The sequence below is a fragment of the Vibrio sp. La 4.2.2 genome, assembly GCF_027586995.1.
Classification (GTDB): Bacteria; Pseudomonadota; Gammaproteobacteria; order Enterobacterales; family Vibrionaceae; genus Vibrio; species Vibrio mediterranei.
Genome location: NZ_JAPPTJ010000001.1, coordinates 115344 through 230686 on the forward strand (window position 1 = coordinate 115344; position 115343 = coordinate 230686).

General features: G+C 42.8%; 100 protein-coding genes (1 of these 100 only partly in view). 51 read left to right on the forward strand and 49 right to left on the reverse strand.

The features are described from left to right. A protein-coding gene (locus OH456_RS00485; protein ID WP_270032577.1) for a lactoylglutathione lyase family protein crosses the window boundary here: on the reverse strand, positions 1–127 show its 5' end (the start). It extends 395 nt beyond the left edge of the window; the window shows 127 of its 522 coding nt (coding positions 1–127); the start codon lies at positions 125–127; its stop codon lies off the left edge, out of view. A gap of 106 nt (positions 128–233) precedes the next feature. Between OH456_RS00485 and OH456_RS00490 the strand changes: the two genes are divergently transcribed. Then, complete coding sequence (locus OH456_RS00490) at positions 234–1124, forward strand: LysR family transcriptional regulator (RefSeq protein WP_270032578.1); 891 nt, start codon at positions 234–236, stop codon at positions 1122–1124. A 7-nt stretch (positions 1125–1131) separates the two neighbouring features. Here the strand turns inward: OH456_RS00490 and OH456_RS00495 are convergent, their stop codons facing one another. Next, positions 1132–2115, reverse strand: coding sequence for a sugar-binding transcriptional regulator (locus OH456_RS00495; RefSeq protein ID WP_006070548.1), 984 nt, complete (start codon positions 2113–2115; stop codon positions 1132–1134). A gap of 439 nt (positions 2116–2554) precedes the next feature. Here OH456_RS00495 and tal point away from each other — a divergent pair, with 439 nt between their 5' ends. From tal to OH456_RS00515, 4 genes are all read left to right on the forward strand, one after another. After that, positions 2555–3505, forward strand: coding sequence for a transaldolase (gene tal / locus OH456_RS00500; RefSeq protein WP_006070549.1), 951 nt, complete (start codon positions 2555–2557; stop codon positions 3503–3505). Between the two features lie 82 nt (positions 3506–3587). Continuing rightward, positions 3588–5579: a transketolase gene (tkt, locus tag OH456_RS00505; protein ID WP_270032579.1), complete on the forward strand. Its 1992-nt coding sequence runs from the start codon at positions 3588–3590 to the stop codon at positions 5577–5579. Between the two features lie 225 nt (positions 5580–5804). After that, positions 5805–6257 carry a hypothetical protein gene (locus tag OH456_RS00510; protein ID WP_270032580.1) on the forward strand — a complete coding sequence of 151 codons (453 nt, stop codon included), beginning with the start codon at positions 5805–5807 and terminating at the stop codon, positions 6255–6257. A gap of 1 nt (position 6258) precedes the next feature. Next, positions 6259–7314 carry a GGDEF domain-containing protein gene (locus OH456_RS00515; protein ID WP_124941896.1) on the forward strand — a complete coding sequence of 352 codons (1056 nt, stop codon included), beginning with the start codon at positions 6259–6261 and terminating at the stop codon, positions 7312–7314. 3 nt (positions 7315–7317) lie between these two features. Here the strand turns inward: OH456_RS00515 and OH456_RS00520 are convergent, their stop codons facing one another. The 7 genes from OH456_RS00520 to OH456_RS00550 form a co-directional block, all read right to left on the reverse strand. Next, positions 7318–9726 (reverse strand): bifunctional diguanylate cyclase/phosphodiesterase, encoded by a 2409-nt coding sequence (locus OH456_RS00520; protein ID WP_198558761.1) that lies wholly within the window; start codon positions 9724–9726, stop codon positions 7318–7320. Between the two features lie 2 nt (positions 9727–9728). Beyond that, entirely contained in the window at positions 9729–10796 is a 1068-nt protein-coding gene (locus OH456_RS00525; protein WP_124941894.1) for an ABC transporter substrate-binding protein, read from the reverse strand. Positions 10797–10886: 90 nt separating this feature from the next. Further along, the gene (locus tag OH456_RS00530; protein ID WP_242456562.1) at positions 10887–11594 is read right to left on the reverse strand and encodes a hypothetical protein; all 708 of its coding nucleotides are present in this window, start codon (positions 11592–11594) and stop codon (positions 10887–10889) included. Positions 11595–11696: 102 nt separating this feature from the next. Beyond that, positions 11697–12311, reverse strand: coding sequence for a LysE family translocator (locus tag OH456_RS00535; RefSeq protein ID WP_006070556.1), 615 nt, complete (start codon positions 12309–12311; stop codon positions 11697–11699). Positions 12312–12434: 123 nt separating this feature from the next. Next, positions 12435–13349 (reverse strand): LysR family transcriptional regulator, encoded by a 915-nt coding sequence (locus tag OH456_RS00540; protein ID WP_124941893.1) that lies wholly within the window; start codon positions 13347–13349, stop codon positions 12435–12437. 33 nt (positions 13350–13382) lie between these two features. Then, positions 13383–14786, reverse strand: a complete 1404-nt coding sequence (locus OH456_RS00545) for a sensor domain-containing diguanylate cyclase (protein WP_198558759.1) — start codon at positions 14784–14786, stop codon at positions 13383–13385. Positions 14787–14943: 157 nt separating this feature from the next. Then, complete coding sequence (locus OH456_RS00550) at positions 14944–15639, reverse strand: aspartate/glutamate racemase family protein (RefSeq protein ID WP_198558758.1); 696 nt, start codon at positions 15637–15639, stop codon at positions 14944–14946. 306 nt (positions 15640–15945) lie between these two features. Here OH456_RS00550 and OH456_RS00555 point away from each other — a divergent pair, with 306 nt between their 5' ends. The 4 genes from OH456_RS00555 to OH456_RS00570 all read left to right on the forward strand — a co-directional run bounded on the left by OH456_RS00555 (position 15946) and on the right by OH456_RS00570 (position 21738). Further along, positions 15946–17817, forward strand: a complete 1872-nt coding sequence (locus OH456_RS00555) for a methyl-accepting chemotaxis protein (protein WP_236109616.1) — start codon at positions 15946–15948, stop codon at positions 17815–17817. A 727-nt stretch (positions 17818–18544) separates the two neighbouring features. After that, positions 18545–19975 (forward strand): sodium-dependent transporter, encoded by a 1431-nt coding sequence (locus OH456_RS00560; protein WP_038222077.1) that lies wholly within the window; start codon positions 18545–18547, stop codon positions 19973–19975. Positions 19976–20103: 128 nt separating this feature from the next. Further along, a complete protein-coding gene (locus tag OH456_RS00565; RefSeq protein ID WP_270032581.1) occupies positions 20104–20727 on the forward strand; it encodes a 3'-5' exonuclease in 624 nt (207 codons plus the stop codon). A 108-nt stretch (positions 20728–20835) separates the two neighbouring features. After that, positions 20836–21738, forward strand: coding sequence for a DMT family transporter (locus OH456_RS00570; RefSeq protein WP_171389527.1), 903 nt, complete (start codon positions 20836–20838; stop codon positions 21736–21738). An 11-nt stretch (positions 21739–21749) separates the two neighbouring features. On the opposite strand, the gene OH456_RS00575 is transcribed toward OH456_RS00570, so the two are convergent. The 5 genes from OH456_RS00575 to OH456_RS00595 form a co-directional block, all read right to left on the reverse strand. Then, positions 21750–22508 (reverse strand): CSS-motif domain-containing protein, encoded by a 759-nt coding sequence (locus OH456_RS00575; RefSeq protein WP_270032582.1) that lies wholly within the window; start codon positions 22506–22508, stop codon positions 21750–21752. After that, a complete protein-coding gene (locus tag OH456_RS00580) occupies positions 22495–23271 on the reverse strand; it encodes a CSS-motif domain-containing protein (RefSeq protein WP_270032583.1) in 777 nt (258 codons plus the stop codon). Before OH456_RS00580 ends, OH456_RS00575 begins: the two co-directional genes overlap by 14 nt. Before the next feature lie 98 nt (positions 23272–23369). Beyond that, entirely contained in the window at positions 23370–23888 is a 519-nt protein-coding gene (locus OH456_RS00585; RefSeq protein WP_006069014.1) for a MerR family transcriptional regulator, read from the reverse strand. Between the two features lie 2 nt (positions 23889–23890). Next, complete coding sequence (locus OH456_RS00590) at positions 23891–24796, reverse strand: DMT family transporter (RefSeq protein WP_270032584.1); 906 nt, start codon at positions 24794–24796, stop codon at positions 23891–23893. Positions 24797–24885: 89 nt separating this feature from the next. Continuing rightward, a complete protein-coding gene (locus OH456_RS00595) occupies positions 24886–26208 on the reverse strand; it encodes a PTS sugar transporter subunit IIC (RefSeq protein ID WP_038221529.1) in 1323 nt (440 codons plus the stop codon). Between the two features lie 366 nt (positions 26209–26574). Here OH456_RS00595 and OH456_RS00600 point away from each other — a divergent pair, with 366 nt between their 5' ends. The 4 genes from OH456_RS00600 to OH456_RS00615 all read left to right on the forward strand — a co-directional run bounded on the left by OH456_RS00600 (position 26575) and on the right by OH456_RS00615 (position 29971). Next, on the forward strand, positions 26575–26880 hold the full coding sequence (locus tag OH456_RS00600) for a PTS sugar transporter subunit IIB (RefSeq protein ID WP_006069017.1): 306 nt from the start codon (positions 26575–26577) through the stop codon (positions 26878–26880). Positions 26881–26962: 82 nt separating this feature from the next. Then, positions 26963–28291: a PTS sugar transporter subunit IIC gene (locus tag OH456_RS00605; RefSeq protein ID WP_006069018.1), complete on the forward strand. Its 1329-nt coding sequence runs from the start codon at positions 26963–26965 to the stop codon at positions 28289–28291. A 106-nt stretch (positions 28292–28397) separates the two neighbouring features. Beyond that, the gene (gene chbA / locus OH456_RS00610; RefSeq protein WP_006069019.1) at positions 28398–28715 is read left to right on the forward strand and encodes a PTS N,N'-diacetylchitobiose transporter subunit IIA; all 318 of its coding nucleotides are present in this window, start codon (positions 28398–28400) and stop codon (positions 28713–28715) included. 299 nt (positions 28716–29014) lie between these two features. Next, complete coding sequence (locus OH456_RS00615; protein WP_270032585.1) at positions 29015–29971, forward strand: LacI family DNA-binding transcriptional regulator; 957 nt, start codon at positions 29015–29017, stop codon at positions 29969–29971. Positions 29972–30040: 69 nt separating this feature from the next. On the opposite strand, the gene OH456_RS00620 is transcribed toward OH456_RS00615, so the two are convergent. Continuing rightward, positions 30041–30835 (reverse strand): AraC family transcriptional regulator, encoded by a 795-nt coding sequence (locus OH456_RS00620; protein ID WP_006069021.1) that lies wholly within the window; start codon positions 30833–30835, stop codon positions 30041–30043. 99 nt (positions 30836–30934) lie between these two features. Here OH456_RS00620 and OH456_RS00625 point away from each other — a divergent pair, with 99 nt between their 5' ends. The 6 genes from OH456_RS00625 to OH456_RS00650 all read left to right on the forward strand — a co-directional run bounded on the left by OH456_RS00625 (position 30935) and on the right by OH456_RS00650 (position 36919). Continuing rightward, positions 30935–31849: a DMT family transporter gene (locus tag OH456_RS00625; RefSeq protein WP_270032586.1), complete on the forward strand. Its 915-nt coding sequence runs from the start codon at positions 30935–30937 to the stop codon at positions 31847–31849. Positions 31850–31937: 88 nt separating this feature from the next. Beyond that, positions 31938–32423: an acyl-CoA thioesterase gene (locus tag OH456_RS00630; RefSeq protein WP_006069023.1), complete on the forward strand. Its 486-nt coding sequence runs from the start codon at positions 31938–31940 to the stop codon at positions 32421–32423. A 206-nt stretch (positions 32424–32629) separates the two neighbouring features. Then, the gene (locus OH456_RS00635) at positions 32630–34420 is read left to right on the forward strand and encodes an alpha-amylase family protein (RefSeq protein WP_443088620.1); all 1791 of its coding nucleotides are present in this window, start codon (positions 32630–32632) and stop codon (positions 34418–34420) included. A gap of 190 nt (positions 34421–34610) precedes the next feature. Continuing rightward, positions 34611–35786, forward strand: coding sequence for a maltose/maltodextrin ABC transporter substrate-binding protein MalE (gene malE / locus OH456_RS00640; RefSeq protein ID WP_006069025.1), 1176 nt, complete (start codon positions 34611–34613; stop codon positions 35784–35786). A gap of 213 nt (positions 35787–35999) precedes the next feature. Then, a complete protein-coding gene (locus OH456_RS00645) occupies positions 36000–36425 on the forward strand; it encodes a phosphate-starvation-inducible protein PsiE (protein WP_124941884.1) in 426 nt (141 codons plus the stop codon). A gap of 335 nt (positions 36426–36760) precedes the next feature. Beyond that, positions 36761–36919 (forward strand): hypothetical protein, encoded by a 159-nt coding sequence (locus tag OH456_RS00650; protein WP_156020507.1) that lies wholly within the window; start codon positions 36761–36763, stop codon positions 36917–36919. A gap of 76 nt (positions 36920–36995) precedes the next feature. Here the strand turns inward: OH456_RS00650 and OH456_RS00655 are convergent, their stop codons facing one another. Then, positions 36996–38624: a glycoside hydrolase family 13 protein gene (locus OH456_RS00655; RefSeq protein ID WP_270032588.1), complete on the reverse strand. Its 1629-nt coding sequence runs from the start codon at positions 38622–38624 to the stop codon at positions 36996–36998. 124 nt (positions 38625–38748) lie between these two features. Between OH456_RS00655 and OH456_RS00660 the strand changes: the two genes are divergently transcribed. Then, on the forward strand, positions 38749–39642 hold the full coding sequence (locus OH456_RS00660; protein WP_270032777.1) for a LysR family transcriptional regulator: 894 nt from the start codon (positions 38749–38751) through the stop codon (positions 39640–39642). A 99-nt stretch (positions 39643–39741) separates the two neighbouring features. Further along, complete coding sequence (locus OH456_RS00665) at positions 39742–39990, forward strand: hypothetical protein (RefSeq protein WP_006069029.1); 249 nt, start codon at positions 39742–39744, stop codon at positions 39988–39990. Here OH456_RS00665 and OH456_RS00670 read toward each other — a convergent pair. The 4 genes from OH456_RS00670 to malE (OH456_RS00685) all read right to left on the reverse strand — a co-directional run bounded on the left by OH456_RS00670 (position 39971) and on the right by malE (OH456_RS00685) (position 45029). Further along, entirely contained in the window at positions 39971–40894 is a 924-nt protein-coding gene (locus OH456_RS00670) for a cation transporter (protein WP_270032589.1), read from the reverse strand. The two genes, OH456_RS00665 and OH456_RS00670, sit on opposite strands and share 20 nt — an antisense overlap. Before the next feature lie 394 nt (positions 40895–41288). Then, positions 41289–42179, reverse strand: a complete 891-nt coding sequence (malG, locus tag OH456_RS00675) for a maltose ABC transporter permease MalG (protein ID WP_006069031.1) — start codon at positions 42177–42179, stop codon at positions 41289–41291. Between the two features lie 11 nt (positions 42180–42190). Further along, positions 42191–43762, reverse strand: a complete 1572-nt coding sequence (malF, locus tag OH456_RS00680; protein ID WP_124941881.1) for a maltose ABC transporter permease MalF — start codon at positions 43760–43762, stop codon at positions 42191–42193. A gap of 85 nt (positions 43763–43847) precedes the next feature. Then, positions 43848–45029 carry a maltose/maltodextrin ABC transporter substrate-binding protein MalE gene (gene malE / locus OH456_RS00685; protein ID WP_006069033.1) on the reverse strand — a complete coding sequence of 394 codons (1182 nt, stop codon included), beginning with the start codon at positions 45027–45029 and terminating at the stop codon, positions 43848–43850. Positions 45030–45752: 723 nt separating this feature from the next. On the opposite strand from malE (OH456_RS00685), the gene malK reads away from it, so the two are divergent. Next, positions 45753–46862 carry a maltose/maltodextrin ABC transporter ATP-binding protein MalK gene (gene malK, locus OH456_RS00690; protein WP_031493156.1) on the forward strand — a complete coding sequence of 370 codons (1110 nt, stop codon included), beginning with the start codon at positions 45753–45755 and terminating at the stop codon, positions 46860–46862. Between the two features lie 388 nt (positions 46863–47250). On the opposite strand, the gene OH456_RS00695 is transcribed toward malK, so the two are convergent. Together OH456_RS00695 and OH456_RS00700 are read right to left on the reverse strand one after the other, a co-directional pair. Beyond that, the gene (locus tag OH456_RS00695; protein WP_270032590.1) at positions 47251–47985 is read right to left on the reverse strand and encodes a curlin repeat-containing protein; all 735 of its coding nucleotides are present in this window, start codon (positions 47983–47985) and stop codon (positions 47251–47253) included. 95 nt (positions 47986–48080) lie between these two features. Next, positions 48081–48719 (reverse strand): curlin subunit CsgB, encoded by a 639-nt coding sequence (locus OH456_RS00700; RefSeq protein WP_270032591.1) that lies wholly within the window; start codon positions 48717–48719, stop codon positions 48081–48083. 417 nt (positions 48720–49136) lie between these two features. Here OH456_RS00700 and OH456_RS00705 point away from each other — a divergent pair, with 417 nt between their 5' ends. The 3 genes from OH456_RS00705 to OH456_RS00715 are packed head-to-tail and all read left to right on the forward strand — an operon-like array spanning position 49137 to position 50894. Then, positions 49137–49619: a curli production assembly/transport protein CsgE gene (locus OH456_RS00705; protein ID WP_240645412.1), complete on the forward strand. Its 483-nt coding sequence runs from the start codon at positions 49137–49139 to the stop codon at positions 49617–49619. Positions 49620–49629: 10 nt separating this feature from the next. Beyond that, positions 49630–50040 carry a curli assembly protein CsgF gene (locus OH456_RS00710; RefSeq protein WP_270032592.1) on the forward strand — a complete coding sequence of 137 codons (411 nt, stop codon included), beginning with the start codon at positions 49630–49632 and terminating at the stop codon, positions 50038–50040. A gap of 17 nt (positions 50041–50057) precedes the next feature. Beyond that, positions 50058–50894, forward strand: coding sequence for a CsgG/HfaB family protein (locus OH456_RS00715; RefSeq protein ID WP_006069040.1), 837 nt, complete (start codon positions 50058–50060; stop codon positions 50892–50894). 299 nt (positions 50895–51193) lie between these two features. Here the strand turns inward: OH456_RS00715 and OH456_RS00720 are convergent, their stop codons facing one another. The 6 genes from OH456_RS00720 to OH456_RS00745 form a co-directional block, all read right to left on the reverse strand. Next, positions 51194–51775: a DsbA family protein gene (locus OH456_RS00720; RefSeq protein WP_051647578.1), complete on the reverse strand. Its 582-nt coding sequence runs from the start codon at positions 51773–51775 to the stop codon at positions 51194–51196. A gap of 135 nt (positions 51776–51910) precedes the next feature. Continuing rightward, a complete protein-coding gene (locus OH456_RS00725; protein ID WP_063603302.1) occupies positions 51911–52594 on the reverse strand; it encodes a LuxR C-terminal-related transcriptional regulator in 684 nt (227 codons plus the stop codon). A gap of 537 nt (positions 52595–53131) precedes the next feature. Continuing rightward, positions 53132–54127, reverse strand: coding sequence for a hypothetical protein (locus OH456_RS00730; RefSeq protein WP_063603300.1), 996 nt, complete (start codon positions 54125–54127; stop codon positions 53132–53134). 89 nt (positions 54128–54216) lie between these two features. Further along, positions 54217–54936 carry a curlin repeat-containing protein gene (locus tag OH456_RS00735; RefSeq protein WP_270032593.1) on the reverse strand — a complete coding sequence of 240 codons (720 nt, stop codon included), beginning with the start codon at positions 54934–54936 and terminating at the stop codon, positions 54217–54219. A gap of 417 nt (positions 54937–55353) precedes the next feature. Then, positions 55354–56031: a LuxR C-terminal-related transcriptional regulator gene (locus OH456_RS00740; protein ID WP_006069047.1), complete on the reverse strand. Its 678-nt coding sequence runs from the start codon at positions 56029–56031 to the stop codon at positions 55354–55356. 337 nt (positions 56032–56368) lie between these two features. Next, a complete protein-coding gene (locus tag OH456_RS00745; RefSeq protein WP_006069048.1) occupies positions 56369–56569 on the reverse strand; it encodes a hypothetical protein in 201 nt (66 codons plus the stop codon). A gap of 260 nt (positions 56570–56829) precedes the next feature. Between OH456_RS00745 and OH456_RS00750 the strand changes: the two genes are divergently transcribed. From OH456_RS00750 to OH456_RS00775, 6 genes are read left to right on the forward strand one after another with little or no spacing between them, the layout of a single operon-like run. Beyond that, positions 56830–57786, forward strand: coding sequence for an AAA family ATPase (locus OH456_RS00750; protein WP_006069049.1), 957 nt, complete (start codon positions 56830–56832; stop codon positions 57784–57786). 12 nt (positions 57787–57798) lie between these two features. Further along, on the forward strand, positions 57799–58827 hold the full coding sequence (locus OH456_RS00755) for a DUF58 domain-containing protein (protein ID WP_270032594.1): 1029 nt from the start codon (positions 57799–57801) through the stop codon (positions 58825–58827). 6 nt (positions 58828–58833) lie between these two features. After that, on the forward strand, positions 58834–59331 hold the full coding sequence (locus tag OH456_RS00760; RefSeq protein ID WP_268666774.1) for a DUF4381 domain-containing protein: 498 nt from the start codon (positions 58834–58836) through the stop codon (positions 59329–59331). Continuing rightward, a complete protein-coding gene (locus tag OH456_RS00765) occupies positions 59328–60302 on the forward strand; it encodes a vWA domain-containing protein (protein ID WP_270032595.1) in 975 nt (324 codons plus the stop codon). The genes OH456_RS00760 and OH456_RS00765 overlap by 4 nt, the downstream gene beginning before the upstream one ends. Then, positions 60292–62193 (forward strand): vWA domain-containing protein, encoded by a 1902-nt coding sequence (locus OH456_RS00770; protein ID WP_270032596.1) that lies wholly within the window; start codon positions 60292–60294, stop codon positions 62191–62193. The genes OH456_RS00765 and OH456_RS00770 overlap by 11 nt, the downstream gene beginning before the upstream one ends. A gap of 5 nt (positions 62194–62198) precedes the next feature. Next, positions 62199–63836, forward strand: coding sequence for a BatD family protein (locus tag OH456_RS00775; RefSeq protein ID WP_270032597.1), 1638 nt, complete (start codon positions 62199–62201; stop codon positions 63834–63836). Positions 63837–63910: 74 nt separating this feature from the next. Here OH456_RS00775 and OH456_RS00780 read toward each other — a convergent pair whose 3' ends face one another. Both OH456_RS00780 and OH456_RS00785 read right to left on the reverse strand, forming a co-directional pair. After that, positions 63911–65017: a porin gene (locus tag OH456_RS00780; protein WP_270032598.1), complete on the reverse strand. Its 1107-nt coding sequence runs from the start codon at positions 65015–65017 to the stop codon at positions 63911–63913. 412 nt (positions 65018–65429) lie between these two features. Then, positions 65430–66509, reverse strand: a complete 1080-nt coding sequence (locus tag OH456_RS00785) for a porin (protein WP_270032599.1) — start codon at positions 66507–66509, stop codon at positions 65430–65432. A 691-nt stretch (positions 66510–67200) separates the two neighbouring features. On the opposite strand from OH456_RS00785, the gene OH456_RS00790 reads away from it, so the two are divergent. Then, the gene (locus OH456_RS00790) at positions 67201–68241 is read left to right on the forward strand and encodes a porin (RefSeq protein WP_270032600.1); all 1041 of its coding nucleotides are present in this window, start codon (positions 67201–67203) and stop codon (positions 68239–68241) included. Positions 68242–68460: 219 nt separating this feature from the next. Next, positions 68461–69513 (forward strand): porin, encoded by a 1053-nt coding sequence (locus OH456_RS00795; protein ID WP_270032601.1) that lies wholly within the window; start codon positions 68461–68463, stop codon positions 69511–69513. Positions 69514–69855: 342 nt separating this feature from the next. Here OH456_RS00795 and OH456_RS00800 read toward each other — a convergent pair whose 3' ends face one another. Then, positions 69856–70836, reverse strand: a complete 981-nt coding sequence (locus tag OH456_RS00800) for a succinylglutamate desuccinylase/aspartoacylase family protein (protein WP_270032602.1) — start codon at positions 70834–70836, stop codon at positions 69856–69858. Positions 70837–70912: 76 nt separating this feature from the next. Beyond that, positions 70913–72388, reverse strand: a complete 1476-nt coding sequence (gene yfcC / locus OH456_RS00805) for a putative basic amino acid antiporter YfcC (protein ID WP_270032778.1) — start codon at positions 72386–72388, stop codon at positions 70913–70915. A gap of 248 nt (positions 72389–72636) precedes the next feature. Between yfcC and OH456_RS00810 the strand changes: the two genes are divergently transcribed. Both OH456_RS00810 and OH456_RS00815 read left to right on the forward strand, forming a co-directional pair. Further along, a complete protein-coding gene (locus OH456_RS00810) occupies positions 72637–73533 on the forward strand; it encodes a DMT family transporter (protein WP_006069061.1) in 897 nt (298 codons plus the stop codon). A gap of 54 nt (positions 73534–73587) precedes the next feature. Next, entirely contained in the window at positions 73588–74205 is a 618-nt protein-coding gene (locus tag OH456_RS00815) for a glutaredoxin domain-containing protein (RefSeq protein WP_124941868.1), read from the forward strand. Between the two features lie 68 nt (positions 74206–74273). Here OH456_RS00815 and OH456_RS00820 read toward each other — a convergent pair whose 3' ends face one another. Beyond that, entirely contained in the window at positions 74274–74408 is a 135-nt protein-coding gene (locus OH456_RS00820) for a hypothetical protein (protein WP_270032603.1), read from the reverse strand. 496 nt (positions 74409–74904) lie between these two features. Here OH456_RS00820 and OH456_RS00825 point away from each other — a divergent pair, with 496 nt between their 5' ends. Further along, complete coding sequence (locus OH456_RS00825) at positions 74905–75534, forward strand: response regulator transcription factor (protein ID WP_006069064.1); 630 nt, start codon at positions 74905–74907, stop codon at positions 75532–75534. Between the two features lie 21 nt (positions 75535–75555). Here OH456_RS00825 and OH456_RS00830 read toward each other — a convergent pair whose 3' ends face one another. Both OH456_RS00830 and OH456_RS00835 read right to left on the reverse strand, forming a co-directional pair. Then, positions 75556–76452, reverse strand: coding sequence for a LysR family transcriptional regulator (locus OH456_RS00830; RefSeq protein WP_006069065.1), 897 nt, complete (start codon positions 76450–76452; stop codon positions 75556–75558). Positions 76453–76482: 30 nt separating this feature from the next. After that, positions 76483–77853 carry a sensor domain-containing diguanylate cyclase gene (locus tag OH456_RS00835; RefSeq protein ID WP_124941867.1) on the reverse strand — a complete coding sequence of 457 codons (1371 nt, stop codon included), beginning with the start codon at positions 77851–77853 and terminating at the stop codon, positions 76483–76485. A 397-nt stretch (positions 77854–78250) separates the two neighbouring features. Here OH456_RS00835 and OH456_RS00840 point away from each other — a divergent pair, with 397 nt between their 5' ends. Next, positions 78251–78859 carry an acyl-homoserine-lactone synthase gene (locus tag OH456_RS00840; protein ID WP_270032604.1) on the forward strand — a complete coding sequence of 203 codons (609 nt, stop codon included), beginning with the start codon at positions 78251–78253 and terminating at the stop codon, positions 78857–78859. On the opposite strand, the gene OH456_RS00845 is transcribed toward OH456_RS00840, so the two are convergent. Together OH456_RS00845 and OH456_RS00850 are read right to left on the reverse strand one after the other, a co-directional pair. Continuing rightward, entirely contained in the window at positions 78800–79579 is a 780-nt protein-coding gene (locus tag OH456_RS00845; protein WP_006069068.1) for a helix-turn-helix transcriptional regulator, read from the reverse strand. The two genes, OH456_RS00840 and OH456_RS00845, sit on opposite strands and share 60 nt — an antisense overlap. 83 nt (positions 79580–79662) lie before the next feature. Continuing rightward, positions 79663–80556: a LysR family transcriptional regulator gene (locus OH456_RS00850; RefSeq protein ID WP_270032605.1), complete on the reverse strand. Its 894-nt coding sequence runs from the start codon at positions 80554–80556 to the stop codon at positions 79663–79665. Between the two features lie 443 nt (positions 80557–80999). Here OH456_RS00850 and dcuC point away from each other — a divergent pair, with 443 nt between their 5' ends. Further along, a complete protein-coding gene (gene dcuC, locus OH456_RS00855; RefSeq protein WP_006069070.1) occupies positions 81000–82367 on the forward strand; it encodes an anaerobic C4-dicarboxylate transporter DcuC in 1368 nt (455 codons plus the stop codon). A gap of 167 nt (positions 82368–82534) precedes the next feature. After that, positions 82535–83278 carry a dienelactone hydrolase family protein gene (locus tag OH456_RS00860; protein WP_088878172.1) on the forward strand — a complete coding sequence of 248 codons (744 nt, stop codon included), beginning with the start codon at positions 82535–82537 and terminating at the stop codon, positions 83276–83278. A gap of 85 nt (positions 83279–83363) precedes the next feature. Here OH456_RS00860 and OH456_RS00865 read toward each other — a convergent pair whose 3' ends face one another. After that, a complete protein-coding gene (locus OH456_RS00865) occupies positions 83364–86408 on the reverse strand; it encodes an efflux RND transporter permease subunit (protein WP_006069072.1) in 3045 nt (1014 codons plus the stop codon). A 27-nt stretch (positions 86409–86435) separates the two neighbouring features. After that, positions 86436–87527 carry an efflux RND transporter periplasmic adaptor subunit gene (locus OH456_RS00870; protein ID WP_006069073.1) on the reverse strand — a complete coding sequence of 364 codons (1092 nt, stop codon included), beginning with the start codon at positions 87525–87527 and terminating at the stop codon, positions 86436–86438. A 297-nt stretch (positions 87528–87824) separates the two neighbouring features. On the opposite strand from OH456_RS00870, the gene OH456_RS00875 reads away from it, so the two are divergent. The 3 genes from OH456_RS00875 (at position 87825) to OH456_RS00885 (ending at position 92317) form a co-directional block, all read left to right on the forward strand. After that, a complete protein-coding gene (locus OH456_RS00875; protein ID WP_270032606.1) occupies positions 87825–88862 on the forward strand; it encodes a cytochrome-c peroxidase in 1038 nt (345 codons plus the stop codon). Continuing rightward, positions 88859–91663: an ATP-binding protein gene (locus OH456_RS00880; protein WP_006069075.1), complete on the forward strand. Its 2805-nt coding sequence runs from the start codon at positions 88859–88861 to the stop codon at positions 91661–91663. The genes OH456_RS00875 and OH456_RS00880 overlap by 4 nt, the downstream gene beginning before the upstream one ends. 69 nt (positions 91664–91732) lie before the next feature. Further along, a complete protein-coding gene (locus OH456_RS00885; RefSeq protein ID WP_270032607.1) occupies positions 91733–92317 on the forward strand; it encodes an HAD family hydrolase in 585 nt (194 codons plus the stop codon). A gap of 12 nt (positions 92318–92329) precedes the next feature. On the opposite strand, the gene OH456_RS00890 is transcribed toward OH456_RS00885, so the two are convergent. From OH456_RS00890 to OH456_RS00925, 8 genes are all read right to left on the reverse strand, one after another. Beyond that, complete coding sequence (locus OH456_RS00890) at positions 92330–93283, reverse strand: sensor domain-containing diguanylate cyclase (protein ID WP_124941861.1); 954 nt, start codon at positions 93281–93283, stop codon at positions 92330–92332. 398 nt (positions 93284–93681) lie between these two features. Further along, positions 93682–94104, reverse strand: coding sequence for a glycine zipper domain-containing protein (locus OH456_RS00895; RefSeq protein WP_006069078.1), 423 nt, complete (start codon positions 94102–94104; stop codon positions 93682–93684). Between the two features lie 177 nt (positions 94105–94281). Beyond that, the gene (locus OH456_RS00900) at positions 94282–96732 is read right to left on the reverse strand and encodes a family 20 glycosylhydrolase (RefSeq protein ID WP_006069079.1); all 2451 of its coding nucleotides are present in this window, start codon (positions 96730–96732) and stop codon (positions 94282–94284) included. A gap of 340 nt (positions 96733–97072) precedes the next feature. Further along, a complete protein-coding gene (locus OH456_RS00905; protein ID WP_443088621.1) occupies positions 97073–97696 on the reverse strand; it encodes a bifunctional 4-hydroxy-2-oxoglutarate aldolase/2-dehydro-3-deoxy-phosphogluconate aldolase in 624 nt (207 codons plus the stop codon). A 10-nt stretch (positions 97697–97706) separates the two neighbouring features. Further along, positions 97707–98627 (reverse strand): sugar kinase, encoded by a 921-nt coding sequence (locus OH456_RS00910; protein ID WP_198558732.1) that lies wholly within the window; start codon positions 98625–98627, stop codon positions 97707–97709. Between the two features lie 66 nt (positions 98628–98693). Continuing rightward, positions 98694–100190, reverse strand: coding sequence for a sodium:solute symporter family protein (locus tag OH456_RS00915; protein WP_006069082.1), 1497 nt, complete (start codon positions 100188–100190; stop codon positions 98694–98696). 184 nt (positions 100191–100374) lie between these two features. Next, positions 100375–100767: a RidA family protein gene (locus OH456_RS00920; protein ID WP_006069083.1), complete on the reverse strand. Its 393-nt coding sequence runs from the start codon at positions 100765–100767 to the stop codon at positions 100375–100377. Positions 100768–100837: 70 nt separating this feature from the next. Then, positions 100838–102310: an N-acyl-D-amino-acid deacylase family protein gene (locus OH456_RS00925; RefSeq protein ID WP_261359898.1), complete on the reverse strand. Its 1473-nt coding sequence runs from the start codon at positions 102308–102310 to the stop codon at positions 100838–100840. A gap of 149 nt (positions 102311–102459) precedes the next feature. On the opposite strand from OH456_RS00925, the gene OH456_RS00930 reads away from it, so the two are divergent. The 5 genes from OH456_RS00930 (at position 102460) to OH456_RS00950 (ending at position 108221) form a co-directional block, all read left to right on the forward strand. Further along, the gene (locus OH456_RS00930) at positions 102460–103728 is read left to right on the forward strand and encodes an amino acid deaminase (protein ID WP_198558730.1); all 1269 of its coding nucleotides are present in this window, start codon (positions 102460–102462) and stop codon (positions 103726–103728) included. 10 nt (positions 103729–103738) lie between these two features. Further along, the gene (locus OH456_RS00935) at positions 103739–104602 is read left to right on the forward strand and encodes a MurR/RpiR family transcriptional regulator (RefSeq protein ID WP_124941856.1); all 864 of its coding nucleotides are present in this window, start codon (positions 103739–103741) and stop codon (positions 104600–104602) included. 138 nt (positions 104603–104740) lie between these two features. Beyond that, a complete protein-coding gene (locus OH456_RS00940; protein WP_124941855.1) occupies positions 104741–104950 on the forward strand; it encodes a hypothetical protein in 210 nt (69 codons plus the stop codon). After that, entirely contained in the window at positions 104928–106151 is a 1224-nt protein-coding gene (locus tag OH456_RS00945; RefSeq protein WP_270032608.1) for an alpha/beta hydrolase, read from the forward strand. Before OH456_RS00940 ends, OH456_RS00945 begins: the two co-directional genes overlap by 23 nt. A gap of 144 nt (positions 106152–106295) precedes the next feature. Continuing rightward, positions 106296–108221 carry a tetratricopeptide repeat-containing diguanylate cyclase gene (locus tag OH456_RS00950; protein ID WP_124941854.1) on the forward strand — a complete coding sequence of 642 codons (1926 nt, stop codon included), beginning with the start codon at positions 106296–106298 and terminating at the stop codon, positions 108219–108221. 31 nt (positions 108222–108252) lie between these two features. Here OH456_RS00950 and OH456_RS00955 read toward each other — a convergent pair whose 3' ends face one another. Further along, positions 108253–109263 carry an AraC family transcriptional regulator gene (locus tag OH456_RS00955; RefSeq protein WP_038221595.1) on the reverse strand — a complete coding sequence of 337 codons (1011 nt, stop codon included), beginning with the start codon at positions 109261–109263 and terminating at the stop codon, positions 108253–108255. A 125-nt stretch (positions 109264–109388) separates the two neighbouring features. On the opposite strand from OH456_RS00955, the gene OH456_RS00960 reads away from it, so the two are divergent. The 4 genes from OH456_RS00960 to OH456_RS00975 all read left to right on the forward strand — a co-directional run bounded on the left by OH456_RS00960 (position 109389) and on the right by OH456_RS00975 (position 113768). Beyond that, the gene (locus OH456_RS00960; RefSeq protein WP_031493189.1) at positions 109389–109709 is read left to right on the forward strand and encodes a hypothetical protein; all 321 of its coding nucleotides are present in this window, start codon (positions 109389–109391) and stop codon (positions 109707–109709) included. After that, a complete protein-coding gene (locus OH456_RS00965; RefSeq protein WP_270032609.1) occupies positions 109703–110926 on the forward strand; it encodes an HlyD family secretion protein in 1224 nt (407 codons plus the stop codon). The genes OH456_RS00960 and OH456_RS00965 overlap by 7 nt, the downstream gene beginning before the upstream one ends. Before the next feature lie 170 nt (positions 110927–111096). Beyond that, positions 111097–111747: an isoprenoid biosynthesis glyoxalase ElbB gene (gene elbB / locus OH456_RS00970; RefSeq protein ID WP_006069093.1), complete on the forward strand. Its 651-nt coding sequence runs from the start codon at positions 111097–111099 to the stop codon at positions 111745–111747. Positions 111748–111926: 179 nt separating this feature from the next. After that, complete coding sequence (locus OH456_RS00975; RefSeq protein WP_270032610.1) at positions 111927–113768, forward strand: DUF3413 domain-containing protein; 1842 nt, start codon at positions 111927–111929, stop codon at positions 113766–113768. A 39-nt stretch (positions 113769–113807) separates the two neighbouring features. Here OH456_RS00975 and OH456_RS00980 read toward each other — a convergent pair whose 3' ends face one another. After that, the gene (locus tag OH456_RS00980) at positions 113808–115166 is read right to left on the reverse strand and encodes an alpha-amylase family protein (protein WP_270032611.1); all 1359 of its coding nucleotides are present in this window, start codon (positions 115164–115166) and stop codon (positions 113808–113810) included. Between the last annotated feature and the right edge of the window lie 177 nt (positions 115167–115343).

Consider the following 115343-nt stretch of genomic DNA (forward strand, 5'->3'; position numbering starts at 1 on the left):
GCGGCATAATAAGATACCAACCTAATACCTCGGTATAAAACTTGACGGCAGCCTCCAGATCAGGCACCGATATTCCAATGTGGCTAAAACAGCGTGGGTAGGTGTGGTTTGTGTTTGCTGAACTCATAAGTCGATGTCCTCTAGATGATAACGCTTGAGTATTTCATTGTGGATCAGCCGATAGTTATCATATAACCTAAAAACTATAATTAATTGTTATCTACGAAACCGTCATGATAAATACGACTTGGCTCAATACTTTTAAAACTCTAGTAGAGATCGGGCACTTTACCCAAACCGCTGAAAAGCTCTTCATGACACAACCTGGCGTCAGCCAACATATTAAAAAGCTCGAAGCAAGCCTTAATGTTGAGTTGCTTACTCGGGAAGGAAAAAGTTTTGAGCTCACGGAGCAAGGACGTTTAGTGTATGAATACGCCCTTGAGCTAGCCAGTCGGGAGAACATGTTACTAGGGCGTCTAAGGTATGATGACCCTGAGTCAGGTAGCCTTAGCTTTTCAGCTTCGGGCGCTATCATTACCGCACTCTACCCAAGTTTGCTGGATCTGCAGCAACGATATCCGGGGTTGAAGGTCAATGTTGAAGCTGCACCAAACCGCCGGATCATAGAAAGTATTAGTAATGGCATTATAGATTCTGGCATGGTCACGGCTTCGATTCAGAACCCTGAACTGTCAGCAGAGTACATAGGACAACTAGAGCTATGTCTAATTGGTAGTAGAGACGCGGTAGCTAAATATTCGGCGTCAGAAGCGATCAACCAGCTTGGCGTAGTCGACCATCCTGATGCGCAATACTACTTACAAAAATACATCGAAGACAGCCGACTCGAAGAACTCACTCAAGCAGAGTGGCAAGATTTCAATAAAGTCACCTACATTAACCAACATAGTCAGATATTACAGCCTGTTTCTATGGGTATTGGTGTCACTGTATTACCCAAAGTTGCCATTGAGTATTCAGGCTACAAAGATAAAGTTAATGTCTGGCCCACTGAACATTTAGTCAGTGAACCGCTCTATTTTGTGAAGAAAAAACGAAAACAACTTGCCGCTCGGTACTTATTTTTGTTGGAACTTATCAAAGCCACAGAGTTCGCGTAGTCTGCGATTAGCTCGGTAAATTCTTCATTTGCTCATCAAGGTTCAGCACTGTTAAAGCATTACTTACACTGGTTGCAACCACATCGATTACGCCAGTACGCAACGCCCCGAGTAACGCCATTGGTTTGCTATTTTCAGAAGCGATCGCAATCACCTCTGATATCATACGAAACTCTTCAAGCCCCAAGCCAATCACTCGATCACTCATCACTGTATTGGCGGCTTGCCCCTGAATATCGAAGAAATCATAACCAGCAAAATCACCAACTACTCCCTGATTCAATCTCGATTGAACAACTTCGTCAGCGGTAAACCATCCCAAATCAACCATGTAACTGTTCTCACTCATATCACCGACACCTACGATAGCCATATCGGCTTTACGCGCTAAATCTAGAGTCTGTTTGACCGTAGCATTTTGCATAAACGCTAACTTTTGATCTTTATTTTCAGCGTATGCCGGTGCATATAAGGTTTCAGAACTACCACCGTATTTTTTCGCCAACTGACGACAAATATGGTCGGCATTAAAGCGTCCCCCACGTGGATGAATTCCCCCAATCCCACAAACAAACTTACAGTCTCTAGGAGTAATAACCCCCATATGATGAGCTACAGCCGAAACGTTTCTGCCTTGTCCTACTGTCACCACAGTTCCACCTTTTAGTGTCTGTGCTAAGTAGTTTGAGACTAGCCCTCCCACTTGCATACGCTGTGCTTCTTCATCAGCTTGGTCCAATGCAATGAGCGCTCGCTTAACTCCAAAACGTTCAATCAGACGCTGTTCGATCTTAGCACTATATACCGGATGGTATTTGACTGTGATTTCGACAATTCCTTCATCTCTTGCTTGCTTGAGAAGACGACCGATTTTTGCGCGCGACACACCAAACTTCTTAGAGATCTCCTCTTGTGTTGCACCATCTTGGTAATAGGCGACAGCAATTTCTGTCAGCAAGTCATTGCCAGTTTCGCTAATTTCACTTTTCATTATCACTTACCTAATCAGGAAAAATAGTGGCGCTCATTGGTTCACACCTTATACATATGCTCAATCATAAACAGAACTAAGCATTCGCTCAATACCATTACATTTTCTCAGGTCAAGATTTCAGCAGAAAAAGCAGCCCACAGACCTTATAAAACATGGAATCGACATTGAAGTACGCTTGCGTTATCAAAAAACAAAAATAACCTTATGAATACTACTTTTCAGACCAGTATTTGATTGACATTATTTCTGCATAGGGTAAATATGGGTTCAACATTTACTCAGAAGTGATACATATGTTCACGCATATTTGTTCACTAACACGGAAAAGGTTTACGAGCTAATCCTACGTAAAGTTGAAACTTTGGCTCGTAACATAACATTTGTAGTATGAGGCCATTCCTCACAAATTTATGCCCTCAAGAATAGGAACGTACCGATGAGCAACAAATTAGAGCAACTTCGCAAATTGACTACTGTAGTAGCGGACACTGGTGATATCGAAGCAATTCGTAAGTACCAACCAGAGGACGCAACAACTAACCCATCTCTGATTTTGAAAGCAGCACAAATCGCTGATTACGCACCGCTTATCGACCAAGCGATTGAATACGCTAAAACTCAAAGCGACGATAAAGCACAACAAGTTCAAGACACTTGTGACATGTTAGCGGTTAACATCGGTAAAGAAATTCTTAAAACTATCCCAGGTCGTATCTCCACTGAAGTGGATGCTCGTCTTTCTTACGATACTGAAGGTAGCGTTGCTAAAGCGCGTCAACTTATCAAAATGTACAATGATGCAGGCATCGCCAATGACCGTATCCTAATCAAACTGGCTTCTACATGGGAAGGTATTCGTGCGGCTGAGATTCTAGAAAAAGAAGGCATCAACTGTAACCTAACGTTACTATTCTCATTCGCTCAAGCTCGCGCATGTGCGGAAGCTGGTGTTTATCTAATTTCACCTTTCGTAGGTCGTATTATGGACTGGTACAAGGCGAAAGAAGGCCGTGACTTCGAAGCATCAGAAGACCCAGGCGTTATCTCAGTATCAAGCATCTACAACTACTACAAAGACCACGGTTACAACACCGTTGTAATGGGTGCAAGCTTCCGTAATATCGGTGAGATTCTTGAGCTAGCAGGCTGTGATCGTCTGACTATCGCTCCACAACTTCTGGCTGAACTAGAGGCAGCTGAAGGTGAAGTAGTAGAGAAGCTTGTTGACTCAAAAGGTTCTAAAGAACGCCCAGCAGCGATGACTCATGCCGAGTTCCTATGGGATCATAACCAAGACCCAATGGCAGTAGAGAAACTGGCTGAAGGCATTCGCAACTTCGCAGTAGACCAAGGCAAACTAGAAGCAATGATTGAAGCTAAGCTTTAATCCACACGATTAATAAAAGGGGAACGTTTGCGTTCCCCTTTTAATTTCCCCTCTCCAATATCAAATTTATTCGGTGTTTATTATGGATCGTAAAAACCTAGCAAACGCTATCCGTGCATTAAGCATGGACGGTGTTCAACAAGCTAACTCTGGCCACCCAGGTGCTCCGATGGGCATGGCTGACATCGCTGAAGTTCTTTGGCGTTCTCACTTAAACCACAACCCGTCAAACCCTGAGTGGGCGGACCGCGACCGATTTGTACTGTCTAACGGTCACGGTTCAATGCTAATTTACTCTCTACTTCATCTTGCAGGTTACGAGCTTTCTATTGACGACCTTAAAAACTTCCGTCAACTGCACTCAAAAACACCAGGGCATCCAGAGTATGGCTATGCACCAGGCATTGAGACAACCACTGGTCCTCTAGGCCAAGGTATCACTAACGCTGTGGGCATGGCGTTAGCTGAAAAGACACTTGCAGCACAATTCAACAAAGAAGGTCATGACATCGTTGACCACTTTACCTATGCGTTTATGGGTGATGGCTGCTTGATGGAAGGCATTTCTCATGAAGCGTGTTCTCTCGCGGGTACACTAGGCCTTGGTAAGCTAATCGCTTTCTGGGATGACAACGGCATCTCTATTGATGGTGAAGTGGAAGGTTGGTTCTCTGACGATACTCCAAAACGTTTTGAAGCGTATGGCTGGCACGTTATCCCAGCAGTAGACGGTCACGATTCAGAAGCGATCAACGCGGCAATTATCACAGCGAAAGCAGACCCTCGCCCTACTCTTATTTGTACTAAAACCATCATCGGTTTTGGCTCTCCAAACAAATCTGGCTCTCATGACTGCCACGGTGCACCACTAGGCGCAGAAGAGATCGCGGCAACACGTAAGCAACTAGGCTGGGAGTACGGTCCTTTTGAAATTCCGACAGAAGTCTACGCAGAGTGGGATGCGAAGGAAGCGGGCACGGCTAAGGAAGCAGCGTGGAACGAAAAACTTGCAGCGTATGAAGCAGCTTACCCAGAGCTAGCCGCAGAATTCAAACGTCGCGTAAGCGGTGAGCTTCCGGCTCAATGGGAAGAAAAAGCAAGTCAAATTATCGCCGACCTTCAAGCGAATCCAGCAAATATTGCATCACGTAAAGCATCACAAAATGCACTTGAAGCTTTTGGTGCAATGCTACCAGAATTCCTAGGTGGTTCTGCTGACCTAGCACCGTCAAACCTAACCATGTGGTCAGGTTCTAAGTCGCTAACAGCTGATGACGCATCTGGGAATTACATCCACTATGGTGTGCGTGAGTTTGGTATGACTGCGATCATGAACGGTATCGCACTACATGGCGGCTTTGTTCCTTACGGGGCAACGTTCTTGATGTTCATGGAATACGCTCGTAACGCAATGCGTATGGCTGCACTGATGAAAGTGCAAAACATCCAAGTTTATACTCACGATTCTATTGGTCTGGGTGAAGATGGCCCAACACACCAACCAGTTGAACAGATGGCATCATTACGCTTAACACCAAACATGAGTACGTGGCGTCCATGTGACCAAGTTGAGTCAGCAGTTGCTTGGAAATTCGCCATCGAGCGTAAAGACGGTCCAACGTCACTAATTTTCTCTCGTCAAAACCTAGCTCAACAAGAACGTAGCACTCAGCAAGTTGCTGATATCGCAAAAGGAGCTTACGTGCTCAAAGATTGCGAAGGCAAGCCTGAGTTAATCCTGATTGCAACAGGCTCTGAAGTTGAGTTAGCCGTTAGTGCCGCTCAACAATTGACTGAAGCAGGAAAGCAAGTACGTGTTGTTTCAATGCCAGCAACAGACGTATTTGATAAACAAGACGAAGCGTATCGCGAGTCTGTACTTCCTTCAGATGTGACAGCAAGAATCGCTATTGAAGCGGGTATTGCTGACTTCTGGTACAAGTATGTTGGTTTTGGTGGCAAGATCATCGGTATGACAACATTCGGTGAATCTGCACCTGCAGGCGAGCTATTTAAGATGTTTGGCTTTACGACTGAGAATGTCGTAACTACTGCTAACGATCTTCTCGCTTAAAACTAAGTTCCAAAACCTAGACGACTAAGCCGAGCATAAATGCTCGGCTTTTTTGTTCTAGTTATCTATCTACTTTCAACGAAACGCTTCAAGATTGGTTCGCTTTATTATCAAATAGTTCCTCGATTTCATTTTGTCCCTGTCTCATATATGAAACACCTCCTACGTTGATTACGCAAACACGCTTCCTAAACTATGAATGTGGCAACGAAAAGGAACTTCATTATGCTCAAGAGTACGATTGTATTATGTGCGCTCTTCTCTTCCCTAACTTTCGCCTCTGATCTAACCATCAAGAGCGAAGGTGTAACTTTCAAAACATACACAGACGAAGATTTGGCGAATATGCCACAAACCAGTATCAAGACTGAATTACCTTGGTTAGAAGGAGAAAATCATTTTACCGGTGTTTCGCTTATTGAGCTTTTTTCGCAGGCAAACGCGCAATTGCCTGACATGGTTACCTTTGTCGCACTGAATGATTATAAAGTCACGATTAGTCTTAAAGATATCCAAGCATACAACCCTATTGTTGCCAATCGTAAAAATGGGGGAAAAATGTCTGTCAGAGATAAAGGGCCTTTTTGGGTGATATTTCCTATTTCTCAATTTCCAGAGATTAATACAACCGACTATCACGCTATGATGATCTGGCAATTAAAAGAAGTCAGCTACTGAGATGTTAAATACGCGCGCTATTCGTCAGTTTCCTATCAATCTGGCGAAGCTCATTCTGATCATTATCACTTCCTGCGTTTTGGCAGTGAACGTGATTACCATCGATCGTATTAACCATATTAACGAGGACCTATCTGAACGCAAAAATGAGGCAACCTGGTTCATACTGCAACTCGTCAAAGAATATTCAAACTTCATCACTCAAACCCATATTACACCACTCGATACAGAGAAGATTTGGCTCTCTTATGACCTCACTTGGAGTCGTTTTGACATTATCTTGAACAGCAAAGAATCCGCTAACTTCATAAAGCAGGCTAACTATCATGACTTCTTCATCGCTCAGTTCGACAAATTCAAAGCTCTTGAGCGATCCTTAAAACTGCTACAGGAAAAGCCGGAACTTCAAACTGCACTCAACCAACGCATTAAACTTAACTTTAATGAAGTCATTCATTTTATTAATAATAAATTCCAAATAGAGAGCCCTCTGAGCGAGAAAAGTCGCACTTTAATAGAACGCTTATTAGTACTTCAGAAGGTAAGTACAGTGGCGTTAATCGTATTATTCATCGTTATTTCGGTGATTTTCTGGATTGAAACCAAAATGCGGCAGACCATTCAACGGAGAGATCCACTCACACGCTTGTTGAATCGAGTTGCTCTTACAACTGACATTAAAGCAAACCTCACTGCACCTCACTACAATTTGCTATCAATCAGAGTACAAAATGTTGCTGAAGTGAATCAAAAATACGGCATCGACTATGGCGATGTCATCATCAAAACCGCGGCGCAAAGGGTGACTGGTTTTCTAACCGATGATTTACTGCTTTATCGCTATAGTGGTGCCCAATTCATTATTCTCGGCAAGGCAGAAGGTTCATTAATTTCCGATAAGCTAGTTCAGAGAATTAAAGAAGAGCTGTCAAAAACTATCGAATTGAGTGATATGGAGTTGGTACTCGATGTTTCCCTATCGCAAGAGGTTAACCTTAAACGAAGCAGCCTAACTGAGACACTGACGCAGCTATCACGCAAAGCGCTATCCACTTAACGTTTAAAATTTGTGGTCAGCTACTTTGATGCTGGTCACCTTGGTTGAGAGCGTTTCATGTCGGCCGATCTTATAGAATTCACAGAACTCGGAATAACCAAGCGGTTTACTAAAGAAGTAGCCTTGTAAGTAATCACAGCCAATTTCAGTCAGATAGCGGTATTGATTGGCATTTTCGACGCCTTCCCCAACTACTTTAGCGTGACAGTTATGACCTAGCGCTATAATTGAGTTAAGCATGCGCTCCTGATTCACTTCGCCACTAATTCGGTCAACGAAGCTCTTATCAATTTTCAGTTCATCAACAGGGTAATGCAGCAATTGATTGATTGAAGCATACCCTGTTCCAAAGTCATCCAGTGACACTTTAAAGCCTAACTCTCTAAGTCCTGAAATAATAGCGACCGTATCCTGTGTACTTCGGACATAACTGGTCTCTGTTACTTCTAGAGTAACTTTATGATGTTTGACACCGTAACGACTACAGAGGCTACATATATGCTCAATAAACTCATTATTGTAGAGCTCCAATGCGGAAATGTTAATCGAGAGACTTCCGGTATAGCCGCAATCCGTTTCCATTTTCTGTAAATCTTTCAGCGAGTTTTCAATGACCCAACTATCAATAAGGCCTATGATATTCGCCTTTTCTGCCACAGGGATAAACTCATCTGGTCCAATACCTTTTGCTTGTAGCACTGGACATCGGACTAACACTTCAAGACTGGCGATCTCCATTGTTTTTGAGTCTATAAGAGGCATGTAACGTAGCTCATAACCATGCGTTTGAGTGCATTTCAGCAGTACTCTTTCTATATCATCAATACGGGATAAATCCTCCAAAAGTTGGTCGTCAAATAGTACTAGAGAGCGTTGGTTTTTGATTTGCTTAGCTTTATTCAAGGCCACTTCTAGCCCTTTTTGCCATAAGTTTGCTTGGTCTTTACGACACAACGGGAAAATAGCCATTGCGAGGTCTAAATTAATGGGTAGAGCATCAAGTAGTCCCGCCCGCTTGAGCGTCTTCTCACTATTAACAATTTGTGACTTCACCTGGTTTTCATCATTTGCATCTATAAGTACACAGAATGTGTTACTACCATAGCGGCAAACTGAATAATCACTGGTCGCTGTTCCCCTATCTTCTTGATAATGTCCAACAAACACCTCTATTTCTCTTGCAAGATTCTTCAACACTTGGTCTGCTATTTTTGCCCCATGAAGATCATTGATTCGCCTGAAGTCTATGATGTCCCATGCAACAATATAAGTCGTTCTAGTCGAATAACTAGCGATACGCTGCTCTACAAAGTGAATAAATGACCTACGATTAGCAAGACGAGTAAGACCATCAAACTCCGCTTCAAATTTCACCTTACTCAAACTATCTATATAAGCGTTTTTTAACACTGATACTTCATCGGTTCCTTTAGCTCTTTTGAAATACCTCAGTTCCAAGCCACCTTTATGAATTTCTGACAGCAAAGCATCAATTGGATAGAGTATTCGACGGCGTATATTGAAATGAATTACAACCAATAGTACGAGCATTACCAGAACCAAATACCCGAATACTTCTATTACAAGTTCCTTTTTGATCGACGCGTAATGAGAGTCAAGTATATTCAAATCGACGACTAACCCAGACCCAGCAATACGTATAACGTTGCCATCGATAAATTCGCTACCCAACTCTGTAACCACAATGTTGGAACTACTATTGTCTTCTAAGGCACCCTTGCTAAACTCCAAGCTAATATAAGGATACTGGGATGCTTTGCTAAACAAAGCGTTAATTTCTAAAAGACTGCCATCAACAATTAATAAACTACGATCTGATCTAGTTACCACATATTTGTCATCAGGAGGTAATGTAGGGTCATAAGCTCCTGTAGAGCTGTATCTCACCTCCCCTATTAAAGATTGATAGATATTTCCCGACTGATCAAAAGGTTCCCCAAGAGAAACTTTAACGTGAGAGTCAAAGACATGCTGGTAAAGGTCGTCAGGCAAAGAACGAGCACTAAATGGATTCGACTTAGAAGAGGCGGCTGTCATGGTAAACATTTCATCTAGTACATAGATTGCAGTGTTGCTCTCTTGCCGACTATGATCTCGACTTAGTACATAATTGATGTGTGACTCAAGGAAGTTTCGGCTACTGAGCTCGCCTGTGTCTTGAATGTGACGCAAAAATTGCGTACTGCCTGATATCTCATAACCTAACGCCTCGATACCTTTTATTTCAAATCTGGTCGCTTTTAGAGCCGCTTCTACATTTGCAATCCACTTGGAACGTTCAAGTTTCTTATATTCATCGAGTTGCCACTGATAGAGTAAAGCTCCTGCGCCGAGAGTAATCACGCCGATTGTTGGTATCAATGCCAGGTGCAACCTCTGCAATAACTTCATCGTCACCTCAAATCTTCTACTATCCGCTGTCTTAACCGCAGACCAATATCGCTGACTGGCCGATAGATATAACTACGCTCGATTAAATCAGGTGCTGGATTGATGATGGGGTCGTTTAGGTACTCTTGACTCAGGTAGGGAGTTACGTTGAGGTTAGGCGACGAAAACCAAGATTCTTCGGCATTCAAAGCTGCGGCCTCAGGAGAAGATAAGTAATCGATAGCTTCGCTCGTTGCTTTGCTCACAGGTTTACCTGCGGGAACAGCAAGGCATTCAAGCCATACCACAGTACCTTCTTCAGGAACCACATATTTCCACTGAACTTCGTCAGAATTGCTCAATTGGTTTAACACATAGTCATCACCAGAAAAGCCAAATGCCATGTAAACATTATCAAGCTTTTTCGGCTCTTGGATCGCTTCTAAAATATACTGCGTAGAACTTAAAAAAGGTCGCTGCTCCTCCAGCAGTTGGTAGGCATGTTGAAGCTTTTCCTCATCATCTGAAAAAGGGTCATGTTTAAGAAACAGCATCGCTGCACCAATAAGATCGATAGGGTGATAGTACATGGAGATCTTATTTTGAAGAGCTTTGTCAGGCATCAACAATGATGCCCAAGATGTCACAGGATTTTGGATCTTGTCACTACGGTACAAAATACCACTGGTTCCCCATGAGTAAGGGATGCCATATTCGCCACACGCCTCCAACCAACGTTTTTCAAATCTATCGGCTATTTGATTTTGAATAGAGCTTATATTTTGTATAGCTCCCTGTTTCGCTAACATCTGTAAACGCACACTTTCAACGACGACCAAATCAATGGTTCGCCCTCTTTCACTAAGGAGCAGTTCATCACGCACCGCTTCGTCAGAAAAGAAGAACTCTTCAATGACAACGTTATGCTTTGATTTAAGGTCATTTTTGACCGTTGGAGAGAGGTAGGCTTCCCAATTGTATAGGTGAACGGTATTACTACTATGCTCCGCAAAAGCAGGCGCAATCATAACAAGAGCAGATAGTACTACTTGTTTAATCACGACCTCTTTTGGCAGAACTTGTCGTTGCATCTGCTAGTCCTTTAGCTTTTACTAACATAATCAGACTAGGACATAGTGTCGATGAATGCGATGCAAACCCTATCTCATTAGTGAGAATGGTTACTTTTGAGTGCTATCCTTCTCTTTTGGGATTGGTAGCGTTTCTAGCTCAGACTCACCCGTCACCATGTTGATTTTAAACAGGTATAAGTTTTCCGGGTCACCATAATGTCTAAAAGTAAATTGGTAACTATGAGCAGGGTAGAAAATGGGAAGCTCTTCGACCATAGCGATACCATAGCCGTCTTGAACCACAATCTCTTGAACCTCAAGAGTTTGCTCTGCTGTTTGTTTCTCACGCTCTCGACTGTACTCGGGAGCAACAGAAGGATTTGTCGGATAGGCTTGTCCATCAAAGCTCATCGTTCTCAGTGAACCATTACTCCAAACGTAAAAGTCTTTCCAACCATTTGTTGTTCGGTCTGAAACGAGAATAGGCTTTCGTGTCACCGTCATTTTGGTAATTACGTCACCCGATGAAGAGAATAGGTAGGCCGTGCAACCGCCAGAACCACAAAAATAAGGATCCTGCATAAGAACAAGCAATTCATCATTGCCATCGTTATTCAGGTCAGTAGCTCCAGCTACGTATTTATAGTCTTTCTCATCAGGATCGAGTTGCTCTGGCTGAAGAATGTCTTCATTCACTAAGCGGTCAACATTCTCCAATGTAAACACACTTGGTCTAGGTTCCTCTGAAGCACTATGAAGACAACCAGTAAGGCCAATCACTAAGGAGCAGAGAATCAATAGCTTTTTTAATTTCAAAATACAGTCTCAAGATAGTCCGTTATTTCCTAAGTGTAAGAAGTTAAATGGCATCTCTCAAGCTATTGATTCAACTATCTTAGTATGGCTCGAATCTTAGAATCACAAAGTATAAACGACGCGAACAGCCAAGAGTATTAAGACAACACCCGACAACTGGTCAATAATTTTCGCTTTCGACTTCAATGAATCTAACAACCTTGGCGATGACAACATAAAGGTAATGAGTGTGTACCAAAGGCCATCGATAATCAGAGGTGTCGCGACAATAATGGCTTTATCTGAGACTTCACTTCCTATCGCTACAAACTGGCTAAATAGTGCAGTAAAGAATAATGCGATTTTCGGGCTCAAAAGTGAGATGAACAACCCTTCCTTTGCCGCTGATGCTACCGATACCTGTTTGCCCGACTCAAGGCGCTCGACAATTCCACCTTTTGAACGAATAGCATTGAATCCTAGCCACGCAAGATAGAGTGCGCCGAGCAATGATATTGTTTTAAAAACAATCGGGAATTGATGCAGCAACACCGACAAACCAAGAACCGTTACCAGTGCATAAACTCCAATTCCGCATGCATGTGCCCATGCTGTTGCCAGTCCATGATTCCTTCCCCCAGCTAAACTGTGTTTTGCGACAATAGCGAGACTAGGGCCTGGGGACATCGCCCCAAGAAGACAGATTGCAACTAAAGATAACCAAACAGTAAAAGTCATAACAGCTCCTCAAATAACTGGAGCCACTTTATCACCGCAACATTATGATTTGAAATCACCATTTCTCATCATCGCAATGAAATCAGATCATAACCATCATATAAGTACTCTTCACCTACTAGGTTACCTAACCGAATACATCGAACTGCGCATGATGGACAACACATGCTCTCTAGTCCAAATGTGCGCGGGCTCATGGTCATATTTAGGGTGCCATATCAGCCAATACTTATGAGTAGGTACAGTAAACGGAATATCAATAACATGTAATTTTTGGGTCTTTTTGAGATTCACCGCGATATGGAGTGGGACGGTCAACAATGCGTCTGTTTGTTGCAATAGCGCAAAGGCTGAAGAGAAAAAAGGCGTTGAAACTAGAATTCTTCGCTTTAAGCTCCGCGCCTTCATTTCTCTATCAAGGAAACTATCCTTATCTCCACCACCCGAGATTCGAATGTGTGGATACGCGCCCAATTCCTGCTCTGTAATTGTTTTAGTACCAGATAATGGGTGGTTCTTTCGAGTCACGATGACTGGAATATCCTCCCCTATTTGCTGAGAACTCAAACCTAAAGGTGCTTCTGGCAACATAGTGGATGCCAATTGAACATCGATTTCACTGAGTTTAGCTAGGTTGTCTGGTTCCCATAATCGGTACGCAAACTGCATCGTTGGAGCCAAAGACGATAACTGTTCAACGAGCTCCGGAAGTATATATTGAGCCACATAGTCAGAAGAAGAAAAGGTGAACGTTTGATCGAACAGTAGTGGATCAAAGTCCGCTTGTCCTAACACCTTGGTAATGTTTTGGAATAAGTCTTCAAGCTCCGCTCCTAATCGCTCAGCACGCGGGGTCAAAACATAATGGTTGCCGTTTCTTACCAACAAAGGATCGTGATAGATATCGCGCAATTGACTAAGCTGACGGCTTACGGCGGATTGAGTCAAGTTAAGCCTTTCAGCCGCGCGACTCACGTGCTTCTCAGCTAACAACACTTCTAGGGTATAGAGAAGATTGAGGTTGGTTTTTTGATTCATTTACTTCGACATCTATTCGTAAAAGAGGTGTCTTCACTTGTCTATCGTGGACATTCTCTTAGCCTGTGAGGATATTAGCTCTACCACAGCGCGGTTTTTCCCCTGCTTTTTAGCAACATACATAAGTCTATCGGCTTCATATAGTGTCTCACACTCCGACGCATCTTCGTACACCGCACAGCCAACACTCACTGTAACTGGTTGGCAGCAGATATCCTTAACATCTAACTCTCTGATAGAACGACAGATATTTTGTGACAGTTGATAAGAATATTCAAATCCTTGATATACATAGACCAACGCAAATTCCTCACCACCAATACGCGCGATGACACAATCACTTTTGAGTAGCGACCGTATAGAGTTCGCAACAGACTTGATCACTTTGTCACCTTGAACATGGCCAAATGTATCGTTGATTTTCTTAAAATCATCAATATCGATAACGATGATCGCAAGATAACCACCAGTATGTCGATACTTCTCGAGTTTTTCTAAAAAATAGCGGCGATTACTTAAACCGGTTAATGCATCGGTTTCAGACAGCACCTTTAATTCTCTATTAGCGTTGGCCAGTTCATTGGTTCTAGTATTTACGGTATAGCGTAGCAAGAGTATATAAATAAACACACCGAGTATGATCATAATGCCAATTATTGGTAATAGATGTTCTGGATAAACAGTCTCTATATGCATCCATCGGCTGAGTATACGCTGGCGTTCATCAACACTGATTTTACTGAAATTAGGGATCAAAACATCAAGCATTGCTGCTTTGTTCTTGGCCACAGCAAAATACAATGCTCCGGAATAAAGATGTTTGACACCGATAAATTCACTTGTGTTCGACGACGTATATAGATAGTAATTCGCAACCTGAAGATCAGCGACAAAAGCACGTATCTGGTGAGAAAAAGCCGCTTGCAATAACTTGGAATTATTATCGAACAAGGTTAATTCAACATTCGGGTAGTTGGTCTGTAAAAACTCAACTTCATAGCTTCCAGAAACTACGCCTACCTTATAATTGTGTCCTCCCATCAAGAACGAATTAACATTAAAAGACTGCAAACTACTATGAAAATAAAGTTGGGTGTCGATTTCAAATATTTCACTACCATACTCAAGGTAATTAGCGCGCGTTTTAGACCACAGTAACCCCGCATGAACATCGGCTTGATTGGTTTTGACTAGATCTAGCGACGATTGCCAATCAACCAACCTAAACTGTACTTCAACACCGTTTTCAATCCCGTAAGCGCGCCAGTAGTCGATGAGGATGCCTGCTGGTTGATTGTTTTCATCAAGATAAGAGTATGGTTTCCATGCTTTCGAATTTGAGATTATAAGAGTATCGGGGCCGCGCTCAATGGCCACAGCACTGTTCGTAAACAGTATCAACGCAACCAGAACAAACACGACTTTGGGAAAGAACACAATTGCCTCTATGATAAACAGCCAACAAGAATGTTATTTATAGTCGCAAAATTCGTGACTTTCCCCTCAAATATTTTAAAGCACGATCAAAATCTCATTATATATATGGAACGCCATTCACTTTTATTAGGTCCTGTCGTGCTCTTAATATTTCTGCCTACTTGTTTAAAGCAAAATCAACAGCAGCTTCACTGTGAATCTGCGTAGTGTCGTATAAAGGAATATTTGTGTGTTCTTGTTTCACTAGCATCGCGATTTCGGTACATCCGAGAATAATCGCTTGTGCCCCGTTGTTTCTTAGATCTTCAATGATCGTTAAGTAACCTTGACGCGAGATATCACGCACCTCCCCTTTTACTAACTCATTGTAGATAACTTCATGAACCAGCGCTCGTTGCTCTTGGTTGGGCACAACTACTTCAATATCGTATTTCTGTTCGAGACGCCCTTTGTAAAAGCTCTGTTCCATAGTGAATGCTGTACCCAACAGGCCTACCTTTGTAATCCCGTCATACGTCAAACGTTCTGCTGTGGCATCAGCAATATGCAACAGAGGAATGGATATAACACTTTCAATTTCTGACGAAACTTTATGCATAGTGTTGGTGCATATCAATAAACAGTCGGCACCCGCCGCTTCGATACACTTGGCAGATTCACTCAAGCATCTAGCCGCAGCGTCCCAATCCCCCTGACGTTGTAGGCTCTCTATTTCCGCAAAATCGACACTATATAAAGCGACTTTAGCAGAGTGGAAACCACCTAGTTCTCGCTTAACACCTTCATTGATTGCCTTATAGTAGTTAGCTGTAGACTCCCAGCTCATTCCGCCTAATAAGCCTATTGTTTTCATATCACCATCCTATTAATACGACACTTTCTATCAAACTAGGTACAAACTAGCCGTTCTGTCATAACTGTACCTTCGTTGTATCATAAATGTCTCAAATCATTACAGAACAATCTGCTTACCCTCTCTATATTAGAACGCCGACCAGTCATTTTTAATGACATAACTACTAAAGTAATGCTGCTTGCCACCGATAACATTTAAAGTTATACAAGACACTGTTCTTATTAACCCTAAAAATAATCATAATTATCAAATCAGTACTGGCTAGCCAATCGGCTATAGGTTTAAGCCAATCTAGGACGTAGTATGAAATTTAGTCACAAAATCGTTTCGGCCTCAGCAGCCTTGTTGCTCGTGACCGTTTCCACTCTCGGAATTACCCAACTTGTTACCGTTCGCTCTGAGTTGCAAAGTCATATTGACGGCAGTATTCATGAGCTTATTACCGGTGTTAAAAACACCATTAATTATGATCTAAACTCCAAGCGCGATTTAGCGAGTGCCGTCACTGAGTCACTAGAAATTGCGCCCACTGAGAATGACTATGTCAACAACGTCATAACAACACCGACACTTAAATCCAGTTTCCAAGCAGTTGGTGTTGGATACGAAAACGACGGTTCCCTATTAAGTAATGATGGATGGGTGCCAGATGCCTCTTATGATTCAAGGTCACGTCCTTGGTATCAAGAAGCTAAGTCGTCGGGAAACACTATCATTACCGATCCTTACGTAGACTCCTCGACAAAGAACGTCATTATTTCTCTGGGTTCACCACTTAATGATGAAACTGGGCGTTTCATTGGTAGCGTAGTATTCGATGTAACCCTAACAACACTCGCAGATCTGGTAAACCAAACCAATTTATTCAACGCTGGCTATTTATTCGTAGTCACAGATAAAGGCATGACTATCGCGCACCCAAACAGTAGTTTAAACGGAGAGCCAATCAGCAAGTTCTTGCCAGGTATTACACTCTCTGAGGGTGTTCAAGAACTGAAGCTTGATGGTAAAGACTATCAGGTTAATCTGGTTCAAGTACCGGAGGAGCACTGGTATGTTGGTGCGATTATCGATAAAGACATCGCTTTCTCTGCAATTGGCGAACTACGAAATCAGTCAATTTTCTTCATTTTGACTGGTCTAGTTGTTAGTGTCATTGCGTTAACGTTACTCATTCGTTTCCTTATGCGCCCATTGAACGACCTCAATACAGCGATTCAAGACGTAGCGAACGGAGACGGTGATTTGACCCATCGTTTGGATACAGATACCGACGAGGAGTTTGCCGAACTAGCAAAAGGATTCAACACCTTTACTGCAAACCTTCAGCAACAGATTATTCAATCTAAAGAGATCTCCACCAAGATTCTTACCCTGACTCAACAAACAACTGAAGGCTCAAAGCACTCGGCAATAGCAATGAATACCCAGTTGCAAGAATTGGAACAACTTGCTACGGCGATGAATGAAATGGCAAGTACCTCCGCTGAAGTTGCAAACAATGCTCAAGGAGCAGCCAGTGCCGCCCAAGCAGCAGACAATGCAACACAGGAAGGCTCTGCTGTCGTTTTAGACACAACATCAGCTATCACCAACCTTTCACACAGTATTGAAGATGCAGTAGTTGAAGTTCAAGGCCTTGAGACGGCAACAGATAACATTGAAACCATACTTAAAGTCATCAACGATATTGCCGACCAGACTAATCTACTAGCACTCAATGCGGCTATTGAAGCTGCTCGTGCTGGTGAATCTGGTCGTGGATTTGCTGTTGTCGCCGATGAAGTTCGCACGCTTGCACAACGTACTCAAGAATCAACGACAGAGATTCGTAGTATGATAGAGCAACTGCAAAGTGGAGCGCATTCTGTTTCTAGCGCTATGACTCAGAGTAAAGAGAGTGCTAGCCTTGCTGTTGAAAGAGCACAAAGTGCAAATGATGCGTTGGAACGTATCCGCCAATCTATAGCGCAGATTTCTGACATGAATATGCAAATTGCTGCGGCTGCTGAAGAGCAAAGCTTAGTTGCAGAGGAGATCAACGCCAACACCATCAAAATTAAAGATCTTAGTGAACAGGTTTCCGATTCGGCTAACAATGCGAACACAGCAATGACCGAGCAGTTTAGTAATGTTCACCAACAAGAGAACATACTCAATCGATTCAAAGTATAACGTCTTTTGATGTCAACCAAGCTCTGCCAATTTGGCGGAGCTTTTTTATCCCTGATGAAAATTGACTCACCAACAACCACAACGCCCTAATGAGTTCTTGGTTATATTACCGCCCAGCAACATCAATCGAAGCAATAACCTATTTTTTCAACTAAACTAAACATAATTATCTATAAAATTTCCACTTAGCCAGTTCAAACAACAAATGAACTGCAAACTATAATTTACATTAACTACAATAACTTTTATAAAGTTCTGCTATTGACAAGGCGATTTCCACATAAAAACTTTGCTTAATTATGCGTTATGTAAGCCACTTGTATTGCATTTTTAGTCAAAACAACCTGATTTTTTGCCGAATTGTTAATAGGTAATTCTGCAATATAATATCCTACGATCTCCTAAAGTGGTGCTAGAAATATGGTTAGCGTCAGAACAAATCCCTACTTTATGCAATGGAGTGATTATTCTAATTCAATAAATAGCGCTATCGAGTCAAGAAAATTTAGAAAATAAAATGACGAACGTTTAAAAAATCAGCAGTTGACAACAATTTGATGACAAAAGTTAGAAAAAAACACTTTTTAGACTTCCAACTCCAATCATAAACTGGTTTACTTGTCACTGATAAAGCGCCTCCACAAATTTTAGAAAGTGTATAAAAATAAATACACAAACTTTTCGGCGCCAAAGTTACGGACAAACACAACAGATTATCGGAGTTATCGTGGCAACGAGTAATACAAACACAGCACCCCGCGACAATTGGGGTTCGAAGCTAGGCTTCGTAATGGCCGCTGCAGGTTCTGCAGTTGGTCTTGGTAATATTTGGAAATTCCCTTACACAGCAGGTGAAAATGGCGGTGGTGCATTCATCGTTATCTATCTTGCATTTGTAATTTTCATTGGCTTTAGCGTAATGTTAACTGAGTTCGCGGTTGGTCGTAAGACTGGTCGTAGTGCAGTAGGTGCGTTTAAGTCGACAGACGGTCGTTGGACTTTCGTAGGTGTCATCGGCGTACTAAGTGGTCTACTTATTATGGGTTTCTACCCTGTTGTAGGTGGTTGGGCTCTAGCGTACGTTCAAAAAGTATCTACTGGTCTTCTAAGTAACCCTGAAGCTATCGGCGATAGTTTCGGTGGTTTCATCACCAACCCAATTCAACCATTGATGTGGATGGGTATCTACTTGCTAATGAACGTAATCATCGTTAGCCGCGGTATTTCTGGCGGTATCGAAAAAGCAGGTAAGATCCTAATGCCAATCCTATTCCTGATTCTTATCATTGTTTCAGTGAAAGGTTTGTCTCTACCAGGTGCAATGGCGGGTATTGAGTTCCTGTTTAGCCCTGATTTCTCTAAAGTAGACAGTGGTGTTGTACTTGCAGCACTTGGTCAAGCATTCTTCTCTCTAAGTTTAGGTATGGGCTGTATGATTACATACGGTAGCTACCTGAAGAAGAAAGAGAACCTTGTTCAAACTACAGGTATGGTTACGGCAATGGACACTGGTGTTGCAATCTTAGCGGGTATCGCAATGTTCCCTGCAATGTTTGCTCTAGGTATGGAGCCAGCAGCTGGTCCTGGTCTAGTCTTCGTTGTTGTACCTCAGCTATTCGCAGAAATGGGCGGTGTTGGTTTAATCTTCGCACTACTATTCTTCGTAGGTCTAACTGTTGCAGCACTAACGTCTTCGGTATCTCTACTAGAAGTAGTTGTGTCTTACCTAATCGATGAGAAAGGCTTCAAGCGTACTACAGCAGTACTCTCTGCAGCTGCAGTAATGGCGGTACTATGTATCTTTGCTTCTCTATCTCTAGGTGGCGTTGGTCCAACATTGTTTGACACTGGTGCATTCGACATCTTCGACCTAATGACAGATAAGATCTTCCTAGCTGTTGGCGGTATGTTGGTGTGTATCTTCGCAGGTTGGAGACTAAGCCGCGAAGAACTTGAGAAAGAAATCACTAACGACGGTGAAGTGAAATTCCCACTATTCGGTCTTTGGTACAACCTAGTTAAGTTCGTAATTCCTGTAGCAGTAGCAATCGTTGCGTTTGCGGGAATCTCAAGCGGCTTCGACAGTGGTAAAGGTCCAATCATGTTAATGGGTATCGGTATCATTGCTCTAACAGGTATTCTTTCGAAGAAACTGTAAGACTTAAACCTTATTGAAAAAGAGGAATCCTAGGATTCCTCTTTTTTTTGTTTAACCCTCCTGTTTAATGTTCCCCTTCCTGCCACTTCACGTTAGACTTTGCGCCCTACCCAAATAACGAGATTATAATGATGCTTTCATCTGCCAAATCTGTCGTAGTACTCGACTTTGAGACCACTGGTCTTTCACCAAATCAAGGCGACAGGGCTATTGAAATTGGTGCAGTTAAGCTAGAAAACGGCACCGTAGTCGATAGGTTTCAATCTCTCATGAATCCGGGATTTCGTGTCAGTGGATTCATCGAAAATTACACTGGCATCAGTAATGCCATGCTGGTTAACGCGCCAAGCTGTAAAGACGTGATGGGTGAGTTTTCAACTTTCATACAAAACAGTAATCTCGTTGCTCACAATGCTTCGTTCGACAAGCGATTTCTGGATGCAGAGCTAGAACTCATCAACGAAAGTTACACGGGGGAATTTGCCTGTTCTCTTCTAGTCTCAAGACGTTTAAATCAGGAAGCTCACTCCCACAAACTCGGCGACTTAGTGGCTTATCATAATATTGCTAATGATGGCATCTTTCACCGTGCTTTAGCCGATGCAGAAGTGACAGCATCACTATGGTTGCTCCTCGTTGATTCATTGACTGAGAGGTTCAAGATCAATGATCCTAGTTTTGCTTTAATGCAAAGACTGTCCAAACAACCGAAAGCATCGATAGCTCAGTTCTTAACAAAACAAGCTGTGTAATTGTTTAGACATAGGTCATTTTCTATATAAAAATCAAATCGTAGTGTGAAATGCTCCTCACTATGTTATGTATAACGTTAGTGTCATTTTTCTTAGCCAGAGTCTCAAATGAATTCAAGTTTTGACCAATTAGTACCCGTTGGTGTTCGTTATATGGTGCTCTCCGCACTTGGCTTCGCCTTGATGTCGGCGTCAGTAAAATACGTCAGTACTTATGGAATACCTGTCTTTGAGATTGTGGCAGCTCGTGCCCTTGTCTCATTGATACTCAGCTATGTTGATGTGAAAAGGAAAGGTATCTCGATCTGGGGTAACAATAAAAAGCTGTTGTTTGCTCGTGGTGTCATGGGGTCGCTTGCCTTAATTTGTGTCTACTATGCCGTGACGACCCTTCCATTAGCTGAAGCAACAATATTACAATACATTCACCCTGTTTTTACCGCGCTACTTGCCTTCTTATTCTTGAAAGAGCGTGTGCAATTTTCGACCTTTATATGTATTTTGCTGAGTTTGTTAGGTCTATACACCATGGTCAGTCCTACATTGGGGGCTAACAGTACCGAGCATTTACCCTTATTCAGTGTTGGTGTGGCCTTACTTGGCGCATTAGGGAGCTCTATCGCTTATGTTATTGTGAGAAAACTAAGCCAAACTGAAGATAGTTCAGTTATTATTTTCTACTTCCCTCTCGTTGCACTCCCTTTATCGCTATTACTGATCGGTGACAACTTTGTGATACCCGATATGCACCTTACGGTTATGCTCATACTCGTAGGGATCTTCACCCAAATAGGACAACTTGGGTTGACTAAGGCAATGCAAACACAAGCAGCAGGTAAAGCATCCGCTTATTCCTACATTCAAATAGTGTTCTCGATATTGCTAGGTCTTGTTCTGTTTAACGAGCTGCCATCGATATGGACTTACTTAGGCGGTGCACTCATTGTTTTAGGTGCGCTAATCAATGTCTTTGGGAAAAATCTGCGATTGCCTTTCTTACGCTCTCGCTAGAATTAAGGTTGCTAGGCTTGGCTTCGGTTATCCCGAAACGACTGGTTTAGCAACCAAACTGAAGACCATAGAATGGCAACTGCGATAATTGAACGTAACCAATAGATCAACATACGTTTTATCAAGGTATGATAAGCCGAATAAACGATTATTGAATATGAATAACGTGAAGAACTAACCTCAAACTTCATCTCATTGACATCAGGCTCAACCGGGTTCCTAGAGTAAGTGGAGTTGAGGTCACCATCCAACTTAAAGGCGTAGTTAGCGTAAGGCAGTGTTGGCTCCAACCAATACCCTACTAAGCGTCGTGGGTTCACGTAAGCAAAGAACCGTTTATCACCATCATCGATATCAACAACCAGCGATGTTTCCGGAAAATAACTGGTTAACAACGACCAACCAATGAATACATCGGTATTTGATTCACCACGCCAATACTTTTGATGCAACGAAGTCTTGCCAAACATACTGCATACAAAAGCACCATCATCAGACTCACGGATATATCCGACTGCTCGAATTCGTTCATTTTCGTAAGCTAGGTTGGCATAGTCGTGCATCAGTGAGTCTGGACATGATTCATCGTAGGGCACTTGTCTGATGACCGAGACGACCTCATCGATGCGTTTATCGACACTGAGTACCGAGGTCTGAGCGCTTGCTTTTATCTCATTTGAGATATGTAAATAAGCTAAACCACCACTAAGAAGTAAGGCAAGGACCAACACGTAAGCTGTCTTTGCCCATGGGAAGTTATAGGTGTTCATAGGCATCTTGGTCGCTACGTAGTCTTGAATAAATATCAACGGTAAAAACAGCACCAAAGACGATAAACCCGAGTACTGATAAACGTATGAAGAAGGTTTTAATTCTGTTGGTCAGCAATCCCATAGTCTTAGTCACTTTGATCTCAAACGGATAACGTTCAGAAGCTAGCGAGGTAGACAGCTCTTTTCCGGAAAAAGCACTTTGATTTCGGTCTAGCAAGACATTGGATGACTTTGGGAAAGACATGGTAATGCGTGCATCATTATTGTAAGGCTCAATCCACCATCCTAGGATGACCCTAGGGTTAATAGTACCAATCACAATTTGATCACCACGATAAACCGCTAGAGCGAACGAGAGGTCACGACGAAACTCTGTTACATGAAGACGAGCAAACAGTACGTCCCCTTCTTGTCTCGCGTCCCAAAATGCTTCATCAATAAGCCGTTCGTGAGCACCAAAATTACTACAATAATTGGGGTCGTCATTTACTGTGTTGGCAATCACAATTCCCCGTATCCCAGTGCTATTAAATACGTGGTGAGCCAGCGCAGTTTGAACGTCAGAGGTGCAGGTTTCAGCAATAGGTATGGCACGTAACTCAGACTCTATCTTAGATAGATGGTCGTCGATTCGACCAACAACTTGTTCAGCATCACAACTCAACTCCTCTCGAAAGGTCATCATTTGATAGACGCAACCGATGAGCAAGGTGTAGAGAAAAATCAGAGAAAGGTTCTGCCAAGTCCGTCTGGTTACCATATGTATCAACAGGAAGTATATTAAGACAAGAAATCATAACACTCGATAAATATAAGTTTCTTTATCTCAACTCAATATTGTGTCTTCAGGTTTCTCAGCTACCGAGAATTTTTGCGAATTTCTGCTATCTCATCACAACTAATATTCAAAGATTCGAGAAATTCTTGGTGCGCATCTGGCTGCATTCTTTCAAACTGTCGATGCCAATTCGCCATGTCTTCTTCGTTAAAACCGGAGTGTTTCATAATCTCAACCCACTGTGTTTTATTCATGGAATTGGTCTCCAACAAATTAGGCTCTTCTAGCGCAGTGAGAATCGCTTTCTGTTGGCTTCGCAATGCCTCTATTTCTCTTTCCAGTGCATTGAATTGGTCTCTCAAGGTCTGCTCTTGTATTTGATCTCCTTGCCTATCGAGCAAAGAACTTATTTCTTGAATTGGTAGCCCGAAAGAGCGATATGCGAGGATACTCTTAAGCCTTGAGACCTGTTTCTCTCCATACCAGCGGTACCCATTGCCTGCACGATGAGCAGGAAATAAAAGACCTGCGCGTTCGTAGTAGAGGATAGTAGTTCTCGATATCTTACATTCTCGCGCCAATTGAGTAACGGTCAACATTTTTACTTATTCCTGTTCGTGAATAATTTTGGAACACATACGCTCAGAAAGAGCAGAACAACACCGATTATCGCTAGTTGGTTTGGTGTTTCTGAAAATAGTAGATAACCAATACCCATAGCGTAAATAATTTTCACGTATTCGACATTGGAAACCACGTTTGCTGCGCCATATTTATAAGCGCTGACGCCAAACCATTGAGCGATTGATGAAATAACACCGACACTAACCAAAAGCAGTAACTCATTCCAACTTGGCCATACCCAATCGAAAGTGGATGGAACCAACGCCAAAATACCTACGAACAACGCTTGGTATGCCAAAAGAGCGAGTTTAGATTCAAGTTGCGCAATCCGTCGAACACATATCGCCGCAATCGCCGCTCCCATCGACGCCACTAAACCTAAAACTATATAACCCAGCGACGTATCATCAAAACTAGGTTGTACGATCAACATGACTCCGGAAAATCCTAATATCAGCGTCAATATGCGGCTCATAGAAAGCGTTTCACGTAGAAATAGCCTCGCTAGTAAGGCAACAAACAATACACGTGTGAAACCAAGTGCAGTCGCATTCGCTAGCGGGATTGTGCTCACCACGACAAAGCCAATAGAGAGAGCAGTAAACGCTCCTAGAATTCGAAAAGTATGCAGTTTCAAATGGGTTGGTTGCCTTAAACTGGCAAAGTTAATAACAATAGCTGGCATAAGCAATGTCAAAAACACTAACTGGCGAAACAGTAAAATTTGAAACACGCCTATCGAGTCACTGAGTAGGCGAACGATAACGCCAACAACAGTAAAAAGTGCTGTAGACACTAACGCCAATGCGATTCCTTTCGTCGTCGGAGACCATTGAGTTGTGACCTTGTACCAGAATGATTGTGTGGGAAAATTTATAGACATGAGCGCCCTCTTACTAATAAGAGCACGAAGCCTAAACCCTATACCAGTAGACGGGTCAATCTAGTCGCTGAAAGAACTTAACATTAGAACTATTGTACTTCTCTGCGGCGCTGCATTCTTTCAGCGCGCTCCGCTTCTTGCTCTACCAAGATTTTTTCATGTGCCTTGAAAAATGGTAGATAGATAAAATACGAGTTAAGCATAGCAAAGCCGACCATAAGAGCATTCACCACGCTACCATTGGCTGCCCACGCTGCTCCTATTGGCGCCGGTACTGACCAAGGAATCATCAATACCACTCGGTCCAATATCTCTGCTGAGGTGAGAAACCACGCCAAGGTGGCATTGATCATAGGCACCATTACAAACGGCACCAAGAACAGGGGATTCATAATGATTGGGAAGCCAAAAAGAATCGGTTCGTTGATATTAAATATCGCTGGAATTGCGCCCACTTTACCAACCGACTTCAATTGATTTGACCGACTCTTAATCGCCAAATAAACCAATGGCAAGGTTGAACCAACGCCGCCCACTAACAAAAAAAAGTCCCAAAAAGCAGGCAGATAGATATGCGGTAGCACCGCCTCACCAGCTTCTAATGCCGTTTGGTTTTCGAGGAGGTTCGACATCCAAAATGGATTCATAATCCCGGTTATGATTAATGCTCCATGGATACCCATAAACCACAGCAACTGACAAATTAAAATTGATACCAGTACAGCAACTAAACTGTCTGACGCAAGCACTAAGGGCCTAAAAAGCTCTTCAATCAACTGAGGAAAATGCACACCAAACTGAGCTTCCAACGCAACGTTAAAGGTTGAAATGGTACTGAGCACCACGAATATTGGGATCATCAGTTTGAAGCTTTGAATCGTAAGGATGGGCACATCTTCAGGCATCTTGATATACCACCCTTTTCGAATAAACAACCTAACCACTTCAATAGAGTAAATACTCGCGATTAGCGCAGTAAATAATCCAGACCCGCCGAGATATCTGACGTCCTCCTGTCCATTCAGATAGAAACCAGCCAACATCAGAAAGGCCATACAACCCGTCAATCCCGAGAGTCGTTCAGGTAGTTGATAACTTTTTGCCAAACTTGCTGAGACACCAAACGACACAATGAGCCCAACAACTCCAAGAGTTAATTGATAGGTAGGCAATAGAATAGGTCTTAAGGTGTAAGACATGTTCAGCCAAGCGACTGACATCCATGACTCTGGGTTGGCAAACGGAGGGAAAATAATCGGGACAAACATGCATCCGACAAAAATAAACGGCATCGCCAACTGGAAACCATCACGCATTGCCATCAAATGCTGACTACGCATAAGCAATTTAGCAATGGGGTTCATGAACTGCTCTACCTGATTGGCAAACAGTCTCATTACAGAGTGGTTCATCTTAGTTACCGAGTGTCGAGATCCGGGCAAGAATAACCTAATACTCAATAGTGCGGAAACTTCGTATCCAAATCTGATGACTTCAGCACACTTTTCGACTCTTGGTCGCCGTAAATACATTCAAAATCAGCTCTAACCCTTCCCGTCATTTCAGATGTTCATAACGTTTTAAGGTCAGCATAGTTTTGTTTCACATGCTGTTTCCAGACCATTGATAGTTCGTTAACTGAGTCACGAAAAATCCACCTTACAGAGATTTTCTAGTGATCGTTTTCACACTTAACCGGAAATCATTTGGAAACCGGTTTCCAAATGATTTCCAGAACGGCATAGTAAAAAGGAATTCAAGATTCTGGAGAACGAAAAATGAAAAAAATTATGCTTTGCTGCTCTGCCGGTATGTCTACTTCTCTTCTAGTTAAAAAGATGGAAGCCTCAGCTCAAGAACGTGGTATCGCTGCTGAAATTAAGGCGTTCGGCGCAAGCGAATTTGATGTGCAAGTTGGCAACTACGAAGTAGTTCTACTTGGCCCTCAAGTTAAATACATGCAAGCAGATTTCCAAAAGAAAGCGGATGCGCACGGCATCAAAGTTGAGCCAATCAACATGATGGATTACGGCATGCAGAAGGGCGACAAAGTTCTTGATTTTGCTCTAGAACTAATCGGCTAGTTTTCTGGCTCGGTGTCCCCCCTGTAGTCACATTTCGACACCGAGCTTTCTTATTCTTTAATATCCAAACGAGATCTACGACATGGGCGCTATGTACGACAAAATGGTCAACGTTATCGAGCAAAAGGTGACTCCTATTGCTGGTAAAATTGGCCAACAAAAATACATCACTTCTATCCGCGACGGTTTTATCGCGGCACTACCTTTTATGATTGTTGGTTCATTCATGTTGGTGTTTATATTCCCTCCGTTTTCAGCGGAAACAACTTGGGGATTCGCACGAGCATGGCTAGATTTTTCTGATACTTACCGTGAACAACTCATGCTGCCATTCAACCTAAGTATGGGCATCATGACGATATTCATATCTGTGGGCATCGCATCAAGCTTGGCACGTCATCACGATCTAGATCCTGTTACAACGGGCCTACTTTCATTGATGAGCTTCCTTTTAGTGGCTGCGCCAGTGCAAGACGGCATGCTTTCTATGCAGTACTTCTCAGGCCAAGGTATCTTTACCGCGATTATCACAGCACTGTACTCAACGGAAGTATATGCTTACCTAAAACGCAACAACATCACTATTAAACTTCCACCAGAAGTACCTACAGGTGTTGCTCGTTCATTCGAAATCCTAATCCCAGTGTTAGCCATCATCATGACCCTGCACCCATTGAATCTTTTCATTGAAGCACAAACCGGCATGATCATTCCTGAAGCAATCATGGCATTAGTACAGCCTCTAGTATCAGCTTCAGATACGCTACCAGCCGTACTTCTTGCAGTACTAGTGTGTCAAATCCTTTGGTTTGCAGGCATCCACGGCGCGCTAATCGTTACTGGTATTATGAACCCATTCTGGATGGCTAACCTTTCAGTAAACCAAGCAGCAATGGCAGCTGGTGAAGCTATCCCACATATCTTTGTTCAAGGTTTCTGGGATCACTACCTACTAATTGGCGGTGTAGGCTCTACCCTTCCACTTGCTTTCCTACTACTACGTAGTAAGGCCGTTCACCTTCGTACTATCGGAAAAATGGGTGCAGTTCCAGGTATGTTCAACATTAACGAACCTATCCTATTCGGTGCACCGATCATCATGAATCCAGTGTTCTTCCTACCATTCATTTTGGTTCCTATGGTTAACGCAACATTAGGTTGGTTCGCTCTTGATTGGGGATTAGTTGAGCGCGTTGTTTCTCTAACACCTTGGACAACTCCAGGTCCTATCGGTGCTTCATGGGCAGCTAACTGGGCATTCAGTCCTGTCATCATGTGCTTCATCTGTATGGCTATGTCAGCAATGATGTACCTGCCATTCCTGAAAGCATACGAAAAGCAACTTCTTGAGCAAGAAGCTGCGGAAGAGAAGAAACAACAAGAAGCTGCAGGTCAACCTGTAACGGCTTAAACCCCAAATTACATAAATTAAATGTCGCCCCTCAGTCTTAGTTGGGGATAAGCATGGGGCGACACCTATCTTTGAGATAGAACCATTAAGAATTAAGAGGTACAAAATGGAACCAATGGATTTAGAAGAACAAGTAATGGGCATCATCATCAACGCTGGTCAATCGCGCAGCCTATGTTACGAAGCACTTCGTCATGCTAAGAACGGCGAGTTTGAAGAAGCAGAAGGCCTGATGAAAGAAGCACAAGAATTTGCAAACCAAGCACATCTTGTTCAAACACAGCTTATCGAAGCGGATGAAGGTACGGGAAAAATGAAGATGACTTTGGTGATGGTTCATGCACAAGACCACTTAATGACATCTATGCTAGCAAAAGAACTCGTCGCTGAAATGATCGAACTACACAAGCGCACCGCGAAATAAGCAAGTAAACCCATTTTACTTTTTTCATAGTTGTCGACCATGCAGGGAACGAGTCAGAGGGAAGGTGTTGTATAGGAGCATCTTTTAAAATTGGTCGAAGCAGCTCTCATGTGCTCCTACCCTTTTGGGAGCTGCTTTTTTCAACAACTTACTGCTTTTACTTGTTTTCCTCGGTTTTATAATACACTTCTACCTTCATCAAGCTTGAGCTACGTACCAGTAAAAGAGTACAATATTGGAAATTTTGGGAAACGGTTTCCCAACTTCAGAAACCCTGCAAATGAAATAAGGTTGTTTTCATGGCTACTATCACAGACGTATCTTTGCTAGCAAACGTGTCGAAAGCCACGGTTTCGCGCGTGATGAGTGGTAGTCGCGGTGTTAAGCCCGAGAGTCGTGAAGCCGTTCTGCGTGCCGCAGAAGAGCTGAACTACCGCCCAAATGCTGCAGCGCAAACACTGGCCAATCAGCGCTCTGATTACATCGGTGTTATTCTTTCTTCAACGGATGCTGGCCAAGTGTCTACCTACCTCCCGTTATTGGCGAAATCGCTGAAAGCCAAAGGTAAACACATGCTTGTACAGTTTGCCGAAACGCCTGCTGAACAAGTGCGTATCGTCGAAGATCTAAACCAAAGGCATTGTGATGCAATTATCTCTCTGGGGGGAACGGTCGAAGAGTTAAAGAACGACAACATTATTGCCATAGACAGTTTGGCTGATCCGTCTCACTCTATTGGCTATGATTATAAATTTGCTTCAGAAAGCGCTTGTCGTTTCCTATCTAGTAAAGGCCATTCAAGCATCGCCATTGTCGTAGACGATGAAAGTTACGCCTCAAATCAGGTCATAGAGGGTTATAAGACGTCATTGCAAAACTCTGCAATGCCAGTTAATCGTCAACTGATTGTGACCGCTAATGGCAACAGCGAGCAAGCTATCATGTCATTACTTAATAGCTATCATCCATTTACTGCATTGGTTGTAATGCGCGATAGCCAAGCTGCGGTAGCAATGAACCTATTTAGAGATTTTAACTTGGCAACGCCACAAGAGATATCCATCGTCTCGTTAGAAGACTCTCAACTGGCGAGTCAACTAAATCCGCCTCTGACCTGCATTAGCTACCCATCACAGCAAATCGTTGATTTTGCCATGGAGCAATTGGACGCCATTTTAGATGATAAACCAATGACTCCAAAACCGCTTATCACTGGCCGCCTTGTCACGCGAGATTCCGTCTCTAATCGCAGCTAGTACAAGTAATTTAGAAAAAGGAGTGTGTTACATACTCCTTTTTTAGTTCTACTTCACCACAATCTTCAATCAACTTTGCAATAACTTGTTTTTGTATTGTTCAGGTGTTTGACCTGAGTATTTCTTGAACATCGCAATAAAAGGGCTTGCTTGGTTGTAACCGAGTGTGAAAGCCACTTCCTTAACAGAGTGCCCTCCTCGTAGTAAATCCATTGAATACAAATAACGAACTCGCAAACGCCATTCTGTAAAACTCATTCCGAGTTCGCTTTGACAATAACGAGCGAGCGTTCTCTCAGTTGTATGTACCCTACTCGCCCATTCATTCAAGCTAATATCGTTAGTAGGCTCTTCCTCAATCGCCGCCAATATCGGTGCTAAATATTTGTTATTACTAGAGGGCAAAAAGTGATGTTGTTCTTGTTGGTCACTTAGCTGATCTAAAAGCACCTGTACTAATCGTTTGTCTTTTTCGGACTCGGCCACATTTATACTTCGATGGCGAAAATCCTCAATAATCGACGAAACAATCGGCGTCACTTTAATTAGGCTGGTCTTTTCCGGGAAGGTCGACGTCAGCTCATGAGCAATATTGAGAGAGCAGTACTCCAATGGTTTGCGGTTGTAACTGCAATGCATCACTCCGGCTGGTACCCAAATGGCAAGATGGGGCGGCGCGAGAAAGCGCGTATCTTGCGCCTCCATTTCCAATATGCCACCGCTAATCAACTGAATCTGCCCCCAAGGGTGGCAATGTACTCTCGTCTCAGTATTGGAAAGAAACGCGTCGAAGTTCATGAAAACGTCCGACGGCATTTTATCAATAGAAAGAGAGGGATGGAGGTTACGTGACTTTTTTTTCAACTTGTCTTCCTATCGCGCCTAATGTCTGAATGGAGATATTTATAATTATAACGACCTGTCACACTATACATCAATTCACAAAACGCGACGAGGCTCACAATGGTTTACTTACTACCTTTCCTAACCGTACTCATCTGGGGTGGGAATGCCATTGTTAATAAGATCGCCGCGTCGACTATCGAACCAAGCGCGATGAGTTTTTATCGCTGGGCTCTCGCTATGTTAGTCATGACACCGTTTTGCTTACCAAAGTTAAAACGCTATTGGCCTGAAATTCGTCGCAACAGTGGCAAACTCGCTTTTCTTGCGTTACTTGGAATGGTGCTTAACCAATCGTTAGGCTACTACGCAGCGTTGACAACCTCTGCTTCCAACATGGCGCTGATCACCTCTTTAGTGCCGCTTATCAGTGTGTTCATGTCTGTCCCTTTACTTGGTAAAAAAATCTCCATGCTCAGTATTGCTGGCGGCGTGATTTCTTTAGCAGGACTTGCCTTCATGCTAGGTCAAGGCGACGTTGCTTTCTTCATGCATCAAACCGTAGCTCAGGGCGACTTGTTGATGGTTCTCGCCGCTTTTGTTTACGCTACATACTGCGTACTGTTGAAACGATGGAAAATGCAGTTGTCTAGCTGGATGTTAATTTATACACAAGGCGTGTTTGCCGTCATAATGCTATTTCCTCTCTTGCTTACTAGCGAGACGATTATGCCAACGTCAGCATCTCTGCCACTAATCGCCTACGCAGGTTTATTGGCCTCGCTGATTGCACCACTATGCTGGGTTAAAGCGATTGACTTAATTGGAGCAGACAACAGCGCAATGTTTATGAATTTGCTACCTGTCATTGCGGTTGCACTCGCTGCAGTCCTATTAGGCGAAACTATCACTCAATTCCACGTCATTGGTGGGTTAATGGTGATATCTGGGGTAATTCTATCTCAAGTGAAAGTGAGACGTCGTAAATCGGCAACTGATACCGTGGAGCAAAACCTGACCATAGATAAGCAATAAACTCCAGCGGGTGCACAATCTCTGTAGCCTACTGTTAACAATTTTGTCATACTCAGCGAAGCCCAAATAACAATAAGGACATGTTCAAATGAGTCGTGGCAAAAGAGATATCACCCTTCGTTTTCTTGCTGAACCTGGTGATGTAAACTTTGGCGGGAAAGTGCACGGTGGTGCGGTAATGAAATGGATCGACTTGGCCGCTTATGCCTGTTCGGCAGCTTGGAGTGGTAAATACTGTATTACCGCTTATGCTGGCGGAATTCGATTTGTTCAACCGATTCACGTCGGTAATCTTGTGGAAGTCAGCGCTAAAGTCATTTACACAGGACGCTCTTCAATGCACATCGCCATTGATGTGCAAGCAAGCGATCCCAAAGAACTTAAAAATCGTCTCACCACACACTGCATCGTCATCATGGTCGCCGTCGATGAAGATGGAAAACCAACTTCAGTTCCTGAATGGATTCCTGAAACCGATGAAGACATCAAACTACGTGAGTCAGCAATCAGACTGATGAATATGCGCAAAGAGATTGGCGAGGAGATGGAAGCGCACGTTAAATACCTTAAATAGCGTTTATAAAAGCCGACAGCCCAACACATCGCCCCAACGGATGCAGATAATGTGTTAACCATTATCTGCTTTTGTCACACAACTCACATCTACGCCCCTATTTTAAACCTAAAAGGATGAGTTTTTTGTCTCAGCCTTACTCTACACTCTCATCATATAATAGATTTTTTCTATATCCAGACCTCTACTTTGACTGTGAGATGAGTATGAACCACAAAACTAAAATCCATCTTTATCAAATTTTCACAAGACTCTATGGCAATAAAAACTCAAACAACAAACCGTGGGGTACTATCGAAGAAAACGGCGTGGGTAAATTCAGCGATATCACCCCAACCGCGCTAAACTCAATTCGAGATCTCGGCATGACCCATGTTTGGTATACAGGCATACCTCATCATGCATTGGTCGCAGACTACACTGAGTTTGGCATCTCAAACGATCACCCTGCCGTTGTAAAAGGTAGAGCTGGCTCTCCCTACGCAGTAAAGGACTATTACTCGGTTAATCCTGATCTAGCCGATGACCCTAGCAAACGTAATCAAGAGTTTCAGTCTTTGATCCAAAGGACACATGAAGCAGGCTTGAAGGTTATTATCGATATTGTGCCCAATCACGTGGCGAGACACTACCAAGGTTTAAATAACCCAGTTGGAATCCGTGATTTTGGTGCTGATGATGACGTGAGCGTAGAATACGCGGTAGATAACAACTTCTACTATATTCCAGGTAAAGCCTTCCAACTTCCCGATATTCCACAGCACCTTCAACCACTTGGTGGTGAAGAGCATCGTTTGCTAAGAGAACCATATCAAGAACTTCCTGCTAAGTGGACCGGAAATGGCTCTCGACTCGCCAAACCAAATGCAGACGATTGGTACGAAACCATAAAAGTTAACTATGGTGTTCGTCCTGATGGCAGCAAAGACTTTCCGGAACTACCACAAACTTATCGCCACAAGTCATGCCAAGCACATTTTGAGTTTTGGCAAGATAAGCGCGTACCAAACTCATGGATAAAGTTCCGTGACATCGCACTTTACTGGCTATCACAGGGTATCGATGGATTTAGATATGATATGGCCGAAATGGTGCCCGTAGAATTCTGGAGCTATATGAATTCATCAATCAAAAAGGTCAATCCAGATGCCTTTTTAGTTGCAGAAGTGTATCAACCGCATTTATATCGAGATTATATTCAGCTGGGCAAGATGGATGCCCTCTATGACAAAGTGGACCTTTACGACGCTTTGAAAGATATCATTCAGGGGCGTGGCAATACTCAAAATATCACTCGAATTCAAGAAGAACTGAACGATATAGAACCCCACATGCTTCACTTCTTAGACAATCACGACGAGCAGCGTATACCTTGCAGCGAGTTTGCTTCCAATGCCCAGGCTGCTCTGCCTGCCATGGTGCTCTCCGCGACGATTAGCAATGCTCCAACAATGATCTATTTTGGTCAAGAAGTTGGAGAAGCTGGTGCAGAGTATGCCGGTTTTGGACAACCAACTCGAACCTCTATCTTCGACTATATCGGTGTTCCAACCCATCAGCGTTGGATGAATGGCGGCGAATTTGATGGAGGGCAATCATCTTCGGATGAATTGGCGTTGCGTCAGTTTTATCAAAAACTAATGAACATTGCGCTGACCTGCCCAGCCTTAACGGGGGCCATGCAACCATTAAAAATAGATGAGGATAAAACGCACGGCAGTTTAGCTAGCAAACTTTACGGTTATGCTCGATACACTCAAAAAGAACATGCTCTTATCCTATTAAACTTCGATTCAACGCACAGCACTACACAGCCAATCACGCTACCTACTGAGGTCGTTACTACATTGACGCTGGCTGATGGACATTATGTCTATCAGGATTTATTAAACTCCAATGTTCAGTTTGAGGTTGAAATTAAAAATGGTGAAGGACATATCTCACAACCATTAAAACCACTCACATCACATATTTTGCAGCTCGCAGACATTAGGTAATTTTGAGCCCTAAACACAAAAGTGTATAAGCTCCAACCTTCGCGTTGGAGCTTTTTTATTGGCAACCACTCAAATCACATTTAACCGCCATGAAATAGATAAAAACTATACCATACATTAAAAAGCCTATTTTTGTGCTAACGAAATTAGGTTTATTCTAATGCCATTACAAATAGTCAGGATCGTAACAATGAAAAATCTAAAAACATCCTTGTCCGCTATCGCACTAGCGACGTTAATGGCAGCACCAGCATTCGCAGTAACTGAGGGTGAATTACTAATTTGGATCAACAGTGACAAAGGCTATGAAGGCTTAGCAGAAGTTGGTCGTCAGTTCGAAGAAGACACTGGCGTTAAAGTTAGCGTTCAATTTCCAGAGTCTTTAGAGTCTCGCTTTCAACAAGTTGCGGCAACTGGCGATGGTCCTGACATTATTTTCTGGGCTCACGACCGCTTTGGCGGCTATGCGGAAGCAGGCTTGCTACGTGAAGTAAAACCAAGCAAAGAATTTCAAGAAAAACTGGTCGATTTCAGTTGGGATGCCGTTAATTACAACGGTAAGTTAATTGGCTACCCTCTTGCCATCGAAGCAATATCTCTTATTTATAACAAAGACTTGTTACCAGAACCGCCAAAAACATGGGAAGAGCTCCCTGCTATCCAAGCGAACATGAAGGCGCAAGGAAAACAAACCATCATGTGGGATGTAAAAAATGCGTATTTCACTTGGCCTATCGTCTCTGCAGGAAGCTACTCATTTAAGAAAACTGAAAATGGTCACGACGCAGCAGACGTTGGTATTAACAGCGAACAAGCTCGCAAAAACCTAGCCTTCCTGCTTGATATGAAAAAGAAAGGTATTGTCGACCCTGGTATGGACTATGCGAATGCCGAATCTGCATTCGCGAAAGGCGATGTGGCAATGACCATCAATGGACCGTGGTCATGGGGCAACTTAGATAAAGCAGGCTTAAATTACGGTGTGGCGACATTCCCTACTCTAGATGGTAATAAATCCAATCCATTTGTTGGCATTTTGAGTGCCGGTATCAGCTCAGCTAGTCCAAATGAGGATTTAGCGGTTGAGTTTATCGAAAATTACCTGTTTACCGACGAGGCTCTTAAAACGATAAACAACGACAAACCTCTTGGTGCTGTGACACTTAAGACATTCCAGAATTCTCTAGAATCCGATGCTCGCATTAAGTCCACAATGCTCAATGCCGAAAACGGTGAGATTATGCCAGCCATCCCACAAATGATGACATATTGGATTTCAGAGGGTGCTGCTATCGAGAATGCACTTAACGGACGCCAAACGGTTGAAGATGCGCTCACAACTGCTGAGAAGCAAATTTTAAGATAGCTATAACTGTTTTGATCGTAGGTCAAGCCCGTCGTAAAAAAGCGGGCTTTTTTGATCGCCTTACCTTTCCCGCTAATATATTTAAGTTCTCATCAACTCAGTAAGTTGCACCATAATCGCTTTTATATCTGACTGTTACCGATTATAGAACTACGCGAGTGTACCGCATCTATGCTAAGGTAGAGGTTAACCAGTTATTATCGAAGAAATTTCATGCCTTCCCATTTACCAAAATCATTTAGTAAGCCTTTCTTAAAAGTCTTCCATATTCTTGAGGCTGTCTTGTTGGTTGCAATCACGCTTGCTACGCTATTTGCGATGATTGAAGAGTTCATGCACGTCTTCACCGAACGTCGCGTTCTGCTGACTGATATTCTGCTGATGTTCATCTATTTGGAAGTGCTAGCGATGGTCCAACAGTTTGTGATGAACGGTAAAATCCCAGTACGTTACCCTATCTACATTGCTATGATGGCTATAGCTCGTTATATCACGCTGGGAATGAAAGAGTTGGACGCTGTCCCTATCGTTTGGCTGTCTCTTGCTGCGTTTATTTTGGCAGCGGCGACAATACTTATCAGGGTCGGTCATCATTATTGGCCTTACGTGGACGACAAAACCAATCAACCAGATGAGTAACTCCGCTCTGCCAATAGATTACTGTTAGCAAATATTTCAACCGATTTCCGACTGATTCGGGCTTTTTCATCGCAATTTGGGAAAAAGCCTCATAAATTCAAACTAATATCTATGTAACAGAGCTCTGTACGTTTTTGTAATTGTTAACGCAGGATCACACTCTCCAGGTCATTCATAAAAGTGCCATTGAATTCATCTAGATAGCTGTCTATATCATTAGAGGTCGAGAAAAGATCTTTCCAGATCACTCGACGTAAAAATGGAAGCCGTATGTCTTTTTTGGGCAACGGTATAGGCTTCACAACCTCACGTCAGGTGAATATAGGAGATAGAAAATGGATCGTACTTGCCCTATGTGTAACACCCCTATGGTAGAGAGAAACACTGAACATGTGTGTCCTAGGAATGATATCGGCGATTGCGCCTATGACCCATACTCTTACGAATTAGACGTGGATAGAGAGCGCGACAGCGAGAATAATCAGCCGTACTAACTGAGTTAGCCAATTGAAAACCAAAAAGGCGAGAACTTGAGTTCTCGCCTTTTTGGTTCCATTTTAAACCTCGGCTCTATAGACGCAGTACTGCTGCATCATAAGATTTTAAAGTAAGGCAACTAAAATCTGAGAAATCAATGCTTGCGTTTGACAATAACTCTGTACATTGAGCTGGAGCCTCAATGCCTAAATCGACATCAACACTCTCATCACTAAAGTTTGCCACCACAAGTAAGGTTTGCTCTCCATGTTGACGTAGGTAAGCGAATACCTTGTCATGTTCTTCGAGTAAAGGAATAAAGTCGCCGTAAACCACCGCCTCAAACTCACGACGAAGACCAATAAGTGCTTTGTAATACTCATAGATTGATTCGTTCGAGGCTCTATCAAGCTTAGCATTCACGGCTGTGTAGTTCGGATTGACCTCGATCCAAGGTTCGGCAGTAGAGAACCCTGCATTGGCTTCATTTGACCATTGCATTGGTGTACGAGCATTGTCACGACTGTTTTCAGCCAACGCCGCCATCATCTCTTCATGACTCACACCTGCTTCGGTTCTTACCTTGTAAAAGTTGAGCGTTTCAATATCTTTATATTGCTCAAGATTGTCGAACTTCACATTCGTCATACCTATCTCTTCGCCTTGATAGATGTAAGGCGTGCCCTTTAAGCAATGTAATACTGTCGCTAACATTTTGGCCGATTTCACTCGATACGGGCCGTCGTTTCCATACTTAGACACCGCTCGTGGTAAATCATGATTATTCCAAAACAGCGAATTCCAGCCGGTCCCTTTAAGCTCCAATTGCCACTTAGTCAGAACCTGTTTGAATGCCTTTAGATCTAACGGCGCAGGCTTCCACTTGTCACCATTCGTCCAGGTCAAGGTTATATGTTCAAACTGGAACACCATCGATAACTCTTCGCGGTCTTCCGCGCTGTAAAGCTTGGCGATTTCAGGCGTTGCGTCCCAAGTTTCTCCTACCGTTAGCAAATCTTTGTCGCCAAATGTGGCATTGTTCATCTGTTTAAGTAGAGGGTGTAGGCGTGGTCCATTACCCGTAATACCGTTATCAATTTCTTTGCCAATCAAATCAATGACATCTAATCGGAAACCACCAATCCCCCGATCGATCCACCAGTTCATCATTTTATGAACTTCATCATGTACTTTAGGGTTTTCCCAGTTTAAATCCGGCTGTTTTTTCGAAAACAAATGTAAGTAATACTGCTGTGTGGGCTCGTGCCACTCCCAAGCACTCCCACCAAAGATTGAGCCCATATCACTCGGTGCACTGCCATCCGGCTTTGCATCTCGCCAAACATAATAGTCTCGATAAGGCGAGGTTTTCGACTCGCAAGCGCGTTTAAACCATTCGTGTTCGTCAGAGGTATGATTGACTACCAAATCCATGACGATTTTGATGCCCCTTTCTTTGGCTTCCGCTAATAAGGCATCCATGTCTTCCATTGTGCCGAACTCGGGTGCGATTGCTTGATAGTCTGAGATATCATAACCATTATCGTCCATTGGAGATTGATAGACAGGCGATAACCAAATCACATCCACACCGAGTTCAGTTAAATAGTCTAGTTTGGAACGAATACCGTTTAGGTCTCCAATTCCATCACCGTTGGAGTCACAGAAGCTGCGCGGGTAAATCTGATAGACAACGGAGTTATGCCACCATCTTTTTTCCATGTTCAATTCCTTTAATAGGCTTAATTTATTCCATCACTCTACGCATTGCTCAGTAGGAAAGAAAATAGAATATACGTATAATCATATAGAATTTTTATATAACACCTTGGTGCGCAACATGGCTATCAACAAATCGCTAAAGTACTTCTTAGCAGTCGCAAAGCATGGCAACATCAAACGAGCCTCTGATGAACTATTTATCAGTCAACCGTCTTTGACATCCGCGATAAAAAAATTGGAATCCGAAATGGGCGCACCTCTATTTAATCGATTATCGAAAGGTGTTGAACTCACACCGTATGGCGAGAAATTTCGGGCGTTTGCGCAAGAACAGCAGGAACAATACTTCTCTCTCAAACATCAATTTAATGACATGCAACAACGCCAATTCGGCAAGATAAAAATCGGTACTGGAGAGGTATGGTGGGAACGATTTGTACGTCAATCGGTAAAGGATTATCAGTCATTAAACCCAGCAAATTCGTTTCATCTTGAGTTTGGTAATAACCTCTCCCTACTGAGCCACCTCACACGGGGTGATATAGATTTATTTATAGGTCATGAGGTATTGGAGCTCTCTGACGACTGCCGTGTAGCCTTCCAACCTCTTTTCCAAGATTACGAAGCAACCTACGTATCACAACAACACCCGTTAGCGAAATCGAATGCAGACCCAAACGAGATAGATCAGTTTCCATTGCTTCGAGTGACACCGAACCACCCCCGACACCAATCCGTGCTGTCTAATGGCCTACCTCATGATGGCTCTTTAGAAGAACGAGTTGTCTACGATGTAGACTCTGTATTAGCCAGTATAGACATGCTTCATATGACTCAAGCAGTTATGCCATACAGTCACAGAGCGGAACAGTGGTTAGCAAGCTTAGGTTTGAAAGCCTGCCATATTGATAGGCAAAAAGTAGGCAATATCGGGATTTATACCAAGCTTGGTGAACATAAAAACAGCGTGAACGAGCTAATTTACCTTTTGAAACAGAATGTTGAATCAATAGTCTAGTTTGTCAATTCACTGTCAAGTCACGCAACTGTCATTTTTCTTTCATTAAAGTTTGATGTAATCGCCAAACTTTAATGCCAAAAGAGATAGGAGCTCGGCTTGACCCTCAACGACATCACGTTAAGTGAAACAACACTTACTAACTTAAAATCTGTCGAGTACCAATGGATCAGAACGATGTATGTGGAAGGTTATCAAAGAGACGAGATCAATCACTATATCAAAGCGTGCTTTGGTGGCGACGATGTCTTTGCTGATTTGTTACAACGAGTCGCACTGGAGCAAGAAAGTCTTTACGTTCTGCTCCAGTACGTGGGATGTGCACCCTCTAGTCGTGAACTAAGTTAGTCTCACTTGCTGTTGTTGGTGAGCGTTTAAGGATGACGTCTACCTCGGTCATGGTGTAAGGCTTATCTACCTTAGCCCTCAAATCATCAACAAATCGTTCATAGCTCTTGAATGTCATCGATTCACGCTTAGGATCCACATACACAGACACCCAAGTTTTTCGACCAAGCTTAGCAATAAAGATATCGACAATCTCAATCTCATACTCCTGAGCTAAACCTTTCAGACCCCGATAAATCGGCTTAGTGTGCTCTATCGGAGGCATGGCTAAAGTAAGTTCACGCATACCATTTTTGATAAGTTTGATTGGGTCACTAATGAAGGCCAAACTAAATAGCACAACAAGAATTTGGTCGATATAGCGTGCTACCCATCCAAACGATGTCCCTTGAATCAACATCACCAAGATCAGTGCTACCCCAATAGCTCCCGAAATGATTCCATTGATAAACCAAGCGTTCTTTTCTGCCTTTAGAATGTCGGAGTTTGACTGTTTGTGTCCTAGGTGACAAATCCAATAGAGAAAAGCACACAACGCCACGGCAGGAAAGACGTAAATTGCCATTAAACTAAGTGCCGGCTCACGGCCTCCTGCAAGAATAACCGGAATATTACTACCGACTGCGAACGCAATAAGTATTAATATAGTAATTCCTTTGATGACAACAATAAGTGGCTCAAAGGCAAAGAAACCCATCGGGTAGTTTCGTGATGTACCAGATTCAGTTAACTTTGCAATGCGCAGAGAGGCGAAAGACACCACAGCTGATAATAGGTTAAACGAGGCGTCAAGCAAGATGGCACTTGACCCAGAAATCATTGCCATTAGACCGCCCCACAGCGCTAACAGGCCTGCCCCAACGGCTGAATAAATTAAGGCTTTCGATTCCGTGATTCTTGTCATCTGATTCTCCCTTTTTCAGACAAACTGGCTACCTATTTCAGGTCTGTTAAAACTTATAACACACCGAACACAGACTGCCTACGACAACACAAGCCAACTGCTGCTTTTAACAGCATTAATTGTCAATAATAACAATAGGTAATGAACGGACGTACGGCTATTCCTATTAGGTCACAATTTAATGGACGAAAAGAATTGATGGCTAGAAAAGAAAACGCCCGAGACTAAGCTCAGGCATCGGTTACAAGAAACTGTTATTCGTGATAGTAAGGAATCCTGGTAACAGCCAGCTATACGTAACACCAGTGATCTTATCTGACTTGTCGGCGGCCAAACCAATTGAGTGTCAAACAAGACAAAAAAACGGGTGACCTTGCGCTCACCCTTATCGTTATTATCCTTTAACACCACCAGCTGTGAGACCACCCACTAACCAGCGCTGCGCAAGTAAGAATACGATTGTGATAGGTAATGCTGACAATACCGCCGCTGCCGCGAAGTCGCCCCATAAATAGTTCTGAGGGTACAGATATTGCTGCATACCAACCGCTAATGTGTATGAGTTTACATCAGAAAGCAGTAATGATGCTACTGGTACTTCACCCACCACCCCGATAAACGACAGGATAAAGACTACCGCTAGAATTGGCACAGACAGTGGCAACAGTACTAAGCGGAACGCCTGCCAAGGAGTCGCACCATCTAGTGCTGCAGCTTCTTCTAGCGAGTTATCAATCGTTTCAAAGTAGCCTTTAATCGTCCATACGTGCAATGCAATACCGCCTAAGTAAGAGAAGATAAGACCACCATGCGTGTTCAATCCTAAGAAAGGAATGTACTGACCAAGCTTGTCGAATAGTGCATATAACGCAACCAACGCCAGTACTGCCGGGAACATTTGGAAGATCATCATCGCTTTAAGAATGGTGCTCTTTCCAGGGAACCGCATGCGTGCAAAAGCGTAAGCTGACGTTGTTGACAGAGCCACAATCAAAATCGATGAGATGCCTGCTACTTTCACCGAGTTCCACAGCCAAGTTAGTACTGGGAATGGCGGCGGTGTCACCGAACCATCTGCATTGGTGACAGAGAACCCTAGCGCCAGTTTCCAGTGCTCTAGCGATGGGTTATCCGGAATCAGACTACCTGTCGCAAAGTTACCTTCGCGGAAAGAGATTGCGATTACCATCAACAGTGGGAAGATGATAAGTGATAGGAACACCCAAAGTGCAATATGGGTTGCCCACACTCGGTATTTTAATGATTTACCTTGTACCATTGGCATCGTGATATTCCTTAATCTTGCTCAAGTTTAGTGAAACGTAAGTTGAGTAGAGCTAACGCGCCAACCAATAGGAAGATAAGCGTTGCAATCGCACTTGCTAGACCGAAGTCTTGACCACCCGAACCTTCAAACGCGATACGGTAGGTATAGCTTACTAGTAGGTCGGTATAACCCGCAGGCTCAGAGGTACCAATCATGTTTGGACCACCTTGAGTCAATAGCTGAATCATTACGAAGTTGTTGAAGTTGAAAGCAAAACTTGCAATCAAAAGCGGCGTTAGTGGTTTGATCATCAATGGCAAAGTAACGCGTGTAAAGTTATGGATGAAGTTTGCTCCATCAATCGCCGATGCTTCATACAAATCGTCTGGAATCGCTTTTAGTAGACCCATACATAGGATCATCATGTAAGGGAAACCAAGCCAAGTGTTAACAATTAACACCATGGTTTTCGCTAAAATTGGGTCAGAGAACCAGCTTGGACTGATACCAAATAGGCTCTGTAACACCATATTGATTTCACCAAAGCTTTGGTTGAATAGACCTTTAAAGATAAGGATTGAGATAAACGCTGGGACCGCATATGGAAGAATAAGCAGTACGCGATACACCGCACGTCCTTTCAGTTCCTCCCATTGAACCACACTAGCCAACACCATACCGATGACCAGAGTAAAGATCACTGTCAGTACTGAGAACACAACCGTCCAAATAAAGATGCTAATAAACGGCTCTTTAATACCATCGTCTTTCCAAACACGCTCAAAGTTGTGCGTACCAATATCAACGATGAAACCCGGAGAAACCGTATTGCCAGTAAACTCTCCATTCGTATCAATAGGCTGATAGAAACCAACTTCCATATTCGGACGGAATGTCTCACCCGTCTTGTTGTTCAGAAGATCGTCAGTACCCTCAATTTTGCTAAACAATGGTTGTACCGACGCGAACTTACGTAGGCCACTCATTCTAATATCAGCGCCATCTGGCATGTGAAGATCGATAGTATTTAGCGCTGAACGGTTTTGAATGATCGCCTTAATTTTCTCTTTTTCACCCGACTGAGACTGAGCTTCAGAAAGGTCATACTCTGCTTTAGGGCTTGAGATATCAAACTCAGGCGTGACGAGCAGCTGGTCACCGTCTTTAACGTAAATACGATGGCCATTATCCGTTTTATACAAATCAAAAGAGAAGCTTTCACCGCTTTGGAATGTGCGCTGCATTAAGACGCTTTGTGCCCTATCCAAAGAGAGTTGGTTTTTCGCACTGTAGTTAGTGAAAGCGAGTCCGACGGTATACGCTAATGGGAAAAGAATAAAGAGAATCATGCCCGCAATACCTGGATAGATATAGCGGTGAGCGTAAGTTTTCTTACTGCCGAAAATATAGAGTGCCAGAGCGGTTAAGATCACAGTAAGCATTGCAAAGGCAAGCTCACCGCGTGAATACATAAGAATGGTCGCGTAACCGTTCACTAGACCAACTGAGCCAAGAAGTCCCCACTTAATGAATACTTTCTTGCTGCTCGGAACTGTAGCGGTTGTTGCTGACATGGCATCTGTACCTTGAACTGACTGCATAAAAGGACCTGCTAGCGATAATACAAAAAATAGAAAAGAAGGAGGGGTTGCCCCCTCCTTAAAAGGGTAGATCTAATATCAATAGTTACTTAGTCATTTGCTTTTCTGCATCTGCTACAGCAGCATCAACAGTCTGACGTCCATCAACCACGTTCACGATAGCGTTTTTAGCGGATGCCCAGAACGCGCTCATTTGTGGAACATTTGGCATGATTTCACCGTTCATCGCATTATCCATTGTCGCCGCGATACGCTCATCAGCACCTAGCTCTTCTTGGAATGAAGTTAGCGCAACTGCGCCTAGTGGCTTGTCGTTGTTAACTAAACGTAGACCGTCATTAGTCAGTAAGTAGTTCTCTAAGAACTCAACCGCTAAGTCACGGTTAGGTGATGCAGTACTGATACCCGCAGTTAGTACGCCAACGAAAGGCTTAGATGCTTGACCGTTGAACTTAGGAAGAGTAGCAACACCGTAGTTGATGCCAGACTTCTCGATATTCGCCCAAGACCATGGACCGTTGATCGTCATCGCAGTCTTACCTTGGTTAAACGCAGACTCAGACACTGAGTAATCCATATCTGCCGAGATAACACCTTTGTCGACAAGGCCCTTCACGAATGAAAGTGCGTCTTTCACGCCATCTTTAGCAATACCTGCGTCTTTAACGTCATAAGTACCACCGTTGTATTTGAATGCATAACCGCCATCAGCCGCCATTAGTGGCCATGTGAAGTACGGTTCTTTTAGGTTCCACATGATTGCGGACTTGCCGTCTTTTGCAAGTTTCGCATTCAGTGCTTCCACTTCTTCCCAAGTCTTCGGTGGGTTAGGAACCAAGTCTTTGTTGTAAATTAGGGATAGGGATTCAACCGCTACTGGGTAACCGATAATCTTGCCATCATACTTAACTGCATCCCATGCAAAATCAATGATGCCTTCTTTAACTTCTTTAGAAGGTTTGATTTCAGCTAGCAAACCTGCTTGAGCATACTCACCGAAACGGTCATGAGCCCAAAACACGATATCAGGACCGTCACCAGTCGCTGCAACTTGAGGGAAGCGGCTCTCTAGACCATCAGGGTGAGCAACTGTCACTTTAATACCTGTGTCTTCTTCGAACTTCTTACCTACTTCTGCAAGACCGTTATAACCTTTATCACCATTGATCCAAATAGTGAGTTGTCCTTCTTCGATAGCAGCATTTGCACCAAAAGAACCAAGAGCAACTAGTGTACCTAGAGCTACAGTGCTTAGGGCTTTTTTCATGTTCATATCCTTTTTATAGTTTTGATCGCAGGGTCATCCAGAGGATTTTCCTAAATTTCGATGAGTATCATCTAAAAAATACAGCAAGGTCTCATCCTCCTACTCTCTACGCCCTTTGGAGTAGCAATGATTTCCGTGATCTCTGTCGGCAAGAACTATAGATCAACATCACAAAACAATCTTCTGTTGTGACATGTTTCACCATTATGAGGAGTAATTATTTGAACTGGATCTCATATGGCTTTTCTACTCCCCTAACCCCTCCTCCTTTCCTACTCCCCCCACAATTATTTTTATCAGGAGGATGTACGACTTACACGAATCAAGGAAACTGCAGTCATCCAAGAGTGGATGGTAAGAACCCTTTACCAGTAAGAGCCATGTGCTCCTTGAGTTTCATACGAAACACATGCTGGGTTTGCATCGCCGGACTCGCCAAGTAGTCATAAATTGAAGTACTAGTGGTAATTTATTTTACGGGGGAGAACTTCAATTTATGTCGGGGGATACTAGCGAAGTCTTGGCTTTGAGGGTGGCGCCATATCGTACAGCGCCGCCCTTTTTTCTTTCCATCAGGGGCTAGATAGACAATCAAAGGACAAGGCCTTTTAACAAAATCGAGCAATACCCTAATCACTTACCAATTTCCTACTATTATTACCTGTCGACTTATCTCTATAATGACCGACAGAAAGATATAAAAATGAATCGAGGACGAGCTACATGGCGAGTGTCACGTTAAAAAATGTTAGTAAAGCGTACGGCGACGTACTGATCTCCAAGAATGTCGACCTAGAAATCAACGAAGGCGAGTTTGTTGTCTTTGTCGGTCCATCAGGTTGTGGTAAATCAACTCTACTACGTTGTATCGCAGGTTTAGAAGACATCACGTCCGGTGATTTGTATATTGGTGATGAGCGCATGAATGATGTAGAACCATCAAAGCGCGGCGTAGGTATGGTATTCCAGTCTTATGCACTCTACCCTCACCTTAATCTATACGACAATATGTCGTTTGGCCTTAAACTCGCTAAAGCAGATAAAGCAGAAATCGACCGCCGTGTTGAACACGCTGCTGAAATTCTTCAATTAGGTCATCTATTAGAGCGTCAGCCTAAAGCACTTTCTGGTGGTCAACGCCAGCGTGTAGCGATTGGTCGTACTTTGGTATCTCAACCTAATGTATTTTTGTTAGATGAACCCCTGTCTAACCTTGATGCAGCGCTGCGTGTCAACATGCGTTCGCAAATCACTAAGCTGCAACGTCAACTTGGCTGCACCATGATCTATGTAACGCATGATCAGGTAGAAGCGATGACTATGGCTGACAAAATTGTTGTCCTAGATGCTGGCTATGTGGCACAGGTCGGTAAACCACTTGAGCTTTATCATTATCCTGACAACCGTTTTGTAGCTGGTTTTATTGGTTCTCCAAAGATGAATTTCATGAGTGTATTCATCGACGAAGTCGAAGCAGAGCGCGTAAAAGTTCAGCTTTCTGACGGCGACTCATTCTGGATTCCAGTGGACGGGACAACCGTAAACAAAGGTGACCGTATGTCTCTGGGTGTGCGTCCAGAACACCTTGTCTCTGAAGAGGAAGGCGATGCTAAAGTTGAAGGCGAAGTTATGATCGTCGAGAAGCTTGGCAACGAGACTCAAGTCTATCTAAATCTAGAAAGTGCTGATGCTGACGTTATCTACCGTCAACCAGACACTCTTGAGGTAGAAGTCGGTGACCGAATTAAGATTGGTATCCCTGCACATCGTTGCCACTTGTTCCATAGTGATGGTAAGGCGTGTCGTCGTTTGTATAAAGAAGCGGGTGTATAACGAAACTAGCTATCTAATATAATCACCTTTGTTAATAGTAATTTCCCCCTATCTTAATGAGATTGGGGGATTTTTTTCACCTCTATCGTACAGTCCTCTATTATTTCCCATTGCCTTTGACTATCAACTTCAGTGACTGTTACGGGGAAGTAGTCTTTAACTAACTGATAGGCTGTTGCTCCTCCATTCATTCTAATACTCAAAATTGTCCTTTCGTGACTAGTTACTAACAATTCTCCGCTATTAAGCGGACGCTCGAATATGAGCTGGATCGTGTTATCCGTAAGAGGTGTACATTGAAGTGGTTCCGAAAGACCGTAACTTTGGTACGAAAATAAACAAAGAAAAGCGGCGATATACGCCGCTCTTTGGATTAAGTGAAGCTTCATTAATTTTGTTTGATATAGACAGCGTTGTGGTCAGCATTCGAAATAAATACACCAGCGTAATCACCCGTTGTTTGGACGATGTAGATACCGGATGTATCATTGAACTTGTTGCCATTATCGTTATTGTCCGCGTTTACTAACGATACTTCAGCTAAAGAATTACTATGTCCAGATTTTTGTAGAATGTACACTTCGTTATCGTCACTGTTGGCTCGCAGACCTACATTTGCCACAAAATTGGACCCTTTCTGATCGATGTCGACATCGTTATCATCACTGCTATTTCTCATAGCAACGCGAGCTTGGTTACTCGAACCTCTTTGCAAGATTTCAACGTCATTATCGTCACTACCACCTTTAAACATAACCCACGCGCGACCATCATCGTTTTGAATGATTTCTACGTCATTGTCTCGGCTGCCATTGTAAGCTTGAACTAACGCGTTGTTATCTTCACGATCTTGCTGAATAGATGTGTTGTTATCATTACCGCTTCCAGTGTAATCCACAACGGCTAGGTTTCCATCGCTCAAAGGCACAACACCTTGCACGATAGATACATCACCATAGTCACCACCGTCCATTAGCACCAACGCCGAATTATCGCCAGCAGGCAATGAATAGCTCGCAACTGCATTTTTGATATGTACGCCGGTAACACCCGGTACAGTTGGTACGGCAGCTACAGAAGCTGATACTAAAAGAGCTGAAATTGAAATAGCTAACCTTTTCATAATAAAACCCTTATTTCCTTTTAAGTTTCCATGTCGACTATAACTTCTATAAAAAGAAGTCATTTACTAAACCAAAGTAACGTTAATACCGCGCGCTAGTTAGATTGGTCTATGTAAATTCTCATTGCACTTGATGCATTAATTAATATGTTATCCCCGCCATTCTGGGAAACACCTAAATTAGCACCACCTGAACCAGCGACAAACGCAATATTGTTATCGTTCTCTTGATTAATACTGAGTTTGCTCGAAGGATGAAATATATTTGCTTGACCGATTACCGCTAAGTTATTGTCTCCTTTTTGGGCAACAAGAGCTTGCCCATTTCTTCCAAGTTGACCTATCGCCGCTGCATTGTTATCACCCTCTTGAATGATATAGGCGGTATTTGCTGCCCCTTTCTGACCAATTAGGGCAGTATTGCTACTACCGCTTTGTACTATTTTCGCCTTGTTACCTGCTGAGTTCCCCGGACTATCCTGAACTACAACCGCAAGCGAATCAGTGGCGTTAGTGATGTGCACCTCTGAATAATTATCGATGTCATCTACAGTATTGAGTAAATCATTGAAATCACTTTGGATATCCTCGTTTACTCCATGTAAGAAAACACCGTGAGACTCAACCCCTCCGTTGGGAGCAAAAACCAGAGCTGTACTCGCAGCACTAGCACTAGCGACTAAGCACGCTACGCCTAATACCGTTTGAAGTTTCGTTTTTATCGAAGCATTCATTGCGACTTTCCCTGAATTGCCAAATGTATCGATTTTCATCCTGCTTCTGAGTTAACTGAACGCAGACTTCGGATTTAACACTTCACGATTCTTAAAAAGGTTGTGTTGCGTTTCAAACAATAATTGTGATTTCAAACAATGATTGAGTTTGCGCCTGTAAAATAAGAACCGATGACATTTAGAATTCTAATTACAAGTAGTTTTAGTCACACTAAACTTAAATTGATTTGTAAGAAATAAACCTTGGATATTTGAAGTAATTATTAGGCAATCAAAAGAACCGAAGTATGAAAAAAAAGTCATAATAACTAGTGCTAAAGTTTATGCAGTGAAAAAAGGCTTTGAGTTACTATTTATCTAAGTTCAATTGAACTCACTCTTCTCATTTTTTAAACGGATTTTTGAATGGGAGCCAACATGAAGTTATTGCTGCTTATGAGTACCGTGTGTTTGTTTGCCTCTTCTGTTTTAGGGGCAGGAACCAATAATGGTATTGAAAACGGGGCTCCCTTAGAAAACGGTAAAAAGATAGAAGGGCAAGGAGACAAACTTAAGGTTCCGTTTAACGACTTTAGCGAAGTTAGTGGTGTTATTGTCGATAGAACTATCACTCGTTTAGGGGAAGACTTTTACTTTTTCTTCTCTCAACAACTTAATGATAGATACCCTGACCTTAAAGAAAATCTCACTATCAAAGAAATCCCGACAGCGCTTTCCGGCAGTATTATTGAGGTATACCATTCTCGAAAAGCTATCTACAGAACAGCGTTGTCACCAGGTCGAAGACAGGCTAAAGACCGGGCAAACGATGCCTTACAAGTCGTGGGTAATTACATTATCCGATGGCAGGCTGAGCGTCTTTACATGGACACCTTTGATTTGGAACACGATGAATTTTAAGGCGGCAAGGATGGCAAATTTATCAACTAAACTCGCGTTATTTGGAATATTGGGGTCTCCATTAGCACTTGCGAGTGAACTCGTCTACACCCCAGTTAATCCTACCTTTGGGGGAAACCCATTAAACAGTACGATCTTGATCAATCATGCGAACGCAATTAACGACTATCAAGACCCGAACGCGAGTTCGTTTGATTTTGAAGAAGAATCAGCACTAGATAGGCTTGCTTCAAGCTTAGAGTCCCGACTAATTAGCCAATTATTGGCAGATATTGGTAATGGCAATACTGGCCAACTGGAAACTGACGACTTCTTCCTTAATGTCGTTGATGATTCAGGCACTTTATTGGTTCAGATAGTCGACAAGGCAACTGGAGAATCCACTGAAATCAGTGTTTCTGGACTTAATCCCGACCTCTAATTTACAAGGAACGTATTATGAAAGGTCTAATTTACTTGAGCCTAGCATTAATGCTTGGTGGCTGCGCACATTCTTTGGATATACCTGATACCTCTGCAGAGCCTAAATTAATGCCACGAGGCGCTACTTACACCGACTTGATCGCGCTACCCAAACCAGCAGGTAAAATCTTAGTTTCTGTCTATGATTTCCGTGACCAGACAGGCCAATATAAGCCTCAGCCTAATAGTAACTTCTCTACTGCAGTACCTCAGGGTGGTACGTCATTGCTGACAACATCACTACTAGACTCTCAATGGTTTGTTCCACTTGAGCGAGAAGGCCTTCAAAACCTACTAACTGAGCGTAAGATTATTCGAGCAGCTCAGAAAAAAGACAAAGTGATCTCAAATCATGGTTCGGATCTATCGTCACTTAACTCCGCTAATGTGGTGATTGAAGGGGGTATTGTCGCGTATGACTCCAATATACGAACTGGCGGTGCAGGTGCAAAATACTTAGGCATAGGTGCTTCAGGTCAATATCGAACTGACCAAGTTACCGTCAACCTTAGAGCAGTCGACGTGCGTAGTGGACAAGTCTTGCTAAGTATAACTACTTCAAAAACCATCTCTTCTCATGAAATTGGTTTGGGCGCATTCCGATTCATTGACTATAAAGAGCTACTCGAAATTGAGTTGGGTTACAGCAACAATGAGCCCGTCAATATCGCGATTATGTCGGCTATTGACGCCGCTGTTATACATCTAATTGTCAAAGGGATGGAAAGAGGAATGTGGTCATCTGGTGATCCAGATGCAATGTCTAACCCGATTATCGCCAAATACTCTCAAGCTAAAACGGAAATTTTATAGCTAACCGAGTAAGCAGCAAACAGGGCTATGCGGAAAATGGAACTTACCCGTAGCCCTGTTTTTTTATCGATTATTAACCGCAAATCCGACTGCAAACATCCAACAAGTGAGCCCTAACATAAAGAATGGAAGGTACGCTAAGGGGTGATAACAATAGTGGCATGCCGCAGCAATACAGATAACACCCAACATATTGAAGCCAATGACCATCATTCGGTTTGAACGGTTCCAACTAAGCAGCATGGGCGCTATCAATATAACTACACTTAACAAAGTGATATGCACGTCTTGTTGAACCACTAGGTTGTTAACTCCACAATAAGGCGTTCTAATTCTTCTAAGCTACTCAATTGGTGCAATATGACTTGCTGATTACCATTTACAATTATCGTCGGTGTCGCTCGAACCCTATACTCCTTTATTAAACTGTTAAAGTCATCGACTTCATCTTGTATTTGCTCACAGCGCTCCTCAAAAGGTTGGGAATTAACACCGCACATTTCTAAGACATCGACAATATCACTACGAAACCTTGGCGTTTGATCCCTTCGAAAGTGAATTCTATGAATCAACTCTTCAATAAATGCTTGCTCTGTGCCCTGCCCTTTGGCAACCACAAAGGCTTCTTGAACGTCGCGACCGACAGGCCCCATACCTACAACAACTTCGTTAAAGGTTAAGTCATGTTTTTGAACAATATCCACCAATGGCCCGTGAACCATGGCGCAAGGACCACAATAAGGTGAATGGAATAACATAACCTGAGATTCAATAGTCTGAGGTCGAGGCAAGGTTACATAGTGCTTACCCTTTTCAAACTGACCAGCAAATACAGCGGTCGACAACAAGCTAAATGCCCAAAATAGGAGAGATTTTTTCATCACGTGCCACACTCAAAATATGGAAATGTGCACACGATAAAACAGCATCTATTTCTAGTGAAATCAGACACTGTTAGAAAATGGTTACAACGTGCGGTAAAAAGAGGCTCTGTTTCGGCTCAGCGGATAGTCACACTATTGAACGAATTCACTAGATGCTATGTTGTTCTTCACCCACAACAATGCTTGCAAACGGTTTTTGACCTTAATTTTCTTGAATGCATTATGAAGGTGGGCTTTCACTGTATTCTCACTAACAAATAGAGTATCGGCGATCTCTGTATTAGACGCTCCATCGCCAAGCAGCTTAATGATTTGCTGTTCTCGTTTCGTTAGCTTGGTATAATACGGGCTGGTTTTTGAGCATTGACGACGACGATAGAAATTCACGTACTCGTAGACCAGCTTTCTGCTCATCCACAACTCCCCAGCTAAAATGCGCTCAAAGCCCGAAACCAACGTTTCAATAGTGTCCGAGGCATAAAAGACACCAACCAGGTTTTGCCATTTAAGCATTTCCGCGTGTTCTAGGTCACTGGGCGCATTTAATAAAATTTCTTTGATGCTGTTGTCCATACTCTCTATAATCTCGTGATAGTGAGTGGCAGTGCCATGACCAATGGCAGCGTAATCAATGATAATAAAGCGCACATCCCTCTCAACCACATCATCTCGTGAGCGGTAAAGCTTCTCAGCAGACATTAACCTAATGGTGATCGGAACCTTTTGCTCTATTGAATCTTTGAGCAAACCGGATTGCAGACTATTCTCTGCTAACAATAATGCGTGCACGTTGTTGCTATCCTTTTCAACAGACATAACCAACTCCCTGTAACTATGCTTAGTACGCCGTATTCTGTGAAGTATAACAGAGCATTTATTGAGCGGATCTGGCGCTAAGCCCGAAGAATAAGTCTTATTTGTGGAATTACAGTAAGTTAGAGTTAGAGTCTCAGTAGTGAGAAAGTTTAGATATATGCCTGACTGAGTATCTTTAGCAAGCCTGTTACTCCGTGAAATCTTGAGATGCGCCTACTTCAGTTACCATGCAGTCGCTACGAATTTCCCAGCGTACGTTGGATACGCTTTCTAAAAGCAGAGGAAATTGAGAAGTCGGTAATTCATATACTGAAATACCTCCATTCTGAGAAATAAATATCGAAGAGCCCGACTGAGTTCTCAACGTGACACCTTCACTTTCAGTGTGCTGTGTAATGGTAACTTGGTTACTATTAAGGTTACGTTGACATTGGATGTCTGTACTTACTAAAGTAGACAAACCATTAGAAGAATACAGACCCACAATTGTACAAAATACAATTGTGGGTCCTTTAGTTAACAAATCAACCATCAAAGTTACTGTTGATTGACGTAAATAGCACTATTAGTGGAATTGTTCATAACAATAGTGGAAATGTCACCACCAGTTTGAATTACTCTAATACCTTCCACCGAATTAATATGGTTAGCCGCGCCCACTCCATTTCCAGAGGAAGCATAAAGTTTAATCTCGGACTTGTTACTGAAGTAGTCGCCAGATTGAGTAACATTAATTATGTTGTTATCACTTTCGCCATAGAGAGCAATATCAGATGTATCACTCGCCGAACCTGATTGTTTAACATCAATATCATTCAGGTTACCATTAATACTAACATTGGAATAATGACCGTCATTATCTTGGTCGATATTTACATCATTATCAACACTTGCATCATAAAGATTCACGTATGATTGACTGTTACTTCCTTTCTGGTTTACTTTAACTTTCTGCGAATCTGCCGACGAGCCGCTACTACCACCTGAAATACTCACTTCTGATATGTTACCGCTACCATTTTGATCTATATCAACCTTATTGAAGTCGCTACTACCAGATATTGCCACATCAGACCAGTTACCTTCAGAAAAGTTGCCATTCGTTTGTGTCACATCAACCGTATTATTATCAGCATCACCGGACAACACTACTTGCGAGTCATTGTACTTCCCATTTTGATCAACTGTAATTTTAGCGCCTCCGCTAGTCCCAGCTATTCTTACCAACGAGTCCTGTGCGCTAGGGAAGAAACCATCGCCTCCTTCCTGATTAACATAAACTTTATTTCGTTTTCCCCACCCTTGAAGCCTCATATCTACAACAGATATATTAGCGTCATAATCGCCTTTAGAACCTTGCTGAATCACAACAGAGCTTGTAGTGTTATTAGATTGTAGAATAACTGATTGGTTATCCGGTCTAGCGAACGTTTCTACATCATATCCATTAAAATCTACTTCTGTCTGAGTTACAGTAGCCATCGCCGAACCTGATATAACAGAGATACTTACAGCTAATGCTAATTTATTCATAATAACAACCTTAATCCTTTATAATTCCTTGTCGACATATACTTCTTAAGAAGCACGTATTTATATCAACCCACCAACATACTACGCCGCTAATTAGTTTGATTGACGTAAATTCCCATTGAACCGGAAGCATTAATTATTAACTCACTTCCATTTCCTACTTGAGATATTCCAAGGTCTGCACCTGAACCGGCGACTACCGCTGCAATATTCCCATTACCAATTTGATTAACACTGACATTGCTAGATGCACTTCTGTATCGCTTTTGACCAATGTAGGCTTCGTTATCATCACCCTCTTGGATAACAACGGCGACACTTTCTGAACTTAAATCCCAGCCAACTTGACCTACAATAGCTGTATTATTATTGCCCTCTTGCGCTATGTAGGCTTCATTCCTGCCTCCTAGTTGTGCTGCCAATACACGATTCCCAGCCCCAGAAACACTGACTTTTGCTTTATTTTTCCCATCAGACCCATAGCTTTTTTGCAAGATGACTACTTGTGCCGATGTAGCATTCGCTATATTTATATCTGAATAATTATCAAGATCTGACTCAGTACTCAAATCTGAATTGTTGGCTTCTTCAAACCCATACTTCGACAGAGTAGCGTCAGTAACACCGGTTAAAAACTCTCCAGACTCAAATGGGACAGTATGTACAATTACTTTAGAGGTGTTCACTTCGCCAGCAATAACGACGCTTTCAGATAGAAAAAGATAAACAACTATCCAACTAAATAAAGCGCTGTATTTAAACAAACCTGGAGTTTTAAATAGAACGGTAAGCCATTGTTCCATTTTCATGGGAATACCCTTTCCTAGCCTCAGCAATCTGACGTTGCATATAAACCTAAACCTTGAATCAAGCTTAAAGTTTATCCATCAGAACACCAATAAACTAACTAGGGTTATTAATTTGGTAGCAAGTAGATGAGAATAGTTAACAGGAAAGAGTAGGAATGACGCAGATTAGCTAATCGAAACATTTACGAAACTTAAACTATCGTATGATAAAAATAAATAACATCATAACAAACAGCCTTTTAGAAAAGATTATCACATTAGATCTCTATAATGGCCCTCGGCATTGGTTTTGTGATCATGATCAAAAATAATATTAGAACATCATCCACAACAAGCAAGCTAAATATTCACTTTCATTTAACTCATATAGAAAACCCGCCAAAAAGACGGGTTAGCATTTAATATGAATAACGAAGACTACGCAAGTTCATGGGGAGCTATGTTATCTTTGGCCCAAATGAGGGCTTGCAGACGATTATTCACCTTTATTTTTTTAAAAGTATTATGCAAGTGTGCTTTTACTGTATTTTCACTCACAAAAAGAGTCTCTGCTATTTGCGTGTTAGAAGCCCCATTACCCAAAAGTTTAATAATTTCTTGTTCTCTTCTAGTCAATTTAGTGTAGTAAGGGTTTGTCGTATGGCAATGTTTTCCTCGGTAAAGCTTAATGTATTCGTAAACCAACTTTCGGCTCATCCACATCTCACCGTTTAGTATGCACTTAAAGCCTGTAATAAGCCGCTCTAGGTTATCGGTCGCATAGAATACACCTACTAAACGTTGCCAACGTAACATCTCCGAATGACGGATACCTGGAGAGGTATTTATCAAAACTTCTTGAGCTTCTAGCGAGAAAACATCCCTAACTTCATGGTATTGTCTTACCGCCGCATGGTCCATCGTCGGGTAGTCAATAATAATTAGATCGACATTGTAATCTTTGGTGCTGCGCCTGAGTTGACCAATACGTTCAGGTGAAATTAGCCGAATTTCCATATTAAGTTGCTGTTCAATCGACTCTTTTAACAGACTCGATTGCAAATTATTCTCTGCCAACAGAACCGCACGTTGGTTTCCCTCTACCAAGGTAGCCATAGTTCACTCCATGTGATTATTTTTGTTTTGAAAAGTAGTTCCAAAGTTAATATTGAATTCGATGCATTCTCATCCGTCAATAGCCTAGAAGTGCAATGAAATCGATTGCATTTGACTAACTTTTATTCAAAACAACGGCTTGCATATGCAGTCTCATTTTTGAGAAAAATATCAGTTGCAACTAAGCACCGAGTGTTAAACTGAGATATGAGATATAGCTCTCAAATACTAAATCAAAAGTTCAGTGTGAAATATTGAGGGGGTTTAGCTAGCAGTGGTACTTTTATTTAAAAGCCCCTAGTTAAAATAGCACTTAACAGGGGCTTAGATAGGTGGTTTAGTGAATTGGTGTCTGGCTCTTTTGATTAAACTTGCCAAAGTACTTTTCTAGCACTTCTGGAGTCAATTTACCTTCAGCCTCAAGCTTCTTTAACTCTGCAGCAATTTCACGCTGCTCTTCAATTGAAGGAAGAGCTACCTCTGGCTCAGACTCTGCTTGAGAAGACATCAACTCTAATTCTTTCTCAAAATCACTCATAACAAATTACCTTACTTAATCACTTAAACTGGTTCTAGTTTACTTGTTTTGGCGTGCTCATGCCATATTCCAGCTACAATTAGCCTACTTATGAGCATGTTTACTTCCTTCAACAATGAACACGTATTGCCAAATTATGAAACGTAAAGTGGTAACATCCTTGATTGTAATTACAAAACAATGACATAACTTAGGGAACTTTCGCGGTAGTTTTCCATCTACCTATTTATCTCAATCGCTCGCCATAAGGAAACATCATCATGCCAGCGCAGTCTTTCCAACAACTTCAACGCTATCTCGAATCTCAGGTTATTGGTCAGGACAACTTAGTGAAACAGTTGCTCGTAGCGTTGCTCGCTGATGGACATATACTGGTAGAAGGCCCTCCTGGTCTTGCAAAAACACGTGCGGTAAAGTCCTTAGCCGATTGCATTGAAGGTAGCTTCCATCGTGTTCAGTTTACACCGGACCTTCTACCATCAGATTTAACAGGTACTGATATCTACCGTCCTGAGACTGGTGAGTTTCAATTTAAGTCTGGTCCGATATTTCATTCCCTTATTTTGGCGGATGAAGTAAACCGCGCACCAGCTAAAGTACAAGCGGCGATGCTAGAAGCAATGGCGGAGAAGCAGATTAGTGTTGGTCAAACGACCTACCCTCTTCCCGATCTTTTCCTCGTTATGGCCACACAAAACCCCATAGAACAAGAAGGAACCTATCCACTACCAGAAGCTCAGTTAGACCGCTTTTTGCTTCACTTAGAGGTCAATTACCCAGATGCGGATAGTGAGCTAGCGATCTTGAGGCTTAATCGCGGTGAAGCTTTAGGAGAAAGTCACCACTTTGAGAATCGAATTTCCCAACAAGAAATTTTCGAAGCACGACGCCAAGTTTTATCCATTCATATGGCAGAGTCTATTGAAAAATATATCGTTCGATTGGTTATGGCAACACGAACTCCAGATGCTTATAGCAACGACCTAGTCAGCTGGATTGAGATGGGAGTGAGTCCACGTGCAACTATCGCGTTAGATAGAGCGGCTCGAGCTCACGCTTGGCTATCTGGTCGCGACTTTGTAAGCCCAGAAGATATTCACGAAATCATTTACCCAGTTCTGCGACATCGACTGTTACTGACTTATCAAGCGCAGGCCGAAGGAATTGATGGCAATAGAATCATTGACGAGTTACTAAAAACCGTTGCATCGGCGTAGGTAAACTGGCTTATGTTCGGAAAATTTAACCTTGCTAAAGGTTTTCGAAAAGATACCAATAACAGTCACGTCCTCGAGACCGCTATCGTGCGCGGAGACTTGCCTATACAGTGTAATGGAGCCTCGATTTCTCTGCAGGAGCTCTGCTTCTATCAAACACACGGTAAACGTTGGCAGCCACCAGCTAAAAGCCTCTGGTCACAACTTAACGGACAGCATGCCAGCCCTCGTAAGGGACGTGGAATGACGTTTTCTGAAGTTCGCCAGTATCAAGCTGGTGATGACGTTAGACAAATAGATTGGCGCGTTACCGCTCGCACTGGCAAGGTGCACACTAAACTTTTTACTGAAGAGCGAGAACGCCCTGTTGTTCTATTCTTAGACCTGACACCAAGCATGTATACGGGAACGCAACTGCTGTTAAAGTCAGTGCAGCTTTGTCACTTAGCCAGTTTGTTAAGTTGGATTGCTATTGGCAATAAAGATCGCGTCGGCGCGGTTATTCGAACCAATAGACGTTTGTTTGAGCATCGTCCTTCGAGCTCAAGAGCCTCGCTATACCAATTACTGCAGCAACTCGTCGACGCTCATAATGAGGGTTTTCATAACGTAGTAACGGAATCGAAGAGTGTTCCTAATTCTAACGATATGGAAAGTGACAAAGACCCTTATCAAGTACTAGCCAATCTCTGCAATAAAGGAAGTGAGGTCATTGTGATCAGTGATTTCTCGGCGACTTCTGAGAGGGATATAAGCGCCATTTCGAAGCTATCTAAACACAACCGTGTACGAGCTATTCAGGTGTTTGACCCTATCGAGCTTGGTATCACCAAAGCTAAGGGTATACAAAACGTAATGGGTAAAAATGAACGGTTATCAATAGACTTTTCTAATGATCGTACAAGGAAAACCGTTGAATCCATATATACGCAGCAACAGCGCGAGCTAACTTCCAAGTTAAATCGATATGGTATTGCCTTATCTCAAGTATCAAGCGGAACACCGCTTTTACAACAGCTATTAATGTCCAATTTTAAGTAGTGAATTATGAGCCAGCTAAGTCAGCCTCAAACTTTACCTTTAAAGCCATTACACCTACCAACCGAGCCTAGCGTTTGGCCCCTACCTTGGGGATACTGGGCTTTACTGGGTTTCATTGTGCTTTCCATCATTTTAACTGTTCTATTGATACGTAGAAAACGTAAGCAAGAGCGCGCAAAAAAAGCCGCTTTAAAAATGCTTACAAGCGATGTGTCCACATTGTCACCCGCTGAAGCCAATGAAATATTACGCCAAGCGGCGCTTAGCTACTTCCCTAGAAAAGAGGTGGCTAATTTGACTGGACAATCATGGTTGAGTTTTTTGGATTCACAACTTGCCTCGCCGAGGTTTATACCCAATGAATCTTCGTGGCACTCCGCACTATACAACAGCGCCAATCCTCCAAAAGATGAGGAGGCAAACTTAATCTCCGATTGTAAATACTGGGTACAGAATGCGCTGCCTCCAAAAAGAAAATATCGAAACTGGAATGCTGCATCATGAGTGAATTTACATTTGAATGGTGGTGGCTATTCGCTTTGCTACCCCTGCCATACCTCAGCTATAAGTTCTTTCAACCTAAACAACCAAGCGCATCTATAGTTTTACCTCACATTTCAGGCATGCCAGCTGCGAGCCGAAAGAAAATACTACTCGTCCGGACCATCGCAATAATGGCATGGGTAAGCCTAGTATGTGCTGCGGCTCGACCAATTTGGTATGGCGAGCCTATTGAGATTCAGCCAAAGCACCGTGACATGATGCTTGTCATCGACCTCTCCTATTCAATGAGCCAACAAGATATGGCATATCAAGATGGTTACATTGATAGGCTCACTGCCGTCAAACATGTGGTGTCAGATTTTGTTGACCGTCGCAAGGGAGATCGAGTCGGATTAGTATATTTTGCTGACCACGCTTATTTGCAGACCCCACTGACCTTCGACAGAGAGACCGTTAAAACTCAGCTTAATCAAACCGTCTTAAAACTGATTGGCACCCAGACCGCCTTAGGAGACGGTATTGGACTTGCGACAAAAACCTTTGTCGATAGTGACGCTCCGCAACGAGTCATGATATTACTCAGTGATGGCAGCAATAACGCCGGTGTTCTTGACCCTGTTCAAGCAGCAGAAATCGCCAAAAAATACGGCACCACTATTTACACCATAGGTGTCGGCGCAGGTGAGATGCAGGTTAAAGATTTCTTTATGACCCGCACGGTAAACACCGCAGAAGATTTAGACGAAAAGACATTGATAAAAATCGCTAACATAACTGGCGGACAATATTTCAGAGCTCGTAATGCCGATGAACTAGCGACCATTTACGATACCATCAATGCACTACAACCTGTTCAGCAAGCCACCCAATCCTGGAGACCTCAAACCGAGTGGTTTGCACTACCCGCGACGGTCAGCCTGTTGCTGATTATGCTTTTAGTGATACTAAGGAGAGAAAAAGATGAATTTTGAATTTCTCTATCCGCAAGCGTTTTGGCTACTTTTGCCTGTTGCTTTAGTTGTTGCGGTGAAGAACTACCGTCAATCTAGCTCATCACTTATCGCCTCTCACTTAGAAAAAGCGTTGAAGTTGCAATCTGATTCCAAAAAGTCAGCTCAGTTTTGGTTAACGTTACTTTGTCTTGTTCTGATAACCGCGATTGCAGGACCGAGCTTTGAAACCCAAACTCGGCCTGCATTTCAATCATCCAGTGCCAGAGTGTTAGTGTTAGACATGTCTCGTTCGGTCTATGCCAATGACATCAAACCTAGCCGCCTCGCTCAAATAAAGTACAAGGCACAGGATCTACTTCCATTGATTACCGATGGGCAGACCGGATTAGTAGCCTACGCAGGCGATGCTTACACTTTAAGCCCCCTAACGACAGATTCCGCCACGCTGGGCAACCTAATCACAAACCTTTCGCCGGAGATTATGCCATTCCAAGGTGCGAGAGCAGACTTAGCCGTAAAGCAAGCTATCGATATGATGAAACAAGCAGGCTTGTCTAACGGTGAAATCATTCTGTTTTCTGATGATCTAGGCCAAAGTGAACTTAAAGCAATTGAAGCGATGCTCAGCGGTCATAGCTGGAAACTTTCAGTCTTAGCGTTCGGAACCACTGGAGGCGCACCTATTACACTACCCGACGGTTCTCTGCTGACTGACAAGTCGGGAAACACCGTCGTTGCCAAAACTCACTTTACAAACTTAAAGCAAGCAGCAAAAGTGGGACGAGGGCACTATACAACGTATCGAAGTGACAATCAGGACATTTCGAGTCTGATCCAAACCTCAGATGTAACCGCAAACCTTAAGAAAGAAGGAGAGCAAAGCGTCGATATAAGGGTAAATAACGGCTACTGGCTACTTCCTCTTGTATTAGTACTCTTGCTGCCATTATTTAGAAAAGGCGTAGTGTTTTGCTCTCCTTTACTCGCTATTCTTTTAGGTTTTAATAGTAACAGCGCAGAGGCGTCCATCATTGATAGCGCATTCAATAATCAGAACCAACTTGGTTACCACGCCTTTCAAGATAAAGATTACGAGTCCGCCAAGAACTTGTTCAGCAACAAGCAATGGTTAGCAGCGGCGCAATATGAAAATGGCGATTACCAACAAGCTATCGACAACTTACAGGGCGAGAGCGATATCAGCGCTTTATATAACCTTGGTAATGCCTATGCCCAGCATGGTGAATTGGTAAAAGCAGCTGATATGTATCAACAAGTGCTCAATCAACAGCCTAACCATGCTGATGCGAAGTTTAATCTTAATCTAGTTAAAGACGCAATGAAGCAACAGCAACAGCAACAGCAACAGCAACAGCAACAGCAACAGCAACAGCAACAGCAACAGCAACAGCAACAGCAACAGCAACAGCAACAGCAACAGCAACAGCAACAGCAACAGCAACAGCAACAAAATGGTGGCAACGGGGCAAAGACAAGTCAACAACAATCGCAATCTAACGCTAATTCAAGCAGTAAAGAGAACTCATCTGGTGAAACCGCAAAACCAGACTCAGAGCGCACAAAGAATAATTCGCAACCAGAGCATTCCGATAATAATAAAGAATCTCGGAATCAGCAGGCAAAGCAGCCTCAAGAGAAAGACAATACAACTAAAGCATCAACCGAAAAATCCGCTAGTACGAGTTCCGGTGAGCAACGGTCACAAGCTTCTGAAGAGCAAAAGCAAGCTCAACTAGCTAAAGAGACAACACAACAAAACGTCGACCCCGATCTTAGAAAACTTGAGCAAATTGAAAGCGTGCGCGACCCAAGTTATTTGCTGCGTGCACAAATGTTGTTGCAATCGAAGAATAAAGAAGTCCCTACCTCAACAGGGAAAGATTGGTAATTACAATGAAGAACATAAAATCTCTCACCTTAGTGCTACTCGCTATTATTAGTTCTGCTGTCAGCTTTTCATCATGGGCATTGAACGTAACAGCAAGCGTAAACAAGACCAAAGTCAGCAAAGATGAGGTCATTCAGTTAAAAATCGTCGCAGACCAAAAACTAGACGGAAATAAGGTGGACTTTAGTTCACTTTCAAAAGACTTCTATCTTGGTCGACCCAATTTTAGCTCTTCCGTCAATATCTTGAATGGCACGCGTACAGACAGCAGTATTTGGACGGTGGCGATCGCCCCACAAAGAATTGGCAAACTGACGATCCCTAGTTTTGATGTCAATGGTGTTGCCACCTCCCCTATTACATTGAACGTTACCATCGATGAGCAAACACCTACGACCAAAGACATGATTGAAGTTCGTACTCAATTAAGTAAGTCAGAACTTTATCCCAAGGAAAGTGCGTTACTAGATACAAGAATCATTGTTAAGGTCGATCCCCGTTTACTGCAAAACCCCAACTTAACCTCACCAGAAGCGCCAGGGTTAGATATTGAGGCAGTTGGCGAACCTAAACAGTATCAAGCTGTGCTTGATGGTATGGAGGTTATGATCATTGATCAGTCATACAGAGTCACCGCTATCGATAGTGGTAATTTCGCCATTAAAGCGCCAACACTCACTGGGGGGGTTCTTTATGGGAACAATAGAAGTGGAACTACGAAGATCCTCACTCTGGATACCAACTCACCTACGGTTGACTTAAAAGTTGACCCAGTACCGGAAGGCTATACCGATAGTTGGTTACCGACTTCGAAACTTTCTCTGTCTCAAACCTGGAAATTAGATAGTGGGAAAAACGTAGAGACGAAGTCAGTTTCAATTGCCAGCGGCGACTCCTTAACACGAACCATTACTCTAACGGCAACAGGGCTAACGTCAGCTCAGTTACCTAATATATCGGTCAGTAACCCCGATGCGTTTCGGGTCTATTCAGAAAAGCCATCGTTCAAAAGTAACGATGATGGCAGCGTCACTATGATCACTAAACAAGTTCTCATAGCTCAACATGGTGGCGACTTTACTCTTCCTACTGTAAAGATTAATTGGTGGGATTCAGTGAATAAAAAGCCAGCCCAAACTGAACTGGAAGGGTTGAACGTTTCGGTAACAGCAAACGAAGTGATTAACGCCGTATCGCCAGTCTCAAGTCCAACATCAAGCTTGCCTGGTACAACAACAATTGTTAAAGACTCAGGTAGTTGGCCATATATCGCCGGATTATTCGCTGCACTCTGGGTTTTCTCTAGTGCAATGTGGTACCGCACTAGTAAAGCCAATCAGAACCAACTTAATGACAACTCACCAATGAGTTCAATAAACAATGCATCGATTAAAGAAAACTTAATTGCTGCGATTAAAAACCGAGATCCAATTGCAACACAAACAGCATATCGGTCATGGAAAAGAACAATCTCATTGTCAGAAGAAGATGATGCACTTTTGAGGAACGAAATAGCCAAGATGAACAGTGCGATAATTGGCAGCGACAAAGACGTCATATGGGATGATAAGACCGCATTGAAATTGATTGGGAAAGCGAAGGTTCAGCAACCCCAAGCAGGATCAGGACTCGCTCAACTGTAATGTGCAATACCTAATAGATCCAATAAAGCGCCCCTTTAATAGGGGCGCTTTCTTCGTTTTAGGTTTTCAAGACATTATAAGTAGAAACGAGTACCGATAATGAATTGGTTGTCTTGCGCTTTGCGGTAATCTACATTCGCACCAGTCTCGCCTTGGTTGTCGAAGTTATAGCCCGTATATGCTCGAACGCGTGGGTTAATTGTATATTCTGCCTGAACAGAAGTTCCAGATTTAACACGTACATTGTTTTCTGTATCTTGCATTTCTTCATGCTTTAGGATTAAGTTCAAACCCATGTCAAAACCGTATGCAAGAATCGAGTCTACAGCTTGAGTTTTGGCAATTAGTTTGCTGTCGAACGAGTTCATATTTTTGTTGTCAGCTAATGTAGCTGCAACATATAAACCCGCGCCGAAATTACCATACTTAGCTGAAACCAAGTTAGACTCAGCAAGCTTAGCTACATTGCGCTCAACAACATCGCCGCTGTTGAATGCATAGTTGACGTTGAAACCTGAGATCGTATAGCCGAGAGCAACTTGACCACGGTTTTGCGAACTTAGCCAAGTTTGAGTTTTTGTTGAATAAACTTGGTCGCCAGCACCCGCTACCGTTTTGCCATCTTGCTTATAACCAATTGTTTCATCAACAGAGTTAGCACCTTGCCAGCCAGCACCGATTGTCAAAGCACCCGCTTCATCAAAGTCAATAGTATTGTAGTACGCCGCTAACTTATCAGCACGCGCAGTACCAAATAAGCCTTGATTGTCGTAAAGGAAATCATTAGACCAACCGATTGGCGTATCGACAACGCCGGCTGCCATGTAATAAGGAGACCATTGAGTACCTGCTGCAATACGGCCATATGTTTCATGCCCTATACCAATGTAACCCAGACGAGTCGTAAAGGTGTTTTTGCCACCTTCTAACATGTTCATTGCCCACTCTCCTTTGAAGTCTGCCTTAAAGCCATTACCAAGGTCATGGATCACTTCAAGATTAATACGAGGAGACTTTTCTTCAACGCGAGCGTCTTTTCCTGCATGAGCACCAGTTAGACCGATAGTCGCATGACCACCGATAGACATTTGTGTGCCTTCTTTGTTGTAGATTTCTAGCGCGTTAGCTTGAGTGCCAATCGTTGCTGCAGTCACTGCAAGAGCAAGTAGAGTTTTGTTCATTATGATTTCCATATATGACAGTTAGGTACTTTTATTCGCGTTACAGAACGTAAGTACTTGGGTGTTAATGCCGTATTGCTCATAGGTGCTGTGCGTAACACTTATGAACAATTCGTTAAAAACTTGAAACTTGTAATATGGAGATACTTTAAAGAGAGAGTTCCCAGAAGTGATGTGAAATGAAATGAAGTTTTAGAGTATAAAGTAACTGCTATTTTTATTTCTTAAAAACAACAAGTTACAACTAAATTGATTAGTAATTTATACAACTTACTAGAATTTGTAAGATATTTTTACCACAAACGCATTTATGCACTAAATAACACTCAGCACTTACATTCACTGCGGCATTTGTCTAACAAAAAAACCCGCTCATAGAGCGGGTTTTTAGAATTAGGTAGTTAGCTTTCCATTATAGGAAGAAACGAACACCAGCCATCCACATGTTGTCGCGGTCTTCTTTGAATGCGCCAGTACCTTGTAGGTCGAATTCATAACCTGCATATGCACGCATGCGAGTAGTTACGTCGTACTCAGCTTGGATTGCTGAAGTTGCGTAGATAGTTTCGCCATTGTAACCAGTACCTAGCGTATCACCGTCGTTCTTAACTGCTTCGTAGTTCACAGATAGGTTTAGGCTGTTTGATAGACCGTAAGCTAGGATTGCTTCATAAGCCTTAGTATCTTTAAGCTGTTGACCATCGTAACTGTTCATGTAATCGTTCATTGCATAAACACCTGCTACGTATAGACCTTTACCGTAAGTACCGTATTTAGCAGAAACTAGGTGAGATTGCGCTTTATCATCTAGAGCAGGAGTTGCGCCAGTTGAAGTAATATCACCGCCAGTGTACGCGTAGTTGATGCCAAAGCCAGCTACATCATAGCCAAGTTGAACTTGACCACGTTGACCTAGGTCGTACTTACCTGTAAGAACACCGCTAGGAATATCTGTGTTATCGATGTCGTTAGCACCTTGCCAACCTAGACCGAAGTTAAATGCACCAGCGTTACCAAAATCAAATGCGTTTGTGTAAGCAAGCATAGCGTCTGCACGACCAGTACCTAGGGCACCGTGGTTGTCGTATAGGAAGTCATTCGCAAAAGCGATTGGAAGGTCAGCTACGCCGCCAGCTGTGTAGTATGGAGCCCACTGAGTACCAACCGCTACGCGACCTAGTTCAGCGTGGCTAACACCAATGTAGCCTAGACGAGTAGTGAAAGAGTTATCACCGCCGTCAAGCATGTTTAGAGCCCACTCACCTTTAGCATCAGCAGTAAAGCCGTTACCTAGATCTTGAGTAGCTTCAAAGTTAATACGTGGAGATACAGAGTTTACACCAGCATCGCCTTTCTCAGAATCTTGAACGCCAACAGAAACGTGACCACCTACAGAGAAAGTAGAACCGTCTTGGTTGTATAGCTCAACTGCTTGAGCAGTAGTACCGAAAGCTGCAGCAGAAACTGCTAATGCAATAATTTTTTTGTTCATTGGGATTTCCATATTTCAAGTTTTATGTGTCATTTCAACGAATGACATAACGCACATAAAGCTGTTACGTACACAGACATAACACCCATGCATGTAACCCGACTTGATGTAACGCTGGATTAACATGACGGAAATCACTCTAACCCTAAAGTTCCCAAAGGCTTCATAAAAAGACGTAAAAGATTAAAAACAGTGTTTTCTATTTTATATAACCATTAAAATACAACAAGTTAAGATAATTAGAAAAAACGTAAAACGATCTAAAACAACCATTTAGATGAGGATGATTTATGTTTTTTGTTGTTTTAGAGTGATTAAATTCACATTTTTAAACACTTTCCGGTTATTTATCAGACAGAGAAGCACGTGAAATTCAACAAGTTACGTTTTGTTATTTCAGTTTAATTAGTAGATTTCAGTCTTCAAAACACATCATTTTTGTCAACAATCTCCCATTTTTTGAGTAACGCCTGCTGAGTGACTTTGTTGTGAGTTATAAAACTGCCAATGAAGCACGTCATTTATGAGCGATAGATCACAAAAGAGTAATTAGAGGGGAACTATTTGGAATTTAGAAAGGAAAGCTAGAAAAGCCGTTCTATCCTTCCATTAGGCCACTTATGTCATAAGGCAATAAATGGTCTAGCAGTGGAAACATTGCAGTGGTTAATAATAATCAAAGGATAGAATTATGAAAATGGCAGCCATCGCTACGGCGATTACAACAGCACTCGTCTCTGGTTCAGCACTTGCTGCAGAGGTCTACAATTCAGATGGTACTTCATTAAATATTGGTGGACGTGCAGAGTTCCGTGGTGATTTTATTGGTAAATCATCGGGTGCTGAGTTGGACGGTTCAATGGATAACAACTCCCGTTTCCGTTTGAACGTAGGCGGAAACACACAGATAACCAATGACCTTTCTGGTTTCGCATTTTACGAAGCGGAACAGGGCGTGAATTCGGATGGCTCTGGTGCAGGAAATAGTCAAACAGACAATTTCAAACAACGTTACATGTATGCAGGCCTTCAAACTAACTTTGGCGCAATCTCATTTGGTCGCCAAGATACAGCTTTAGTACAGCTATCTCAAATGTCTGATATTGCAACATACACTGGTGCTCAAAAAGAGTTTATTGATGCCGGTAACGAGCAAGCTAACAACAACATCCTTTATACTGGAATGTTCGCTGATGATGCTTTGTCTTTGAAAGCAAATGCTATTCTGAGTGATGAAAAAGATCAAAATAGCTACGGTATATCTGGTATCTACACGTTACCTATGGGTCTTGGTATTGGTTTAGGTTATGCAGGGGGAGACGAATGGATAACTAGTGCTACCGATACTGCGGAAACAAGCCAGTTTATGGGTGGTCTAAGTTACGCTGTTGGTCAACTATATGTAGCTGGTACATACACTCAAGGTAAGGTCAAAGAATCAGCTGGTGATGTAGATTTCACCGGTTACGAGTTCGCTGGACAATATAAGTTTGATAACGGTTTCGTCGCACAAGCGGTTTACGCTAAACAAGACGTCGATGATAACGTATCTAAATACGATAAAAACAACTATGTTGAGTTAACAGGTAAATATTACTTCAATAACTCAATTCATAGTTACTTGAGTTATAAATTCAACATGCTGGAAAAAGACAAATACTACATTAACGGCCAACTTCAAAATAGAGACGCGGATGACTCGCTCCGCCTAGGCCTTCGTTACGATTTCTAAAAAATTAGCTCATATACTACAAAAGGGTGCGTAGGCGCCCTTTTTTATTCCATAGAAAACTCTTCCAACAGACTCTTCAGAAAAATACTCATAAAATCAAACCGTAACACAACTCACATTTTTCTGTCATACCCATCCAATAACTTACTCGCATCCCAAGAAGACGACGTCCTCACCGAAAGAAGGACGCATTTTGTTGATACTTAAAAGGTAAGAAAAATGAGAAAGGCAATTCTAGCGAGTGCTGTTTTCGCAGCGATGGTTTCAGGTTCAGCTTTGGCGGCAGAAGTATATAGTAAAGATGGAACAACCTTAAATATTGGTGGTCGTGCTGAGTTCCGTGGTGATTTTATTGGCGACAAAGGGGAGGAGACCGAAGGTTCAATGGCGAACAAGTCTCGCTTTCGTCTAAATGTTGGTGGTGAGACTCAAATTACTGATGGCCTTACTGGATTTGGGTTCTACGAAGCTGAACAAAGTGTTCATTCATCTGGCGATAACACTGCAACTAATACTCTAAAACAGCGTTACATGTTTGCTGGTATTGGAACACAGTTTGGTGATATCTCATTTGGTAGGCAAGATACAGCCGGTGTACAAATCTCACAAATGTCAGATGACGGACAAATTTGGACTGGCGGCCAGAAAACGTTCATTAATGCGGGTAATGAACAAATCAACAACACCATTGCCTACTCTAACGTATTCTCAGATGTTCTTTCTATCAAAGCGAGTGCTATTGCAGCTGAAGAGAAAAACGAAAACGGCTACGGTCTTTCTGGTATTTATGCCACTCCATTTGGTTTGGATATTGGCCTAGGCTACGCGATGAACGATGTTTCTGAGGATGAGTTCCGTGGCAATAACGACAACGGTTCAGCCAATCAGTTTATCGGCGGCCTGAGTTACTCTATCGCAAGCCTGACTCTTGGCGGTACTTATACCCAGGGCACTTACGATTTCGATAACGCTGCTGATGTCGACTACAATGGTGTCGAGATATCTGGTACTTATAAGTTTGATAATGGTTTCCGTATTATGGCAGCTTATGCAAAAGCTCAATATGAAGGAAAAGGCGCTGGTGAAAGCAAATACGACAAAGATGACTTTTTTGAACTAACAGGGCAGTACCACTTCAATAAGTCATTACGCACTTATTTGTCTTACAAGATCGACAATCGTAGCAAAGGTGACTCTTCAGACATCGCAAACAATAAAATCGCCTACGATGTTGAAAACACACTACGTCTAGGTCTACGTTACGACTTCTAGATTATACGTAGCATATAGATTAATAGGGCTAGGTCATTTTGGCCTAGCCTTCCCTACTTTCGTGCAGCTGCACCAAATCCTGTTTTAGTATTCACATCGTTCTTCCACCGATAAATAGAATATCCAAATAAAACAGATGGTTATAATTTCAAAGAAGTTGGCACAACTACTGCTTTAGTAGTAGAGACAAATGTTAGCAGCATTTGCACTTGTCAGACTCAGCATGGCGGAGTTGTTTTTCTAAGAGGGAGAAGGTGATTCTTAGCTATGCTATCTAGGCAGAAGAGACTGAACAAGTGGTCACTATTTTTGCCTCCCTAATAGAGGGAGGCTTTTTTTACTTTATCGGATTAAGCGAACAACAAGAGCCCCCGCCTCTCTCAAACTATCAACGTTGTAGCTAATGACGGTACCATCATTAGGTGCGTAGTAACTGTCGGTCATACGACCAAAACTATCATATTGCACCGCCAGAAGTTGTCCCTTTTCCACTCTTTCCAAAAGGGTCACTTGTGGTAAAACAAAACCACCCTTATTAGCACGAACGCTGATGATTTCTTTCCCTTCGATGTCACACGGGGTAACGTTTGGTGATTCTCCTTCAATCACTCCTTGGTTAACAAGTATTTGCTTGATGCCGCACACCGCTCTCTCGATGAGTTCAGGTTGAGTCACTTTACCCATTCCAACTTCTACTGTTATGCAAGGAACACCCGAATTATTCCAGACGGATTCCAACACACCGTGATCACCTGGGTCGTTGAGAATAACATCTGGCTCCATGAGTCGAGCCATTTCTAATGCTTGCTCTAACCTAAAATCTGCAAACACATACAGTGGATACGTAGCACCACGCGTTTGCGTATGCAAATCGATAGCGATTTCACCATTTGGTTTTAATAACTGTGTCCAAATTGTATCAAGATAGCGATTGGCTGTATCACCATTCGGATTACCGGGGAAAAATCGATTAAGATTGGCTGGAGATGAATCAGGGTCAGATGAGTGAAAATCTCGACTGTGGTTTAAAATGCCTGATACATTGATCGATGGGGCGATCGTTACCGAGCCAGCGCTTAATACTTCTGGCAGACGTCTAATCAGTTCATGGGCAGTCAAAACACCGTTTAACTCATCACCATGCACACCAGCAGTGATAAAAACTTTGGGCCCAGGTTTCTCTGCTTTAGCGACAACCACAGGGAGTCGAATCTCAATCCCCATAGCATTGGTTGAGGCTTTAAACCAAAAGTGATGAAGGCCGGCTGATAGGGTTTCAACATCTAATGAGCTGATGGTAGGAAAATTTTCTGACTCAATCACGTGTTTCGTTTCTCTTTCTGATGATAAAAAGCGGGCTAATGCCCGCTTAATCACTACACTAAATCAATGCTTAAGCCTAAGCAAATCCCATTAAGTGTGCTCCAACGACCACAAAGCTTGCTAAAACAAATAGCAGCAAAATAAAGCGCCAGCAGAACCTTGCCCAATCACCCCAATCAATACGGCAGACCCCTAAGGTTGCCATCAAAGATGCAGAGGTAGGAACAATAACATTGGTAAAACCATCACCCAATTGGAAAGCAAGTACGGCAACTTGACGAGTGACACCTGCAATATCAGCCAGCGGCGCTAACAGTGGCATAGTCAACGCTGCCTGACCCGAACCAGAGGTCACAAAGAAGTTAAAGATGGATTGGAACACATACATTAACCAAGCAGCAGCCACATCAGGCAGGCCGCTAATCATTCCACCAGCGCCATTAAGGATCGAATTCAATACACTAGATTCGTCCGTAGTACCGCCGCCAAGAATTAGTAGAACGCCCTTGGCACAGCCTACTAGCAAAGCAGGTGCTAACATAATACCAGCACCTTCTTTAAAAGCGTCCGCCATATCGTTAAGGGTCATACCATTCAAGCGGAATACCACACCAATCAGTCCCGCAACAAAACCCATGGTGAAGAACTGAGAAGCAATTTCTGGGATATACCATGCATGTGCTACCACCCCCCAGACAACCCAGATGGTCGTTGCTACAACAGTGGTCAGAACGAGAGTATCACCAAGATTCCAGCGTGATTCTTGCACTGTGTCTGTCTGTTTTCTAAAGAAGATGTCGGTACGGTGACTATATGATAATTCTGGGTTTGCTTTGATTCGAGATGCGTACACCATAGTGAACACAATACCTATGAGGGTAAATGCAACCCACATAGCAATTCTCATCGACATTCCAGAGAGAACTGGAATTCCGGCAATACCTTGAGCAACGGCCACTGAAAACGGGTTCATCCATGAGGTAGCAAAACCAATCTGCGTAGCTACGTACGTCACCATTACAGTAGTAATACCATCATAGCCAAGACGTACCATAAGCGGAGCAATAATAATGGCAAAGGCAACGGCTTCTTCTCCCATTCCGAATACCGCGCCACCTAAAGAGAACAAAGCAAAAAGAACAGGGATAAAGAGTGCTTCACTTCCTTTGGTTTTATCAATCAAACGTAGAATACCGTTATCGATCGTACCAGTACGCATCACAATACCAAATGCGCCACCAATCACGAGCATAAACATGATTACACCGATCGCAGAACCCCACTTAGAACCAGAAACTAGTCCTTCAAACGCGAAATTCATTAATCCAATGCCGCCACCCGATGCGAATAATCCGACTGACTGATAGACCAAATCACCATTTTCATCAGTCGCATATTGGAATGAGTGAGGGTCGATGACAGTACGTGACTTCTCAGCACCATCTACCAAATAAGTAACTTGCTGACTATCAAAGTGTCCTGCAGGGATAAAGTAAGTCAAAATTGTCGCAAGAATACCGACAATGAAAATTAAGATAAGAGTATCTGGCATCTGCCATGTTTTTGTGCCATCAGCAACATGCGCATGCTCTTTAGTATGAGTGTTCATAATTATGTATTAGCCAAGCATAAAATTTGGCATAAATATCTATTAATCGGCATAAAAAATCAATATGGCATCGAATAACATTTGAACATTCGAACAGATAATTGATCTGTAGCAGAAATAAATCAGCCGTTAACCTATTTGGTGCTTGATAAGATCCGTAGTAACATTGAAAAAAAATAAAGAAGTCAATTATGAGCTTACAACACCACCCTATTCAGGGCGCAGCATGGATGCTAGCAGCTGGCGCTTCCTTTGCTCTCGTCAACAACATTGCCCAAATCGTCAGTATTAACCACGGTATGTCTTCTACTATGGTGGCTTTGATTCAATATGCCATCGCTTTTGTAGTTATCATCCCTTATCTGCGAACACTGGGTTTTCGACAGTCGCTGCAAACCTCACATTTTCCAGCACACCTATTTCGTGTCTTTCTCTCTGTTATAGGTATACAACTATGGATGTGGGCACTGGCTTATCCTGTCCCAATATGGCAAGGCATTGCTCTGTTGATGACGTCGCCTCTTTTTGCAACTTTAGGTTCAGGTTTAATATTAAAGGAAAATGTCGGTCCTGCGCGTTGGTTTGCGACGTTGTGTGGTTTTGTTGGTGCCATGATAATCCTAGAACCCTGGTCCGATAACTTCAGTTGGGCATCCTTGCTTCCTGTTGGGGCAGCGTTTTTTTGGGCATGTTATTCACTTATGGTGAAAAAGCTCTCTTCCGATGACTCGCCATCAACTATGGTCGTATACCTGCTGCTACTGATAACACCATTTAACCTTTTCCTCGCTTTACCAGATTGGTCATTCCCTTCTTCTGGTGTCGTATGGGGCTTCCTTATCGTAGCAGGATCGCTAACCGCGCTTGCACAGTGGGCTATTGTGAAAGCGTATTCGGTGGCAGATGCGTCATTTGTCCAACCTTTTGACCACGCTAAGCTACCGATGAATGTGCTTGCAGGTTGGATTGTCTTTGGTTGGGCTCCCCCAGGCCGGCTATGGTTAGGAGCGGCTATAATTATAGCGTCGGTGGCATTTATTACTCAGTGGGAAACTAGAAAGCGAAAAAGTGCAGCGACTGTGAAATAAAACCCTGAGTTAGCAGTTCTAATTATTAAACGGATTATTCAAGAGGCTAACACTATGGCGGAACCAATCAAAATCACTCTTTATCGTTGGGCAGGTAGTTGGGGACCATTTAAAGTCAACATTCCGTGCGGTGAATGCACATTGACTAAAGATATTCTCAATGACACTTTCAAAAACGAATTGGACGGTATCCCAATTGAGTTAGAAGTGAAAGATTGGTTATCTCACTGGTGGGAGCCTTTAAAAGTTGGAGCTTGGCACGCCCCTATTTTAATGGTTGAGGGTAAGGTCATCAGTCAAGGTGAAGCCCTAAACAGAGGTGTATTGGTTCAATCTGTTATTCAAGAGTGGACAAAGCGCGATACGCTTTCTGGTAACATTGTCTATGGTAAAGCAACCTGCCCTTATTGCGTCAAAGCTAAGCAAATGCTTGATGATGCTGGCATTCCTTACACATATTCTGATGTCGTTAAAGATAGTGCCGCCCTTTATAGAATGATCCCCGAAGTAAAGGCACACATAGGATTAAAAACACCAGTTACTGTGCCACAAATCTGGCTAGAAGATGAATATATTGGCGGTGCAGACAATCTGGAAAGTTGGCTTAGCAAGCGTAATCTCGATAGCAAACCTGATAACGTTCTAGAGTTTGGTGAGAAAAACGTATCTTGACCAAAAATTAGAGCTGTGAAATAACAAAAACCCCGCGATTAAATCGCGGGCTTTTTGCAAGAATTCCGTTACTTAGCTAGCTTTTTCACCATTCGCTTGATGAAAGATACTTTTTTAGGTTGTGGCTTGCCATATAGCATCTCGTCAATCATTTTCTTTGCAGCGATTTGACCGATGTAAGCAGCACCTAGTTCATAACCCATGTTCGTTCTCCAATAGGTATTTTGTAATTTAATTACTTTTACCCGTAATTATATACCTAAACAAAGCAAAAACAAGATACAAATCACACTTTTTAGTAATTAACTTACCAGAAGTCGTATCACATAATGATAGATAGCTAACATCATGATAAATCGACATAAAACATAGCATTCTTCGTAATCACTATACTTCTCTCATCATTTATCTCTTCGATATAAACAGTCAAGGTCAACTCAAATTATACGACTTAACGATAAATACAATTTATCTATCTTTCGTAACCTACTGTTTTAAATGAACAACTCCAACATTCTGACATTATTCCTATTTGGAATTTCCATCATTCCACACTTTCAGTGCATTGTTTCCTATACTTCCGAGCATCGTTAATTCGACACTAAAAATAATTCTTAAGATTTTAGACGTAACCGACAAGTGATCGCGCTCTTTTCCCAATCCTGTTTCGCCAATCATTTGTATAGCAAGGTAAAGTGAATGCTCTATCCAAACACGAAAGACTGCCTCATCATTGATAACTACCCGCTAGTTAGGGAAGCACTAGCTCAGATCGTGTCTAGCATCGATGATTTAGATCTAGTCCACCAAACCGGTAATATTCAGACGGCTTTAAACCTAGTAAAAAACAGTAATATCGAACTTATCATCCTAGATGTAAATCTCGCAGAAGCTGACGGTTTTGAGTTCATGCGCAGAGCCTACGCTTGTGGATACAATGGTAAAGCAATCTTCGTATCCAGTTACGGTTACCCAGTATACTCAGAAACTGCTTATAAACTGGGCGTCAACGGTTACATTAGTAAATCAGAAGACAGTCCGCTTATCCGTGATGCGATTAGTGGTGTGATGCGTGGTTACAATCTATTTAAGACTGACTATAAAGAGCGAAGCCGTAATATTGTGCTCTCTCAAAGAGAAACTGTAGTATTTAACTACCTTAAGAAAGGCTATACCAACAAACAAATCTCAGAATTTTTGTCATTAAGTGCGAAAACAATCAGCACGTACAAGTCTCGTATTCTAGATAAGTATGAAGCGAACTCAATCGTGGAATTGATCAACTCACACGATGTTCTTGAGAGTAAGAAACCCGCCCTAGCAAGTTAGCCAATTTTGAGCAGGAGAGGTCTACTCCTCTCCTTTCTTATTTACGATACTTTTAATAATGTCATGCAGTTTTCGGTGCAATGGATTTTGTCGATTACTTTGCTTCATACACGTCACAACTGGCGTAAATGTCTGCATGTAATCCGGAAATGGCACAAATCTAAAACCGTTACTCGGCATCAAATGCTTGGATAACACCACCGAATAATTGTCTCTCTGAATCATGGCTAGGGCGACACTCAGATTATCCAATTTAACCTGATAATCAAACGATAAGTCGTATTTTGCCATCTGTTTGATCAACCTGTGGTTGGTTTCGTTCCATCCGCGAATTTCAAAGAAAACACACGGATTTTCGAATACTTGCTCCCAACTATCTATATGACTATTACTCGCGACAACCGCCCCTATTTCGACATTAATTAGACTGGCTTGATAGACCGCTTTGGAGCAATCTTCATTAAAGAACTGAATACCTATGTCTGTTTTCCCATCGACAATAGATTGGTAAGTATCTGAACGCCAAGTTCTAAGTTCGACCCTCGAACGACAAAATACAGACTTAAGCGCGACCAACAGCTCTGTACCAAAGCATTCGATCGATAAATTGTCTAACGCAACAACTATTGGTTTTTCATAGTTTTTCTCGTCAAACGCTTCCCCTCGCTTCAAAGCCTGTTCGACCGAACGTAAACCTGTTTCGATACCAGGGATTATTCTTTCTAAATAATGTGTAGGTTCTAGCCCATTGGACGACCTTACAAACAGCGGGTCACCCAATTGTTCTCTCAATTTAGACAGATGCTTACTGATCGCACTTTCCGTTTTACCTAACACAGCAGCCACAGTGGTCAAACTGCGATATTGATATATTAAAACTAATACTTTCAATAAATTGTAGTCATGCTCTTTATGCATTATTCTGCCTAATTCATTTGTAATGTAGGGTTAAGCTTTGTTTCGCTTGACCTGATACAGCAAAGCATCTGCTCGCTTAATGGCCGACGAGAGAGACTCTTTTTCTTGTAACACCGTGACACCCAAGCTGATATCAAGCGTCAACTTATTTGCACCAAACGTTTTCGAGCGTATAGTTCGACTCAATGTATTGGCCAAACGCTCTGCAGTTTGCAGTCCACACCCCGGTAATAAGACTAGAAACTCATCACCGCCACTACGTATAAGATAGTCACTCTCGCGAAAACACTGACGCATGCATTGTGCAATATACACAATAGCCTCATCCCCAACATGGTGCCCGTAGTTATCGTTAATTAGCTTTAACTTATCGCCATCAATGACAATGACAGCCAAACCCTTCTTTTCAATAGCATACTTAATGCCACTGTCTCTAAGAATTGCACGGTTATAAAGCCCTGTCAGTTCATCTAACTTTATTGCCAGTTCTGCCAGTTTTAGCTTTTCTCTTTTGACCTTGAGCTCATCCAGTCGAATGACGACATAGAAAAACAGTGCCACCATAGAAAAGTAGATCCAAAGAGAATCTACGACAATTTTGCTGTAGGGTATTTTATAGACAATGCTAAGCCTATCGTCGACTTGAGTTCGTTCCGCGTGCGCTGATTGATGGAAAGGGTAACGAGTGTCTTCAATAATGATTTCCCGACCTATTTCACTTCTCGTACTAAAATACTGTTTGTTATAGAGAAATGGAAACTTATCGAGATAAACATCAGCGTTAACATCTCCAACCATTCCAAATTCGTCATAAACAGGGCTTGAGATGGTGATAACGGTTTTGTTTGTTACGTTATCTCTATAGATATCGGAAACTACAATTCGGTTATCCAAATCTTCTTGAGACGCATACTTTGAACACTTAAACGACTCCAAACATATTTTTTTAGAAAAGACTTCGTTCACATTCGTGTTGGTAAGACCAAAAGCATGACTAGCTAGTATTTTCATCCCTTCATAGGAGCGATAATACAAAAGGTATTCTTGCCCTAATGCTAACTCGGGCATGCTATTAAACATACGTTGTGCCGTCATACTAACAACCCGTTCATTATGAGTTAGTGGCTCACCTGGATTGAGCAAGTAGACTCGCCCTTTGTCGAAAAGTGGGTAGCCAACTTCTTCATATTTATTGGCCGCAATTTGTGCCTCAAAAAGAACACCCAGTATATACAAGGTGGATTTGTAATCTTGTATGGATTTAGTGACTAGATGAAACTGCGCTACTTCGTTTTTTACCAACTTATCAAGGGATTGGAACACAGCGAAGCCGTAAATCAAAGAAGATACAAGCGCTGATTTAAACAAGAGTAGAGTGTATTTCTTCGTCAGCTTTTGCATCTAGGTTTCGCAACACATCGTTAGAATATGAATGGCATGCAATTATCAGTGATGCAGTAAGTATTATCAATACAAATAGATCAAGTCGTGGAAAGCAAAGACAAATTGAGAGATAGACGTGGGGAAATACTGACGAAAAAAGAAAGACCCTGTAAACCCAAAAGTCACCTAGCCATGGTGTAATTCTATATTCTGTTCTGAATCTATCGTTCGGACGTTGTTAGTCAGGTTCACAGGGTCTTAAGACTGTTATACGCTTGTATCGAAAATAAGATACTGCAGAAACTGACAGGTTGACTTTTCCGTAATTGCAATAATTCAAGCTGACTAAACTGTCAGTTATCCTCTCCTAAGCGTGGCGCTAACCTATGCATGAAACTGTATAGGAGGAAACCCCATGGAACCTATTGTCTATATCCGAAAATATGATGAATTGACCGAGAAGCAGAAATACGAAATGCACACGCTAAGATATGATGTTTTTGTGCGTAGACTTCGTTGGTCTTTGAATACTGAAAATCAACTAGACATTGATGAATATGATCGACCGGATGCCAAATTCATTGTTATTGAATACCAGGACAAGGTCGTCGCGTGTTGGAGGCTTATACATGCCGATACACCTTACATGTTGAAGCACACTTTTCCAGAATTACTTCAGGGAGAATCATTTGACGACCATAAGGTTATCGAGCTTTCAAGGTTTGCAGTCGATCGCGAGGTATCCAAACAAGCATCTCACATTAACTTTACTGAACTACTTTTCTATTTGGTTGTGCAATATGGTTTTGAGCAGGGCTTCACTACATTTATTACGCCAACAACCACAGGAATAGAAAGGATAATGCGCCACGTCGGTATCCCGAATCAACGCATAGGTGATGGAAAGATTAGAATGTTAGAGCATACGAAAAGTGTCGCTTTACGTGTCCCCATTAATGAAGCGTTACGAAATTGGTTTACCAACGCTTCCATAAACCAACATAGGCTCGATAGAGCCGGTTAGCAAGGCCTTAGAGACCGCTTGAGTGCGAGAGAATGCATTGAGCTTTTCACTCGCATTCTGAATATGAAAATTTACAGTGCGCTCAGAGCAACCAATAATCTGGGCCACTTCCCACGAACTTTTTCCTTCCGCTACCCAAGCTAAACATATTTGCTCTCTAAGTGTGAGGCTCGATTTAACTTGTCCGAACTGCTTTTCACATACATGGTTTCTGATATCGTTAATGTAATCAGCAACCAGACTCCCCACGTAAGTTGATAGGATCGTTGATTCGTGGTCTATCTTCCGAGTTCCTTTCCTATTAGAAAAACTGATAAGCCCCAAGCACCCATGGTTGGCGCGAAGCGGGATCGTAATCCCATCTCCCAAACCAAAGTCAGACGCCAATTTGATCACATTTTTATCATCTGGAATATCATTGGCGAGAAGAGATCGCCATTGGAGAGGAAGCATGCTATTCCGACAATGAAGTACGACTTGATCGAAGTACATGACTTCATTATCTTCATAGAATTGCCGCCAAGCTAAAGGTTGGTTAGTCAACACGACATTTTCAGCTCTCATTACTGTCACCGGCACCGAAACAGCAAAGAGATAATGTTCAAAGCCAATAACTTCAGTTACCTCAGCAAGTTTGCCACTGAGGTCTTCAAAGTCAAACTCATCGTTTGATCCTATATCTCTGATCAAAGTTGCGTTTATTTTATCAACTAACTGCACAATTAGCCCTTCTCTTCAACTACGCCTATGAGACTATGCACTCTATTGAACAAGATAACGAGACTAAAACCAGATTACAAACATTAAGAACTGAAGCACGCCATTAAATGACGTACACACTCCTTAATCTTACGAGGTTGATATCTATCCCTATGATAAATTAGCGAAAGTGGTACCAACTCAATACCCCAATCATCAAATACAGGTTTTAGAACCCCTGCCGCCAATTCGTCTTCGCAATAAAGGGTCGGGACTCGAATTAGCCCTAACCCAGACTTTGCCGCATTAATTAGCACACGCCCGTTCTTGCATTTAAGGTCGCCGTTAATGGAAGTTTCGAAGACTTCTTGATTGATGTTATTTACAAAGCGCCACTTGGTTACTGAGCCCGTAATGCATTTATGCTGCTTTAGCTCTTTGGGGTGAGTTAGTTTAGGGTATTTAGCAAGGTAGTCAGGGCTGGCTAGCGTTTGCATTTCAATGTTTGTGAGATGTCTAGCGATATAATTAGAATCGGGTAATACCCCCATACGTATGGCTAAATCAAACTCTTCTTCGAGTAAGTCAACTCGATGGCTCGAGAAATCAAGCTCTATATTAACCTCTGGATAGTTCAATAAAAACTGAGATAAGTAGTTTGCAACAAGCTCCTCACCTATATAACCACCTACACAATTGATCTTAATACTTCCACGGACTTCTTCCACATCGTCAATTGCAGCATGTACCGCTTGATCAATCGACTGCAATGCACCATCACAAGAGCTTAAAAATGCTTTTCCTGATTCCGTTAACTTCATTGTTCGAGTGGTTCGAATAAGTAGACTCACTCCCATTTGCTTTTCTAGCGATTGAATCTGCCTCGAAACATGGGACCTCGACACGTTGAGTGCTTCAGCCGCCTTTGTAAAGTTACCTAAGTTAGCGACCAGCACAAAAGCGCGAACATCAAGAAGATTAATAGATGAATGATACATGATGAAGTTCTCAAGCAGGTGATAACATTATTCTGTCGTGCATGGCTAGAATTGCAATAGAAACCAAGAATTAATCTCTCATTGTTAGTTAGTGGCAATAGCAAAACTTAGTCACATCAATTTGGCTATAAACTATGAGAAACACCAGCAACACCTAATGTATTTAGCAAAATCATTCACACAGCAAATTTCTTTCCCGATTGGATAACTATTCTTCACTGTGAGCCAAGTAATACTTTTGTGGTAGTAATTTAATCTGAAATTAACAGCTAGTGAACAAATAAAAAACAGATAAATTACCCACTATTTTCAATTGAATTAATTGTTTGTCTTAGATCATTACATCGGCATGTAGTTGTCGTGCCACAGTGTAATATTTTGTACAGTTTCTGACATATTTTGAAATAGATACTTTAGATATTTAACAGTTTCAAGGGAGAATTATGTTAGAACTATTAATTGGTCTAGTCGTGACGATCGCCGTCGGCTACTTCATTGTAAAAGGCTACCGACCGGCTGGCGTACTACTGACTGCAGGTATTGCACTACTGCTATTAACAGGGATTTTGGGCCATACCGTACTACCGGCAAAAATCACCTCTACGGGTAACATCGTTACTGATTCACTCGAATACGTGAAGTACATGCTGCAATATCGAGGCGGCGGTCTGGGTATGCAAATCATGCTACTTTGTGGTTTTGCCTCTTACATGACTCACATTGGCGCAAACAACGTAGTAGTAAAACAGTTTTCAAAACCCCTCTCTTTCATTAAATCTCCTTACATTCTACTTGTTGCCGCTTATATTGTGGCTTGTTTGATGTCTCTCGCGGTAAGTTCAGCAACGGGCCTAGGTGTCCTACTAATGGCAACCTTGTTCCCTATGATGACCGCTATGGGTATCTCTCGACCAGCAGCGGTAGCTGTATGTGCTTCACCAGCTGCCATCATTCTATCTCCAACTTCCGGTGACGTCGTGATTGCCGCTGAAAAGTCTGGACTTGCGCTTGACGTATTCGCGGTACAAACCGTCTTACCTGTTTCAATCTGTGCCATTATTGTTATGGCTGCTGCCGCATTTTTTTGGAACAAATATCTAGATAAAAAAGAAAATACGCCAATGGAGCGCGTTGATGTGTCAGAAATGAAGGTAGACGCTCCGGCATTCTATTGCATTCTGCCTTTCTTACCGATCATCGGTGTTTTCCTTTTCAATGGCCGTACGATTCCAGGTCTTACACTTGATATCTACACTATCGTTGTAGGCTCTATCTTCCTAGGTGCCCTCATCGACTTTATTACTAAGCGCTTCAACGGCCAAAAAACATTAGAAGACTTAGAATCTTGTTATCAAGGTATGGCCGATGCCTTTAAAGGCGTTGTTATGCTCTTAGTTGCAGCTGGTGTATTCGCACAAGGCTTAATGTCGATTGGCGCTATCGACAATCTTCTTCACCTTGCAGATAAGGCGGGTGCTGGCGGTGTCGCACTAATGTTAATTCTCACCGGTCTGACTGTAGCCGCGGCGATTGCGACAGGTTCAGGTAATGCGCCATTCTATGCATTCGTTGAGCTTGCGCCTTCCCTAGCAGCAAAAATGGGATTAAATCCAGCATTCCTAATCATCCCAATGCTACAAGCCTCAAACCTAGGTCGTACAATTTCGCCAGTTTCTGGTGTTATCGTCGCCACATCGGGTATGGGTAATATTTCTCCATTTGAGGTTGTAAAGCGTACCTCGGTTCCTGTACTTGCTGGTCTGATTACCGTAATCATAGGCACCATGGTATTAGTACCGATGAGTGTATAGTCCAATAATCGAATATCCAAGGGAAGCGACTGCTTCCCTTTTTTACGTTCAAACCAAAACCTCGCCTTTCACGCAATAAAAAATTCAATTGGTTACACCTCAATCTGGATTGTACGTACTAAGCTTTGTAGTGCGAGGACAATAAAGCCAGTAAAGAGGAAACAATAATGAATAAGAGACTCATTGGAATGCTTCTTGGTACAGCGTTAGTCAGTAGTTACTCTGTAGCGGGTGAACATGTTATCTATGAGGTAGATGGGCAGCCTTATGAAGGCTATTGGGCCAAAGTGAATAATACCGCGCCACTAGTGTTGTTAGTTCATGACTGGGACGGTCTCACAGAATACGAAGAAGACCGAGCAGAAATGCTCAATGAAATGGGCTATAACGTATTCGCAGTGGATTTATTCGGGCAAGACGTTCGTCCTACAAAAGTTGAAGACAAGAAGCAGCACACAGGTGAGCTCTATAAAGACAGAGCCAAGCTTCAAGCTCTTATGAATGCTGGATTACAAGAAGCTGGCAAGCTTGGTGGAAACTTAGATGATACAGTGGTCATGGGTTACTGCTTCGGTGGTGCTGCTGTATTAGAATCCGCGCGAGCAGGTATGAATGCGCGAGGCTTTGTAAGCTTCCATGGTGGCCTAACAACGCCCGATGGACAAAGCTACGCACAAACTAACGCGCCGATCCTAGTGCTTCACGGCACTGCTGATACTGCGATACCCATGTCTCAATTTGCACAACTTGCGGTGGAATTAGAAAAGAACGGTGTAGAGCACGAGATGATCACCTACAGTGGTGCACCACATGCCTTTACTGTGTTTGGTTCCAAAAACTACCGTGAAGACGCCGACAAAAAGTCTTGGAAAGCCTTCTCTGAGTTTTTAGTCGCTAAGACAGGTAAGTAAACCATCTGTTTGACTTAGATTAGATAAACGGAAAACAAAAAAGGTCAGACGATGTGTCTGACCTTTTTGATCATTTCAATGTGATTTAAGCTGGATTCTTAGCTTTGAACAAAATCGCGTACATTACTGGGATGAAGACCAAGGTTAAAATGGTCGCAAATCCTAATCCGAACATGACCGTAATAGACATGTTAACGAAGAATACGTCTCCCAGTAGTGGGATCATACCTAATATCGTTGTACATGCCGCAAGCATTACTGGTCGCATACGAGAGATCGAAGAATCAATAATCGCATCATAGAGCGGTTTTTCTTCCGCTTGCATATCGATTTCTTCCAATAACACTATCGCATTCTTAATCAATAGGCCGATTAAACTCAACGCACCCAGCAACGCCATAAAGTCAAAGGCACCATCAAGCAGCAGAAGACCAGCTGTAATACCAATGATTGCCAGTGGTACAGTAATCCAGATAATTAGTGGCTGACGTACTTTACCAAACAGCAGCACAACCACAATAATCATCATGATGAATGAAACTGGAATAGCACTGAACAAGGCTCCTTGCGCTTCTGCTGAATCTTCGTACTCACCACCCCAGTCCATCGAATAACCTGGTGGTAGTTCGATAGCTTCTATTTGTGGTTTTAGGCGTTCAAACAGTGGTGCTGCCAGTTCACCCGTAGGGTTCGCAGAAGCAATAATGGTCGTCAAACGATCGCGTCCACGAATCATCGCATCTTCCCATACTGTTTCAAAGCCAACGACAACTTGTGCAATTGGAACCGTTCTTTGCAGAACAGGGCTGTATACTTGCGCATCCATCAATTGAGCAACGTTTTGTCGCTCGCTCGCATCGGAACGGAAATAAATCGGTAATAGTCTCACGCCATCTCGATAAATACCGACTTGAGAACCTTCACTCGCTGCTTTTAACGAAGCAGTAAGCTCAGTACGAGTGATCCCGAGTTGTCGAGCCACCTGTTCATTAAAGATTGGTTTAATCAACTTAACCGGTTGACGCCAGTCGTTACGAACTTCCTTAGTCTCTGGGTCAGCGTGCATGATCGCTTCAGCTTGAGAAGCTAAATCACGCAAAACTTCTGGATCCGGACCAGCAAATCGAGCCTCAATTTTCGAGTCACGTCCAGGACCGATACGTAGCCCTTTGATTTTAGGCTCAATATTGTCGATATTCTCTGTCATGAAAGTATCGATTTTCTTTTGTAACGGTGCGATCTGTTCACGTGTTTCAGTACGAACAATGATCTGACCGTAAGCTTTGGTTGAGTCTTGTGGTGTATATACCAGCGAGAAACGTGATGCACCGCCACCAATGAAACTCGCGGTCCATTCAACACCTTCTTGTTCACGAATAAAATCGGCAATTTTTAGCGTATCATCACGAGTTTGACGGATATCCGTGCCTTCAACTTCCCAAACATCCACGAAGAACATTGGCGTGTTTGCATTTGGGAAGAACGCATTCTTAACGAATCCAAACCCCCATACCGAAGCTACAAACATTGCTAAAATCACACTAATGGTCAGTGCTCGTTGCTTAAGCGCAAACTGAAGAACGCTCTTATAAATTACAAAGCCAGCACCTGCGTATGGGTCTTTCTCTTCTTCCCCTTCTTTCTTGTCATCTTTTTTGAGCAATAATGCACAAAGCAGCGGTGTCGTCGATACTGCCGTAACCCAGCTTAAAGACAGAGAAATTAGGATTACGTAGAACAGAGAACGGGTAAATTCACCAGTGTTACTCTGAGACATACCAATTGCTGCAAACGCTAGAATACCTACAGCGGTACCACCGAGTAGCGCCCAACCATTCGCACCAACAACTTCTCCGGCTGCCTTCATCGCTGGAACACCGCGCTTGATACGTATCATCATTCCTTCGGCGACAACGATGGCATTATCTACCAACATCCCGAGTGCAATGATCAACGCACCTAGAGAGATACGTTGTAGCTCGATACCATACATGTGCATTAGTGCCAAGGTACCTGCCACTGTAATCATCAATACAGCGCCGATAATAAGTCCGACACGTAAACCCATAAAGGCAAGCAGAACAACAACTACGATAATCAACGCTTCGACAGTGTTGGTCACAAACCCAGCTACTGATTGATCAACCTCAGATGGCTGATCGTAGATGATATCTAGGTTCATACCAAGAGGGATTTGGTTCTCTAGACTTGCGATCTTATCTGCGATTAATCCGCCTACTTCCACAACGTTTTTACCAGGAAGCATTGAAATACCAACTGTTAACGAAGGTTTTCCATTAAAGTAGATGAGCTTCGACGGCTCTTCGACATATTCACGCGTTACTTCGGCAATATCGCCTAAACGAATTAGCTTCTTGGTGTCACTTGAGATAAGTAGATCTTCAATTTCACTTACATGTTTAAAGCTACCTGTAGGCTCAATTCGAATAAACTCAGGTCCGACACGGAAACGACCAGAGTCGGAAACCAAGTTTTGAGAACTTAACAGGTTCTCTATCGTAGCCATATCAATGCCAAGCTCCGCCATTTTGGCTCTAGACATCTGAACATAAACGACTTCTTTTTGGTCACCATCAATTGCAACTTTACGTACGCCAGGGACAAGTACTAGTTGCTTCTTAAGGTTGTCGGCAACATCTTTTAACTCACGATAGGTATAACCTTCGCCATTAAGCGCTAGGAACCCACCATAAACATCGGCAAAATCATCGATAATTTGTGGCTCGCCTGCGCCCGGAGGCAATTTATGCTTATTGTCAGCAATTTTACGGCGAAGTTCATCGTATATGCCTGGCATTTCAGCCGAGGTATATTCGTCTTTAAACTCAATCGTAATATCCGACAAACCTTCACGAGTTACTGAGCGCTTGATCCGTTTAACTTGCCCAAGAAGACGCACTGCATCTTCGATGTGATAAGTAACCTCGTCGTATACTTCCTGAGGAGAAGCTCCTGGATAAGCAGTAATAATTTTTGCTTCTTTAATTGTGAATGCTGGGTCCTCAAGTTTACCCATTTCAAAGTAAGCCAAAACACCGCCAATGGTCATTAGCAGGACTAAAAGCCAGCTATTCACCTTATTCTTTACTGAATACTCACCTAAATTCATAAAACATCTCTTCTTGCTGAGTTACAGTTATTGCGCCTGATCGATTTCAGGCATTAGGCTCACTTCCATACCTTTAATCAAAAATGGAACACCTACAGTGACAATGCGTTCACCCATTTCAAGTCCAGAGAGTACCGTGATTTTGTCACCAGACATCGTGGAGACTTCGATCTGCTTTGGAGAAACCGTGTTGTCGTCTCCAACAACCCACACTGTGGCATTGTGTGCATTGTCGCTAATTACCGCAGTTGCAGGCACTTGGATTGAGCCTTTCGTTTCTTGAAGTTTAGAAAAATCTGCAGTGACATAGCCCGTCATACCTGGAAGGATATTTTGATCCGATGGTGCCTCAAGTGTCACCGTCACCTCAAAGGTTTGTGTATCAGCATCAGCTTTAGAGGACACTTCCGTCACCGTCACTGGATATGGTTTCTCTCGAGCTGCATCAAAATAAGCGAAAACCGGTATCTCTACAGGATCTTCAGCTTGTTCATCGCGAATTTGCCTTACTAACTTTTCAGGAACATTAAATTTCAATTCAAGGGTGTTTAGGTTTTGGAAAGTAAACACCACCTGCTTAGCTTCAACGTTTTCGAAATTTTGAATATCTCGCTGTGCCACAAAACCGTCAAAAGGCGCTAAAAGTTTGGTATAGCCAAGTTCTGTGTTTGCTTTATCGTATGCTGCTTTTGCACGTGTCAAATTAGCACGTAGCTGCTCAAAATCTTTTTTGGAGATAAAGTTATCTTTAATCAGCTCTTGAGCGCGTTTGAAGTCAGCTTGAGTTCGCTGCAAAGTCGCACGTGTATCACGCACAGCAAGTTTGAAATTAGTGTCGTCTAATGTCGCAAGTACCGTGCCTTTCTCAACATTATCACCCTCTTTCACTGGAATGCTGTTGACCTTACCCGAGACACGGAAAGCCATATCAGCACGATTCGATGCGAGAACACGCGCAGGGAATTCACGAATCATACTTTGGTTTTCTAAACCAATGACCATAGTTTTAACAGGACGAACAACTGGCGCTTCTGCCTTTTGTTCCGGCTCAGGACTGCATCCTGATAGAGCAACACCGATTACCGTTGCTAAAGTTAGCGCACGTAAATGAGTTTTCATAACAACCACCCAACAAAAAAATTTATAAAAACCAAGACAATAATAGGTCTAAGAAATCAATTACACGTTATTGGTACAAGTTACATTAAGCGTAGCAAAAAGCAACAAACCACAAACAAAAACCCAACCTTTGAATAATCCAATTCGTAGACCAAACTAGCTCAGCCAAGACAGAGCAATATCTAAGACCTTAAATTAACTACGAGTTCATTCTTTTTTTGGTTTTTTTAGCTTTAATTGAAACGACAAATAAGTATCCCATAATGATACATATGATCAATATTATGTGTACATTGTATGAACAAAATTCTCATTAGGTGGCTATCCTCACTATTCGCTATTTTGATACTTGGTGCCTACCTGCTTCTGAATTTTGACTCGCCCCTGACACTCCAACAACTTAAGCACGAAGAGCACCACTCCCTCGCCCACAAACAGCAATATGGTGTTGTTCACCTTGTTGCTCCAATTGAACACACCAACCTAGAGGGCAACGACAAAAATAAGGCGCAGTTAGGACTACAACTTTTTCTTGACCCTAGGCTGTCATCCAATCAGCAAGTGAGCTGTGAATCTTGCCATCATATTTTCGATAATGGTGCGGAAAATGTCCGTGTCTCAAGAGGCGTAAATGGATCAGGTGTTAGGAATTCTCCTACAGTATTCAACATAGCCTATAACACTCGTTTCTTCTGGGATGGGCGTGCTTCAAGCCTAGAGAAACAAATGGACGGTCCCGTCCACAACCCTCTTGAAATGAATACTAATTGGAGAAACATTGTTGAATACGTGCAATCGGTGCAAGACTACCGCGTGCAATTCAACGAGTACTTTGGCGGAGTCATCACAGAAGAAACAGTCAAAAATGCCTTAGTCATTTTTATGACCGCCCTTAACACACCAGATTCGCCTTTCGACTTATTTCTTAAAGGGCAAACCGATGCAATGGAGCCAATTGCACAAATGGGGTGGGAGAAGTTTCAATCTTTGGGTTGCGTAGTATGTCATCAAGGAACCAACATTGGGGGCAACCTTTTTCAGAGATTTGGCAATGTTAGTACTACGACTAGTCAAGAAAGAGACCTAGGTCGTTACAACGTCACTGGAATTAATTCTGATAAAGGAGTGTTTCGTGTCCCTAGCCTAAGAAATGTCGCAAAGACTGCACCTTATTTTCATGATGGTCGTGCTGCGACATTGGAAGAGGCGATTGTCACCATGGCTAAAGTACAGCTAGGAAGGGAGTTAGATGCCACTACAACTCTTGAAATTAGCGCCTTTCTTAATGCACTGTCAGCACCGCCTCCCCCGCTCTTGACGGAGTTAGCGCAATGAAAAAGAGATTGTTTAACCGTTCACGGATAGAGTTGTTCTACATGCTTGGTACTTTAATAGCCGCATGTTGGCTTGTGATAAGCGCCGTCAATAGCTATGTTAGTGAAGCTTATCAGAAAGCGTACCTATCGCTGTCTCAGAATGTCACTCACAACCTCGAAGAGATCTACGTTTTTGAATATAGTGACAACAGCACTTATGACCAGTTTTCAAATGAATTGGTATCTATAGAACTGTTATCTGACAAACTGTATGAGAATATTCGACAAAATCATAATGCCTACTTTCCAATTCTAAACCCTGTACCTGAGACAGCAGTAGCCTCCGCAAAAACCGTTCGAGACGCAATGTTGTCGTTTACGCAAAGATTAGAACGTCTGCTCAGCGCAAAAGTGTCTCTAGAGTATTCCAATAAAACTATCCAAGCGTTAAAAGACAAGCTCTGGAGTGATTATTCTCTGGATGAAACTGACAAGCTTTCCATTTATCGCTATCTTGACGCTAAAAACAACTTAAGCGATTTATCAAATACACTTCGCGACAATACTAGTGTCGTCACCCTAGACAACTACGTTCGGCTAAACAAACGTGTAAATCAAGACATTAGTAATGAAAAGAAAGCCCTAATAGACAGTGAAGTTCATAGTTTACTAAATCAAACCAACGATTTCTGGTTGCAACGTTCTTCCGATACCAAGCTCCAAATCGCTTTGTCATCGGTAACGCTTTTCTTGTGTTTGGGCGCCTATCTATACTGGCGTCAATGGCTACAGCAACATGTAGAAGCCAAATTGAACAAGGAGTTGCTCGACAACGAAAAAGAGCGTTCTCAGCTAGCAATGGTAGTTGAACACGCTAGCGACGCCATTGTGATTACAAATAGAGATGGCCTAACTACATGGGTTAACAGTGCATTCGAAAAGCTCTCTGGATACCAACTCACAGAGACCATTGGCAAGAAGCCAGGTGATCTTCTACAAGGAATTGACACTTCTAAGGAGGAAATAAAACGAATTTCAGATGAACTCAGCCAAGGGCATACTGTTCAATCAGAGCTTTTGAACTATCACAAAGATGGACGCCCATATTGGATCGACATTGTTATTACACCGATTAGGAATATTCATAATCAAATCGAACAGTTTATCGCAGTAGAACGAGACAGCAGTGATAGAAAGCAGTTGGAGCAGAATCTCCAACAAGCGGTCCAAGTAGCAGATGCCTCCAACCGAGCTAAATCAACATTTCTTGCTACCATGAGCCATGAACTGAGGACGCCACTAAATGGCATTTTGGGCATGGCTCAAATTCTCGAGTCCTCAGTAACACAGGCGCAACATAAAGAGCAACTCAGTGTTTTGCTTGAGTCTGGAAACCACTTGTTGTCTTTGTTAAACGACATCCTCGATATATCAAAAATAGAAGAAGGAAAACTCGAACTTGAAGATATCGACTTTGCGATAGACGAACTTTGTTCTCCAATAATCAGTACGTATTCAGCCATTTGCAATGAAAAAGGTATTCAGTTCAAACTGAACAATCAATTACCATCCGGAAAATCGTTCCGGGGAGATAAATCGCGAATCAGACAATTAATCTTTAATTTGCTCGGAAATGCCGTCAAATTTACAGAGCGTGGATCTGTTGAGCTAGTTTTTTCGAATTCTCAGAGTTCAATGTCGAAAAGTAAAGAGCAATTGAATATTGATGTCATTGATACTGGTGTTGGCATCCCAAATGACAGACTAGCTACAATCTTCGATCCTTTTACTCAAGCAGAAGCATCTACAACAAGACAATTTGGGGGAACTGGGCTTGGACTGGCAATTGTAAAAAAATTGTCCAACCTCATGGGAGGTGACGCTTATGTGTCCAGCGAACTAGGCAAAGGAAGTAAATTCACTGTCACCGCCAACCTAACACCAATTGAGAACAAAGAAATTCAGCTTAAAGACAAGGTCTCACTCGATGAACAGGCAATTGCTCAGTCTCTTGCTATCCTTCTCGTCGAAGATAACAAAGTTAATGCTCTCGTCGCGAAGACATTTTGTATGAAACAAGGTCACAATGTAGAAGTAGCGGAAAATGGGAAAATAGCGGTAGAGAAAGTCGGTAAAAAACAGTACGACCTTATCATTATGGACAATCATATGCCCGTAATGGATGGCATAGAAGCAACTCGTATTATTAGACAAGAGCTAGGATCAAAAACCGTCATATTTGGCTGTACCGCCGATGTTTTTAAAGAAGCTCATGATAATTTTGTTGACGCTGGTGCAAACCATATTCTGACTAAGCCCCTGCAAAAAGAGAGTTTTATCGATGCTCTCCAAAGGTACCAACACCTATTGGTGAACCCAACGCCACCTGAAAACAGTAATGTTATCCAGTTAGTGCGCCACGACATCATGCAACTCGACTGCACCAATACTGAAGCGGAACTCACGCTGTTGGATTCAACTAGCGAATCGAAACAAGTGCGGTTAGACAATATAGAGCAATTTAAATCCATCGGCGAAGAGACGCTCAATACACTCGTCAAAGTCTATTCTTCACAAGACGTTATCGGGCTCAAAAACGTCATTATAACGCTGAGGAAGGTAGCACAAGAGTCCGAGTTGAATAGACTTATCAACAAAATAGACGTGTTACTAAGTGAGTTAGATAACGATACAGTCCCGAATATTGAAGCGATGCAATCACTGGTTAACCTAGTCGAAGTCAATATCCATGAAGCGATTCGCATACTTGATCATCAGCAAGGGATGCGGCCGCCAATATCAACAATTTCACCAAATTAACTATCGATACTAACACAAGTTCAGGATACATTATCATTACCGGATGTGTGAAAAAAGAGATGGAATTCAATGCTCAAAGCGGTAGTGTTTGATTTGGATAATACGTTGGTATCTTGCAACCTCGACTTTAAGCTTCTTCGTAAAGAACTAGCCTGTCCTGATGACAAAGATCTGCTAGAACATGTTGCTAGCTCGAGCGAGGACGCTAAACGCAGGGCACTAAACGACATTATTCTTCGCCATGAAATCGAAGATGCTCGATCAAGTACGCTTATGAAGGGAGCACATGAGTTGCTAAAGTGGATGGAAGAAAAGCACCTCTATTCAGGCGTCATTACTCGCAATTGTCGTCAGGCTGCAGAGACGAAGCTAAAATCCAATAACATTGAGGTTCATGAACTCATTACTCGAGAAGATTTTCCTGCCAAACCTAACCCTGCTTCATTACTCTTTTTAATAGAAAAATGGCAACTAACATCGGAACAAGTTATTTATGTTGGTGACCACGAATACGACATAAAGACCGGAGAAAATGCAGGCTGCTTAAGCTGCTTTATTTCCAATGGTAACGTGACGTCACCTAACATGACTGAAGCGACGTATACTTTTACTTCCCTCGGAGAGTTACATCAGTATTTAGTGAAAACCTTATAAATAGAATATCCGTTAGTTAGCCTGTTTACTTGCGTACATTGCTAGATCGGCTTTAGACAATAAGTCATTGTGTGTGAGATCTTCTAAAGGTGAGAAGCAAACCACGCCGACGCTGTAAGACAACTCAAATTCGCATTCACTCGAACCGTTGAACACCGCTATTTGATCTTTGAAACGCATCAATGGAAATTTAGCATCCACTCTTGTGGTTCCAGACATGAGAACAACGAACTCATCACCCCCAATTCTCGCTATCACATCGGAATCTCTAAAGTTCTCAACAAGCAATCGAGCAAAGGTCGCTAACGCTGCATCTCCCTGACCATGCCCGTAAGTATCGTTGATCAGTTTAAAGTGATTGAGATCGAACGATGCCAGTGTGTATGGCTCCATAGCGAAACGACATCGATTGATAACCTTGTCAGCCAATTTATTGAAGCCTCGACGGTTTGAAATTTGAGTCAATTCATCAATCGTACTGTCCAGGCACGCTATTAGCTCATCTTCTGCGAGTTTTGCCAAATCAATAAGATCTTGGACTTCTTGGTCACTAAAATGTCGAGGCTTGCTATCAATGATACAAAGCGTTCCCACTTTAACATTGTCAGCTAACTTAATTGGAACACCGGCATAAAATCGGATATTGGGTTTAGATACAACAAGTGGGTTGTCACTAAAACGTTCGTCAGACAGAGCATCCGAGATAATGAACGGCTCATCACCAAGAATGGCATGCCCACAGAATGAGATATCTCTCGCCGTTTCAGTAGTATCGAGGCCTACACAAGATTTGAACCATTGCCGATCTTGCTCAACGATGCTTACAATAGAAATGTCCACGCTAAACATACGTTTAGCTAGGCGAGTCACTCGATCGAACCTCTCTTCAGGTGTGGCCAATAACCTCAGAGTTTGGAGAACACTAAGTCGGTAGTCATCATTTATAGGTATCGGTGCTGGTTGCATATGTCTCTGAACCGTTCTCAATCGATAGCTATAAAATTAGACAAAATACGCGAGTTCTGCCATATCTATGTAACTAAAGCAGCACAAAATGATATGAACTCAGAGGAATTAGTGACAAAGCAGTTAATTGCATATTGCAAAATCAACGCATATTGCAATTGCATAATGGAAAAAACGACATTGACTATGCATTAATATTGCCTTAAACCTTAGCATTAACCAAAAGAAATATTGGCACGCGAAATGCATTATGGAAAGTGACTTCAAAATTTGAGGTCACCTAGCCAACTGACGTTGTTAGTGAACCGATTTGTTCACACTGTTTTCGGCCGATTGAGTTCTCAATCGGCCTTTTCTTTATCTGATGCTTTAAAACTGGAGTAATACTCGGCTTTTAACTAGCTCGCATCGATTACTTGATCGTCTTGCTGAGCTTCCATCTCTGCCAATTTCTGCTCTAGCTCTTTAATGCGAATTTGAGCTTCAAGCTCATCAGCACGCATCTCCGCTTCACTACGATTATCTTGTTTTATCCCATCAGCTAAAATTTCGGTACGGTTGGTTTCGCGTGAATCCTCAAGATCTTTCATTGAACCAGCGACTCCACCAGCAACACCACCAGCGACTGCTCCTTTAACCGCGAGTTCAGGCTCACCGGTTAAAACCCCCATGGTAGCGCCTAACAACGCACCTCCAGCAGCTCCGCGGTTTCTCGCAGAGTTTTCGTTTTCTGCATCAAACGCGGGCGAAGAGCATCCTGCTAGCAGAGCGAGGGTAGAAATGGCGAAAAGTGATTTAAGTTGAGATTTTGAAAATGTCATAGGGTGCTCTCGACGTTATGTGTTTGCGTATGGTTAGACTAACGCCTTGAGTGCTATTACTGAATTCACTTGTTGTTATCAAGCTGATAAGCAGTGGTTATCAGCCCATGTAACATAAAACGCCCCAAGTTAAGTAGGGGCGTTTATTCTAATGCGGCACCTAGTAGGCCGATGGAATTACTTTGATAGTGACCAAAGTAACATTTCCGTCGGCTTCACTGTAGCGACAATACTTTCATCAATGATCTTCGCTGAGTCATTAATCATAGACTGATATTCTCTTGCATCGGCTGAAGACACTTTCTCGCCAGCTTCGGCTTTTGTTACCAGTGTCAAACCTAACTGAGCTATCTTCTGTGATGCCTTAGCTAACGGTACCGTATCTACTGACGCTACGTTGTTAGCAAAGACTGTAGCTGCCTCAGAAGAAGCATTGAGTAATTGCTCGTAGTGATTTTTAAGCGACGTTAAAGCAGACTTGTCTCCCTTAACGTATTGTGTCACCAAATCACGCATTTCGTACACAGTGTAACTCTCCACTGGGAGCGCATCAGCAAAACGATTCAGGCGTTCGTGTTGATTATATAAATCTCCTGGGTTCTCTGTCTGAATCCATTTTTCCCAGTTACGCGCATAGTATTGTGCAGGTTCAGTGTACTTCGCCAACACCAATAAAGGTGTTATATCGCTGCCATTCGCCAACCTTTGCATCATGACTCTTGCGTCAGCATGGTGGCGCATACCCAAAGAAATTTCAGACCAATTATCAACTGCACGCATACGCTTATACATGCTTGCTTCATCAGTCAGCTCTTCACTTGACCAGAATCGCTCTGCAATCGCATAACTGCGCGGCCAAATTCTGTTTTCCATCGTCATCGAATTGATATTTTCACCCCAAACGGTGATTTCTCCACCCAATATCAGCTTTTGTTCTTGTTCGTTCAGTTCAGCAGGATAGCCACCAGTTGGCTCAGGAATTGACGCTCCCTCTTGTGCTGAAGAAGCAACCAGTTTCCCCGTCGTTGGCCACCTTACATTACCAATAAGCTGATAGCTCCCTTCGGCAAACTGCTCTCCCGCTAGCTTAAGATTGAACTCTGTGTATGACATGAAGTTATCAAAGTGGCCGCGGAATATCTTGCCAGGTTCATATTCTAAGATCTCAACTTCAGCTCGAGATTTACCGTTATAATCCGTAAATGCACGAACTTTACCGTCTTTTGCTTGAATAATAGTGAGTAAGCCTTTGCGTGGGCCACCTTTAGTACGCGGTTTTTCCCACTGGTAGCTAACAAAGCGCTCCCCTTCGTGAAGCTTATCGTCAACGGTGATGCCACTCGGCATCGGATCATTTCTATAGTGATAACTTGTAGGCTGTGGTTGGTCTAAGTAATAGCCTGTTGATAGCAACCCTTGGTAACCCTCTTGTGCCGCACGGCCAATACTGTCATGGCCTCGCCAGCTCTGAATCACGATCGATTTAGGAAGATCTTTGTGCCAGATTTCGTCCCAGCCGCTCATCTTCTTACCACGCTCCTCAAGCATTTTTTCCACTTTCGCGTTGAGGTACGACTGAAGACCTCGTTCACCATCAAGCTCTTTATCTTTGATAAAAGTTTGAATTTCTGGATTTTCTTGCCATTGTTTGTAGTTAGGCTCATCACCTCCGATATGGAAGTATTCATCCGGGAACAATTCAACCACTTCGTCGAATACACTTTCCAACATGACATACAATTCGGGGTTCGTCGGGTCCATCAGAGGCTCAAATACCCCCCACTCTCTCTGCTGCGGATAACTTTGTTCCCCTAACCCAGACATCAATTCTGGATAAGCATGAGCAACGGCTGACGCATGGCCCGGTAACGAAATTTCAGGAACCACACGAATACCTAGTTTACGTGCATACTCTACGACATAACGAATTTGGTCTTTGGTGTAATAATTACCGTCCGTGGTTTTCTCCCACAGTTTAGTGTAGTTATCTAATTGAATTCGGATTCCTTGGTCATCCCAAATATGCCAATGGAACACGTTCATTTTCGCCGATGCCATCGCATCAAGTTGACGCAAAATCACTTCCATCTCAATGAAGTGACGAGATGTATCATAAGAAACACCACGCCATCTAAAACGCGGCTCATCGACAATACTGATTGCCGGAACAGAATAACCATTAGCATCGGTCTGGACCAGTTGGAGAATGGTTTCAATACCACGAATAGCGCCATATGGGCGGCTCGACTCTAAAACAATTTTGCCATCATTGCTCGTTAGCTTGTACGACTCATCGGCATCAATATCTTGCACCTCACTCTTAGCTGGGGATTGAATGTCGATAACAAACGTCGCTTCATCCTCTGAATCAGCTCGCCAGTTAAGCGTCGGTAGACCTGTTTGACGCTCTAAGCGTTCTACAAAGCGCTTTGCCGTATATTCGACTCGGTCAGAATTAAATCCTTTAATATAAATACTAAAATCTTTGTCTAACGTTACGCTTCCTTGACCTAATTCCACCGATTGTGGATAAGGCATTAAATTTAAATCAGTATTTGGTGCCATAGCCCATGCTGCCGTTGTTGTTAGTGAACCGGCTACCAGTAAAGTTAAGATACTCTTTTTCATTATTATTTCCTTAGAATACAAAGTTCAGACCAATACGATAGCGTCACTCAGTTTCGCCTTTATTTGGTCCTGGGATATAAATGTTTTTGTCCGCATCAACAATTTCTGCGTATGGCCTCATAAAATCTGAGTACTTGTCGAGAAATTTAACGGTATGCTCACGCGCGGTAAATTCAGCATTAAACCAGCGCTAAAACACTTATTGATATGATTTTTTTCATTAATAATTATCTATTTTAAGGTTGTCAAAGGGCTACCCAAATCAATGGGCATTAAAACAAAATAACTGGACTAAAAAGCGGCCAGCTTAATTACTGGCCAAATAACAACATAAGACTAGTTATCGTGTCGTGGCTACCGCTGCTCGCACAAGCTCACCAATGTGGTCCCACTGCTCGTTTTCAATCAACGATGTTGCGACCATCCAAGTACCACCGCAGCAGTGAACTCTGTCGAGAGATAGGTAGTCATTGACATTCACTTTGCTGATGCCTCCCGTCGGCATAAATGCAACATCACCGTAAGGCGCCAATAGCGACTTAACCATGTTTACACCGCCAGATGCTTCTGCAGGAAAAAACTTAAGGAAAGACAATCCTAACTCTAGGGCTTGCTCAACTTGGCTTGGGTTATTCACTCCAGGGATAATGGTTATATTGTTTTCTTGACAGTATTTAACCGTGTTGGGATTAAGGCCAGGAGCAACAATAAACTCAGCCCCTGCTTCAATAGCAAGATCTACTTGTTGTGAGTTCAAAATTGTACCCGCACCAATACACAACTCAGGGTAGACATCTCTCATAGCCTTGATAGAAGCAGCTGCCGCCTCTGTTCTGAATGTGACTTCAGCGACTGGAAGACCGTTTTCGACTAATGCCTTAGCTAAAGGAATCGCATGGTCTACATTATTAATTTGAATAACAGGAATAACTTTAAATTGTTTTAATTTATTAATTAACGACATGTTGATCTCTTCACAGTAAATGATCCATAGCACCGAGTGGAACAATAGCGCCAGGGTGTTGAATAACGATAGCAGCAACAGAATGAGCAAACTCGGCAGATAACTCGCATGACTGACCACTCAATCTCGCAGACAAATATCCCGCAGCAAAAGAGTCACCAGCAGCGCAGGTATCAATCACATTCGCAACTTTCGATGCTGCGACAATGTGGGTATTAATCTGATTGTTTTCTCGTGTTATCACCTTACATGGTTCACAACCGCGTTTAATCACCACTTCTGCAATTTCAAATCGCTCACAACGTGACTCAATAGACTCTTCAGTCCCCCATATTTCTCTATCATCATCTTCTGTGAGTAACGCTATATCCACATAAGGCAACAGCTTTTCATACCACTGTCGAGCGTCGGAGCTACTCCAAAGCTGAGGACGGAAGTTATTATCAAATATGACTTTTTTACCACTTTCATGATGGTGTTTAGCCATAGTTAGCATTCGTTTCCTAGCACTATTGTTCAATATGGCTAAGCTGATTCCGCTGAGATAAAGCGCATCATGTTGGTTAGCAGCTAAAGCAACTTCTAGTTTACTTACCACATTGTCAAAGTAGTATTTTGCGGCACTGTCATTACGCCAGTACAGAAAGGTTCGCTCTCCATTTACATCAGTTTCGACTAAATACAAACCAGGCTGTTTGTCTGACACGGTTTCAATCAAACTCGTGTCGATATATTCATCGTTCCAAGCTCGTTTCATCTCAACCGACAATTTATCTTCACCCAGCCCCGTCGCGTAGGAAACATCAATACCTCGATTACGTCCAAGCCTTGCTAGATAAAGCGCAGTGTTAAGAGTATCGCCTCCGAATGTTCTTCGAAGTGGCTCCCCACTCAGTTCCACCATACATTCACCGAAGAAAGCTACTTTCATCAGAGCCTCTTAAAATATTAGGATTAGAAGAAGGAGTGCCGCATGCACTCCTAGATAAGACCAAAATTACTCAGTAACTGGTGTCGGTTTTGCTGAAGTTTCTTGAGGAGCTGAACCCAACTCCATTTGAGCGCGTTCAGCATCAAGAATCGCTTGAGCTTGCTCAGGAGAGACCTTATTTTCAGGCGTCACTAGGCTAACCACAACACCAGCAATTGTTGCTACCGTCACTGATGGGATAACTGGATTGCCCCAGAAAGCCGTTAGGTCTGTGCTGAACATTACCGCGAAGGACGCTGCCGATGCACCAACAAGTGTCGCAATCGCTCCCTGCCAAGTGTAACGTTTCCAAAAACGACCCAACATACCGCATACAAACATGCCTGACATGACCGTTGAGATCATCTTCGTGATATAGCCAATGATGTCATTCGAAGTGAGTGCGAACAGCAGTGCAAAGCCGATAACAACAACCAATGCTAGACGGGAGTAGTTCAGCATTGACTCTTTATTTGGCACTCGGCCAGTGAACATTACATATACATCGCGAAGAAGGATTGAAACGCCCGCTATAGCATCTGAACTTGCGCTAGACATTGTTGCCGACAAACCCGCAATCAGAACGATCATACCAACCCCTACCGGTAGCACAGTCGCTGCAATATAAGGGAATGCAAAGTTGGCATTGTCCAGACCTGGTTCAATCGCGTGAGCAGCCATACCGATGATTGCTGGAATAATCGAGAAGAACAGATACAAAACGCCAGACAATACAAATGAACGGCGAATAGTTGAAACATTCTTACCGGAGTATATTCTTTGACGGAAAGATGGCGTCGCTAATACACCAACACCAATGACCACAGCTAGAGAGACAGCAGGAATAAGTCCAAGCTTTTCAATTGCAAGGAAACTTGTTGCCGCCGGGTCCATCGCTTCGTAAAGATTGTCCATGCCACCGATGTGTTGAACAGATAGAACCGCCATTAAAATAAAGCCAACAAATAGGATAATTGCTTGGATAGTGTCGGTCCAAACAACCGCTGTGTATCCGCCAATGACAACATAAATTGTGAATGCTGCTGCGATGATGACTTTTGCTACGTTGAGATCAATATCGGCAATCCACGCCAAATACATACCGCCACCAAGAATATGAGCACCAAGCCAACCAATAGAGGCAATAAAGATAAGCACGCCAACAACATTTTTAACGACACGGTTGGCACCGACGTAATACGCAAGCTCTTCACTCATCGTCATGAAATTAAGCTTTCGAACTGGTGCAAACCAAAGGGCTAATAGTAGGATGCCTAGCGCACCGCCGATACCATAAAGCGCTCCAGCCCAACCATTAGCGTAACCAAAGCCAACCGCTCCCATACTTGATCCAGTACCAACCATGGTTGCGACTGTTGTACCTAGCACAAGAAACAGAGGTAAACCACGTCCACCTAACAAAAAGTCTTCACCAGACTTTTGGTTTCGTGACACAAACCATCCTAGCCAAATAAGAAAACACACATATATTCCGAAGCCGGATAAAAATAGTGTACTGTTCATTGAACACCTCCAGAGATATAAGTGACTCATTTAAGCCACTTACCGTTTTACGTTATTTTAAACTCAGAAGTAAGAGGTACTTCTGAATTAAGTCCATTTAGATTGTAAATATTTATATTTTTGTGAAGAGCATTCAGTAGAATGCCCTTAATATTAATTTAAGTAATATATAACAAGTATTTAATTAACGACGGTCTTCGCGGTAACACGTGACATCAACTTCAACTTTTACGTCGACAACAAGATCGCATACCATGCAGATACGAGCAGGTGGGTTTGCGCCAAAAAACTCTTTAAACACTTTATTAAATGATTGGAAGTAACGTGAGTCCGTCAGTACAACTTTGACATGTACCACATCTTCAAGGCCGTAACCTGCTTCTTCCATAATGTCTACGCAGTTCTGGATTGCTAGACGAGATTGATCAACAATCCCTCCTTCAACGACTTCGCCGTCAGTCATTGGCGTTTGACCTGAAACGTAAAGAAAGCCTCCCGCTTCAGTTGCGCGAGCGAACGGTAAATGTTGACCACCTGTACCTACACCACCTTCTACACCATAGCGCTTAATCGTCATTTTAATTCTCCAATTATCTATTTTTTAACTAAATTTATATTTCCAAGAGCAAATAATGCTCATTTAAATATTACTTCTCTTGACGATATATAAATCGCCCAAATCTATTTTCAGCAACGGTTTTATTTGAGTAACTAATATTTCCGTTAACCAATACACACTCAATCCCATCAGCGACTGAAATCGGGTTTTCAAATGTTGCGGTATCTTTTATTTTCTGTTTGTCGAATATCACGATATCAGCGAACGCACCTTCGCGAATGACACCTCGATTCGATAAGTTGTATCGTGTCGCAGACATACCCGTCATCTTGTGTACCGCTTCTTCCAAAGGAAATAATTCGCGACCTTGACAGTAATGGCTCAACACTTTGGGGAATGTTCCCCATAGACGTGGATGAGGATGAGGATCATTGGGTAAACCATCTGAACCCACCATCGTCAAACGGTATTTCAAGACTCTTTCAACGTCTGCTTCATCCATGCAGTGATAAACAGCGCCAGCAGGTTGCAAGGCTTTTGCCGCTTCAATAAGAGGCAATTCCATTTGCTTTGCGATGTCAGCGAGCATTTGTCCTGCGCATTCTGGCTTTGTTTCAGACCACGTAATGAAAATATCAAAATCTTCAGTGACTTGTTTTAAATCTAATGTTGACGAGCTAGCAGAATATGGGTAGCAGTCGCAAGAGACATCTTGATGAGCTGATGTCTTCTCCATCAAATCAAGAACTTCAACTGTACGCCCCCAATTACCAGCACCTGCACATTTTAGATGTGAGATGACAACAGGCACTTTTGCATGCTTTCCAGTCTCAAAAGCCTCTTCCATCGCATGCAAGATTTCTTCAAACTCAGTACGCATGTGTGTGGTATAAATACCATCATGCTCAGCAAGAACCTCAGCTAACCGCATAACTTCACTGGCTGTCGCCTGTTTGGCACTGGCATAGGCCAAGCCGGAACTTAAACCAAGTGCTCCTTGTTGCATTGCTAAATCAAGCGTTGTCCTCATCGAAGCTAACTCTTGCTCGCTGGCTTCTCTGAATAGGTCATTCATCACGTTATTACGTAACGTGGTGTGGCCGACTAGAGCGGCGACGTTCACGGCTGGTTCTGCTGAAGACACCGCCTCGGCATATTGAGCAAACGTCGGATACTTAAAATCTTCCTGTTTGCCTAACAAGTTCATTGGATCCGGCGGTGCGCACTCCAATACGGCAGGCGATGCACTGATACCACAGTTACCGACGATCACCGTAGTAACACCCTGACTGATTTTTGGTAAGCAATCGGGATAGCGAATAACATTAGTGTCGTCATGAGTATGTACATCAATAAAACCAGGGCTGACTATCAAACCTTCAGCATCAATAACAGACGTCGCTTTCTCGTTTGTTAATTCACCAATTTTGACTATTCGATCTTCTACTAACCCCACATCCGCTTTGTACGCTGGAGTATTGGTACCATCGACGATTTCTGCATTTCTAATAATTATGTCGAACAACATGACCTTCTCTCTCAGTTCGTGCATTTCACACAAACAATCATAGATAGTTACCCACACAAACACAGTGACTAATTACACAATTTAACTCATTAAGTTTGATAGTTTCTAACATATTAATTATCATTGTTACCATCAAACATTAAATATCAACAAGTTAAATCATGTTAGAAAGAGAATTACCAATGATAGATTTAAAAGAAAATGATAGAAACAAACAGAAAAATACAACGGTACCATTTGACAGAGGAATGAAAGGAGTGCCAGTGACGGCTGAGCTTAAGACAAAATACAGCCTGATTAATGAAGAAATTAGCCTACCCGTAGCAGTTATTAACAAACAAGCATTGCTGAATAACATGGACTGGATGCAAGCTTTTGCTAACTATCATGGCGTTTTGCTTTGTCCACATGGAAAAACCACCATGACACCAGACTTTTTCGCCATGCAAAAGCAAAAAGGTGCATGGGGGATAACAGTAGCAACGGCACCACAAGCAGAAACAGCGGCTAGCGCTGGGTTAAAAAATATCATGATCGCTAACCAACTGGTTGGTAGAGCAAATATGGCAATGGTGGCTCGTATTAAGAAAGAGACTCAAGCTAGAGTCATCGTTTGCGTAGACTCAGCCGTTAACGCTGATCAATTGGAACAATTCTATTCAAGTATAGATGCGAACATTGAAGTGTTAATTGAATACGGTGTTGCTGGAGGTCGCTGCGGTTGCAGAACGAAACAAGAGGTAGTCGAACTTGCTAAACATATTAGTACTTTGCCTCATGTCTCATTGGTCGGAATCGAGGTCTACGAGGGAGTCATTCATGGTGGAGATGAAGAGTCTCTCGTTAGGGCTTTCTTAACAGAGACTATTGAAATTGGACGTGACCTCATCAGTCAGGAGTTGCTGCCTAACAAGCCTATTCTCACCGGAGCTGGATCCGCATGGTATGACGTCGTGGCAGAAACTTTTGCTCATTTGAATGACTTTCAGGCTGTTATTCGACCAGGTTGCTATGTTATTCATGACACAGGGATCTATCTTGACGCCCAAGAAAAAGTCATGGCCAGAGCAGTTAAAAATGGTGGTTATGCGTGTGAGTTGGGTGGTGACCTATCCTCTTCGCTCGAAGTGTGGGCGTATGTAATTTCTAGACCAGAGCCGACCAAAGCGATCGTAGGACTCGGTAAGAGGGATGTAGCCTTCGATGCGGGACTGCCGATCCCAGAACGTATCTATCGAGCAGGTGCTGAAATCAAAGAAAACAAGATCATCGCTACTGATGTTATGGACCAACACACATTTTTGGCCATTCCAGCAGAGTCGTCACTTCAGGTTGGTGATATGATTGCGTTCTCAACGTCACACCCATGCCTTACGTTTGATAAATGGCGTCTTCTCGCGATCAGCGACAATGAGCATAATGTTGAGCAATGGGTAGAAACGGCTTTTTAGAGGGAAAGTTTTGACCGTAGAAGTAGACATCATATCTCAGATCACGGAGCGCTACAGCGCGCTTCGTGATGCTGAAAAGAAAGTAGCAGACTTAATTACCGACGATATACATTCTGCCGCCAATGCGAGTATTACCGAACTAGCACAGCAAGCAAGCGTTAGTGAAGCGACTATTACTCGATTTGCTAAGGCTGTAGGTTGTCTTAATGTTAGAGATCTTAAGATCAAACTGGCGCAATCACTCGCCGTTGGGCAGCGCTTCATCATTGAGCCGCCTGACCAAACAAGCCACCAAGGCATTTACGAATCGATCAAACAGGCGTTGGATATCAACCGTGCCCTTATCAATGAAGCCGATATTAGCCAAGCCGTTACCATGCTTCACTCTGCTAGACAAATAATCGCAGTGGGTGTGGGCGGCGGTTCAACTATTACCTCGCAAGAGCTTCAACATCGTTTGTTTAGGCTAGGTTACCCTGTGGTCTCATACAACGATGGTCTTCTTACTAGAATGGTCGCTGCTACTGCAGACGCCAACGATGTCATGGTGGTCATTTCCGCGACGGGACATACCCCTGTTATCGTCGAAACCGCAGAAATTGCTCAGCAATACGGGATTAGAGTGATAGCCATAACTCCTGCCGACTCACCTTTAGCAAAGCTCAGTGATATTGTTCTTCCCATTATTCACAAAGAAACCGACTTCATCTACAAACCGTCGGCATCTCGTTACGCTATGCTAGCTCTGGTTGATGTATTGTCGATGGAGCTTGCCGTCAATCACAAGCGTCGCTCTCGTGACCGCTTACGTCGCCTCAAACTCGCTCTAGATAGTCACCGCACAGGCAGCGATCGCCAACCTTTAGGTGATTAAAAGTATTCAAACATGAACGCAATTGTGAACTAGCGTTCATGTTTGGTTCATATTGATTGCTCTATTATCTAACCATCAAGGAGCGATGCACATAAAGACTCATCCATTTTCCGACGCTGTTTATCAAGAGAGGTCATTATGAAAAAAGCACTCCTAACCGTTAGCGCCCTATTTATCGGCTTTGTTGCGATGATGTTCAGTTTAATCATGGCAATTCCACTTACCATTGCTGCATATGTCACGGGTAATCGTATTAAGAAAGAGCTCGACAAAGAGTTAGCTCAACAGCGCCAAAATATGCAAGGCAATACAATAGAAGGTGAATATGAAGAAGTCTCGTCCAAGTAGGTCTGCTATTCGCGAAATACGTTCGCGACATAAAAGAAAACTGGTCGCGCTCGTCTTCTATATTTCTGTATTCATCACTGCAGGTATATTTGGTTGTTCTGCCAAGAACAACGACCCTGCCTACCAAAAAGCAAAGGCACTCCCTGCCTATCAGCAAGCTTCATTTGAGCGATACATCCAAGATACTCAACGATGGCTTGCTGAAAACCGTGCATTCAAATCTGACGATCATCAACAAGAAATTGCGCTCAATAGTCCCTTTGAGCTAGTGCCTGACTCCCCTAATGGTCAAGCCATATTGTTAGTGCACGGACTTGGTGACTCACCCTACTCGTTTCACGACATTGCGGAACATTTGGTTAAGCAAGGCTATTTAGTTAGAGCAATTTTACTTCCTGGGCATGGCAGTAAGGCCGGTGATTTGCTGCTGCCTAGCTACTCTGACTGGGAAAATATCGTTTCACACCATACTCAGCTACTGCTTGGAGATTATCCTAATGTTTGGCTAGGCGGATACTCTACCGGCGCTAATCTTGTGACTGCCTATGCACTGAATGATGACCGTATTTCTGGGCTGTTGCTTTTCTCTCCAGCATTCCAACCCAAATCGGAAGCAGTCAAATACGCGCGCTTTGCAAGTTACTTCATGGACTGGGCTGACCAAGACCCAGAGAACAATGTACTACGTTACAATTCGCTGCCTATGAATGGCGCAGCCGTATACTACCAAACGGCAAAAGTCGTACAAGACAACCTCGCTACTCATCTTTTCGTCAAACCAACATTAATGGTGTTGAGTGAAACCGATAGCGTTGTCGATACCACCGCAGCCTCTCAAGCGTTCCAAAACCAGTTTATCCATGCTGAAAGCAGACTTATTTGGCAAGGAGAGCACCCCCCTGAAGGTCAGAGAATCATCAGTCAGACGATGGTTTTACCTGAATATCGTGTTTCCAACGGCTCTCATATGGGTATGCTATTCAGCCCTAACAACCCGTATTATGGGCAGACTGGCATGATCACCATTTGTGATAACGGTCAACGTGACATTGACTATGCAAACTGCCAATCGGGCCATCAGGTTTGGTATTCCGCTTACGGTTATCAAGAACCAAACAAAATCCATGCACGGTTAACCTTCAACCCGTATTTTCAAGAGCTTATGCAATCTATTGATTTAGTAATGAAACCTAACTCTTAGCGACAAGTCAATTGGCTCTTTTATAACCATACAACTCTCTAGAATAGACATTTTTGTTGATATCAGTTCCAAAAATGATAATTTGACGATGACAATTTAAACATTTACAATACGACGTACTAATTATTTCTTATTAACCTATCAGTGCTAATAGCTATCCGACTGTGTTTCTTGTTCACCATCATTCTGTTTGCGTTAAGCTCTAGGGTCGTTTATGCCCAATTTTCCCCCCTCACGCTCATAGAAGACAAACCCTACAAAGAAACGGTACTTGCCTTGAATGCAGTACGTTACTCAAGTTTTAATCATGGAATCGAGTTATTAACGCAACTTCAACGAAGTGCGAAGATTGGACACGATCCAGTTGCAAGCTACTACTATTATCTTGGAAAATTCAAACATCATCGAGCACACAAACGTCCTTTGGAAGCACGTAAAGCATTAGATGCCATGCAACAAATCGGCATCCAAAAAAGCGTGCCTTGGATAGTAGCAGAGAGTGATATGTGGTTAGCGACCTTTGATATTACCGATGGTCACTATGATGTCGCCTTACAACGAGCAAACCGCGCACTGCTGGCCGCCAAAAAGCTGCGTTACTTGCACCTTGAAGCAAGGACACACAACCTCATCGCTGTCATCCACTCCAGTCAAAATAGACAGTTACAAGCAAAAAAAAGCTATACAGCAGCATTGGAGATTTTCCGTAGTATTGGTGACGCCGCGTATGTGGTCAAAGTTATTTCCAATATCTCTTTAATCTATGCCGACTTAGAAGAATGGGATAAAGCGCTTGAATACAACCAAGAGGGCTATTTTTGGCTCCAGAAGAGTCATCAACCGCAATTAGAACAAGAGGCGATACTCGCCCTCAATCGATCTATCATCGCTGGTAATATTGGTAGCCTGAGTGAACAGTCAGAGTATCTTGACTTAGCAGAACTAAAGGCAGATCAGCTCGGTGATGTTAGCCTTATCGCCAATGTTAAAAGCAATAAGGCATATAACTCACTTGAAAAAGGACACTACCGACAAGCTGAATGGCTCGCTCAAGAGTGCCTATCTTTAGCAGAAAAATATCAGATTAAAACCCAGGTCCCTCATTGCATTACACACCTTGGACGAGCATTGAGTTTTCTTGGTAACAGCAGTACAGCAGAGTCGTTATTGATTAGTGCCAAAGATCAATTCATTGCTCTAAAAGATCCTCTTAATACGGCAAAAGCATACAACCACCTTGCTAATTTTTATGCCGGACAGCAGCACTTTGATACTGCATATAGGTATGCTCGGCTTTATCAAAAAGAAAACGAGATCCTACTTTTCGATAGACGCCAAAAAGCCCTATTTGAACTAGAGCAAGTACATGCTGATACCGAACAGCAGCATAAAATCACCCAACTTCATACGGAGAACAAACTCAAGCAAACTCGCATCGATTACCAAGAGTCTAAGGAAAAAATGTGGGCGGCCATTTTTGTGGCAGGTATGTTTGGCTTTTTGCTGCTGTTTAAAAGCAAGAATACGCTCCAACAGCAAAACATTTCCTTGTTGTCGACCAATCATTCGTTGCGTGAGCAGAGCATGCTGGACTCACTCACGCGCATACCAAATCGTCGGTTTGCAGAACATTATCTTAGTGGTGATAGAGCTCTACCGGGCAAAGGGCATATTGCTATCGGTTTAATTGATATTGACCACTTTAAAGATATAAACGACAAATTGGGTCACGCGGCTGGGGATATTGTCCTACAAGAAGTTGCTCAAACGCTCAACAGCGTCTTGTTAAATGACGACCTACTAGCACGTTGGGGTGGTGAAGAGTTTCTTATCATTGTCCGTGCAGACACGCTTGCTCAATTGCAAGATCGTCTAACTAGGCTTCGAACCACCGTTGAAACGACCAGCCTATATTTTGACGAAGGTCGATTAACGGTGACTGCATCTATTGGCGCAACCTTACTAAGTCCTGCAAACTACCAAAGGCATTGGCGTAACAAGCTCGATATTGCTGATAAGCACCTTTATCAAGCCAAATCTGAAGGGCGCAATAAAGTCGTTTTCGCCTAACAATCAACCAGATGTAGCTTAAAAACTCAGATTAGTAAGCGGAAAGGTAGTTGTTTAGGTACTGCTTTGGAGTAATACCTCGGTATTTCTTAAACATACGGCTAAAGCTGGTCATATTGGTATAACCTAGGCTCTCGGCAATTTGTTCCATAGGTGTGCCTAGCACAATTTGCTTCACCGCTTCCCCGGATAGAACGAATCCTACCACTGAGGTAAAGTTTAACCCAGACGCTTGTAACCGTCTTTGTAATTGCTGCTCCGACAGGCCCAACAATTCCGACACCTTTGCTAATGTTGGAATCCCAAAATGTCGCGAATAATTCACCACTTCATACAACACTTTCATATGATCTTGAGAGTCTGGCATGTTCAAATAGTTATCGAGATCTGCAAAACTCATAGAAAGCTTTTCTGCGGCTAATGACGGTATCTTGTTGCCTTGTAATCGCAGCTTGTTGGGTAACCAAACCTCTGTTTGATTGTGCCCCCATTCAATTGGACAGCCAAAATAGGCCTCGTATTTACTTCTATTTGACTTGGTACCTGATATACAAACACGATCAGGAACAAACTCTTCCCCCAGATAGCGCTTCAATACATTACACATGAAGTTTGCAACTCTGACACCATCATCGGCTTTTGCGGCTGCAGAAATTGAGCTGTTGTAATACGTCCACTTAACAATTGGACCCACTACTTCGCCACTGAGAAAAGCCCCAGATTGAATACAAGTAATACCAAAATTAATTCGACGAATGGTCGAGGCAAGATCATGACCTGAGAAAAACCAGCGACTCATAGAACCTAGTCTATCAATCGACATTTGGCTGACAAGATTAAGTACGGCATCCTGATCTCCTGTTATCAACTCAATGTTCTCGTAGAACTGATTGAGAACTGAAACTGGGATCAGTGTCATTGGAAACTCGAGGGCTTTAGCTGGGATCCCCAACTCTTCTGGTCTTACACCATAGGTTTTGTGCAGGTTTCCGACCAGCCCCGCAATACCCATAGCTCTTACAAAGTGTACATTCTCAAACATATCGTCACCAGATGATACTAATTGCCTCAAAACATGTTGATTCTTGATGAAATCTATCATTTTGTAAATGATTATTTCTATGTCGAATAGACTCTTGTTTCTTCTAAATCTTATAAGGTAAATCAATGAGCCTACTGAGTGTCCCATTTGTCGGAACGAGCGCAGACACCGCATTACACGTCGTATCAGGAATCGTATTAGTCGCAAGTGTCGTTGCCGCGGTATATGGGTTTTGGCGTATTCACGAGCTTCCTATTAATAAAGCACACAGCAAAGATCACCATCAGCTAGGACTAATCACCGCTCTCACATGGATAGGCTTTATCTGGCATTGGGTTTGGGTATTGGCCGTCATCATTGCATTTGTAGACATGGAAAAAGCGATTGTTCGACTTAGAGATATTTGGCACGGAAAAGAAGATAATACGGAGAACACAACATGTTAGAGGGTTTAGCAGTTTGGGCTCTGTTTATATACCTACTGCGGTTAATAGGTATGCCATGGAACAAGTTTTCTAAAGGCTTCGCGTATATTGGTGGCGTTGGCTGGCTAATGTTCGTTTGGGTGGGGTTGATTAACTATACCCCGATGGATCTCTCCGGTGGCTCTCTAGTTCAGGCTCCGCATATTCAGCTTCGTCCAGATTCCTCTAATGTAACGGGGAAAGTCGTTAAGTTGCACATCAAGCCCAACCAACAGATTGAGAAAGGTCAACTCATCTATGAGATTGACCCAAAACCTTATCAAATCGCACTAGATCAAGCGGTAATACAACACGACGCTGCACAAGTAGCGTTAGATAGCGCGATCCAAGATATCGAAATATCAAAATCTAGCTATCTTTCTGCACAAAAGAGTGTTGAAACATCGGCAAGTCAGCTTCGCTCAGCGCAGGTCGATTACACCTTACAACGAAAAATGCTGAAACGCTTCCAAGAGCAGAACGCCGTGGTTAGTAACACAATCACCGAAAGTGATATAGACAAGCAAATTAGCATTGTTGAAGTGGCAAAACACAAAGTAAAGACTACCGAAGCACAACTTGATAAACGCCGTGTAGATGCAAATAAAGCACTACTTTCTATCAGTAAATATGAATTTGCTGTAGACAGCAGAAGGAATGATTTGCGAAACGCTACGGAATCTGTCGAACGCGCACAGTGGGACCTCGACAGCACCAAAGTTTATGCACCGACTGATGGCTTTGTTACCAACTTCATTCTTCGTGAAGGGCAACTGTTATCGCGAGTACCACGATTGCAAATGTACACCAACGAAAAGTATGTACTGATGCGTGTTAATCACCAAGCTATTCGAAACATTAAAGCTGGACAACCCGCTGAATTCTCTACATCCGTTTATCCGGGACATGTTTTTGCCGCAGAAGTGGAAGGTATTGTTGAAGCGACGGGTGAATCGCAAGGCACATTGCTTGCTATTGACCAGTCAGTACGCACCACTACTGGTAAGAACCTGAATAACAAGCATCACTTTGTGCGCTTGAAAATACAAGAGACTGAAGGTTATGACATCCCGGTCGGTGCCGTTGGACTAGCATGGGTAAGTGGAGAAAAACCGATAGGTTTTCTTGCTTTCTTAGACGTCATTCGAGGCATCATCTTGAGAATGAAGTCGCAACTCTACTTCTTCTACTCAATTTAAACAGGTCCACTTACGATAGCAAATTTTAGTTATCGGTTCCCTTTGCCACCCTTAACGGGTGGCTTTTTTGTAGTTTGAAGCAACTAGCATTCTGTGGCATAGCAAGCAGACAAAGTGCCCTATTTTGTCCTAAAGTCTTAATGCCCTAATAACAAGGAGAAATGATCAGTATGAAAAAAATAGCCGTCATTCTTAGTGGGTCAGGCGTATTCGATGGCGCTGAAATTCATGAGTCTGTGCTTTCCCTGCACGCTATAGAGAAAGCTAATGCAACGTGGTACTGTTTCGCTCCTAACGTTGAGCAATTGCACGTCATTAACCATCTAACAGGGGAAGTAACGGAAGAAAGTCGTAATGTACTCGTTGAATCTGCCCGTATTGCGCGAGGGAATATTGAAGACGTCGAAAAGCTGGATGTGAATGATTTTGATGCACTACTGCTTCCAGGTGGATTTGGCGCAGCCAAGAACCTTACTGACTTTGCCATTAAAGGTGCAGAATGCTCCATTAACACACACGTAGCGAGTGCGTGCCGTGCCTTTGCTGAAGCTGGGAAACCTGCAGGTTATTTATGTATTGCCCCGACTATCATTCCATTGATTTATCCAAATGACGTCAGAGGAACAATAGGTAACGACTCAGACACTGCAGCCGGATTTGCGGCGTTAGGAGGTCAACACGTTATATGCGCTGTGGATGATATTGTTTACGACGAGCAACACAACGTGGTGTCTACACCAGCCTATATGCTGGCAACAACCATTTCAGAAGCCAACAACGGCATAGAAAAATTGGTTAATAAGCTGATTTCTCTCGCTTAAACGACCTCAAATAAGGCCCCATTCATCGAAATACATGGGGCTTTGTAACAATGTGCAAGCCTTGTATCGTTTTTATTTCAAATTTGTTTTCACTCGCATACAATACGCGCTTCTTTGACAACGCACGATATAGCGTTATCACGATTTTAAATGCCATCTATCATATTGGTTTATTGAACATGTTTACTTACTTAAAAACTAAGCTAAGTCCTTACTATGAGTTTTGGATTCTTAATGCGCTGTTGGCAACCCTTATAGGCGCTCGCTACTTCCTGTACTTTCCTGAGGTCCCTTTTGATGGGGTTCAATTCTCATTTGCTGTAACAAGCTTGTTCAGTCACATGAGCCTACTCGCTCTTGTGTTTTGGCTAGTAGGTTTAGTTCTATGCTTCCTGCCCTTTAAAGCGAAACGCATAATACTGGCACTGTTAGCAACTATCGCACTGACGTTTCTATTCATAGACACTATGGTGTTCGGCTTCTATCGGTTCCATTTGAATTACCCGGTTCTCTCGTTAGTTATGTCAGGCCAAATTGTCGAGTTTCCGGCTTCGGCTTGGGCGATGCTTACAGCTGGATTGGCAGTGGTTTTTGGCTTCCAGTGGTGGGCTTTAGGTAAGATGGAAGTCGGTAGATTTACTATTACTAAAAAACTACGTAAGGCATTTCTACCCCTTTTCTTAGCGACTACGCTGGCTAGCCATGGAATACATATTTGGGCAGCGGCCACTGCTTACCAACCTGTGTCTTTTGTTAACCAATACCTTCCACTATTCTACCCAACCATCGCTAATTCGCTTTTGATGAGACACGGGTTCATTAGTAGAGAAGAGCTAGCAAAGAAACAAGCGAAAGCGCCTAAAATGCAAGGTGGCTTGAATTACCCTCTTCACCCACTAGTTGGTAATGCACCGGAAAAGCCAAAGAATATCGTATTAATACTGATTGACTCTTGGCGTCCAGATACCGTTACTCCAAAATACATGCCTACCGTCTATGAAATGTCTCAAGAGGGTCTTTCATTTGATAAACATTACTCTTCTGGTAATGCAACACGTATGGGTACGTTTGGACTTTTTTATGGCTTACCAGGTCCATATTGGCATCCAATGCTTGCCAATCAACGTCCTACCGTCTTGATGGACCGACTGCAAGAGTTAAACTATGAGATTGGAGTGTTTACTTCGGCTCACATCGAATCACCAGAATTTAACCGAACCATATTTGCTAAGATTCCTAACTTGAGAATTCGTGGCAAGAGCCAAGGTTCAGCGGCTGATCGCGATATCGAATTGGTCGACGACTGGATGAAATGGTATGACGTCAACAGTAGCAAACCAACATTCTCATTTTTGTTCTTTGATGCACCACATGGCTTTATTTTCCCTGATGATTATGAGCCAAAGTTTGAGCCAATGTCTGGACCAAATAACCCATTTGTTCGCAGTAACGACTCCGACCCAGAGCCAATCTTTAACCGTTACCGAACTAGCACACACTTTGTAGATAGTAAAATCAAAGACGTGGTTGAGAAACTTAAGCAGGCTGGTACTTATGACGACACACTAATTATCGTTACAGGAGATCACGGTGAAGAGCTAAACGACAATGGCCAGAACTTCTGGGGACACAACGGTAACTTCACTGAAGCTCAGGTTAAAGTACCGTTCATCATGTTAGGTGCCGGAGTAGACAAAGCGGCAAATCAGTGGCCAAAGGGCAAACTGACTACGCATTTCGACCTTGTTCCAACGCTAATGAAGAACTACCTAGGTGTCACCAATGATCTTGAAGATTACACTGTGGGCGAAGATCTTTATGGTCAGTTTGTTGATCGACCATACACAATTATCGCAGACTATGGTGACTATGCCGTGGTCTCCGAAGATAAGATCTTCTCACTAAAAGGTAATGGTCTTTACGAAGTGAAAGATGGCAGAAATAGATTGCTTCCGAAACAAGAAATTGATCAAGAGAGAATGCAATACGCCATCGAATTGCTGACTCGATACACCAAATAAAACAGTCACATCAAAGCCCTCTTCACAGAGGGCTTTGTTTTATTCACCGCATATCAATAACTCTGCCGATCCAGCCGCTACGTGGATATTTCCTGTTATTCCATCAACCGATTGTCGAGTTAGAACCGAGTTATACAGTCCATTAAGGTCGACGTTGATTGATTTCGGGCGCGTCGATTTATTGATTAGTACAATCCCCTTCCTACCTCGCTTAAACGCTAAAAGATCGTCATTCGCTTCCAGCAACTCAAACGGTTCACCATGAACTGCGTGGCAAAAGCGTATCACATGAGACAACTTCTGGTCCCTCCAACCTTCGACCCATCTCGGCTCCTCGTTGGTATTTTTGATACCACTAGGGTCGAGATCAGAATAGATAAGAGGTACCCCTCCATCACGAGTTAAGATGTATACCGTCGCAAGCCATTCGTTGGTTTCACTCATTACAAGGTTGCTAAATACTTCATTGTTAGGAATGTCGTGTGTCACAGCAAAGGTTATTGAGCGCTCGTTAGTAAGCGCTTGCCCGAAACAGTATGGGTCAATTAATGCCGTCAAACTTCCGCTTTTAGATTCTAGAGCCTCGTACACCGTTTTGAACAAAGGGAAATCATAAGCTGCTAAGCGAGTTTCTTTCAAATAAGGTTGCAAGAAAAGTTCATACTCTTCTTCCGTCGCTCCGCCATCGGTAATTACCTCACCAAAGACGTGCATGTCTTGAGTTATCTCCTTAGTAAATACCTGCTTTATATGCTCGATGGTCAAGTGTTTAGCAGCATCTATACGAAAACCACGAACTCCGAGATTCTTCATCGCTAAGAGATAAGCTTGTTGCTGCTTGATAACATGAGAACTGGTTCGCAGAGTAGGTAAACCAGGATCTTGAGGGCCTCCTGTTAGTCGACCATTTTGCACTTCCCAACGGTCTTTCCAATTCTCTATCCCAAACGCCTCAACAAAATCATGCTCATCAAACAGTGCTTCATCCAAATCGCCAAATAGCTTTTGCTGTTCGAAATAGGCACGATGCTCGGTATAACTTTGCATGTCATTATTGCTTGGATACTGTAAGTCCAGTCTAGCCGCCGATTCGTTGGCCATATGGTTGAAAACCACATCGATATAGACCCATACACCCACATCATTCAATTCCAACATCATTGCTTTGAAGTCTTCGGTATTTCCAAGCTTGTTATCGATAACTCGATAATCCTGAGGTTGATAAAGTTGCCACCACTTCACTTCATTACTGTCACGAAATGACTTCATTGGCGGTGAAACTAATACGGTCTGATACCCAAGTTCCTTTATTTCTTTTGCTCGCTGAGCCACCAGCGCATAAGGCCAATCAAACGCATGTAAAATCACATTGCTTTGGTTGTTCGTTGTCTTTGACATTGGTCCATCCCCTTTAACCGGGTTCACTACTAATGAACGAAATTATAAGGTTCATACCAGTTAGCAACTCATCCTCAAGCCACTTTCTGTTGGTTGAGGGGTTGGGCGTAGCTAAAAAAGGCAACGGAATCTTGGGAAAAGCCGATACTCTCACACGACAAAGAAAACATATAAGTG

Coding starts and splice junctions, on each gene's coding strand:
- malF (WP_124941881.1), bottom strand. CDS start 43,762: ATGCAGTCAGTTCAAGGTACAGATGCCATGTCAGCAACAACCGCTACA.
- OH456_RS00900 (WP_006069079.1), bottom strand. CDS start 96,732: ATGAAAAAGAGTATCTTAACTTTACTGGTAGCCGGTTCACTAACAACA.
- OH456_RS00715 (WP_006069040.1), top strand. CDS start 50,058: ATGAAAGGTCTAATTTACTTGAGCCTAGCATTAATGCTTGGTGGCTGC.
- chbA (WP_006069019.1), top strand. CDS start 28,398: ATGGAACCAATGGATTTAGAAGAACAAGTAATGGGCATCATCATCAAC.
- OH456_RS00790 (WP_270032600.1), top strand. CDS start 67,201: ATGAAAATGGCAGCCATCGCTACGGCGATTACAACAGCACTCGTCTCT.
- OH456_RS00710 (WP_270032592.1), top strand. CDS start 49,630: ATGGCAAATTTATCAACTAAACTCGCGTTATTTGGAATATTGGGGTCT.
- OH456_RS00930 (WP_198558730.1), top strand. CDS start 102,460: ATGATAGATTTAAAAGAAAATGATAGAAACAAACAGAAAAATACAACG.
- malE (WP_006069033.1), bottom strand. CDS start 45,029: ATGAAAAAAGCCCTAAGCACTGTAGCTCTAGGTACACTAGTTGCTCTT.
- OH456_RS00860 (WP_088878172.1), top strand. CDS start 82,535: ATGAATAAGAGACTCATTGGAATGCTTCTTGGTACAGCGTTAGTCAGT.
- OH456_RS00670 (WP_270032589.1), bottom strand. CDS start 40,894: ATGACAAGAATCACGGAATCGAAAGCCTTAATTTATTCAGCCGTTGGG.
- OH456_RS00590 (WP_270032584.1), bottom strand. CDS start 24,796: ATGTCTATAAATTTTCCCACACAATCATTCTGGTACAAGGTCACAACT.
- OH456_RS00840 (WP_270032604.1), top strand. CDS start 78,251: ATGGAACCTATTGTCTATATCCGAAAATATGATGAATTGACCGAGAAG.
- OH456_RS00695 (WP_270032590.1), bottom strand. CDS start 47,985: ATGAAAAGGTTAGCTATTTCAATTTCAGCTCTTTTAGTATCAGCTTCT.
- OH456_RS00580 (WP_270032583.1), bottom strand. CDS start 23,271: ATGGTAACCAGACGGACTTGGCAGAACCTTTCTCTGATTTTTCTCTAC.
- OH456_RS00825 (WP_006069064.1), top strand. CDS start 74,905: ATGCTCTATCCAAACACGAAAGACTGCCTCATCATTGATAACTACCCG.
- OH456_RS00535 (WP_006070556.1), bottom strand. CDS start 12,311: ATGACTTTTACTGTTTGGTTATCTTTAGTTGCAATCTGTCTTCTTGGG.
- OH456_RS00510 (WP_270032580.1), top strand. CDS start 5,805: ATGCTCAAGAGTACGATTGTATTATGTGCGCTCTTCTCTTCCCTAACT.
- elbB (WP_006069093.1), top strand. CDS start 111,097: ATGAAAAAAATAGCCGTCATTCTTAGTGGGTCAGGCGTATTCGATGGC.
- OH456_RS00650 (WP_156020507.1), top strand. CDS start 36,761: ATGGATCGTACTTGCCCTATGTGTAACACCCCTATGGTAGAGAGAAAC.
- OH456_RS00615 (WP_270032585.1), top strand. CDS start 29,015: ATGGCTACTATCACAGACGTATCTTTGCTAGCAAACGTGTCGAAAGCC.
- OH456_RS00890 (WP_124941861.1), bottom strand. CDS start 93,283: ATGCAACCAGCACCGATACCTATAAATGATGACTACCGACTTAGTGTT.
- OH456_RS00725 (WP_063603302.1), bottom strand. CDS start 52,594: ATGTCTGTTGAAAAGGATAGCAACAACGTGCACGCATTATTGTTAGCA.
- OH456_RS00585 (WP_006069014.1), bottom strand. CDS start 23,888: ATGTTGACCGTTACTCAATTGGCGCGAGAATGTAAGATATCGAGAACT.
- OH456_RS00760 (WP_268666774.1), top strand. CDS start 58,834: ATGAGCCAGCTAAGTCAGCCTCAAACTTTACCTTTAAAGCCATTACAC.
- OH456_RS00920 (WP_006069083.1), bottom strand. CDS start 100,767: ATGACGATTAAGCGCTATGGTGTAGAAGGTGGTGTAGGTACAGGTGGT.
- OH456_RS00550 (WP_198558758.1), bottom strand. CDS start 15,639: ATGAAAACAATAGGCTTATTAGGCGGAATGAGCTGGGAGTCTACAGCT.
- OH456_RS00730 (WP_063603300.1), bottom strand. CDS start 54,127: ATGAATAAATTAGCATTAGCTGTAAGTATCTCTGTTATATCAGGTTCG.
- OH456_RS00525 (WP_124941894.1), bottom strand. CDS start 10,796: ATGCAACGACAAGTTCTGCCAAAAGAGGTCGTGATTAAACAAGTAGTA.
- OH456_RS00720 (WP_051647578.1), bottom strand. CDS start 51,775: ATGAAAAAATCTCTCCTATTTTGGGCATTTAGCTTGTTGTCGACCGCT.
- OH456_RS00830 (WP_006069065.1), bottom strand. CDS start 76,452: ATGCATAAAGAGCATGACTACAATTTATTGAAAGTATTAGTTTTAATA.
- tkt (WP_270032579.1), top strand. CDS start 3,588: ATGGATCGTAAAAACCTAGCAAACGCTATCCGTGCATTAAGCATGGAC.
- OH456_RS00785 (WP_270032599.1), bottom strand. CDS start 66,509: ATGAACAAAAAAATTATTGCATTAGCAGTTTCTGCTGCAGCTTTCGGT.
- OH456_RS00490 (WP_270032578.1), top strand. CDS start 234: ATGATAAATACGACTTGGCTCAATACTTTTAAAACTCTAGTAGAGATC.
- OH456_RS00815 (WP_124941868.1), top strand. CDS start 73,588: ATGGCGGAACCAATCAAAATCACTCTTTATCGTTGGGCAGGTAGTTGG.
- dcuC (WP_006069070.1), top strand. CDS start 81,000: ATGTTAGAACTATTAATTGGTCTAGTCGTGACGATCGCCGTCGGCTAC.
- OH456_RS00745 (WP_006069048.1), bottom strand. CDS start 56,569: ATGAGTGATTTTGAGAAAGAATTAGAGTTGATGTCTTCTCAAGCAGAG.
- OH456_RS00910 (WP_198558732.1), bottom strand. CDS start 98,627: ATGAAAGTAGCTTTCTTCGGTGAATGTATGGTGGAACTGAGTGGGGAG.
- tal (WP_006070549.1), top strand. CDS start 2,555: ATGAGCAACAAATTAGAGCAACTTCGCAAATTGACTACTGTAGTAGCG.
- OH456_RS00555 (WP_236109616.1), top strand. CDS start 15,946: ATGAAATTTAGTCACAAAATCGTTTCGGCCTCAGCAGCCTTGTTGCTC.
- OH456_RS00645 (WP_124941884.1), top strand. CDS start 36,000: ATGCCTTCCCATTTACCAAAATCATTTAGTAAGCCTTTCTTAAAAGTC.
- OH456_RS00870 (WP_006069073.1), bottom strand. CDS start 87,527: ATGAAAACTCATTTACGTGCGCTAACTTTAGCAACGGTAATCGGTGTT.
- OH456_RS00850 (WP_270032605.1), bottom strand. CDS start 80,556: ATGTATCATTCATCTATTAATCTTCTTGATGTTCGCGCTTTTGTGCTG.
- yfcC (WP_270032778.1), bottom strand. CDS start 72,388: ATGCCAGATACTCTTATCTTAATTTTCATTGTCGGTATTCTTGCGACA.
- OH456_RS00630 (WP_006069023.1), top strand. CDS start 31,938: ATGAGTCGTGGCAAAAGAGATATCACCCTTCGTTTTCTTGCTGAACCT.
- OH456_RS00965 (WP_270032609.1), top strand. CDS start 109,703: ATGTTAGAGGGTTTAGCAGTTTGGGCTCTGTTTATATACCTACTGCGG.
- OH456_RS00575 (WP_270032582.1), bottom strand. CDS start 22,508: ATGAACACCTATAACTTCCCATGGGCAAAGACAGCTTACGTGTTGGTC.
- OH456_RS00655 (WP_270032588.1), bottom strand. CDS start 38,624: ATGGAAAAAAGATGGTGGCATAACTCCGTTGTCTATCAGATTTACCCG.
- OH456_RS00495 (WP_006070548.1), bottom strand. CDS start 2,115: ATGAAAAGTGAAATTAGCGAAACTGGCAATGACTTGCTGACAGAAATT.
- OH456_RS00810 (WP_006069061.1), top strand. CDS start 72,637: ATGAGCTTACAACACCACCCTATTCAGGGCGCAGCATGGATGCTAGCA.
- OH456_RS00960 (WP_031493189.1), top strand. CDS start 109,389: ATGAGCCTACTGAGTGTCCCATTTGTCGGAACGAGCGCAGACACCGCA.
- OH456_RS00895 (WP_006069078.1), bottom strand. CDS start 94,104: ATGACATTTTCAAAATCTCAACTTAAATCACTTTTCGCCATTTCTACC.
- OH456_RS00955 (WP_038221595.1), bottom strand. CDS start 109,263: ATGTTTGAGAATGTACACTTTGTAAGAGCTATGGGTATTGCGGGGCTG.
- OH456_RS00880 (WP_006069075.1), top strand. CDS start 88,859: ATGAAAAAGAGATTGTTTAACCGTTCACGGATAGAGTTGTTCTACATG.
- OH456_RS00915 (WP_006069082.1), bottom strand. CDS start 100,190: ATGAACAGTACACTATTTTTATCCGGCTTCGGAATATATGTGTGTTTT.
- OH456_RS00980 (WP_270032611.1), bottom strand. CDS start 115,166: ATGTCAAAGACAACGAACAACCAAAGCAATGTGATTTTACATGCGTTT.
- OH456_RS00565 (WP_270032581.1), top strand. CDS start 20,104: ATGATGCTTTCATCTGCCAAATCTGTCGTAGTACTCGACTTTGAGACC.
- OH456_RS00600 (WP_006069017.1), top strand. CDS start 26,575: ATGAAAAAAATTATGCTTTGCTGCTCTGCCGGTATGTCTACTTCTCTT.
- malE (WP_006069025.1), top strand. CDS start 34,611: ATGAAAAATCTAAAAACATCCTTGTCCGCTATCGCACTAGCGACGTTA.
- OH456_RS00515 (WP_124941896.1), top strand. CDS start 6,259: ATGTTAAATACGCGCGCTATTCGTCAGTTTCCTATCAATCTGGCGAAG.
- OH456_RS00700 (WP_270032591.1), bottom strand. CDS start 48,719: ATGAATGCTTCGATAAAAACGAAACTTCAAACGGTATTAGGCGTAGCG.
- OH456_RS00735 (WP_270032593.1), bottom strand. CDS start 54,936: ATGAAAATGGAACAATGGCTTACCGTTCTATTTAAAACTCCAGGTTTG.
- OH456_RS00740 (WP_006069047.1), bottom strand. CDS start 56,031: ATGGCTACCTTGGTAGAGGGAAACCAACGTGCGGTTCTGTTGGCAGAG.
- OH456_RS00975 (WP_270032610.1), top strand. CDS start 111,927: ATGTTTACTTACTTAAAAACTAAGCTAAGTCCTTACTATGAGTTTTGG.
- OH456_RS00705 (WP_240645412.1), top strand. CDS start 49,137: ATGAAGTTATTGCTGCTTATGAGTACCGTGTGTTTGTTTGCCTCTTCT.
- OH456_RS00795 (WP_270032601.1), top strand. CDS start 68,461: ATGAGAAAGGCAATTCTAGCGAGTGCTGTTTTCGCAGCGATGGTTTCA.
- OH456_RS00605 (WP_006069018.1), top strand. CDS start 26,963: ATGGGCGCTATGTACGACAAAATGGTCAACGTTATCGAGCAAAAGGTG.
- OH456_RS00765 (WP_270032595.1), top strand. CDS start 59,328: ATGAGTGAATTTACATTTGAATGGTGGTGGCTATTCGCTTTGCTACCC.
- OH456_RS00945 (WP_270032608.1), top strand. CDS start 104,928: ATGAAGAAGTCTCGTCCAAGTAGGTCTGCTATTCGCGAAATACGTTCG.
- OH456_RS00780 (WP_270032598.1), bottom strand. CDS start 65,017: ATGAACAAAACTCTACTTGCTCTTGCAGTGACTGCAGCAACGATTGGC.
- OH456_RS00750 (WP_006069049.1), top strand. CDS start 56,830: ATGCCAGCGCAGTCTTTCCAACAACTTCAACGCTATCTCGAATCTCAG.
- OH456_RS00625 (WP_270032586.1), top strand. CDS start 30,935: ATGGTTTACTTACTACCTTTCCTAACCGTACTCATCTGGGGTGGGAAT.
- OH456_RS00835 (WP_124941867.1), bottom strand. CDS start 77,853: ATGCAAAAGCTGACGAAGAAATACACTCTACTCTTGTTTAAATCAGCG.
- OH456_RS00635 (WP_443088620.1), top strand. CDS start 32,630: ATGAACCACAAAACTAAAATCCATCTTTATCAAATTTTCACAAGACTC.
- OH456_RS00820 (WP_270032603.1), bottom strand. CDS start 74,408: ATGGGTTATGAACTAGGTGCTGCTTACATCGGTCAAATCGCTGCAAAG.
- OH456_RS00905 (WP_443088621.1), bottom strand. CDS start 97,696: ATGTCGTTAATTAATAAATTAAAACAATTTAAAGTTATTCCTGTTATT.
- OH456_RS00775 (WP_270032597.1), top strand. CDS start 62,199: ATGAAGAACATAAAATCTCTCACCTTAGTGCTACTCGCTATTATTAGT.
- OH456_RS00940 (WP_124941855.1), top strand. CDS start 104,741: ATGAAAAAAGCACTCCTAACCGTTAGCGCCCTATTTATCGGCTTTGTT.
- OH456_RS00885 (WP_270032607.1), top strand. CDS start 91,733: ATGCTCAAAGCGGTAGTGTTTGATTTGGATAATACGTTGGTATCTTGC.
- malG (WP_006069031.1), bottom strand. CDS start 42,179: ATGCCAATGGTACAAGGTAAATCATTAAAATACCGAGTGTGGGCAACC.
- OH456_RS00540 (WP_124941893.1), bottom strand. CDS start 13,349: ATGAATCAAAAAACCAACCTCAATCTTCTCTATACCCTAGAAGTGTTG.
- OH456_RS00875 (WP_270032606.1), top strand. CDS start 87,825: ATGAACAAAATTCTCATTAGGTGGCTATCCTCACTATTCGCTATTTTG.
- OH456_RS00865 (WP_006069072.1), bottom strand. CDS start 86,408: ATGAATTTAGGTGAGTATTCAGTAAAGAATAAGGTGAATAGCTGGCTT.
- OH456_RS00755 (WP_270032594.1), top strand. CDS start 57,799: ATGTTCGGAAAATTTAACCTTGCTAAAGGTTTTCGAAAAGATACCAAT.
- OH456_RS00570 (WP_171389527.1), top strand. CDS start 20,836: ATGAATTCAAGTTTTGACCAATTAGTACCCGTTGGTGTTCGTTATATG.
- OH456_RS00770 (WP_270032596.1), top strand. CDS start 60,292: ATGAATTTTGAATTTCTCTATCCGCAAGCGTTTTGGCTACTTTTGCCT.
- malK (WP_031493156.1), top strand. CDS start 45,753: ATGGCGAGTGTCACGTTAAAAAATGTTAGTAAAGCGTACGGCGACGTA.
- OH456_RS00595 (WP_038221529.1), bottom strand. CDS start 26,208: ATGAACCACTCTGTAATGAGACTGTTTGCCAATCAGGTAGAGCAGTTC.
- OH456_RS00520 (WP_198558761.1), bottom strand. CDS start 9,726: ATGAAGTTATTGCAGAGGTTGCACCTGGCATTGATACCAACAATCGGC.